The organism is Maribacter huludaoensis (assembly GCF_029350945.1).
Lineage (GTDB): Bacteria > Bacteroidota > Bacteroidia > Flavobacteriales > Flavobacteriaceae > Maribacter > Maribacter huludaoensis.
On record NZ_JARKMS010000002.1, the window covers coordinates 932,060 to 1,047,402 of the forward strand.

105 protein-coding genes and 1 tRNA gene (2 of these 106 running past the window's edge) are annotated in these 115,343 nt (G+C 35.8%); 54 read left to right on the forward strand and 52 right to left on the reverse strand.

All coding sequences use genetic code 11. From position 1 onward, the window contains the following. The 4 genes in view from PXC01_RS09055 to PXC01_RS09070 are tightly spaced (at most 4 nt apart) and all read right to left on the reverse strand, a layout consistent with a single transcriptional unit that may run on beyond the window. Positions 1-1,060: the 5' portion of a CCA tRNA nucleotidyltransferase gene (locus PXC01_RS09055; protein ID WP_276471962.1), read on the reverse strand. The gene continues 365 nt to the left of window position 1, outside the view; only the first 1,060 of its 1,425 coding nucleotides appear in the window; its start codon is at positions 1,058-1,060; its stop codon lies off the left edge, out of view. Between the two features lie 4 nt (positions 1,061-1,064). Continuing rightward, positions 1,065-1,625 (reverse strand): L-threonylcarbamoyladenylate synthase, encoded by a 561-nt coding sequence (locus PXC01_RS09060; RefSeq protein ID WP_276471963.1) that lies wholly within the window; start codon positions 1,623-1,625, stop codon positions 1,065-1,067. Further along, entirely contained in the window at positions 1,622-2,455 is an 834-nt protein-coding gene (locus tag PXC01_RS09065) for a glycosyl transferase (RefSeq protein ID WP_276471964.1), read from the reverse strand. The genes PXC01_RS09060 and PXC01_RS09065 overlap by 4 nt, the downstream gene beginning before the upstream one ends. A gap of 1 nt (position 2,456) precedes the next feature. Continuing rightward, positions 2,457-3,320: an ATP-grasp fold amidoligase family protein gene (locus tag PXC01_RS09070; RefSeq protein ID WP_276471965.1), complete on the reverse strand. Its 864-nt coding sequence runs from the start codon at positions 3,318-3,320 to the stop codon at positions 2,457-2,459. 108 nt (positions 3,321-3,428) lie between these two features. On the opposite strand from PXC01_RS09070, the gene PXC01_RS09075 reads away from it, so the two are divergent. Next, entirely contained in the window at positions 3,429-4,247 is an 819-nt protein-coding gene (locus PXC01_RS09075) for a glycosyltransferase family 2 protein (RefSeq protein WP_276471966.1), read from the forward strand. Here PXC01_RS09075 and PXC01_RS09080 read toward each other — a convergent pair. Then, positions 4,229-5,023: a glycosyltransferase family 2 protein gene (locus tag PXC01_RS09080; protein ID WP_276471967.1), complete on the reverse strand. Its 795-nt coding sequence runs from the start codon at positions 5,021-5,023 to the stop codon at positions 4,229-4,231. The two genes, PXC01_RS09075 and PXC01_RS09080, sit on opposite strands and share 19 nt — an antisense overlap. Before the next feature lie 252 nt (positions 5,024-5,275). Continuing rightward, a complete protein-coding gene (locus tag PXC01_RS09085) occupies positions 5,276-6,091 on the reverse strand; it encodes a 2,3,4,5-tetrahydropyridine-2,6-dicarboxylate N-succinyltransferase (RefSeq protein WP_058103517.1) in 816 nt (271 codons plus the stop codon). A gap of 99 nt (positions 6,092-6,190) precedes the next feature. Here PXC01_RS09085 and ruvX point away from each other — a divergent pair, with 99 nt between their 5' ends. From ruvX to PXC01_RS09110, 5 genes are all read left to right on the forward strand, one after another. Beyond that, positions 6,191-6,601, forward strand: a complete 411-nt coding sequence (gene ruvX / locus PXC01_RS09090) for a Holliday junction resolvase RuvX (protein ID WP_276471968.1) — start codon at positions 6,191-6,193, stop codon at positions 6,599-6,601. Beyond that, on the forward strand, positions 6,602-7,192 hold the full coding sequence (gene def / locus PXC01_RS09095) for a peptide deformylase (protein WP_276471969.1): 591 nt from the start codon (positions 6,602-6,604) through the stop codon (positions 7,190-7,192). A 60-nt stretch (positions 7,193-7,252) separates the two neighbouring features. Then, positions 7,253-7,681: a DUF5606 family protein gene (locus PXC01_RS09100; protein ID WP_276471970.1), complete on the forward strand. Its 429-nt coding sequence runs from the start codon at positions 7,253-7,255 to the stop codon at positions 7,679-7,681. 219 nt (positions 7,682-7,900) lie between these two features. Next, the gene (locus tag PXC01_RS09105; RefSeq protein ID WP_276471971.1) at positions 7,901-8,989 is read left to right on the forward strand and encodes a sensor histidine kinase; all 1,089 of its coding nucleotides are present in this window, start codon (positions 7,901-7,903) and stop codon (positions 8,987-8,989) included. Positions 8,990-9,024: 35 nt separating this feature from the next. After that, a complete protein-coding gene (locus tag PXC01_RS09110) occupies positions 9,025-9,411 on the forward strand; it encodes a response regulator (RefSeq protein ID WP_276471972.1) in 387 nt (128 codons plus the stop codon). Between the two features lie 53 nt (positions 9,412-9,464). Here the strand turns inward: PXC01_RS09110 and PXC01_RS09115 are convergent, their stop codons facing one another. The 6 genes from PXC01_RS09115 to PXC01_RS09140 all read right to left on the reverse strand — a co-directional run bounded on the left by PXC01_RS09115 (position 9,465) and on the right by PXC01_RS09140 (position 15,349). Further along, the gene (locus PXC01_RS09115) at positions 9,465-11,078 is read right to left on the reverse strand and encodes a family 20 glycosylhydrolase (RefSeq protein ID WP_276471973.1); all 1,614 of its coding nucleotides are present in this window, start codon (positions 11,076-11,078) and stop codon (positions 9,465-9,467) included. A 9-nt stretch (positions 11,079-11,087) separates the two neighbouring features. Then, a complete protein-coding gene (locus PXC01_RS09120; RefSeq protein ID WP_276471974.1) occupies positions 11,088-11,822 on the reverse strand; it encodes an SGNH/GDSL hydrolase family protein in 735 nt (244 codons plus the stop codon). Continuing rightward, positions 11,783-12,655, reverse strand: a complete 873-nt coding sequence (locus tag PXC01_RS09125) for an alpha/beta hydrolase (protein WP_276471975.1) — start codon at positions 12,653-12,655, stop codon at positions 11,783-11,785. Before PXC01_RS09125 ends, PXC01_RS09120 begins: the two co-directional genes overlap by 40 nt. Before the next feature lie 10 nt (positions 12,656-12,665). Beyond that, the gene (locus tag PXC01_RS09130) at positions 12,666-13,400 is read right to left on the reverse strand and encodes an MIP/aquaporin family protein (protein ID WP_276472131.1); all 735 of its coding nucleotides are present in this window, start codon (positions 13,398-13,400) and stop codon (positions 12,666-12,668) included. Positions 13,401-13,603: 203 nt separating this feature from the next. After that, positions 13,604-14,506, reverse strand: coding sequence for an SMP-30/gluconolactonase/LRE family protein (locus PXC01_RS09135; protein ID WP_276471976.1), 903 nt, complete (start codon positions 14,504-14,506; stop codon positions 13,604-13,606). A gap of 9 nt (positions 14,507-14,515) precedes the next feature. Continuing rightward, complete coding sequence (locus tag PXC01_RS09140) at positions 14,516-15,349, reverse strand: sugar phosphate isomerase/epimerase family protein (RefSeq protein WP_276471977.1); 834 nt, start codon at positions 15,347-15,349, stop codon at positions 14,516-14,518. Between the two features lie 168 nt (positions 15,350-15,517). Here PXC01_RS09140 and mazG point away from each other — a divergent pair, with 168 nt between their 5' ends. Continuing rightward, complete coding sequence (gene mazG / locus PXC01_RS09145; protein WP_276471978.1) at positions 15,518-16,294, forward strand: nucleoside triphosphate pyrophosphohydrolase; 777 nt, start codon at positions 15,518-15,520, stop codon at positions 16,292-16,294. A gap of 3 nt (positions 16,295-16,297) precedes the next feature. Here the strand turns inward: mazG and PXC01_RS09150 are convergent, their stop codons facing one another. After that, positions 16,298-16,702 carry a response regulator gene (locus tag PXC01_RS09150; RefSeq protein ID WP_276471979.1) on the reverse strand — a complete coding sequence of 135 codons (405 nt, stop codon included), beginning with the start codon at positions 16,700-16,702 and terminating at the stop codon, positions 16,298-16,300. Between the two features lie 337 nt (positions 16,703-17,039). Between PXC01_RS09150 and PXC01_RS09155 the strand changes: the two genes are divergently transcribed. The 4 genes from PXC01_RS09155 to PXC01_RS09170 are packed head-to-tail and all read left to right on the forward strand — an operon-like array spanning position 17,040 to position 20,918. Beyond that, positions 17,040-18,407 (forward strand): MATE family efflux transporter, encoded by a 1,368-nt coding sequence (locus PXC01_RS09155; RefSeq protein ID WP_276471980.1) that lies wholly within the window; start codon positions 17,040-17,042, stop codon positions 18,405-18,407. Between the two features lie 53 nt (positions 18,408-18,460). After that, on the forward strand, positions 18,461-18,688 hold the full coding sequence (locus PXC01_RS09160; RefSeq protein ID WP_036152971.1) for a hypothetical protein: 228 nt from the start codon (positions 18,461-18,463) through the stop codon (positions 18,686-18,688). A gap of 5 nt (positions 18,689-18,693) precedes the next feature. Beyond that, positions 18,694-19,263, forward strand: a complete 570-nt coding sequence (locus PXC01_RS09165; RefSeq protein ID WP_276471981.1) for a phosphatase PAP2 family protein — start codon at positions 18,694-18,696, stop codon at positions 19,261-19,263. A gap of 59 nt (positions 19,264-19,322) precedes the next feature. Further along, on the forward strand, positions 19,323-20,918 hold the full coding sequence (locus PXC01_RS09170) for an ArnT family glycosyltransferase (protein WP_338089460.1): 1,596 nt from the start codon (positions 19,323-19,325) through the stop codon (positions 20,916-20,918). Here the strand turns inward: PXC01_RS09170 and PXC01_RS09175 are convergent. From PXC01_RS09175 to PXC01_RS09190, 4 genes are all read right to left on the reverse strand, one after another. Further along, positions 20,915-21,814 carry a lysylphosphatidylglycerol synthase transmembrane domain-containing protein gene (locus PXC01_RS09175; RefSeq protein WP_276471983.1) on the reverse strand — a complete coding sequence of 300 codons (900 nt, stop codon included), beginning with the start codon at positions 21,812-21,814 and terminating at the stop codon, positions 20,915-20,917. The genes PXC01_RS09170 and PXC01_RS09175 overlap by 4 nt on opposite strands. Continuing rightward, positions 21,798-22,757, reverse strand: coding sequence for a glycosyltransferase family 2 protein (locus PXC01_RS09180; RefSeq protein WP_276471984.1), 960 nt, complete (start codon positions 22,755-22,757; stop codon positions 21,798-21,800). The genes PXC01_RS09175 and PXC01_RS09180 overlap by 17 nt, the downstream gene beginning before the upstream one ends. A gap of 86 nt (positions 22,758-22,843) precedes the next feature. Further along, positions 22,844-23,830 (reverse strand): methylmalonyl Co-A mutase-associated GTPase MeaB, encoded by a 987-nt coding sequence (gene meaB, locus PXC01_RS09185; RefSeq protein WP_276471985.1) that lies wholly within the window; start codon positions 23,828-23,830, stop codon positions 22,844-22,846. 81 nt (positions 23,831-23,911) lie between these two features. Beyond that, positions 23,912-24,820, reverse strand: coding sequence for an aldose epimerase family protein (locus PXC01_RS09190; protein ID WP_276471986.1), 909 nt, complete (start codon positions 24,818-24,820; stop codon positions 23,912-23,914). 104 nt (positions 24,821-24,924) lie between these two features. Here PXC01_RS09190 and PXC01_RS09195 point away from each other — a divergent pair, with 104 nt between their 5' ends. The 3 genes from PXC01_RS09195 to PXC01_RS09205 are packed head-to-tail and all read left to right on the forward strand — an operon-like array spanning position 24,925 to position 27,413. Beyond that, positions 24,925-25,470 (forward strand): RNA polymerase sigma factor, encoded by a 546-nt coding sequence (locus PXC01_RS09195; protein WP_276471987.1) that lies wholly within the window; start codon positions 24,925-24,927, stop codon positions 25,468-25,470. After that, positions 25,454-26,035: a hypothetical protein gene (locus PXC01_RS09200; RefSeq protein WP_276471988.1), complete on the forward strand. Its 582-nt coding sequence runs from the start codon at positions 25,454-25,456 to the stop codon at positions 26,033-26,035. Before PXC01_RS09195 ends, PXC01_RS09200 begins: the two co-directional genes overlap by 17 nt. Next, positions 26,007-27,413, forward strand: a complete 1,407-nt coding sequence (locus tag PXC01_RS09205) for a hypothetical protein (RefSeq protein ID WP_276471989.1) — start codon at positions 26,007-26,009, stop codon at positions 27,411-27,413. The genes PXC01_RS09200 and PXC01_RS09205 overlap by 29 nt, the downstream gene beginning before the upstream one ends. Here the strand turns inward: PXC01_RS09205 and PXC01_RS09210 are convergent, their stop codons facing one another. After that, positions 27,414-28,148, reverse strand: a complete 735-nt coding sequence (locus PXC01_RS09210; protein ID WP_276471990.1) for a sugar-binding protein — start codon at positions 28,146-28,148, stop codon at positions 27,414-27,416. It abuts the gene before it with no gap. 214 nt (positions 28,149-28,362) lie between these two features. Beyond that, positions 28,363-29,070 (reverse strand): peptide-methionine (S)-S-oxide reductase MsrA, encoded by a 708-nt coding sequence (msrA, locus tag PXC01_RS09215; protein ID WP_276471991.1) that lies wholly within the window; start codon positions 29,068-29,070, stop codon positions 28,363-28,365. A 101-nt stretch (positions 29,071-29,171) separates the two neighbouring features. Here msrA and PXC01_RS09220 point away from each other — a divergent pair, with 101 nt between their 5' ends. From PXC01_RS09220 to PXC01_RS09230, 3 genes are all read left to right on the forward strand, one after another. Next, positions 29,172-29,855: a peptidoglycan DD-metalloendopeptidase family protein gene (locus PXC01_RS09220; protein ID WP_276471992.1), complete on the forward strand. Its 684-nt coding sequence runs from the start codon at positions 29,172-29,174 to the stop codon at positions 29,853-29,855. Between the two features lie 575 nt (positions 29,856-30,430). Further along, positions 30,431-30,667 carry a hypothetical protein gene (locus PXC01_RS09225; protein WP_276471993.1) on the forward strand — a complete coding sequence of 79 codons (237 nt, stop codon included), beginning with the start codon at positions 30,431-30,433 and terminating at the stop codon, positions 30,665-30,667. A 525-nt stretch (positions 30,668-31,192) separates the two neighbouring features. Further along, positions 31,193-31,432: a hypothetical protein gene (locus PXC01_RS09230; RefSeq protein WP_276471994.1), complete on the forward strand. Its 240-nt coding sequence runs from the start codon at positions 31,193-31,195 to the stop codon at positions 31,430-31,432. Here PXC01_RS09230 and PXC01_RS09235 read toward each other — a convergent pair. Next, positions 31,429-32,166, reverse strand: coding sequence for an arylesterase (locus tag PXC01_RS09235; RefSeq protein ID WP_276471995.1), 738 nt, complete (start codon positions 32,164-32,166; stop codon positions 31,429-31,431). The genes PXC01_RS09230 and PXC01_RS09235 overlap by 4 nt on opposite strands. Before the next feature lie 62 nt (positions 32,167-32,228). Between PXC01_RS09235 and PXC01_RS09240 the strand changes: the two genes are divergently transcribed. From PXC01_RS09240 to PXC01_RS09260, 5 genes are all read left to right on the forward strand, one after another. Next, positions 32,229-32,918: an ABC transporter ATP-binding protein gene (locus PXC01_RS09240; protein ID WP_276471996.1), complete on the forward strand. Its 690-nt coding sequence runs from the start codon at positions 32,229-32,231 to the stop codon at positions 32,916-32,918. A 47-nt stretch (positions 32,919-32,965) separates the two neighbouring features. After that, positions 32,966-35,467 (forward strand): ABC transporter permease, encoded by a 2,502-nt coding sequence (locus tag PXC01_RS09245; RefSeq protein WP_276472132.1) that lies wholly within the window; start codon positions 32,966-32,968, stop codon positions 35,465-35,467. A gap of 60 nt (positions 35,468-35,527) precedes the next feature. Continuing rightward, the gene (locus PXC01_RS09250) at positions 35,528-37,183 is read left to right on the forward strand and encodes an amidohydrolase (RefSeq protein ID WP_276471997.1); all 1,656 of its coding nucleotides are present in this window, start codon (positions 35,528-35,530) and stop codon (positions 37,181-37,183) included. A 130-nt stretch (positions 37,184-37,313) separates the two neighbouring features. Further along, positions 37,314-38,669, forward strand: coding sequence for a DEAD/DEAH box helicase (locus tag PXC01_RS09255; RefSeq protein WP_276471998.1), 1,356 nt, complete (start codon positions 37,314-37,316; stop codon positions 38,667-38,669). Between the two features lie 275 nt (positions 38,670-38,944). After that, positions 38,945-39,202, forward strand: a complete 258-nt coding sequence (locus PXC01_RS09260; protein ID WP_276471999.1) for a hypothetical protein — start codon at positions 38,945-38,947, stop codon at positions 39,200-39,202. Between the two features lie 168 nt (positions 39,203-39,370). Here the strand turns inward: PXC01_RS09260 and PXC01_RS09265 are convergent, their stop codons facing one another. The 11 genes from PXC01_RS09265 to PXC01_RS09315 form a co-directional block, all read right to left on the reverse strand. Then, a complete protein-coding gene (locus PXC01_RS09265; protein WP_276472000.1) occupies positions 39,371-40,960 on the reverse strand; it encodes an amidohydrolase family protein in 1,590 nt (529 codons plus the stop codon). Positions 40,961-41,072: 112 nt separating this feature from the next. Next, complete coding sequence (locus PXC01_RS09270) at positions 41,073-42,293, reverse strand: sensor histidine kinase (RefSeq protein WP_276472001.1); 1,221 nt, start codon at positions 42,291-42,293, stop codon at positions 41,073-41,075. Positions 42,294-42,607: 314 nt separating this feature from the next. After that, positions 42,608-45,967 carry a preprotein translocase subunit SecA gene (gene secA / locus PXC01_RS09275; RefSeq protein ID WP_276472002.1) on the reverse strand — a complete coding sequence of 1,120 codons (3,360 nt, stop codon included), beginning with the start codon at positions 45,965-45,967 and terminating at the stop codon, positions 42,608-42,610. Positions 45,968-46,169: 202 nt separating this feature from the next. Beyond that, positions 46,170-46,394 (reverse strand): DUF2795 domain-containing protein, encoded by a 225-nt coding sequence (locus PXC01_RS09280; protein ID WP_027064442.1) that lies wholly within the window; start codon positions 46,392-46,394, stop codon positions 46,170-46,172. Between the two features lie 130 nt (positions 46,395-46,524). Continuing rightward, the gene (locus PXC01_RS09285) at positions 46,525-47,103 is read right to left on the reverse strand and encodes a cob(I)yrinic acid a,c-diamide adenosyltransferase (protein WP_276472003.1); all 579 of its coding nucleotides are present in this window, start codon (positions 47,101-47,103) and stop codon (positions 46,525-46,527) included. Positions 47,104-47,176: 73 nt separating this feature from the next. Then, positions 47,177-47,326 carry a hypothetical protein gene (locus PXC01_RS09290; RefSeq protein WP_276472004.1) on the reverse strand — a complete coding sequence of 50 codons (150 nt, stop codon included), beginning with the start codon at positions 47,324-47,326 and terminating at the stop codon, positions 47,177-47,179. Between the two features lie 30 nt (positions 47,327-47,356). After that, complete coding sequence (locus tag PXC01_RS09295; RefSeq protein WP_276472005.1) at positions 47,357-47,794, reverse strand: hypothetical protein; 438 nt, start codon at positions 47,792-47,794, stop codon at positions 47,357-47,359. Between the two features lie 193 nt (positions 47,795-47,987). Then, positions 47,988-48,248, reverse strand: coding sequence for a hypothetical protein (locus PXC01_RS09300; RefSeq protein WP_276472006.1), 261 nt, complete (start codon positions 48,246-48,248; stop codon positions 47,988-47,990). Positions 48,249-48,402: 154 nt separating this feature from the next. After that, on the reverse strand, positions 48,403-50,274 hold the full coding sequence (locus tag PXC01_RS09305; RefSeq protein WP_276472007.1) for an ABC-F family ATP-binding cassette domain-containing protein: 1,872 nt from the start codon (positions 50,272-50,274) through the stop codon (positions 48,403-48,405). 18 nt (positions 50,275-50,292) lie between these two features. After that, entirely contained in the window at positions 50,293-51,477 is a 1,185-nt protein-coding gene (locus PXC01_RS09310; protein WP_276472008.1) for a lipoprotein N-acyltransferase Lnb domain-containing protein, read from the reverse strand. A gap of 168 nt (positions 51,478-51,645) precedes the next feature. Then, positions 51,646-55,098 (reverse strand): pyruvate carboxylase, encoded by a 3,453-nt coding sequence (locus PXC01_RS09315; RefSeq protein WP_276472009.1) that lies wholly within the window; start codon positions 55,096-55,098, stop codon positions 51,646-51,648. Positions 55,099-55,493: 395 nt separating this feature from the next. Between PXC01_RS09315 and PXC01_RS09320 the strand changes: the two genes are divergently transcribed. Genes PXC01_RS09320 through PXC01_RS09340 form a run of 5 tightly spaced genes read left to right on the forward strand, consistent with a single transcriptional unit; the run spans position 55,494 to position 61,036 of the window. Next, entirely contained in the window at positions 55,494-56,231 is a 738-nt protein-coding gene (locus tag PXC01_RS09320) for a CDP-alcohol phosphatidyltransferase family protein (RefSeq protein WP_276472010.1), read from the forward strand. Between the two features lie 25 nt (positions 56,232-56,256). Next, positions 56,257-56,772, forward strand: coding sequence for a DinB family protein (locus tag PXC01_RS09325; RefSeq protein ID WP_276472011.1), 516 nt, complete (start codon positions 56,257-56,259; stop codon positions 56,770-56,772). Positions 56,773-56,798: 26 nt separating this feature from the next. Next, positions 56,799-57,860: a flavin monoamine oxidase family protein gene (locus PXC01_RS09330; protein WP_276472012.1), complete on the forward strand. Its 1,062-nt coding sequence runs from the start codon at positions 56,799-56,801 to the stop codon at positions 57,858-57,860. Between the two features lie 10 nt (positions 57,861-57,870). Next, complete coding sequence (locus tag PXC01_RS09335) at positions 57,871-58,815, forward strand: tRNA dihydrouridine synthase (RefSeq protein WP_276472013.1); 945 nt, start codon at positions 57,871-57,873, stop codon at positions 58,813-58,815. A 40-nt stretch (positions 58,816-58,855) separates the two neighbouring features. Then, positions 58,856-61,036 (forward strand): B12-binding domain-containing radical SAM protein, encoded by a 2,181-nt coding sequence (locus PXC01_RS09340; protein ID WP_276472014.1) that lies wholly within the window; start codon positions 58,856-58,858, stop codon positions 61,034-61,036. 51 nt (positions 61,037-61,087) lie between these two features. Here the strand turns inward: PXC01_RS09340 and PXC01_RS09345 are convergent, their stop codons facing one another. Further along, the gene (locus PXC01_RS09345) at positions 61,088-62,785 is read right to left on the reverse strand and encodes an alkaline phosphatase D family protein (RefSeq protein ID WP_276472015.1); all 1,698 of its coding nucleotides are present in this window, start codon (positions 62,783-62,785) and stop codon (positions 61,088-61,090) included. Positions 62,786-62,950: 165 nt separating this feature from the next. On the opposite strand from PXC01_RS09345, the gene PXC01_RS09350 reads away from it, so the two are divergent. From PXC01_RS09350 to PXC01_RS09360, 3 genes are read left to right on the forward strand one after another with little or no spacing between them, the layout of a single operon-like run. Beyond that, positions 62,951-63,430: a GyrI-like domain-containing protein gene (locus tag PXC01_RS09350; RefSeq protein ID WP_276472016.1), complete on the forward strand. Its 480-nt coding sequence runs from the start codon at positions 62,951-62,953 to the stop codon at positions 63,428-63,430. Further along, positions 63,427-64,701 (forward strand): MFS transporter, encoded by a 1,275-nt coding sequence (locus tag PXC01_RS09355; RefSeq protein ID WP_276472017.1) that lies wholly within the window; start codon positions 63,427-63,429, stop codon positions 64,699-64,701. The genes PXC01_RS09350 and PXC01_RS09355 overlap by 4 nt, the downstream gene beginning before the upstream one ends. Continuing rightward, positions 64,673-65,068 carry a DUF4345 domain-containing protein gene (locus tag PXC01_RS09360; protein ID WP_276472018.1) on the forward strand — a complete coding sequence of 132 codons (396 nt, stop codon included), beginning with the start codon at positions 64,673-64,675 and terminating at the stop codon, positions 65,066-65,068. Before PXC01_RS09355 ends, PXC01_RS09360 begins: the two co-directional genes overlap by 29 nt. Positions 65,069-65,078: 10 nt before the next feature. Here the strand turns inward: PXC01_RS09360 and lptB are convergent, their stop codons facing one another. From lptB to PXC01_RS09380, 4 genes are read right to left on the reverse strand one after another with little or no spacing between them, the layout of a single operon-like run. Further along, positions 65,079-65,819, reverse strand: coding sequence for an LPS export ABC transporter ATP-binding protein (gene lptB / locus PXC01_RS09365; RefSeq protein ID WP_068486398.1), 741 nt, complete (start codon positions 65,817-65,819; stop codon positions 65,079-65,081). A gap of 51 nt (positions 65,820-65,870) precedes the next feature. Next, on the reverse strand, positions 65,871-66,221 hold the full coding sequence (locus tag PXC01_RS09370) for a carboxymuconolactone decarboxylase family protein (RefSeq protein WP_058103463.1): 351 nt from the start codon (positions 66,219-66,221) through the stop codon (positions 65,871-65,873). Continuing rightward, the gene (gene tatC, locus PXC01_RS09375; protein WP_276472019.1) at positions 66,205-67,065 is read right to left on the reverse strand and encodes a twin-arginine translocase subunit TatC; all 861 of its coding nucleotides are present in this window, start codon (positions 67,063-67,065) and stop codon (positions 66,205-66,207) included. Before tatC ends, PXC01_RS09370 begins: the two co-directional genes overlap by 17 nt. Continuing rightward, positions 67,065-68,042, reverse strand: a complete 978-nt coding sequence (locus tag PXC01_RS09380; protein WP_276472020.1) for a KpsF/GutQ family sugar-phosphate isomerase — start codon at positions 68,040-68,042, stop codon at positions 67,065-67,067. Before PXC01_RS09380 ends, tatC begins: the two co-directional genes overlap by 1 nt. A gap of 173 nt (positions 68,043-68,215) precedes the next feature. On the opposite strand from PXC01_RS09380, the gene recQ reads away from it, so the two are divergent. Beyond that, positions 68,216-70,426, forward strand: coding sequence for a DNA helicase RecQ (recQ, locus tag PXC01_RS09385; protein WP_276472021.1), 2,211 nt, complete (start codon positions 68,216-68,218; stop codon positions 70,424-70,426). A 278-nt stretch (positions 70,427-70,704) separates the two neighbouring features. Further along, the gene (locus tag PXC01_RS09390; RefSeq protein ID WP_276472022.1) at positions 70,705-71,217 is read left to right on the forward strand and encodes a fasciclin domain-containing protein; all 513 of its coding nucleotides are present in this window, start codon (positions 70,705-70,707) and stop codon (positions 71,215-71,217) included. A gap of 64 nt (positions 71,218-71,281) precedes the next feature. Here the strand turns inward: PXC01_RS09390 and PXC01_RS09395 are convergent, their stop codons facing one another. From PXC01_RS09395 to PXC01_RS09410, 4 genes are all read right to left on the reverse strand, one after another. Next, the gene (locus PXC01_RS09395; RefSeq protein WP_276472023.1) at positions 71,282-72,613 is read right to left on the reverse strand and encodes a carboxypeptidase-like regulatory domain-containing protein; all 1,332 of its coding nucleotides are present in this window, start codon (positions 72,611-72,613) and stop codon (positions 71,282-71,284) included. A gap of 96 nt (positions 72,614-72,709) precedes the next feature. After that, the gene (gene rluF / locus PXC01_RS09400; RefSeq protein WP_276472024.1) at positions 72,710-73,453 is read right to left on the reverse strand and encodes a 23S rRNA pseudouridine(2604) synthase RluF; all 744 of its coding nucleotides are present in this window, start codon (positions 73,451-73,453) and stop codon (positions 72,710-72,712) included. A 22-nt stretch (positions 73,454-73,475) separates the two neighbouring features. After that, positions 73,476-74,603, reverse strand: a complete 1,128-nt coding sequence (locus PXC01_RS09405) for a serine hydrolase (RefSeq protein WP_276472025.1) — start codon at positions 74,601-74,603, stop codon at positions 73,476-73,478. Positions 74,604-74,617: 14 nt separating this feature from the next. Then, complete coding sequence (locus PXC01_RS09410; RefSeq protein WP_276472026.1) at positions 74,618-74,857, reverse strand: hypothetical protein; 240 nt, start codon at positions 74,855-74,857, stop codon at positions 74,618-74,620. Between the two features lie 223 nt (positions 74,858-75,080). Between PXC01_RS09410 and PXC01_RS09415 the strand changes: the two genes are divergently transcribed. The 6 genes from PXC01_RS09415 (at position 75,081) to PXC01_RS09440 (ending at position 84,565) form a co-directional block, all read left to right on the forward strand. Further along, a complete protein-coding gene (locus PXC01_RS09415) occupies positions 75,081-75,962 on the forward strand; it encodes a peptidyl-prolyl cis-trans isomerase (RefSeq protein WP_276472027.1) in 882 nt (293 codons plus the stop codon). Then, positions 75,931-77,394, forward strand: a complete 1,464-nt coding sequence (locus tag PXC01_RS09420) for a peptidylprolyl isomerase (protein ID WP_420828582.1) — start codon at positions 75,931-75,933, stop codon at positions 77,392-77,394. Before PXC01_RS09415 ends, PXC01_RS09420 begins: the two co-directional genes overlap by 32 nt. A gap of 4 nt (positions 77,395-77,398) precedes the next feature. Beyond that, positions 77,399-78,352 (forward strand): AAA family ATPase, encoded by a 954-nt coding sequence (locus PXC01_RS09425; protein ID WP_276472028.1) that lies wholly within the window; start codon positions 77,399-77,401, stop codon positions 78,350-78,352. 366 nt (positions 78,353-78,718) lie between these two features. After that, the gene (locus tag PXC01_RS09430) at positions 78,719-81,493 is read left to right on the forward strand and encodes a bifunctional aconitate hydratase 2/2-methylisocitrate dehydratase (protein ID WP_276472029.1); all 2,775 of its coding nucleotides are present in this window, start codon (positions 78,719-78,721) and stop codon (positions 81,491-81,493) included. A 165-nt stretch (positions 81,494-81,658) separates the two neighbouring features. After that, a complete protein-coding gene (locus tag PXC01_RS09435) occupies positions 81,659-83,932 on the forward strand; it encodes an aconitate hydratase (RefSeq protein ID WP_276472030.1) in 2,274 nt (757 codons plus the stop codon). A 78-nt stretch (positions 83,933-84,010) separates the two neighbouring features. Further along, positions 84,011-84,565, forward strand: a complete 555-nt coding sequence (locus PXC01_RS09440; RefSeq protein ID WP_276472031.1) for a TlpA family protein disulfide reductase — start codon at positions 84,011-84,013, stop codon at positions 84,563-84,565. A gap of 21 nt (positions 84,566-84,586) precedes the next feature. Here PXC01_RS09440 and PXC01_RS09445 read toward each other — a convergent pair whose 3' ends face one another. The 6 genes from PXC01_RS09445 to PXC01_RS09470 form a co-directional block, all read right to left on the reverse strand. Next, positions 84,587-85,033: a sterol desaturase family protein gene (locus tag PXC01_RS09445; RefSeq protein ID WP_276472032.1), complete on the reverse strand. Its 447-nt coding sequence runs from the start codon at positions 85,031-85,033 to the stop codon at positions 84,587-84,589. Continuing rightward, positions 85,033-85,872, reverse strand: a complete 840-nt coding sequence (locus PXC01_RS09450) for a phytoene/squalene synthase family protein (protein WP_276472033.1) — start codon at positions 85,870-85,872, stop codon at positions 85,033-85,035. Before PXC01_RS09450 ends, PXC01_RS09445 begins: the two co-directional genes overlap by 1 nt. Positions 85,873-85,878: 6 nt before the next feature. Continuing rightward, positions 85,879-87,336, reverse strand: a complete 1,458-nt coding sequence (locus PXC01_RS09455) for a phytoene desaturase family protein (RefSeq protein ID WP_276472034.1) — start codon at positions 87,334-87,336, stop codon at positions 85,879-85,881. 14 nt (positions 87,337-87,350) lie between these two features. Next, complete coding sequence (locus PXC01_RS09460; RefSeq protein ID WP_276472035.1) at positions 87,351-88,250, reverse strand: MerR family transcriptional regulator; 900 nt, start codon at positions 88,248-88,250, stop codon at positions 87,351-87,353. Positions 88,251-88,359: 109 nt separating this feature from the next. Continuing rightward, positions 88,360-88,443 (reverse strand) — tRNA-Leu (locus PXC01_RS09465). 87 nt (positions 88,444-88,530) lie between these two features. Next, positions 88,531-89,373: an AraC family transcriptional regulator gene (locus PXC01_RS09470; RefSeq protein ID WP_276472036.1), complete on the reverse strand. Its 843-nt coding sequence runs from the start codon at positions 89,371-89,373 to the stop codon at positions 88,531-88,533. 133 nt (positions 89,374-89,506) lie between these two features. On the opposite strand from PXC01_RS09470, the gene PXC01_RS09475 reads away from it, so the two are divergent. The 11 genes from PXC01_RS09475 to PXC01_RS09525 all read left to right on the forward strand — a co-directional run bounded on the left by PXC01_RS09475 (position 89,507) and on the right by PXC01_RS09525 (position 100,742). Continuing rightward, positions 89,507-90,424 (forward strand): dihydrodipicolinate synthase family protein, encoded by a 918-nt coding sequence (locus tag PXC01_RS09475; protein WP_276472037.1) that lies wholly within the window; start codon positions 89,507-89,509, stop codon positions 90,422-90,424. A gap of 107 nt (positions 90,425-90,531) precedes the next feature. Beyond that, a complete protein-coding gene (locus PXC01_RS09480) occupies positions 90,532-92,118 on the forward strand; it encodes an aldehyde dehydrogenase (NADP(+)) (protein WP_276472038.1) in 1,587 nt (528 codons plus the stop codon). A gap of 9 nt (positions 92,119-92,127) precedes the next feature. Continuing rightward, the gene (locus PXC01_RS09485) at positions 92,128-93,135 is read left to right on the forward strand and encodes a 4-hydroxyproline epimerase (protein ID WP_276472039.1); all 1,008 of its coding nucleotides are present in this window, start codon (positions 92,128-92,130) and stop codon (positions 93,133-93,135) included. 10 nt (positions 93,136-93,145) lie between these two features. Beyond that, positions 93,146-94,396 (forward strand): NAD(P)/FAD-dependent oxidoreductase, encoded by a 1,251-nt coding sequence (locus PXC01_RS09490; protein ID WP_276472040.1) that lies wholly within the window; start codon positions 93,146-93,148, stop codon positions 94,394-94,396. A 121-nt stretch (positions 94,397-94,517) separates the two neighbouring features. After that, the gene (locus PXC01_RS09495) at positions 94,518-94,919 is read left to right on the forward strand and encodes a response regulator (RefSeq protein ID WP_276472041.1); all 402 of its coding nucleotides are present in this window, start codon (positions 94,518-94,520) and stop codon (positions 94,917-94,919) included. A gap of 80 nt (positions 94,920-94,999) precedes the next feature. Next, a complete protein-coding gene (locus PXC01_RS09500) occupies positions 95,000-95,542 on the forward strand; it encodes a heme NO-binding domain-containing protein (protein ID WP_276472042.1) in 543 nt (180 codons plus the stop codon). Continuing rightward, complete coding sequence (locus PXC01_RS09505; protein WP_276472043.1) at positions 95,535-97,511, forward strand: PAS domain-containing sensor histidine kinase; 1,977 nt, start codon at positions 95,535-95,537, stop codon at positions 97,509-97,511. Before PXC01_RS09500 ends, PXC01_RS09505 begins: the two co-directional genes overlap by 8 nt. An 11-nt stretch (positions 97,512-97,522) precedes the next feature. Then, positions 97,523-98,653, forward strand: coding sequence for an FIST signal transduction protein (locus PXC01_RS09510; protein WP_276472044.1), 1,131 nt, complete (start codon positions 97,523-97,525; stop codon positions 98,651-98,653). Beyond that, complete coding sequence (locus tag PXC01_RS09515) at positions 98,653-99,717, forward strand: sensor histidine kinase (protein ID WP_276472045.1); 1,065 nt, start codon at positions 98,653-98,655, stop codon at positions 99,715-99,717. Before PXC01_RS09510 ends, PXC01_RS09515 begins: the two co-directional genes overlap by 1 nt. Next, positions 99,714-100,034, forward strand: a complete 321-nt coding sequence (locus PXC01_RS09520; protein WP_276472046.1) for an Hpt domain-containing protein — start codon at positions 99,714-99,716, stop codon at positions 100,032-100,034. The genes PXC01_RS09515 and PXC01_RS09520 overlap by 4 nt, the downstream gene beginning before the upstream one ends. Further along, positions 100,035-100,742 (forward strand): LytR/AlgR family response regulator transcription factor, encoded by a 708-nt coding sequence (locus PXC01_RS09525; protein WP_276472047.1) that lies wholly within the window; start codon positions 100,035-100,037, stop codon positions 100,740-100,742. Positions 100,743-100,761: 19 nt separating this feature from the next. Here the strand turns inward: PXC01_RS09525 and PXC01_RS09530 are convergent, their stop codons facing one another. From PXC01_RS09530 to PXC01_RS09540, 3 genes are all read right to left on the reverse strand, one after another. Beyond that, positions 100,762-101,175 carry a response regulator gene (locus tag PXC01_RS09530; protein WP_276472048.1) on the reverse strand — a complete coding sequence of 138 codons (414 nt, stop codon included), beginning with the start codon at positions 101,173-101,175 and terminating at the stop codon, positions 100,762-100,764. A gap of 1 nt (position 101,176) precedes the next feature. Beyond that, a complete protein-coding gene (locus PXC01_RS09535; RefSeq protein ID WP_276472049.1) occupies positions 101,177-102,964 on the reverse strand; it encodes a sensor histidine kinase in 1,788 nt (595 codons plus the stop codon). Between the two features lie 261 nt (positions 102,965-103,225). After that, positions 103,226-105,286 carry a tetratricopeptide repeat protein gene (locus PXC01_RS09540; protein ID WP_276472050.1) on the reverse strand — a complete coding sequence of 687 codons (2,061 nt, stop codon included), beginning with the start codon at positions 105,284-105,286 and terminating at the stop codon, positions 103,226-103,228. 224 nt (positions 105,287-105,510) lie between these two features. Between PXC01_RS09540 and PXC01_RS09545 the strand changes: the two genes are divergently transcribed. From PXC01_RS09545 to PXC01_RS09565, 5 genes are all read left to right on the forward strand, one after another. Next, a complete protein-coding gene (locus PXC01_RS09545) occupies positions 105,511-106,758 on the forward strand; it encodes an oligosaccharide flippase family protein (protein ID WP_276472051.1) in 1,248 nt (415 codons plus the stop codon). A 265-nt stretch (positions 106,759-107,023) separates the two neighbouring features. Continuing rightward, entirely contained in the window at positions 107,024-108,253 is a 1,230-nt protein-coding gene (locus tag PXC01_RS09550; RefSeq protein WP_276472052.1) for a glycosyltransferase, read from the forward strand. Between the two features lie 270 nt (positions 108,254-108,523). After that, entirely contained in the window at positions 108,524-109,663 is a 1,140-nt protein-coding gene (locus PXC01_RS09555; RefSeq protein ID WP_276472053.1) for a response regulator, read from the forward strand. 35 nt (positions 109,664-109,698) lie between these two features. Further along, positions 109,699-110,955 (forward strand): MATE family efflux transporter, encoded by a 1,257-nt coding sequence (locus tag PXC01_RS09560; RefSeq protein ID WP_276472054.1) that lies wholly within the window; start codon positions 109,699-109,701, stop codon positions 110,953-110,955. A gap of 68 nt (positions 110,956-111,023) precedes the next feature. Further along, complete coding sequence (locus tag PXC01_RS09565) at positions 111,024-112,253, forward strand: glycosyltransferase (RefSeq protein WP_276472055.1); 1,230 nt, start codon at positions 111,024-111,026, stop codon at positions 112,251-112,253. A 68-nt stretch (positions 112,254-112,321) separates the two neighbouring features. Here PXC01_RS09565 and PXC01_RS09570 read toward each other — a convergent pair whose 3' ends face one another. The 3 genes in view from PXC01_RS09570 to PXC01_RS09580 are tightly spaced (at most 1 nt apart) and all read right to left on the reverse strand, a layout consistent with a single transcriptional unit that may run on beyond the window. Beyond that, positions 112,322-113,860 (reverse strand): glycoside hydrolase family 2 TIM barrel-domain containing protein, encoded by a 1,539-nt coding sequence (locus tag PXC01_RS09570; protein WP_276472056.1) that lies wholly within the window; start codon positions 113,858-113,860, stop codon positions 112,322-112,324. After that, positions 113,841-115,088 carry a hypothetical protein gene (locus PXC01_RS09575; RefSeq protein WP_276472057.1) on the reverse strand — a complete coding sequence of 416 codons (1,248 nt, stop codon included), beginning with the start codon at positions 115,086-115,088 and terminating at the stop codon, positions 113,841-113,843. Before PXC01_RS09575 ends, PXC01_RS09570 begins: the two co-directional genes overlap by 20 nt. A 1-nt stretch (position 115,089) precedes the next feature. Then, a protein-coding gene (locus tag PXC01_RS09580) for a hypothetical protein (protein ID WP_276472058.1) crosses the window boundary here: on the reverse strand, positions 115,090-115,343 show its 3' end. It continues 2,836 nt past the right edge of the window; the window shows 254 of its 3,090 coding nt (coding positions 2,837-3,090); its start codon lies off the right edge, out of view — the gene reads right to left on this strand; its stop codon occupies positions 115,090-115,092.

A 115,343-nucleotide genomic window follows, 5' to 3' on the forward strand; every position in this document is an offset into this window, starting at 1 on the left:
CTGTTACAAAATCCTCAGATAATACTATTGGTCTAGAACTCATGAGTACTAGCTTTTGAACATATTTCATTTTATCGTTCAATGGCATACGTAACCTCTTAAAAAGCTTATAGACCATTTTTGATCCCACAAATTCGTGCCCATGAAATGTCCACCCAATTTTTTTGTGGAATCTTTTGGTAGGGGCTTTGCCAATATCATGTAACAAGGCTGCCCAACGTAACCAAAGATTGTCCGTAGCTCTAGATATATTATCTACCACTTCTAGCGTATGCCAAAAGTTGTCCTTATGTTTTTGCCCTTCTATTTCTTCAATGCCCTGCAACGCCGTAAGCTCAGGTAAAATTAAAGGTAAAAGTTCTGTTTTATGAAGCAGTGAAAATCCTACGGACGGTTTTTTGCACAACATAATTTTGTTAAGCTCGTCTAATATCCGCTCGTTGGATACGATTTTTAAACGGTCTTTATTTTCGGTAATGGCCTGTAATGAGGGTAGGGCAATCTGAAAATCTAATTGTGTTGCAAACCGTATTGCCCTCATCATGCGTAAGGGGTCATCTGAATAGGTTACCCCTGGTTCTAAAGGAGTTTTGATAATTTTGTTCTCTAAATCAGCAATGCCTTTAAAGGGGTCCAATAGCTCACCATAATTAGATGCATTCAAAGAAAGAGCCAATGCATTTATAGTAAAATCCCTTCTTTTTTGATCATCTTCCAACGTACCGTTTTCTACAATTGGTTTACGGCTATCCCTAGTATAACTTTCTTTGCGTGCGCCAACAAATTCTAGCTCAATGCCATCGCTTTTGATCATTGCTGTACCAAAATTCTTAAAAACAGAAACTTGTGGTTTTCCCTTTAATTTGGAAGCTACTTTCTCGGCTAGTGCTATACCACTACCAATTGCTACGACATCTATATCTTTAGGTGTGGATCTCTTTAAAAAATAATCCCTAACAAAACCACCAATTACATAGCAGTCTACAGAAAGTTCTTCTGCAGCTTCTGAAATAGTTTTGAAAATAGGGTTGTGTAAAGCGTCTATATGGCTCTCTTGCATGTTCTTATTCTCGAATAATCTTCACCGTATTGTCATTAGAAAGTCTAATAATTGATGAGGCGGAGCTATTCTGTTTCTCTCTGTGCAAATTTACCACATAGTCTACACCTTTTAAAATGGCTTGATCTATATTTTGGAAAGAATTTGGAGTGCTGTTTCCCGATATATTGGCAGATGTAGAAACAATAGGTTTTTTAAACTTACCAATAAGGTAACTGCAAAATTTGTCAGAAGCCACTCTAACGGCCAGGGTATTGTCAGCTGCAATCAGGTTTTTGGCTATGCCACGTGGATTATCATAGATTATTGTAGTTGGCTTTGTAGAAAGGTCCATTAGGTCATAGGCCAACTCAGGAACCTTTTCTATGTGTTTCTCTAACATTGCGTCATTGGCTACCAAACAAATCAATGCTTTGCTATCGTCTCTTTGTTTTAATTGAAATACTTTTTGAACCGCTTTTTCATTAGTCGCATCACAACCTATTCCCCATACGGTATCGGTAGGGTAGAGTATGAGTCCGCCGTTTTCTAAAACTTCTATGCAATTGTTGATTTCCTGGGTCATTGAGATAAAATGATTTTGTTAATACCGTATTCTTTATCAATGGCTTGCCATTGAACCGTATTCTTATCTTTTTGTAAATTATCCTTTTTTAAAGCTACTTTTTGTGTGCCAATAATTGGTATGGGTTCTTTAGGCGTTTTGGTTGCTTGAATTGAAATAGTATTGTTCAAAATAGCCATAGCTTTAAACCATAGGTCATCTGCTTTTGGGGCAAAGGCCATCATCTTATCTATATTAAAAACCTCTTTATGAAGAGATTTTGCTGGGTATAGAATGCCCCATGCACCTATTGGTACAAATGCCTTTTGGTTTATAGTGGTCTTAAATTCATCTCTCCATTTCTTAAAAGGTAGAGAATTACCATTTTCAAAATTTATGTGAGATGTCTTTATGCCGATGATATAATTAGGGTTTTTTTGATGTTCCTTATATATTATATTCAGCCAATTCTTCCGGTACATTAAGTCATCATCACAAGTAATGATTGGTGTATCTGGAAAATCCGTTAACGTATGGATCAATTTTTTGTGAGAACAATGAAGTTTGGTAAAACGAATTTCAAAAATAGATGACTCTAGTTTTTTTACGTTTTTAGGAATAATGCCTTTGTGCTCTTCATTTAACCAGAGTATTACTTTCTTAGGTAATATGTCTTGGTTCAATATGCTTTTAATTACTAAATGTAATGTACCAAACCTTTGTGGAATTGAGGTCAATGAAACTATAACCGGAGCTGTAGGCTTACTTTTTTTGGTAAAAAAGTTTGTAGGCAAAATTGTATACTTTAAACTGTGTAGTATCGATAACGGTAATTCTTTTATTACTTTCATACTATAGGGTGGTAATAAATTTTTGACCTTCGGGAATTTTTGGTATGGTAATATAGTCTCCTATAATTTTATTGTATTCTTCGGGTATGAATTCTAATCTTCCATCTGCGGGGTAAAAAGTCATTTCTCCAAAAATTATTACGCCATCTAAGTTGTAAAGGTCCACTCTTACAAAAGGGAATGTACCTGCTAATTTTTTGGCTACCTCTACCATTTCATTAAAATTCTTGGGCTTTATGGTCTCGCCTTCAATAGGACCTATACTTTCGTGGGTAATCGGTAGTTTGTTCCAGTCAATGTCATAATATGACCTTAGGTGTTTTGAACCACGGTCAATATCCACATGTAGAAATTTGGGTTCGCCATCAAAACAAAAAAACTTATAATCGTTTATATCTTTTTTGCCTATTTCCGATAAGTATTTTTCAACTATAAATTTTGGTTTAACATTTTTGTAGGCCCACTCAAGTCCTCCACGTGTATATTGATCTTTTCTTAGCCATTTTTCTAGTTTAAGCCTGGCTTTGGTTTTGTTTAATTTAGATTTGTCCTCAACCAGAATATTAAAATGGTACCCGTGTGTAGCTTTTAATACAAATTTTTGAGGTAGCCGATCGTAATCTATTTCTTTTGGATAATCATAGACAGCAATCAATTCATTCAAATACTTTTCCCCTACTTTTTCTTTTACATATGAGCGAACTTCATATTTATCTACAAGTTGATGTAGAATGGGGACTCTATAGTACACTTTTAACCACTGTATTTTTTGGTTAAAATCTTTTGGGTCGTTTAAATCTAGTTTCTTTCCAGAATAATATTCATAATATATTTTCATGTAAAATGGAGCGGGTAAGAATTTCATTTTCTTTAGAAGCCCATACGTTATTTTTTTGATCATATATTATTAGCTGAATTATTTACAAATATATAGATAACACTTTTATATTTTTGCAGTAATTTGAAACGTAGCATGGAGATTCCTAAAATAAGTATTATTGTAAGTACATACAATGCTGAAGAGTGGTTGAAGAAGGTACTTTGGGGCTTTGAGCAACAGATTTTCAAAGACTTTGAAGTGGTAATTGCCGATGACGGTTCTAAAGAACCTACCAAAATTCTTCTAGAAGAAATGGCTAAAAAGGTTCATTATCCTATAGTTCATGTTTGGCAAGAAGATGATGGATTTCAAAAATCTAGGATACTTAATAAAGCGGTTACGGCTTGTTCAGCGGATTATATTATCATGACCGATGGAGATTGTATACCGCGAGAAGATTTTGTTCAGGTGCATTATATAAATAAGGAACCCGGTTATTTTATTTCTGGCGGATATTATATGCTACCAATGAATATCTCCAAACTAATTACCTTAGAGGACATTGAAAATCAGCGTTGTTTTAATATTCAATGGTTAAAAGAAAAGGGGATTCCGCAAACATTCAAAAATAATAAGCTAACGGCACGCGGTATCATTTCAAAGATCCTTAATTGGGTTACACCTACCAATGCCAGCTGGAACGGTCATAACTCTTCAGGTTGGAAGAAAGATATTGAAAATGTGAACGGTTTTGATGAGCGTATGCAATATGGGGGACAAGACAGGGAATTGGGTGAAAGGTTATTTAATTTTGGTATAAAGTCAAAACAATTACGTTACAGTGCTGTTTGCGTTCATTTAGATCACAAAAGAGGTTATAAAACACCAGAGTCTATTGCTAAGAATGTGGGAATAAGAAATGCCACTAAAAAAGAAAAAAGTGTTTGGACACACTATGGCATTACCAAATAGTAGGCAAGCTCGTTTTTCTGTTCCAACCTTTTCAGCTCTCTAAAACGTTCAAGTACGCCCAGAGAATTCAAATAACAGATGGTGAAGCCTTTTTTGCCGTCAAGGATTCCCAGCCTTAAAATATAATGGTTAAAAAATTTCCAGCTGGTTTTCAAGACCATCATGATATAACTAAACTTTTTTTCCTTGTAAAAAGACTCAATAGCTTTTAAACGACCGTATTTAATCATTTTACCTTTGTAGTCTTCGTAACTCTTATAACAATAATGTGTTAGCTTTTCTTTTAAAATACCAGAATCGCCATCAACATCCAATGTTTCATGAACAATTTTGCAATCAGAAAATACAGCTTTACTTTTTCTAAAAAGTCGGTAGTTTTTATCTGTTTGCCATCCGCTGAAATTCAATTTTTCATTTTTAAACATGAATTGACGATAAAACCAAAATGCAGCTATTTCCGTATTACTGGATACGGTTTCTTTGATTTCTTTCTGTAAGGCATCTGAAACAACTTCATCTGCATCTAAAAATAAAACCCAGTCATTTTTGGCCTGTTTTAAAGCAAAAGACTTTTGAGCGGTAAAATTTTCGAACGGATTTTGAATGACTTTTACCTTAGGGTTGCTCTTTAAATATTCATAAGTTCCATCGGTACTAAAAGAATCAACCACAATAATTTCATCGGCAAAGGAAACAGACTCGATACATTTTTCAATGTAGCCAATTTCATTATACGTAATTACTAATGCGGTAAGTTGTTCTTTTTTGGTAATCATACAATCCAATTTGATAGGTTTGCTCTAATCGGAGCGAACAAAGTTATAACAAAAAAAGAATTAAAAAATTGTGTTAAGCAGTAAAATTCTTACACAATCAACCTCCTGTTATATAGACTTCTTCTTGGTATAAGAGTACGTGTTTTAAAATGGTTGCGTTTATATCTTAAAAAAAGATTTAAAAAAACCTTTCTAGCGCATTTTTTAAAGTAAAACAGAACTAGAAAGGTTATTGAGTAAAATTAATGGATACTAGACCGCTACATCATACTCTCTAAGTGCATCGTTCAATGAAGTCTTTTTATTGGTGCTTTCCTTACGCTTACCAATTATTAATGCACATGGTACTTGAAATTCACCAGCCGGGAATTTTTTGGTGTAACTGCCAGGTATAACTACTGAACGAGCAGGGACAACACCTTTGGTCTCTACCGGAGTTTCGCCTGTAACATCAATTATTTTAGTACTCATGGTCAAAACAACATTTGCACCTAAAACGGCTTCTTTTTCAACTCTAACACCTTCTACAACAATACAACGGGAACCAATAAAGGCACCGTCTTCTATGATGACCGGTGAAGCTTGTAAAGGTTCTAAAACACCACCAATACCAACACCGCCACTTAGGTGTACATTTTTACCTATTTGAGCACAGCTACCTACTGTTGCCCAGGTATCTACCATGGTACCTTCATCAACATAAGCACCAATATTTACATAGCTAGGCATTAAAATGGTACCTGCTGAAATATATGCTCCATGTCTTGCAACGGCATTTGGTACTACACGAATTCCTTTTTCTTTGTACCCTTTTTTTAATGGCATTTTATCATGGTACTCAAAAATACCAGCTTCTAAAGTTTCCATTTTTTGAATAGGGAAATACATAACTACTGCTTTCTTGACCCATTCATTGATTTGCCATCCATCTTCAGTAGGCTCGGCACATCTCAATTTTCCTAAATCTAAAAGATTTACAACCTCTCTAATACTATCTTGGGTAGCAGACTCCTTCAAAAGGTCTCTATTTTCCCATGCTTTTTCTATTTGAGCTCTTAATTCTGTCATTTTCATAAAATTTTCTCAAATATAAGTTGAAGTACAGTAATTACCCATGGTCAAGGGCACATATAACAAATTATCCTTTATTTTTGCCAAAAATTTAGTTTGGGAAAGATCCTTGCAATTGATTACGGAGAAAAACGTATTGGGCTGGCAGTTACCGATGATATGAAAATGATAGCTTTTGGTTTAACTACTATTGCTACTCCTGAAATATTTGAATATTTAGCTGACTATATACCTAATGAAAACGTAGATACCATAGTTGTGGGCGAACCTAAACAAATGGATAATACCGCTTCTGAATCTGAAGTACATATTGCTCCTTTTTTAGTGAAGTTGGCAGAGAAATTTCCTAAGGTGACCATTAAAAGACATGATGAGCGCTTTACCTCTAAAATGGCTTTTCAGACCATGTTGGATAGCGGGTTAAAGAAAAAACAAAGAAAGAACAAAGCATTGATAGATGAGATCAGTGCAACGATTATATTACAAGATTTTTTAAAAACAGTTTAAATGATTTTACCCATTATTGCTTACGGTGATCCCGTATTAAGAAAAGTTGCGGATGATATTGATAAAGATTATCCAAAACTGAATGAGTTGATTGCTAACATGTGGGAAACCATGTATAATGCTAGTGGTGTAGGTCTTGCGGCTCCACAAATAGGGCTGCCAATTCGTATATTTTTAGTTGATACTACCCCTTTTTCAGGTGATGAGGATTTAACGGAAGATGAGCAAAAACAATTAGATGGTTTTAAACGAGTTTTTATCAATGCTACAATTGAAGAAGAAACTGGTGATGAATGGGCATTTAATGAAGGTTGCCTAAGTATACCAGATGTTCGCGAAGATGTAAGTAGAAAAGGGACTATTAAAATTACTTATTTAGATGAGAATTTTAAAAAGCACGAAGAAACGTATGACGGTCTTTTAGCAAGAGTAATTCAACACGAATATGATCACATAGAAGGGGTGTTGTTTACAGATAAATTATCCGCTTTAAAGAAGAGAATGTTAAAGGGAAGATTGACCAATATATCTAAAGGAAAGATCAATGTTGACTACCGTATGAAATTTCCTGTAAAGAAAAAAGGACGTTAAAATGCCTTTATAATTAATAGAAAAGTGTAATATTTGTCCACTGAAAATTTAAAATAGTTTATGGGGTTAGAGAAAATTTTATCCGTTGCAGGAAAACCAGGTTTGTATAAATTGATTACTCAGACCAGAACAGGTTTCGTGGCGGAATCTTTGTTAGACGGAAAAAGAATTACGGTAAGCTTGCGTAGTAGTGTTAGTGTATTGTCCGAAATAGCTATTTATACGCTTGAGGAAGAAGTGCCTTTAAGAGATGTATTTAAGAAAATACAAGAAAAGGAAAACGGTGGTAAAACATCAATTGGCCATAAAGAAGAGAAAATAAAGTTAGAAGAGTACTTTTTTGAAGTATTGCCAAATTATGATGAAGACCGTGTATACGTTAGTGATATTAAGAAGGTCATTCAATGGTATAACATTTTGACCGAAAATAAAATTACCGATTTTTCAAGTGAAGAAGTTGCAAGTGAAGAAGCTTCTGAGGAAGAATAGTCGTTTACTACATTATATATAGAAAAAGCCCTTAAGGGGCTTTTTTTTTGCTTAAAACCTAACTGGAAAATTATTCTAACCTTTTCTGTAAGTCGTTCATCTATGGTTTATTGACTTTCATCTACACATTTTATTTATACGTCTCAGGTCAACTGGTTTAAGATTTTTAATACTGCAATTTTGCGGTGTAGTTTAAGAATAAAAACGAAATTTTAAAATATGAGTGTAGTTGATTTTGATATGAATTGTGAATTGAAAAGTGCTTTTTTTGAAAATGCCTACTCGCCCTTTGTAATTCTAAATCGAGACATGAATTTTGTAGATGTAAATCAAGCAAGTGTAGATACCATTGGTATTAAAAAAGAGAATTTTATAGGTAAGAATTTGCTGGATATATTTCCTCATCTAGAAGGTACGGAAAGGTACGATGCTTATAGAAATGTGATTATAACAGGTGAACCCGTAGGTTTTGACGAGCTTTCTTTTAAAGGTGAATTTGCTGAGTACACCTTTATGTCAAGGGCCTTTAAAATAGGGGATTACTTGGGTATTACCACTCTAGATGTAACGAACACAATAGATACTATTCAAAAATTAAAAAGTACACAGGCTTCATTGACAGAGGTCAACAATGATCTTAAAAAGAAGAATCAAGAGCTTGAAGAATTTTCATATGTAGCTGCACACGATCTAAGAGCCCCACTTACCAATTTAAAAGGTTTGCTAAGGATGGCGTTGGATTCTGAAACGAGTACTGATGAGTTTGGTCCTATCGTTGAAAAAATGGAAGTAGTAACGAAGGTAATGTGCGACAAAATTACCGCTCTAAACATGGTAATAGCTACAAAATCAAATTTTGGGAGTCCAAAGAAGGAACTTAATTTCTCAGATGTATTCGGTGAAGTAAAATCTGTTTTTTCAAAAGAAATCATAGAGGGTAGAACTATCATCAAAGAAGATTATTCTAGCTGCCCTGTTATTGACTATAATCATCAACAGTTAGAAACCATTCTACAGACATTGATGTCAAATGCCCTTACATACAGGCATCCAAAAAGAAAATTGAGTATTAAAATTGAGACTAAGATGGTCAAAGGAAAGGTTCGTTTGTCCTTTAGGGACAATGGTCTTGGATTTGACCAAGATTTGACCATGAACGTATTTGCTCTTTTTAAGCGAATGCATACCCACAAGGATGGTCTGGGCGTAGGGCTATATATCGTAAAAACGATTATCAACGAGAACAATGGTTCTATTGATGTAAAGAGCCAAGTAAATAAAGGAACAGAGTTTATCATTACATTTTAAATAAATAACTAAACCCCAAATTAAAACTAGATACTATGATACGAATATTGATAATAGAGGACGATGAAGTAACTAATTTCATTACCAAAACAAACCTTGAAAAGTTTGGATATAAAAATATATCCATAGCCCTAACAGGGCAAGAAGGCCTTGACTATTTAAAAACCAATGCTTGCCCTGACATTATTTTGCTTGATATTAATATGCCCGTTTTAGATGGATGGGATTTTCTTAATGCCATAAATGAGATGAAACTTTGTACAGAAGTTCCTGTGGTAATTACGACATCCTCATTTAGACCAGATGATAAGTTGAAAGCGTCTAGCTATCATAATATTGTTGAGTACTTAGAAAAGCCCATCAATTTTAAATATTTAAATACGATTTTGGATAATATAAAATCAAAAACATATGACCTGTAAAAGATAAAAGCCTTGAAAAATTTTTCAAGGCTTGTGCAATTTCGTTCGTTTAGTTAGTCTTTTTCAATAGTTTCATAGGTGTAATCACTTTTTTTCCAATCGATCAAGGCAGAAGGGTAATACTTTACATCCATTCTATCTAAAAAAGGTGCCTGATCGGCCAATCTATCTTTATAATTTTCCCAATCCCTATTTTCTTTAATGCTCCAACTTAATTCAGAATAGCCAATAATTCTTGGAAAAGCCAAATACTCTAGCTCATCTATATTGCTAATGGTTTCTGACCATAATGGTGCTTCTACGCCTAAAATGTTTTCCTTTGGTATGCCATATTCTTCTGGGGACCAAATGTATGCGGTATCTACCGGTATGTAGCCTGCCCAGTGGAGTCCAAATTTAGATAAGGTATCGTATTCCATATCCAAATAAGCTTTTTTTGCAGGCGAAACAATAATTTGCATTCCTTTATTGACTGCTTTTTTAGCATTTTCTTCACTGGCCCACCATTGTGAAATTGATGTAGAGTCTATGTCTGCTATAGCCACTTCGTCCCAACCTATCATTTGTTTACCATGTTTGTGAACAATTTTTTCAACCTTATTGATAAAGTGTATGTAGTCTTTCTTTTTAGTAACATGACTTTCATCTCCGCCCACATGAAAATAGGGGCCGGGAGTTATTGCTGCAATTTCTCTTACTACATCATCTATAAATGCATACACGGTATCTTTTCTTGTGTCAAAAGTGCTGAAGCCAACACGCATACCTTCATATAATTTAGGAGTTTTTCCATTACCGTTCAAGAACGGATAAGAAACCGATGCTGCATTTGTATGGCCGGGCATATCGATCTCAGGGATAATGGTCATATATCTTTCTGCTGCGTAACGTACTATTTCCTTATAATCTTCTTGGGTGAAAAATCCACCGGATTCTCCGCCAACTTCTGTACTGCCACCCACTTCAGTTAGCTTTGGCCATGATTTAATTTCAATTCTCCATCCTTGGTCGTCACTTAGGTGCAGGTGAAGCATATTTATTTTGTAATACGATAAAAGGTCAATATATTTTTTAACATCATCAACGCTAAAAAAATGTCTTGCCACATCTAACATGGAGCCTCTATATGCAAAATTAGGGCTGTCTATAATCTTCCCAGAGGGCACTGGCCATATTTTTTGAGGAGCCAAAGTGTCGTTACTCTTCAAAGGCACTAATTGTCTCAGGGTCTGTATACCTCTAAATGCTCCTTCAGCCGTGTTGGAGTTGATGATAATGGAATCTTGATTTATGTACAGTTGATATGCCTCTGTTGTCTTTAAATCAGTACTATCGCTCTGGTTAATGTAAATTACCCGTTCTACCGTATTTGCCCCCTGGGTGTTTACAGGTATGGTAAGATTGATTTTGTCCTTTAATTTATTGGCTAAAAAGGTACCTACTTCTTCAAAACCCGTAGCATTTTTAGAAGTGTAGATAGCGGTAAATTGATCTAAAGGAAACGCGGAGTTTGTTGGTGTCGTTTTTAAAGGCTTTGGTATTAGGCTTGCTTCTGACAAATCTGTTACGGGCATTGCAATCCGTTCTTTCTTTTCTTCGGTACAAGCTATTAAAAGCAGGGTCAAGCTTGCAAAAAATAGACATTGAATACAAAAGGTCTTCATCATTTTCATTAATTAGGGTTGGTTTACTAGATCTTTCATGGCCTCATACCAAATATCATATCCTTTTTGGTTCATATGCAGACCGTCTTCTATAAATATATCGGTTTTGAGTTTTCGTTTGTCCAACATTGGTTTCCAGACGTCTACATAGAATAGGGAGGGGTCATTTTTTGCAAAACGATTCATTTTTCTATTTAACCTTTTATATTTATGTCTAATTTTCCATCTACTGATACTTGGTTTTGCCGATATTAAAATAACTTGTGTAGCGTCATTTTTAGCTTTTATTCGACGGATGATCTCTGTGGTGGTACTAAGAACGTCAGTAGGGCTTTTTTTTGCCCATAAATCATTATCTCCCTCGTAGATAAAAACTTTTTTGGGGTTGTATGATAAGATCAACTCATCTATAAATAACAGAAGGTCTGCTGCTTGAGAACCTCCAAAACCACTATTTATAATTTGATGGTCTGGAAACTCATCTTGCAATTTTCTCCATAACCGTATACTTGAACTACCGGTGAATACGATAGTTTCTTTGCTTGAATCCCAAATACTGTCATATTTGGCGGTGATATCCTTAACCTCGTTCGCAAATACATTTTCTGTTTGTGCAAAGCTGGATAGTGAAACTATCATTGCAAAAACCGTAAGTATTTCTATTTTTTTTAAGTCATTTAAAAGAGGTGATATCATAAACTTGTGCGCTATTTTTTTGCTAGGGTCAACCCTTCTATCAAGGCCCATTCGTAAAATCTTTCTATCCAATTATCAGAGGGAAGGTTTTGTTTTTTCATTCCAAATCCGTGTCCGCCTTTAGAATACATGTGCATTCCTGTATTTTTTCCATTTGTTAACCAAGCAGAATATAAATCTGTACTAGGTTTGGCCAAGCCTAATGGATCATCTGAAGCACAGACTACCAACATTGGCGGTGCATCTTGCGGTACGCTATATTCACCCATAACCGTCATCCAAGGATAAACGGGTACTATAAAGTTTGGTCTATTTGCTTCGGTATAGTTAAAAGTAACACCCATGGTAACCGCGCCACCTGCTGAAAAGCCCATAAACCCAATTTTGTTAGGGTCTAATTTCATTTCATTGGCATTTGTTCTTACATAAGTAATTGCGGCAAGACCATCAGCAACAGAAAGTGGTAAAACAGGAGTAACTCGTTCTCCGATCTTTGCAGGGTTGGTAGCGGCTTCGTCAGTAATTTCTTTAATACCGTCAATTCCCGTAGGCACTAATCTGTATTTTAATACAAAGGCGGTTATACCTTGTTTGTTCAACCACTTGGCAACAGCTCTGCCTTCACTTTCAATACTTAAACCGTATAGTCCACCGCCGGGAGCTACAATAACGCTGGTCCCATTTGGTGCTTCCGCTTCAAAAACCTCAAGTCTTGGTACAGAAACATTGGTGACCACTTCATTTTCCCAAATGTCAGAGTAATATTCTCTTTCTGCTGTAGACCATTTTACATTGTTACTTTCTTCATAAGGTAGGTCTACTATTTTTTGGGCCAGTACATTCATAGATATAAAAATACAGGTAAGTAAAATAAGATGCTTCATATTCTTCTTTTTATTGCATAGTTTCAATAAACATATATAAAAGTGCTGCTAATACTCCACCAATAATTGGACCTACGATCGGCACCCAAGCATAGCTCCAATTACTATTTCCTTTATTTTTTATAGGTAGTAAAGCATGCAGTAAGCGCGGTCCAAAATCACGCGCAGGGTTAATGGCATAACCTGTAGGTCCACCTAGGCCAAAACCTATGCCCATAACCAGTAACGCTACCGGTAGCGCATCAAGCGATCCTAAGGATACCGAACTTTCACCCATGCTGCCACCTGCAATATAGAATACCCCAAAAACAAGTGCAAAAGCGCCAATGATTTCAGTGACCATGTTCCAAAACGGACTTTTTATTGCCGGGGAGGTGGAAAAAGTGGCTAAAATAGCATCGGTATCCTCTGTAGCTTCATACTGCTTTTTGTAATTGAACCATACTAAAAGGTTGCCCATCATGGCTCCTAAAATTTGAGCTACAATATAGCCAGGGACCAAGGTCCATGAAAATTTTCCGGCAACTGCCAGTGCAACGGTCACCGCAGGGTTTAAATGAGCACCGCTGGCATCGGCAGAGATAAACACGCCAATGAACACTGCAATACCCCAGGCGAGAGAAATGCCTGTCCACCCTGCATCGGCTCCCTTTGTTCCTTTTAAAACGAGATTGGCAACGATACCGTTTCCTATTAGAATTAACATTGCGGTGCCAATAAATTCAAAAATATATGTAATCATAATTTGGTTGGATTTTAAGTCGTTTAAGATAATTAAAATCGAGGAATTATGAATATTTAAATGTATTTGTTGTGTAATTAATAATTAATAATACCGAATTATGTGAATATCAATGATTCACGTTGTTGTTTACTTTTAAACACGCTTTTTAAAAGGGAGATTTAAACCAAAACTTAGCAGTTAATAAGACTCATATAGTGTGCTTTTTAATATCTAACGCCGTGAACATTCATTGGTAAGGTATACACAGATCTCATTGCGGTAATAAATAATATGTTGTGATTTTTACCACCAAAAGTAACGTTAGCCGTCCAGTTTTCATTTATGGGTATATTCTTAAGTAATTTTCCTTTAGAATTAAAAATGGTTACACCTTCGCCGGTCAAATAAACATTTCCTTTATTATCGATCGTCATGCCATCAGAGCCCATGTTGGTAAAAAGTTTGCGGTCGCTTAATTTGCCGTTTTCCTTAATAGAGTAGGAGTAGGTTTTTTTATCGCCAATATCCGCAATGTAAAGTGTCTTTCCATCGGCAGTACCTATTATTCCATTAGGTTGTACAAAACCTGTTGCAATTACAGAGACTTCTTTTGTATTTGGGGATATATAATACACGTTCTTTTCTTTAATGTCAGCTACTGTTCTAGACCAATATTTCCTTTGGTAATAAGGGTCGGTGAAATAGATACCTCCTTTTGGGTCTACCCAAATATCATTAGGTCCGTTTAATTTTTTGCCTTTAAAGGTTGTTATCAAGGTGTCAACGTTACCATTTTTATCTATGAGCCATAATTCATTTTTTTCGTCCGCAGCGGCCAGCAAATTTCCGTCATGGTCAAAATATAAGCCATTTGCCCTTCCTGCGGGTTCCTTAAATACGGTCAATGAATTGTTGGTCGCGTTCCACTTTATAATTTTATCATTGGGTTGGTCTGTGAAAAATACATTACCATCCTTATCGGCAGCAGGGCCTTCCGTAAAGCTGTATTCGTTAGAAATTTGAACCGGTTTTGCATCATTTTGGAATAAGGGTAATTGCTGGGATTTGCAAGAGAATGTAGCTATTGCCACGGTAATCATACTTAATAATTTATAGATGTTCTTCATTGTTTTAACTTATATATTATTCAAATAATCCATGTTGTGTTGCATACTTTTAAATGGATTGTGGGCGTATTCTTCTTGTTCAATATAAATATGCTCAACTCCAGAAAGTTTTGTGAACTCTAACATTAATTGTATATCAAGCACTCCTTTGCCAAATTCGGTACTTACTTTTTCATTCAAATCCATGTCTTTTAAATGCCATAGGGGAAATCTTTTTGGATATTTTTTAAAATAATGTAACGGGTCTTTACCTGCCACTACAACCCAGCCCAAATCTAGCTCCATATATACTAAATCTTTTTGGGTATTATCCATTAGTACATCGTAAAGAACCTTTCCATTTTCAGATTCAAATTCATACTCATGATTGTGGTAGCCAAATTTTAAGCCCCATTTTTTACATGCCTCTCCGGCAATATTGAATTGATCTGCAACTTTTTTGTAATTATCTACTGTTTGTCCTTTAGATGGTAATGATGAACATATTAAATATTTTTGTCCGGCGGCAACTGCATCTGCCATTGTCTGTTCAAATTTTTCATCTAAATGTACATGACCACTGGTCAATGACATTCCCAAAGCTTTGCAGGTAGTTGCCATTTCTTTAGGAGATAATCCGTAATAATACCCTTTATTGGAACCGGCACTTTCTATTTCCTTAAAACCTAGGCTTGCAATTTTTTCCAATGTTTTTATTGGATCGGTTAACATATCATCTCTAAATGAATAAAGTTGCACACCATAACCTGAATTTTTTGTCGCCGCAAAACTAATTTTTGGCATAATTACGGTGGCTGCACTAAATAGGGCCGCGTTCTTAAAAAAGTGTCTACGTGTGTTCATGAACAGATTGTTTTTGTTGTTGATCGTTGGTTGAGTACAAAATTGTATCGTCTTCAGTTGAGTAAAATGAATATTTACTAAAAGTATCGTGATTTTAAAAGTACGAAAACAAAACAGGTTTTTTAGCGAAGCAATCTGTGGTTGTGTACTTTTGTAAAAACATCATTCATGAATAGCAGGAAGGAACAATTAGAGGCTTTAGATAGGTTGTTGACCATTATGGACGAATTGCGAGAGCAATGTCCTTGGGATAAAAAACAGACGATGCAATCATTACGTCATTTAACTATTGAAGAAACCTATGAACTGGGTGATGCTATTTTAGATAATGATACGGATGAGGTAAAGATGGAGTTGGGAGATTTGCTGCTACATATCATTTTTTATGCAAAAATAGGCTCTGAAACCAATGACTTTGATATTGCAGATGTCGCCAACGCCATTTGCGATAAACTTGTAAATAGGCATCCACATATTTATGGAGATGTTAAGGTGATAGATGCCGATGACGTAAAAAGAAATTGGGAACAGATCAAATTGAAAGAAGGTAAAAAAAGTGTTCTAGAAGGTGTTCCTAGAAGTTTGCCCGCTTTGGTAAAGGCAAATAGAATTCAAGACAAGGTAGCTGGTGTAGGTTTTGATTGGGAAGAACCACAACAGGTTTTTGAAAAGGTGCAAGAAGAGCTTGCGGAACTGCAAGTAGAGGTACATGCCGGTAATAAGGACAAGATTGAGGCAGAGTTTGGTGATGTACTTTTTTCTATGATAAATTATGCAAGGTTCTTAGGGGTAAACCCTGAAAATGCATTGGAACGCACCAATAAAAAATTTATTGAACGCTTTCAATATCTTGAAACTAAGGCAAAGCAAAATGGTAAAGAAATGAATGATATGTCTTTAGAAGAAATGGATGTGTATTGGAACGAGGCCAAAACCAAAGAGTAATTCTTACTGCTTTAATTCTACGTTCATGATTCTGGCTAGATCTCTATGTTTGATCGGTTTGATAAAATAATCCGTGATTTCCGGAAATGTTTTTGCGTAATCTACATCTTCTGTATTAATTGATGATGTTAGCATAACAATATTAATTTTCTTATCAATTTTTGGAGCTACTTTTTGAAAATCCTTTATAAAATCAAAACCATTTAAGACGGGCATATGAAGATCAAGGAAAATGATATCAGGCAATTTATCTGTCAGATTATAATTGTCTTGTAAAATTTTTAATGGTTGAACAGAATCAGGGAAATCGATAACATTAGTTACCATTAACTGATTTAGGTACCGTTTCATTACATATTTAGATATATCGTCATCGTCGATAATCCAAACTAATGGATTTTGGCTCATAGTTAATGATAATTGGTGTTTCTGGTATACATAACGACTAGCTTTAACGTATTAGTATTAATATAAGAAATAGTTTATTGGAACAAAGTTTTTTAATACGATGTTCTTAAATTTAAATCTTAACCAAAATACTGTGTTTCATATATTTAAGCAAGTATTTGTTATTGTAAAAAAGTGTTGTTTTAATTAGGTTGATGAAAATTAGTATTTTAAATATGCTTCTTTTTTAATTTAATTAATATTTAATTCCAAGCTTTTATCACAACCACATCATTGTTTTTATAGAACATAAATCCCATCAATTAACGGTACCTTTGACAAAATTTGAGTTTAGGTTTTGTTTAAAAATTACACCAAAGAGTTTCGCTATAATATTAAGCTTTCCGTTCCTGTAATATTGGGAATGTTAGGGCACACATTTGTACAATTGGCAGACAATATTATGGTAGGTCAACTAGGTACCGCAGAACTGGCCGCGGTATCTTTGGGCAATAGTTTTGTATTCATTGCCATGTCTCTGGGTATTGGTTTTTCAACTGCAATTACACCATTGGTTGCCGAGGCTGATGGAGCTGGGCTAAAAGAGAATGCAAAAAGTGCATTAAAGCATGGATTGTTGTTATGTACCGTTTTGGGTTTGACCTTGTTCGGCCTTATATTATTGGCAAAGCCAATTATGTATGCCATGAAACAACCACTTGAGGTAGTTGAGCTGGCATTACCTTATTTAGATTTGGTAGCTTTTTCATTGGTGCCATTGATCATTTTTCAAGCTTTTAAACAATTTTCAGAGGGTTTGTCCCAGACCAAATACCCTATGTATGCAACGATAGTGGCCAATATTATAAATATTGTATTAAACTACCTTTTGATTTTTGGTAATTTTGGGTTTCCCGAAATGGGTATCGTGGGTGCCGCTATAGGTACCTTGGTGTCCAGATTTTTTATGGTGTTCTACCTTTGGTTTATCCTTAAGACCAAAGAGAAATTTAAGTATTACGTAACCGGATTCAATTTTACGAAGATTGAAAATGCCGTCATAAAGAAGATTGTAGAGCTAGGTTTTCCATCTTCATTACAAATGTTTTTTGAGGTTGGTATTTTTACATCGGCAGTATGGTTAAGCGGAGTTTTAGGCAAGAATGCCCAGGCAGCTAACCAAATAGCTTTAAATCTAAGTAGTATGACCTTTATGTTCGGTATGGGTTTGGGCGTAACCGCTATGATCAGGGTAGGTAATCAAAAAGGCTTGGCCAATTTTAAAGAACTAAGACGCATTGCGCAATCTATATTTTTTCTAACCTTTTTATTGGAAATCATTTTTGCTGCGTTATTCTTAATGGGTAGGCATTGGTTTCCGTCTTTGTATTTGGATATTGAAGATATGGCCAACTTTACGGATAATGCCGAAGTTCTGGTCATTGCCGCAGAATTATTGTTGGTTGCGGCATTTTTTCAAATCTCTGACGGAGTACAAGTGGTCGTATTGGGCGCATTACGTGGTTTACAGGACGTAAAAATACCAACTGTAATTACATTTATCTCATATTGGCTTATAGGTTTCCCCGTTAGTTATTATTTGTGCCTGCATACAGATTTAAAAAGTACGGGAATTTGGATAGGTTTGCTTACCGGACTAACGGCATCGGCTATTATGTTGTATCTTCGATTTAATTATTTAACTAAAAAACTAATTGCCGCTTAAGCGTAACTTTTCTTGATCGGCAATGAATTTTCAACTTATAGATTACATTTTTTATGGAATTTCCAAAATTTTTATTGGGTGATAATACGGATTATCCTACTGCAATATTTGTAGTTCATACAGAGTTTCCAAGGTTTATTATCAATCTTGAGGATGATGAGGTAGAATGGCTTGAAGAGTTTTCGAAGGAAGATGAAAAAGAACTGGAAGAAGAGGCGGAGAATTTAATAAAAGCGGCTACTGCTTTTTATGACAGGGAAGTTTCTAGATACGAAGATTAACCATTATGCTTGAAGAGCTTTTACAGTTGGATAAAGATTTTTTTTTATACCTCAACGGAATAGGTTCTCCGCAATGGGATAATTTCTTTCAGTTCGTATCCCATAAATTTAGTGCCATACCGCTGTATCTTTTTTTGTTGATACTTTCCTTTCAGAAGTTTGGTACTAAAAAAACGTTACTACTCTTAGTTTCCGTTGCCTTATTGATAACGGTTACGGATCAGTTAGGAAATTTTTTCAAATACGGTATTGCCAGATTAAGGCCTTGTCACGATCCAGAAGTAGAACCCTACATGCGATTGGTGAAAAGTTACTGTGGTGGTAAATTCGGTTACTTCTCCGCGCATGCTTCAAACTCCTTTGCGCTGGCCGTGTTTTTTGGAAGTATTTTAAAATCGGAAACTAAATACATGGGTTTCCTGTTATTTATTTGGGCCGCATTGGTTGCTTATAGTCGGGTCTATATTGGTGTACACTTTCCGTTAGACATCATTACGGGTGCCGTTATAGGTTCGTTATTCGGCTGGTTATTTGTAAAGTTATTTATATTTGCACTTCGCAAATTCTCCCTATGATATCTAATCTAAGGTACCGGTTTTTAATAGTTTTAATTTTTTTGGTATACGTTGCAGGCATGTTTGTGACGTTATTTGAGAATGATTCTGCACAGTTTTCTGTGATGGCCATGAGAATGGTACAGGAGAATGATTTTTTTAGCCTCTTTAAAGGTCCTGAAGAGTATTTGGATAAGCCGCATATGCATTACTGGCTTGCCGCTTTATCATATAAAATATTCGGTATTCATGAATGGTCTTATCGTATTCCGGGAATTTTGGCCACGCTATTGGCCGCCTACAGTTGTTATGGGTTGGGCAGTTTGCTGTATAATAGGCAGGTAGGTAGGCTAGCTGCATTGATATTTATGACTGCGCAGACCATAGTTCTGGGAGCTATAGATGTAAGAACCGATGCCGTGTTAACGGGTTTTAGTATTCTATCTATTTGGCAGTTGACAAAATATATTGAAAAAGGTGGCACATTTTCTATAGCCCTAGGTGCCTTTGCTGCAGGTGTCGCATTTTCTACAAAAGGACAAATTGCACTTTTGGTTATTGGCCTGCCCATTTTATGCCATTTGTTCTATACAGGCAAATGGAAAGCGTTTTTAAGCTGGAAAGTGTTATTGGCGCTTTTGATTTTTGCGGTTACTATTGCCCCTATGTTATATGCCTATTATTTGCAATTTGATCTGCATCCAGAAAAGGTAATACGTGGCAAGGATAATCGTAGTGGTATATTCTTTATTTTTTGGGAGCAAAGTTTTGAGCGCCTTAGTGGTGAAGGGATCGGGAAGAACAGCAGTGATTATTTCTTCTTCTTTCATACATTTCTTTGGGTATTTCTACCTTGGACAATTCTAGGTATCGCTTCATTCTATACTAAAGTTCAGGCATTTATAAAACACAGGTTTAAGAACGTTGAAGGTTCGGAATTTTTAACCGTTGGTGGTATTACGTTCATATTTATCATCATTAGTTTTGCGCAATTTAAATTACCACATTATTTAAATATTACTATTCCTCTTTTTGCAATTATAACCGCAGCATATATTTATAAACTATATGCCAACAGCAAGTTACAAACGGTAAAAAGGTTAATGTATGGGCAATATTTTGTGTTGAGCATTGTTTTTATTGCGTCTGCCTTAATTTGTTTTTATGTGTTTCAATTACATAGTCTCTTGGCCAACATTTGTTTGGCAACGGCAGCTGTAATGGTGGTATATTATGCTTTAAAACGGGAAGATGTATACGCAAAATTGATAACCATATCGGTCTGTGCCTCTTTACTCTTAAATGCTGTATTAAATCTACATTTTTATCCTAACTTATTGGACTACCAGGGCGGCTCGTCCATGGCTAAGGTTGTTGCCCAAAAAGACATTCCGGTTGATCGTATTTACAAAGTTGATAGCGACCATACGTGGTCTTTGGATTTTTATAATCAATTTCCAGTTCAAATTACGACACCGGAAGTTTTAAAGAACAAAAAAGATGTTTGGGTCTATGTAAACGATAATGAGATGGCTATGTTACAGAAACAGGGTTTTGACTGGGATTCTCAATTAACGGTAGATCAATTTAGAATTACACGTTTACAAGGGAAATTTTTAAATCCTAATACCCGAAAAAAGGTAACCCGTAAAATGCATCTGTTACATATTTACTAAAGTGATCCGTCCAAGTTTTTTGTTGCTGTATCTGCCAGTTCCAATTTAATTTTTTTGAAGTGATATAATACACCAATTAAAGAAACCATAGCGGTAATTAAAAAGAAGAGTACACTTACCCCGACGGATATGTTTTGATCTAGCCCTAAAAATTTTGCACCATAGTAAAAGGTAACTTCACGGCTACCAATGCCACCTAGGGTCAAAGGAACAACTGCTACAATCGACGAAATTAAAAAAATGATGAGATATGGAATCTGATTCGTATCAATATGCAAAGCCAATAGAATAAACCAAATGCTTACCAATTGAGACAATTGTACCAAAGCGGAAAGAACCGTTGTTTTCCAGAAAATTGGTAATACGTAGCTGAAGAATCTCTTATTCAATAACCAAAATACGATTACCGATAGGGGTATGACTACTATAAATAGCCAACGAAATCCTTTTAACAGTTCTAACTCTATAAAAGCAAGCAATGTACAAGCATAAATAAACAGTAGTAACAAGCCACCTAAACGATCTAATATAAGAACGCTTACTATTCTTTTGGTTTTAACATCAAAGGTCTTCTTTAAAATATATCCTTTATAAGCGTCACCACCTATACCGCCTGGTAAGAATAGGTTGTAGAACATGCCCAATAAATACAATTTAAAATTGCTTTTATGGGTAAGCATAATAGCAAGCTGACGAAAATAGAGGTTGAGACGTATTGCCCCTATAAACTTGGAAAGGATAAAGAATATGATGGCAAATATCAAGTAATACAAATTACTCTTGATCAATATATCCTTTATTTCACCAAGGTTAATTTTTGTAAAGATGAAATATATTAAAACAGCACTGATCAGTACTTTTAATCCGGTAGTAACTTTTTTATTTAACTTGGCCACCTACACTTACTTTTTTAATGCGGTACGGTCGTTTGTTCTGGGATTCATAATAAGTTCGTATTAATAATTCCATTACAATTCCTATTGTAAATAATTGAATACCGGCAAAAATGAACATCATACCCACAGTAAGTAGAGGCCTTGTACCTATATCTTCACCAAAACCGAACTTAACGATCAATAGGTAAATGTTGATAAAAACACCTACAAGTATCATTAATGAGCCAGAAATACCGAACAGGTGAATTGGTCGTTGAAAGTATTTGCGGATAAAAAGTAAAAGCATCATATCTGCAACTACTTTAAATACACGCTCTAATCCGTATTTAGAAACCCCCGCATGGCGTGCGTGGTGTTTTACGGGTACTTGCTTTATTTGTCCGCCTTCAAGAAAAGCCAATAGGGTTATAAATCTGTGCATTTCGCCATAGAGATTTAAATCTTTAGCTATGTCTTTTGTAAATACCTTTAAGGCGCAACCGTTATCCTTTATGTCTAATTTAGTAACACGGCGTACTAGAAAATTAGCAATTTTAGAAGGTATTTTTTTTACTAGGGAGTCTTTTCTTTTTTGGCGAATGCCAGTTACAACATCATACTCACCGTTTACCGCATAGGTAAGCATTTGTGGAATGTCTGACGGGTCGTTTTGTAAATCCCCGTCCATGGTAATAATAAATTCTCCTTCGGCATAGTCAAGACCTGCGGCCAATGCTAAACTTTGACCATAATTCTTCTTCAATTCAATTAAATGAACTTTATCATCCTTTAAGTCTTTTACTACCTTCTTGGTTTTATCCTTAGAAAAATCATCAATATAAATGATTTGATAATCATAGCCTACCAAGCTTTCATGGATTTTTTGTGTCAAAAGAGCCACATTATCTTCCTCGTTATATAAAGGAACAACGACCGAAAGTAGGGAAGTAGTAACAGGTTGCATTGGGTTGTTTTTTGAATAGCTGCAAAGTTATGTTTTTTATCTTTAAGAAAGTGTACATGAACGGTAGTAACATCTTAAAGTGTATACTACTGTTTTAAAGCTTTTAATAGCTTTTCTGCGGCTAAAAAAGGAGAGGTATTTCCACTGATAACTTCTTTTTTTAATTCTGGTAACATCTCTATGGTCTTTGGGTGAAGATAGAATTCAGACAATAGTTCTTGCTCTAAATACTGAGTCAACCAATTTTCATTTTGTTGTTGTCTGTTGGTCATAAAATAACCTGATGCCTGCATGTCTTTACAGTAGCTGTCGATCAAGGTCCAAACTTCATTTAAACCTTTATTTTCCAGAGCGGAGCAGGTTAGCACTTGGGGAACATAACCGTTTTCTTTTGGCGGAAACATATGTAGAGCCCTGGCAAACTCCATCTTGGCAAGATTGGCACGTTGTATATTATCCCCGTCCGCTTTTGTAATGACAATGGCATCGGCCATTTCTATAATACCTCTTTTTATGCCCTGCAGCTCATCACCGGCACCTGCCAATTTTAATAATAAAAAGAAATCTACCATGTCATGAACGGCAGTTTCACTTTGCCCTACGCCAATTGTTTCAATTAAAATACAATTGAATCCTGCTGCTTCCAGTATAACGATACTCTCCCTTGTTTTGCGGGTAACACCACCTAATGAAGAACCAGATGCCGATGGTCTTATATATGCATTAGGATTTTTGACCAGTTCTTCCATACGGGTCTTATCGCCCAAAATACTACCTTTTGTTCTACTACTAGAAGGGTCTACGGTCAGTACGGCAACCTTTTTGCCAAGATCGGTAAGCATACCTCCAAATTGTTCTATGAATGTACTTTTTCCTGCACCAGGTACTCCGGTAATACCAATTCTAATCGATTGTTGTTTCTTTGAAATACAACCGGCAATGATCTCGTTCGCAATAATTCGATGCTCTGGTTTTGTGCTTTCTACTATGGTAATGGCCTTACTTACAATAGCAACATTATTTGCGTAGATACCTTTAAGAAATTCTGATGTAGTAAGGTTGGCTAAATTCATTATAATTGCGCTAATACGATATAGGTGGTAACATGCTAATTTATTATTAGGTATGATAGTTTATACATATACCTTATTTTCTTAACCTTCAATATCAAATTTAAAGATAGATATGTTATTATAAATATCGCCAGGTCTTAAAACACTTTTAGGAAAATCCGGTTGATTAGGTGCATCTGGATAGTTCTGGGTTTCAAAACAGATGCCGGGGAATTCTTCTGGGGTGTATACCACCAAAGCCGGCTGATTGGTGTAAACTTTCATATGAATACCTGAGGTTTTGGAATGTAGCTCTGCTACTTTCTCATTGCCAATATCCTTAATGAAAACAGTATCGAATCTTTGCAGCCCTATTTTTTTCGGCATTAAAAAATCGAACGCTGTTTTTCGAACAGGCATTATATTTCCGGTAGGTAACAAGTTTTCTTTTGTTTCTAATCGGTAGGGGCAATTTAATTGTAATTGATATTCGTCTATGTATGGGTTTTCATCTAATTTAAAATAGGCATGGTTGGTCAAGTTAATTACCGTACTTCTATCTGTTACTCCTTCATAAATTACCTGTAAAGCATTGTTCATTAGCTTATAGGTTACGCTAACGGTTAAATTACCGGGGTAACCTTCTTCTAGATGTTTACTCGCATAACTTAATTTTACAAATGGTTTGTCACTATTATCCACCTCTTCAATGGTCCAGTATTTTTGATGAAACCCCTCTTTGCCACCATGTAAGTGTACCCCTTCTTCATGATATAGGTGATATCTTTCTCTGTCCAAAACAAATCCGCCTTCAGATATTCTTCCGGCGTAACGCCCTACACTGGCACCTAAAGCATTGTCATCTAGACGATATCTACTTGGATGGTTGTAACCAACAACAACGTTGGTATATTCTCCATCCTCACCTTTTACAAGTAGTTTTTGAATGGTGGCCCCATAATCAAGCACCATAAGTGTTAAAAAGGCATTGGAAATTGTAACTTGTTTCAAAGGGAATATTTAATAGTATAGTGTAAAAATAAAAATTTTTGCAACATTCTAATTTTTATGTCGTCCTTATTATAACAACAATCTAAAACCAATCAATTTAACCGATGTTTCAAAGCAATGTCGTAGAGAAATGTAAAGCAAACGACCGGGCTGCACAGTTGCAGTTGTATAGGAAGTATTGTGACGGAATGTACATTGTTGCCATGCGGTTCGTGAAAAATGCGGATGATGCCGAAGACGTGCTACAAGAGTCTTTTATAAAGGCATTTGAAAAATTACATCAGTTTAAAGGTGATGTTACTTTTGGTGCTTGGTTAAAGCGAATAGTAGTAAACAAGAGTATAGATTTTTTAAAATCAAAAACGGACAAGGAGGTTTCTTTAGATGATAGTTATATGCAGTTAATTGATGTAAATGATGATTGGAAGGTGCCGTCAACCATAAGTATAGAACAGGTAAGGTGCGCCATAAATAAATTACAGGAAAAGTATAAATATGTAGTGCTTATGTTCTTATTGGAAGGCTATGATCATAAAGAAATTGCGGAGGTACTTAATATATCTGCCTCTGCCTGTAGAACCAGATTGTCTAGAGGTAAAAGTCATTTAAAAGAATTATTAAAAGAAAAGAATTATGGAACAGGATCTTAGGGACATGTTCAAAAAGGATAGGGAAAAGCAAAAGCAAACCATTAAAACTGGTCATGAAGAGCGCTTTTTGAAAAAACTTGAAGAATCAATGCCGGCAGAACAAAAACCTTTAAAAACTTGGTTAAAGTTTGCGGCATCAGTAGCGGTAATTATAAGTTTGGGCTTAGGTTTTTTATTCTTTACTAATGACGGTAATACTACAACAGTGGTTGATGCTACACCTGCAGAGGAACAGAAATCTGAATTTACTTTCGGTGACCTTTCACCAGATTTAAAAAAGGTGGAGAATTATTACGTTGCCAATATTAATATGGAATTGGCAAAACTAGAAGTATCACCAGATACCAAAGGGTTGATAGACAGTTTTATGGAGCAGCTTAATAATTTAAATATAGAGTATAAGACGTTGAATACAGAACTAATAGAATTAGGACCTAATGATCAAACCATTACAGCCCTGATAGAGAATTTACAATTACGATTACAATTATTACAGAAATTAAAAAGAAAGTTGAACGAATTAAAATTATCAAAAAATGAACAGATCATTGACAACAGTATCTAAGCAACTCATCATTGCATTAGGTATATTAACTTCTACTACGCTTTTGGCACAAGAGGAAAGTAAAACATTTCAAGAACGGTTTATTGTGGCAGAAGATGCCGTGGTAAATATCAATACCAGTTATGCCGATATTGAATTTGAAACGTGGGATAAGGATGAGGTGGCCATTTCGGCCACCATTATCCTAGAAGGTGCAACTAAAGAAGAAGCAGAAAACTATTTTAAGAATAGCCCCATTGAAATTTTAGGAAATAGCAAAGAGATCAAGATTTCTTCTAGGTCAAACAATAACGACTTCTTTGCTAGTTTTGATTCCGATGAATTATTCGATCATGGCGGTATGCGTATAGAGGTACCGGAAATTGCATCTTTTGTAGTTAGTGTACCAGAAATAGCCCCATTTCCTGAAATGCCACCATTGCCGCAAACAGAAGCCTTTATTTTTGATTATGAGGAATATCAAAAAGATGGTGAAAAATACATGAAGAAATGGCAAAAGAATTTTGAAAAGAGTTTTGATAAAAAACATCAAAAAAGATTAGAGGAATGGGCCGGGCGAATGGAGGAAAAAGGCGAAGCAATGGAAAAGAAAATGGAAGCTTATAATGAAAGACGAGAATTATTATTAGAAAAGCGTCATGAAAAAATGGAGCAAAGGCAAGAGGAGTTTCGACAGAGGCAAGAAGAAGGAGAAGAGCGTAGAATCTTTATTCAATCTAATGAAAATTCGCCGAATATATTTTATTACTCCAATGAAGGAGAACAAAAGAATTTTAAAATTAAAAAGACCATAAAAATTAGCTTACCAAAGTCTACCAGAATAAAAATGGATGTACGCCATGGTGAGGTTAAACTAGCTGAGAATACCAAAAACTTGAATGCGAACCTATCGCATTCAAGCCTATGGGCAGTTACTATAGACGGAGAAGAAACTAATGTTTCTGCCTCATATACGCCTGTAAGTGTTCAAAGATGGAATTATGGACGTTTAAGTACTTCTTATTCAGAAGAAATTTTATTATCAGAAGTGGTTCAATTACAATTGCAGGCAACTTCATCTGATGTTACTATAGATAAATTATTTAAAAATGCATTTATAAAGAATGATTTTGGATCGGTGCACGTATTTGAATTGGGAGACGATTTTAAAGACCTGGATGTTAGTGTAAAAAATGGAGAATTAAATGTTACCGTACCAAAAGTAGCTACCAATATATATATTAAAGGAAATTCATCGACATTAAAATTGCCAGAAGGTTTACAAATGATAGCGACCAAGAATGGCACTACAACGATTCATAAGGGGCATCATATAAAAGCCAATAATGATCGATCTATAGTAATTACATCAGATTACAGCGAAGTAGTTCTTCAGTAGCTATTTTACCAACTGTAATGTCCCAAAAACATTTGCATCTATCCACCCTTTATTCTTATTTTCTCCTGCTACAAATACAGATCCTATTAAGTTCTCTCGCTTTTCACTACGATCATTATCCGCATAGGCAAGTGCAAAACCAATTTTCTTATTCTCTTTGAGTACTACAGGCTTAATATTCGGTTCATCGTTATATATGCCAGGGTAAACCTTTACAAACATTTCCCAATAGGTAGTATTGCCTTCCGTTAGGTGCTTAGAAATGATATGGTCATTGTATAAGGTAGGTTTTTCGTCAACACCTAAATCCACAACATTACCATCTAAGGCTACATGGTAGGTAAATGCATTATGATTAAATCTATGCTGCCCACCAGAATTATCTTCATCTATATAAACAATGACGCAGTCATCGTTCCACCAAAGTTTTAACGGATCTTCAGTTTTGTCCAAAATAATGTCATCTACTATTTCTAAAAGAATATAAAGTCCGTCCTCGTTCCAGGCAATTTTATACCTACCGTTGTAATCATCATGGTCAAAAGGTCCACCGATCCAATTTTGGTCAATAGGTTTCCAATCCAGTAAATTCCAATAGTTTTCTATAGCCCTACCATCTAGAGTAGGAGAGTCATTAATATAGGAGACTGGTGTTACTTGAGAGTTTTTCTTATTACTTACGTTTTTGCATGACACAAGGCCAAAAACGAGTAAAAGATAAATAGTCCATTTCATAATAAGCAGTTGGCGTCTATGATGTAAACACACTATTTACTTAATTATTGTAAGATAATTAGTACTTTGTTATAAGAAGTAATATTTAGTAAAGCTTAAATAACTATTCCAGAATTATATGAAGCAGGGTAAAGTTCAATTTATAAAAGTAGTTATAGAATAAAACAAGCACCTTTTTCGGGGTGCTTGTCTTTATATATTTCTTGGTAAATTTTTAATGTGCACTTTTCTTTAGATAATCTCCAAAGTTTTCTTTAAATCTATTTAATCTTGGTATGGAAACGTTCCTTATGTACGAATTGTTTGGATTGTTCTTTTCATAATCTTGATGATAGTCCTCTGCTTTGTAAAATACCGTATAGGGTATCACTTCTGTAGTAATTGGATCATTGTCGTAAACTTTGTTATCGGTAAGTGCCTGCATATAGCTTTCTATGATTTTCTTTTGCTGATCATTTTTGTAAAAAGCTATAGACCGGTATTGTCTTCCGCGATCCGGTCCTTGTCTATTTAATTGTGTAGGGTCATGAGAACCGAAAAATACTTGAACCAATTCTGTAAATGAAATTACACTAGGGTCGTAATAAACCTCTACAGCCTCTGCATGGTCTGTTTTACCGTAACCAACTTCTTCATAAGTAGGGTTCTTTTGTTTGCCCCCGGCATAGCCGGATACTACTTCCTTAACTCCCTTTACACTTTCAAAAATAGCTTCAACGCACCAAAAGCATCCACTGGCAAAATAGGCAGTTTCATATTTACTTAATTGTTGTGGGCTCAATTTTACTTCTTCCTCTATTTCCTCATCTGTTGATTGCATCATTTCAGAATTTTCGGAAATCGTATTTTTTTTGACTTTAGACTGGCAACTGGTAGCTATCATAGTTGCACAGGCCAATAAAGTGACTTGTAATAATTTCATAATAATTTTCTTTTAGCAATTGGTAGGTAATTTACAAAGACCTTACGAGGAAAACGGTTAAAAAATGTTAACGACATTGAAGGAAATTATATTTTTGGGAAATGAACACACTACTAGAAGCTCTTGAGTCTTACTCGGCAGAAACCATTTGCATATTAGACTTCGCTATTTCTTCAAATGCATATGTGGCTTTGGATATTTCTAAGTCCAACAAAGATTTATTAAATCTGGATATTACAGATTACACCGTTTGTCAAGCTTATATAGATAATGTACTTAAAAGTAAACAAGGTGTTATTGCCTACGGTGGATATTTAGAACAAAGAAACTTATATAGTGATAAGAAAGGTTTTACATCAGATACACAACCAATAAGAAATATTCATTTAGGTATGGATTTCTGGCACGCTGCAGGTACTAAAGTAATGGTACCTATAGACGGAAGCGTGCATAGCTTTAAAAATAATACCACCATTGGTGATTATGGACCAACTATTATTTTAGAACATGTTTTAAATGGTATTACCTTCTATACGTTATATGGTCATTTGAGCTTGGCTTCATTATCTGGACTATATATAGGAAAGAATTTTAAGGCAGGAGACGTAATGGCAACTTTGGGTACACCGGATATCAATGTTAACTACGCCCCACATCTTCATTTTCAAATTATAAAAGACCTGGAAGGTAAGGAAGGTGATTACCCAGGTGTGTGTGCAGAAGCTAAATTATCTTTTTACAAGGAAAACTGCCCAGACCCCAATGTGTTATTGAAATTAGGATAAAGTAAAAAGTTTTAAGTTGGAATATTGAAAATAGAAAATAAAGCGTAGAGTATAGATTTGTTAGAAGTGCGAGTTACAAAGTATTAAGTCTGAAGTTGGAAATATTGAAAATAGAAAATAGAGTATAGAGAATAGACTTGTTGCGAATTGCAAAATCGGTAATACTAGATTGCAAAAGAGAAAATAGCGTATTTAGTAAAGCGAATTACTAGAGCAATTATTAACGTAATATCTTAGTACTTTATACTTATTATTTAATTCTAAAAAACGCGAAGCGTTAAAGTAAGCAACCAACAACCAACTTCTATTTTCTCTATTCTATCCTCTCTTTTCTTTTTTTAAAACTTGAACTTGAATTTGTATTTGAGTTTGATTTTTGCATTTGAATTTGAACAAGAAATCGGTTAACGACATCAATTATCGGTAAGGTGATTTTAGGTTGTTTGTCATTCGTCGATGAGATTTTACACTTTACCCGAACTTGTGTCAACCAACGAGAATTAGGGGTTTTTCAGCGATTCATCACCTAGTAAAACAAGGCCTGCGGCGTTCTATTATTGTAACAAACGCAAGTCATGAAAATAATAATAGCAACAATCTTCATCATCTTTTTAAGCTTTACTGCTCAAGCACAAGACAATACATCAGATGTAAAAGTTGAAACTATTGAGATGGGCATCGTTACTGAAACTACATTTGAAGTCAAAGAAAACATTTCAACAGAAGTTGCTAGATTATACAAGTTTAAAAACTCAAGAGTTAAAAGAGATTTAAATTTTATAACCAAAGCGAACAAACCTAAAATGGCTTAGTCTTTTAGAATGAAGTATTAAGTAAAAAGTATTAACTACATAGTGTATACGGATTATTAGAAAATAGAAAATAGAAGTTAGAAAATAGACTTCATAACAATTATTAATAGAGAATTTAGCGAAGCTAAATTTATTTCTAGTAACGGACAGCGGACAGCGGACAGCGGACAGCGGACAGCGGACAGCGGACAGCGGACAGCGGACAGCGGACAGCGGACAGCGGACAACGGACAACGGACAACGGACAACCAAAATCTAATACTTCAATTTCCATTATTAAACTTACCTCTTGTAGTCCTTTTATCTATCACAAATGCAACTATGTAGGAAAAAGCTTATTAACTCGATAAACTGCACAAATACAACCAATAATAGGTCAATTTTTTGTAGGAAAACGGACTACAAAAACTGGTAGTACATCGAAATGCATACTTTTCATCGTAAAAACCATACCTCTTATCGAATTGAAAATACGTTTACTTACGGGTAGGTGGTTATCTATACACCAAATTTACCTACTTTATTATGCGTACAATTATTTTTTTATTCCTTGTTATCTGTTTGGGAACCAAGTCCCAAGCACAATCGAAGTCACCAGATACGAAAGTACAGACCATTGTTATGCCCATGGCAGAAGTAGCAATTAAGTCTAACGTAAACACTCCCGGTTTCCAAACAGCTGCAAGGTTTTACACAGTCAAAAATGCAAGAATAAAACGTGCTTTACTTTTTAAGGCAAGGGTGAGAACAGTTTCTTTTGCCTAGTTCAATTCTTCTACAAGTTTTTCGGTTACCTCTGTTCCCCCTTGAGGTAATACTATAGTTTTTAAAACATTCCAAACATTTTCGGTAACTATTCTCTGACCTTCTGCAGTTGGGTGAATACCATCTTCTAAGTTCAATTCAGGAATACAGGCAACACCCTCCAATAAAAACGGAATCAATTCTATATCATTACTTTTTGCCAATGCAGGATACATCATTTTAAACTGCGAAGCATAATCTGCACCCATATTTGGCGGTATTTGCATACCGGCCAATATAATTTGTGTTTTGGGGTTTTTATCTTTGACCATATCGATCATGGCTTGCAAGTTGTTCATAGACTCCGTAATAGGAATTCCTCGCAATCCGTCGTTTGCACCTAATTCCAAAACAAAAATATCTACCGGCTGATTTAGGACCCAGTCCAAACGGTTTAAGCCCCCAGAAGTAGTTTCACCACTTAATCCAGAGTTGATTACCTTGTAATCTAACCCTAAAGAATCTAATTTTAATTGAATTCTATTAGGAAAACCTTCTTTGGTATCTAAGCCATACGCAGCGGTAAGGCTGTTTCCGTAGAATAAAATTACTTTGTCATCGGCAGAAACAGCTTCTTTTTCAGGGCTGCTAACAGTTTCGGTTTGGGTGTCAGTTTGCTTTTTTTCTGACGTTTCTCCACATCCAACGAACAACAACACCACTAAAAAATAACGAAACTTTAATACTTTCAACATAGGCTTAACTTATTAGATTCCAAATCATTTGTTTATTTTGTTGTCTTGTACCAAAATGATTTATGACAAAGATATTAAACGTACGTAATCTAAAGAAAACGTATACCAGCGGATCTAAGAATTTGACGGTTATTGATGTTATTTCTTTTTCTATTGAAGAAGGCGACACTTTTGCTATCGTTGGTCCGTCAGGAAGTGGAAAAACAACACTGTTAGGCCTTTGCGCGGGATTAGATGAAATCAACGACGGAGTAATTGAACTTTGCGGTGAAGATTTAAGTAGTTTAAACGAAGATCAACGTGCTTTACTACGAAATGAGAAAGTAGGATTTATTTTTCAAGATTTTCAACTACTGCCCACATTAACAGCCTTAGAAAACGTTAGTGTACCCTTAGAGTTACAGGGTGCAACCAATGCTTCTAAAGATGCAATGGAACTTCTGGACAAGGTAGGTTTAGGTAATCGTCATGACCATTATCCGTCTCAACTATCTGGTGGTGAACAACAGCGAGTTGCCTTGGCACGGGCATTTTCAAATAAACCCTCTATTCTTTTTGCCGATGAGCCTACAGGTAATTTAGATGAAGAAACTGGAGAAAAGGTTATTAAGCTTTTGTTTGACCTGAATAAAGAAATGGGAACTACATTGGTGATTGTTACCCATGATTTAGAGCTGGCAAACCTGAACAAGCATGTATTGCGACTTAAAGGTGGTAAAATAGTAATTAACGAAACCACGGCTACATCTTGAGTACAACACAAAGAACATCTAACGCATCATTTAATTGGCTTTTGAAAATGGCTTGGCGTGATGGTAAGGCAAGTGGCAAGCGCTTGTTACTTTTCATGGCTTCTATTATTCTAGGTATAGCCGCAGTTGTTTCAATTCAATCTTTTAGCGATAACCTAAAAGATAATATTGGTCTACAGTCAAAAGCACTCATGGGTGCAGATTTTTTAATTGATAGTAATCAGCCGGCAAATGACAGGGTAGCGGCATTAATGGATTCTTTAGGAGGGTATAATGCAAGAGAAGTCAATTTTGCCTCAATGGCGGCTTTCCCTAAAAGTCTAACTACAAAATTAGTACAGGTACGTGCCGTTGAAGGTGCTTTTCCTTTTTATGGAGCATTAGAAACTGAACCTGCCAAAGCTGCAAAAGAATACTTGAAAAAAGGCGGGGCATTAGTTGATGCTACGGCAATGCTTCAATACAATTTAAAACCTGGCGATAGTGTAAAACTTGGTAACATTACTTTCCCTATTGTTGGGTCCTTGATTACCGCTCCTGGTAGCACAGGTATTGGTGCCACTGCAGCGCCACCTATAATTGTGCCTTTTCGCTTTATGGAAGATAGCGGGCTCTTACAGCGTGGTAGTCGTCTAAAGTATAATTATTACTTCAACAATGACAAGGCAGATCTAGAAGCCCTGAGTAAAGATGTTGACCCGTTATTAGATGCTGAGAATGCTGATATGGATACCCATACCGATACTAGTGAACGCCTGGGACGTAGATATGAAAATGTAGGTCGTTTTCTAAATTTGGTCGCATTTATAGCACTTCTCTTAGGGTGTGTTGGTATTGCCAGTTCTGTACATATTTATATAAAAGAAAAATTAAAGGCAGTTGCAGTGCTAAAGTGTTTGGGGGCAACTAGAAAACAGACATTTTTAATTTACCTGATCCAGATTGCTGGAATGGGCTTGTTAGGCGGACTCATAGGTACCATTATAGGATTGTTATTACAACAGACTTTTCCGCTAATATTACAAGAGTTTTTACCATTTGAAGTAGAAATATCTACTTCATTTCAAGCCATATTCGTTGGGTTGTTACTAGGTGTTTGTATGTCGGTTTTATTTGCCTTGTCACCATTGATCCATACTTGGTTTGTTTCCCCTTTACAAGTATTGCGGGTGCAAGAAGATACTGGTAAAAAGGCAAGAACTTATCAAATTTGGGTAGTTGTTGCCATAGTACTTTTTATATTTTTATTCGCATTTTGGCTGTTGGGAAGATGGGCGTTCGCATTGAGTTTTGTAGGAGGTATATTGGTGACTTTTTCCATTTTAGCGGGTGTGTCTATTTTATTTATGCGATTGATAAAACGCTACTTTCCAAAATCATGGAGTTTTGCCGCTAGACAGAGTTTGTTGAATTTATACCGACCGAATAACCAGACGGTAGTGTTGATTTTAGCTATTGGTATTGGAACATTTTTGATCAGTACATTATATTTTACAAAAGATTTTCTTCTGGCTAAAACTTCTTTCGAGGCAAGTGCCGAGAGTCCGAATTTAATTTTGTTCGATGTACAAACCGATCAACGTGATGCCGTGACAAATACCATTACCCCAAAAGGTCTTCCCGTTATAGATAATATTCCTATCGTTACAATGAGAATTGAGCGTATAAAGAATAGAAATGTAAATGACATTAGAATAGATACTACTACCCGAGTGAACAAGTGGATTTTAAACCATGAGTTTAGAACTACGTATAGGGATTCCATGATCGGTTCAGAGAAACTATTGGAAGGGGAGTGGATGCCTACCGTAGACCCTAATGCAAAAATAATTCCTATTTCATTGGCAGAAAATGTTGCCAATGACGCTTTGGTAACCTTAGGCGATACATTGTTATTTAATGTTCAGGGAAAATTGATGACCACCGTTGTAGGTAATATCCGTCAGGTAGATTGGGCTAGAATGCAGCTCAATTTTTCTATCGTATTTCCAAAAGGTGTGTTAGAAAATGCACCACAGTTTCATGTGGTAACAACAAATGCCCCGGATAAAAAATCATCGGCAAATCTGCAAAGAGAATTGGTGAAGAAATTCCCCAATGTATCGATCATAGATTTAAGACAGGTAGTAACCTTGGTCGAAGATATTTTAGATAAAATTTCATGGGTCATATCTTTTATGGCATTTTTCAGTATTCTAACAGGAATTATCGTCTTGATCGGCTCCGTTCGTAACAGTAAATACCAGCGCATTCGGGAAAGTGTATTGTTAAGAACACTTGGTGCCCAGAGTAAACAGATTTTAAAAATTAATGCCCTAGAATACTTTTTTTTAGGGGTTTTAGGAAGCGGAGTAGGGGTTTTACTTTCGTTACTAAGCAGCTTTCTACTCGCATATTTTATTTTCGATACGCCATTTATTCCGTCCTGGGTTCCATTTTTAGTTGTGTTACCGGGCATAACATTATTGGTCCTAGCTATCGGATTAATGAACAGTAGAGGGGTGTTAAATAGTCCGCCATTACAGGTACTGCGGAAAGAAGCAAATTGAGAAAAGCTTTTTCTGATATAAAATTGATGGTTGCATTATAAGTTTTCTACCTTTAAAAACATGGGAAAGCAACTATTCTATTTGTTCATTATGTCGTTATTGTTATGTTCTTGTAGAACCAATAATGTAAAAGCCGATTTAATAATTACCAATGCCAATATCTGGACCGGTAATTCAGACTTACCAAAAGCTGAGGCAATGGCCATAAAAGCAGATACCATTTTGGCCATTGGCTTATTTGATGATATTCAAAAGTTTAAAGGCTCAATTACTGAAATAAAAGATGTAAGCGGAAAATTTATTACACCAGGTTTTATTGATACTCATGTGCATTTATTAATGGGTGGTAATAGCTTATTGAACGTAGCGTTGCGTGATGTTGATAGTAAAGAAGAATTCATAAATAAAATAGCATCGTTCGCTAAAGAAATAGAACCTGGTAAATGGATCGTTGAGGGAAATTGGGACCATACCCTGTGGGGAGGTGAATTACCTAATAAAGATTGGATAGATGAATTTACGGGTGAAAATCCGGTTGCAATTTATAGAATGGACGGTCATATGATTCTAGCCAACTCGGCAGCGCTAAAAATTGCCGGTATAGATGAGAATAGTCCTAAGGTAGAAAATGGAGAAATTGTTAAAAATAAAGATGGTATACCGTCAGGAATTCTTAAAAGTGAAGCCATGTATTTGGTTTTAAATAAAATTCCGGAGTTAACAATAACAGAAAAGGAAAAGGCAATTAGTGCAGCTCAAGATTATCTGGTTTCACAAGGGGTAACGAGTATTCATGATGTAGATAGTTTGGGTGGATATGAAATTTTAGAAAAAATGAATTTCAATGATCAACTTAAGGTAAGGGTTTACACGGCCGATCCGTTGAAGTATTGGAAAACAACAACTAAAGATGAAAAAAACTCCAAATGGTTAAAGAACGGTCTTATGAAAGGCTTTGTTGACGGCTCGTTAGGTTCGCATACTGCAGCCTTTAAAGATCCTTATTCGGATAAGCCATCAGATAGCGGTTTATTTATTGTAGATAAGGATAGCTTAAATACTTGGGTCATAAATGCGGATAAACAACAATTGCAGATTACCGTTCACGCAATAGGCGATTTGGCAAACAGCACCATATTAGATTTTTTTGATAGTGTTGTGGTTAAAAACGGAAAACGAGATAGGCGATTAAGAATAGAACATGCGCAACACTTGGCGGTAGAGGATATTGATAGATTTTCCAAACTTGATGTCATTACGAGTATGCAACCCTATCATGCCATTGATGACGGTAGATGGGCTGAAGAGTTAATTGGACATGAACGGATAAAGACTACCTATGCTTTTAAATCTATTTTAGATGCCAACACAACTTTAGTATTTGGTAGTGATTGGCCTGTGGCGCCTGCATCACCTTTATATGGGATTTATGCTGCCGTCACCAGAAGAACTCTAGATGCCAAAAATCCTGATGGTTGGGTTCCTGAACAAAAAATAAATGTGGAACAGGCATTAAGAGCATATACTAAAGATGCTGCTTTTAGCTCTTTTGATGAAAATATAAAAGGCACTTTAGAACCGGGTAAATTGGCAGATTTTGTTATTTTAAAAGAAGATATTTTTCAAATTGACCCTACATCCATTAAAGACGTACAAGTGTTGGAGACTTATGTTGGCGGTAAACGTATGTTTGTACATAGTGAGCTTTCTAAGTAACAATTAATTTCTTTGTACGTTTTCCGTTTTAAATAGTCTCTTATTACTTAATTACGGATAAATTACGCACTATACGTAATTTGTCAACTAATCAACATAGCTTTGCAACTGAAATACAAAAGTTATTGTTATGCCGTTGTTTACCGATTTAAAAATATCTAGAAACCTAGAAAAAGCACTTGAAGATTTAGGTTTTGAAAATACTACTCCCATTCAAGAGAAAGCTTTTCCTATTGTAATGAGTGGTAGTGATGTTGTTGGTATTGCGCAAACGGGTACCGGTAAAACATTTGCTTATTTACTTCCTATTTTAAATACGCTGAAGTTTTCCAAAGAAATCCATCCAAAGGTTATTATTCTTGTACCTACACGTGAGTTGGTGGTACAGGTGGTAGAAGAGGCGGAGAAACTGTCTAAATATTCTGGAACTAGAATTTTAGGTGTGTTTGGTGGTAAAAGTATGTTGCGCCAAAAGGAGGCTTTGGCATTGGGTACAGATGTATTGGTGGCAACCCCTGCCAGACTTTATGATCTTATTCTAACTAAAGCGGTTCAATTAAAACAAGTGAAGAAGCTTGTTATCGATGAGGTCGATGTAATGCTGGACCTGGGTTTTAGATTTCAACTTGTAAATATTTTTGAACTCTTGCCTCAGAAGAGACAGAATATCATGTTTTCCGCTACCATGACCGATGATATTGAATTGTTTATTACCGATTTCTTTACAGGCGTTCAAAAAATTGCTATTGCCGTTAGTGGTACTCCTCTAGAAAATATTACCCAGTATACTTACGCTACCCCTAACTTTTATACAAAAGTTAACCTGTTGGTCCACTTATTACAAAATGTAGAAACGTACCATAAGGTTTTGGTTTTTGTTTCCAGTAAGCGCAGTGCAGATTTATTGTTCAAAGAATTGGCGGAGTACTTTAGTGAAGAAATATGCATTATTCACTCCAATAAAACTCAGAACTACAGACTACGCTCCATTAATCAGTTTGACGAAGGTAAGAACCGTATTTTGGTAACTACAGATGTTATGGCACGTGGACTGGATTTACAGGAAATTTCTCATGTAATAAACTTTGATACTCCGTCATATCCTGAAAACTACATGCACCGTATTGGTAGAACAGGTAGGGCAGAGAAAGAAGGAACTTCTATTTTATTGTACACGGAAAAAGAAGAAGAAGCCAAGAATGCTATAGAGGATTTAATGTCTCATAAGATAAATCAATTACCATTACCAGAGGATGTAGAAATTGCTACACAACTTACTTTTGACGAGCAACCTAAGCATAGAGAACGTGAAAATCCGCTTAATATAAACGAAGAGGAGCGTGGAGCAAGTTTTCATGAGAAATCTGATAAGAACAAGAAGGAGAATCAAGGTGGCTCGTATAAACGTATCATTAAAAAGAAGTACACTAAACCGAAGACCCGTGGAGATAAAAACTACGGTAAACGTGGTAGAAACAAAAAATAGGTTTCATTTATTTCAAATTAATTGATTTTATATTCTAAAAATAGAATGTTCTTTTATACCCTAGTTTTAGGGCTGTTCTAAATTTTCAGCATTTAAAAACATCGATTAAATACACATCAAATCGGTGTGGTGTTTTTAGGTCAAAAACCATTCGTCGACACTTTTTGTCTATTCGTCATAGAATTTTACGCTAGGCGAAAATTATAGCAGTTTAGCGAGGGTAAGAGCCATTATCCTCTATCTGAAACTACTTTTATATTGTTCAACATTACGATATGAAAGCATTATTCACCACACTAATAGTTATTTTCGCCGGCGCATTGGCACTGGCACAAACTCCCCAAACAGATGATAAAATTAACGCTACTGAAGTGGGTGTTGTTTTGGCTGATAGCACTGACAATATTAACCACGAAAAAGAGATTACTATCACTGATGAGACGTCGATAGCACGCTTGTACAGATATAAGAATGCAAGGGTTAACAAAGAATTAGCTTTTATTACAGCTAAGGATTACGGTAAATTGGCATAATCTTTGCCCTAAACAACAAGGTGCAATTAAGCATCTTATAAATATTAAAACTATGATGTTACTTTCAATTTTAATACCAGCAGTTATCGTTATTGCAACAATTGCCTTTACTTCAAAAAATGAAAAAAAAGTACGTCCAATTAAAGTACCTGTAAACAAGCGTAAGTTTTAATTTTTTACGCCAGGCTGCTTAATAGTATAATTACTTTTAGCTTTTGCCTTATCTACTTGGCGTTTAACATCTGCCAGTAGCGCTTTGGAATCATAGATGATTCCGTCTTTAATGGTGTATTTAACACCACCAACCCGAACCACCTCATTGTCCTTGGTAAGTTTAATAGCTCCCGTACCATACAATACTTTGAAATTTTGTAGCGGATTTTCCTCAACAATGACAAAGTCTGCCAATTTGCCTATGGTTACCGAACCTAATTTGTCATCCAAACCTAATGCCTCTGCACCATTTAGTGTAGCAGATTGTATGATTTCTAAAGGATGAAACCCAGCTTCTCGCATTAATTCCAGTTCTCTTATATAGGCAAAACCATATAATTGAAAAATGAATCTGGAATCTGATCCCGTGGTTACTCTACCACCTCTGTTTTTAAATTCATTGATAAAGGTCATCCAAAGTTTATAATTTTTTCTCCAGGCAACTTCTTGTTCCGTGCCCCAATCATGCCAGTACGATCCATGAGATACTTTGCTAGGTTGATAAAACTCCCATAAAGATGGCAATGTATAATCTTCATGCCATTCAGCTCTTCTTGCGCGCTGTAAATCTCTACTAGCCTCATATATGTTGAAAGTTGGGTCCAAGGTAAAATCAAGTTCCAATAATTCGTTCATTACGTTATTCCAGTGTTCGGAATAAGGCTGGGCCGCTTGTTCCCATAATTTTCCGGCATTTTCAAAACGATCTTGCTCGTTTTGGTAGTTGTAGTCCAACGGAAAATCTTGTACCGTTCTATCATCGAACAAAGCTTCTGGTAACCCGTACCAATGCTCCATAGAGGTTAATCCCGCTCTGGCGGAATGTAAAACATTCCAACGGGCAACGCTCATTTGCGCATGGTGGCATGCAGAACCTAATCCTAATTTCTTGTTCTCGTCCAATGCCGCTGCCATAATTGCCGGTTCGGCTCCAAAGAACTTAATACCGTCAGCTCCTCTTTTGGCATTGGCGCGTACCCATTCCCTAGCTTGTTCAGGAGTAGAAATAGGAATATCGTTCAACGGATTAAAAGATTTACTTGTTTGCCCGAAAGCAGTATAGGAAATAATACGCGGAGCAATGATTTCATTTTTTTCGCTTTTTCGTTTTAAGTCAAGCGTGACATCAATACCTCTACCGGCAACTTCACGGGCGGTAGTTACACCATGCGCCATCCAAAGTTTAAATACATAGTCTGGATCAGCGCCTTGGGCATCACCGCCAATATGAGTGTGCATATCAATAAAACCGGGCATTAAGTACATACCGGTACAATCCAATTCTTTACCACCTGACTTTAATTTTGGCCTCTTGGCCGCATCTATATCTACACCTGGATAACCAACCACCTTTATATTGGTGATCACATTGTTTTCTACAACAATGTCAATAGGTCCTTGTGGTGGTGCTCCGTTACCATTAATAAGCATTACGCCTCTAATGATCAATTGATCGTGGGGTCCGTCCCCTTCAAGAGATTGTGCTTGTATTGTAAACCATACGGATAAGAATAGAACTGGTAAGAGCAGATGTTTACGTAACATAGGGTGGTTGTTTGCGTTAGTTTCCTTAAATATAGAGAAACCCGCAAAAAGAACGGTGAACGTTTGATAACTTTACAAATAAAAAGTGTTGTTGTTATTTGTACTTAAAGCATTAAGCAACTGGAGATAATTGTTGTTTGATTTCTTGGAACTTGATGATGTAATTAGTTCCTTTTTTGGAATTATCGCGTTCTATTGTTCCGCGTAATTGTCGCGTAAGGTTATGAATCAATTTTAAACCTAAAGACTTTGTGTTTTTATGATTAATGGTTTCCGGAAAGCCGATTCCATTATCACCAATCTCAAGAATATAGCAGTTTTTTTGTTCACTATCTTTTCTAAGTTTAATACTGATGATGCCTTCGTTATCGTTTTCTATACCATATTTTAAGGCATTGGTCAAGGTTTCATTAATTAAAAGCCCTAATGGAATTGCCGTGTCTATTCCCAATTTTATATCGGGAATATCTATATTTAAATCAACATTGTTGTCGTTGCCCTTTATTGAACGAATTAAATATTCACCCAATTCCAACACATATGATTTGTATTCAATGTGGCTAATATCATTACGCATATACAGCATTTCATGAACCATTGCCATTGCAATTACCCTATTTTGGGTTCCTTTTAACAAGCCTTTCATTGGGCCTGTTTCTATATTTCTGGATTGTAAGCTCAACAAACTGGAAACTGTTTGAAGATTGTTTTTTACTCTATGGTGAACTTCTTTTAAAAGATTTTCCTTTTCGTGTACTTGGTTTGCCAGTGCCTTTTTTGAACTATACATGGCATTGTACGTTTTTAGCAATGTTTTTCCTAAAGTGTTTCCTAATATGAAAACAGCGAACAAAACGGAAACTAAGCTAAAGACCGAGCTTGATTCTTCTGGAACCAAATTTTCTGTAACACGCAATTCAGGTATGTTCTGTGTAAAAACCAATAGTATTAGAACGGTTATAATATTAAAATAAACTTTGCCATATTTAGTACTATTAATAAAACCTCCAAAGGCGATCAACGGAATCATGAATATAAACGCACTGTGAATGCCACCACTATATACAGTTACTATAACCGCTGTAATTAATCCTATTATAGAAGAAAAATTAAAGGTGGGTACTATATTTTTATGAGACCTGAAGTAAAGTAGATTAATAATGTTCAAGACGGCAAAGCCGACAAGGGCAAAAGGTATGATCTGAGTTATGTTCAAAAAGAAATAGCATAAAGCCCCAAAAAGAATGGAGATAATGCTTGTGGTATAATTTACCCTTAAAAATAGTTTGGTTTTATCCTGTAGACGTTCTTTGTCAATGGTAAATCCGGGCATAGAAATTATTTATGTACTAGAAAATATACAAATTACGTAATGTAAATCTAATTATGTTTTTATCATTATACTAGTATTTTCGACTTTAGTATGATAAAAACTGTTATAATTTTTTAGAATAACATATTTTTTATCCCTAAATAATACTTAAAAATATGAAATGATCTGTTAATTGAATACTTCATTGTATTTTTCTAATAAAAAGCATTTAGGAAGAATTAATTTCTACTAGGTTTATTTATAGTCTGTTATAGGTGTCAAATAAAATAGGCATCTATTTAGATGCCTATTTTAAACTTATGATTATATTAAAATTAATCTTGTGTCAACACCCAAGATCCGTTTTGTAAAAGTGGTTCAGCTTGTTTAAATTTTACCGTTTTACTTTCGCCGCTCATTACATTTTTAATGGTTACACGCTCATTTCTACCAATTTTTGGTTGTTCCCTGGTAATAGTTTCGGTAACCGAAGGTCGCTCAGCTTGATTTTGGCTTACTGCTCTACTACGTGCCGCTAACTCATCACTATTTGGAATTTCCTCTTTAGTAGTCTTTAAATTTTCTTTGCGTTGTACATTTCTTTCTTCTTGAATGGCATTGGGGTTCTCAGAAGGCAACTCTCCTTTGAACAAGAAAGAAACTACATCTTTGTTTACTTTCTCTATCATAGATTTAAAAAGTTCAAATGCTTCGAACTTATAAATCAACAAAGGGTCTTTTTGTTCGTGGACCGCTAGTTGTACAGATTGTTTCAACTCATCCATCTTACGTAAATGTGTTTTCCACGAATCATCTATAATAGCCAATGAAATATTCTTCTCGAAATCTGTAATCAGTTGTTTACCGTTGCTGTCATAAGCTTCTTGTAGGTTGGTTACTACATTCAAACTTTTAATACCGTCTGTAAAAGGAACTACAATACGCTCAAAGTTATTGGCATTGTCTTCATGTACTTTTTTAATGACCGGAAAGGCTGCTGCAGCGTTGCGCTCCATTTTGTCGTTATAATGTCCGTAAGCTGCCTTGTAAATTTTGCCGGTAATTTCTTGAGCGGACAATTTGCCGAACTCAGCCTCATCTACAGGTGCCGTGATAGAGAAGTATTTGATCAATTCAAATTCTAAATTCTTATAATCACTGGCAGCTTTATTGCTTTCTACGATAACCTCACAGGTATCATATATCATATTGGCGATGTCAAGTTTTAATCGCTCGCCTTGTAATGCATGGCGTCTTCTTTTGTAAACGACTTCACGTTGCGCGTTCATTACGTCATCATATTCCAACAAACGTTTACGAACGCCAAAGTTGTTTTCCTCCACCTTTTTCTGAGCACGTTCAATAGATTTTGTCATCATGCTGTGTTGAATAACTTCACCATCTTCCAAGCCCATTTTGTCCATCATTTTGGCGACCCTGTCAGAACCGAACAAACGCATTAGGTTGTCTTCTAAAGAGACGTAGAATTGAGAACTACCAGGATCTCCTTGACGACCAGATCTACCACGTAACTGTCTGTCAACACGACGAGAGTCATGTCTTTCCGTACCTATGATCGCAAGACCCCCCGCTTTTTTAACGGCATCAGATAATTTAATATCGGTACCACGACCTGCCATGTTGGTCGCTATGGTTACAACACCGGCGTTACCGGCCTCAGCAACTACATCTGCTTCTTTCTTGTGAAGTTTTGCGTTAAGTACATTATGAGGAACTTTACGAACACTCAATAATTTTGATAGTAATTCTGATATTTCTACAGAAGTTGTACCGATCAATACAGGTCTGCCCGCTTGACTTATTTTCGTTACTTCTTCTATAATAGCATTATATTTCTCTCTTTTTGTTTTGTAGATAAGATCATTTTTGTCTTCTCTTGCAATAGGTCTGTTGGTAGGAATTTCCATTACATCTAGCTTGTAAATTTCCCAGAATTCACCAGCTTCCGTTACAGCGGTACCTGTCATACCCGCAAGTTTACGGTACATTCTAAAGTAGTTCTGTAAAGTAACGGTTGCAAAAGTTTGTGTCAACGCTTCAATTTTCACGTTCTCCTTTGCTTCAATTGCCTGATGTAATCCGTCAGAATATCTACGGCCGTCCATAATACGTCCCGTTTGCTCATCTACGATCATTACCTTATTATCCATAACCACATATTCGGTATCCTTTTCAAATAAGGTATAAGCTTTTAATAATTGGCTCATGGTATGAATACGCTCGCTCTTAACGGTGAAATCTTTAAAAAGCTCTTCTTTTAGTTCAGCTTCTTTTTCAATTTCAAGATTTTGATTTTCAATCTTCGCAATTTCTGCACCTATGTCCGGCATTACGAAGAAATCTTTATCCTGCTCGCCAGAAATATAATTTACCCCTTTGTCCGTCAATTCAATTTGGTTGTTCTTTTCGTCAATTACAAAAAGTAAATCTTCATCAACAACCGGCATTTCCCTGTTGTTGTCCTGCATATAATAATTCTCTGTTTTTTGAAGTAATTGTTTTACTCCTTCCTCACTTAAGAATTTTATTAAGGCCTTGTTCTTTGGTAATCCACGATATACTCTTAATAATAAGAAACCACCTTCTTTTGTATCACCTTCGGCAATTAATTTTTTAGCTTCTGCCAAAACACCGGTTAAATGTTGGCGTTGTTTTCTAACGATTTCATCGACCTTTGGTTTTAACTCGTTGAATTCATGACGGTCACCTTCCGGTACAGGACCTGAAATGATAAGAGGTGTACGTGCATCATCTACCAAAACAGAATCTACCTCATCGACCATGGCATAGTTATGTGGGCGTTGTACCAAATCTTTTGGTGTGTGCGCCATATTATCCCTTAGATAATCAAAACCGAATTCATTATTAGTTCCGTATGTAATATCTGCATTGTAGGCAGCACGTCTACCATCTGAATTTGGTCTGTGGTAATCTATACAATCTACTGTTAAACCATGAAATTGAAAAATAGGTGCCATCCAAGCACTATCCCTTTTTGCCAAATAATCGTTTACGGTTACCAAATGCGCGCCATTACCTGTTAAAGCGTTAAGGTATAAAGGTAACGTGGCCACCAATGTTTTACCCTCACCTGTTTGCATCTCTGCAATTTTACCTTGGTGCATGGCAATACCACCAATAAGCTGAACATCATAATGTACCATGTCCCAAGTAACTTCTTTACCTGCGGCGTTCCATGAATTTTTCCAAATTGCATTGGCGCCTTCTAGGGTTACATAGTCTTTTGTGGCAGATAACGTTCTGTCATATTCAGATGCCGTTACTTGTAGAGTCTCATTATTTGCAAAACGCTTAGCGGTTTCTTTGACCACTGCAAAGGCTTCCGGTAATATTTTGTTTAACGTGTTCTCGGAAATAGTGTAGGCTTCTTCCCTTAATTTATCTATTTCAGTGTAGATATCTTCGTTTTTATCAATGTCTGTAGAGTTTTTTACCTCTTCTTCCAAAGCATTGATTTGATCCGTTTTTTCTTTTATAGATTCTTTGATAGCCTCTTTGAACGCTATGGTTTTCTGCCTAAGTTCATCATGGCTAAGACTTTCCAATTTAGATTCGAAGGTTTTTATTTGATCTACCAAAGGCTGCAATTCCTTTACATCTTTTTGTGATTTGTCACCAACGAATGCCTTTAGTATGGAATTAATGAAACTCATATATTTTAATCTATTAGAATTGAAGCTTTTCTATCAGGTACTATCATAAGAATAGCTTTCAAATATTTTATTATCGATGCTCATAAAGAGCAAAAGGTATTCCAGTCTTGATTTTTAGACCAATTTACCTAAGAACCTGTCAAAATTACATAAAAAAAAAGCCTCCGAAGAGACTTTTTTGTAGATATTATAATATCGAATATTAATATTCGTCCTCGTTCCAGAGGTAATCTTCTTCCGTTGGATAGTCGGGCCAGATCTCTTCGATAGATTCATATATTTCGCCACCTTCTTCTTCCATAGATTGTAAATTTTCTACAACTTCAAGAGGGGCTCCAGTTCTGATGGAGTAGTCTATTAACTCATCTTTACTTGCCGGCCAAGGTGCATCACTTAAATAAGATGCTAATTCTAATGTCCAATACATAGTAATTTTTTGATTTTAATTTTTTGCAAAAGTAATTTTTAAATTTAAACAGCAAAATAAATAGTAATAAAATTCAGTTTATCAATATCTTTTTTCGCATTTATTAATTGATAACGAATAAATTACGGATTTATTGGTCCTTTTTTTTAGGAACCCATTTTATTTCATTTGCTTGTAAATCATATGACAATTTTCGTGCCAATACAAAGAGATAATCTGAAAGTCTATTAAGAAAAGATAACACATTTTTATCAAACGGTTCGTTTTCGTGTAATAATGTTGAAATGCGTTCCGCCCTGCGACAGATGGTACGGGCAATATGACAGTATGACACTGTGGTATGGCCACCCGGAAGAATAAAATGGGTCATTTGTGGTAGTTGTGTGTCCATGGTATCAATAGCATTTTCCAAAAAATTAATTTCATTGGTGCCTACTTTGGTTATTTTTAAACGCTCAGTACCATTTTTAAGCATTTTTTTTTCAGGATTTGTTGCCAAAATTGCACCAACGGTAAATAGATGTTCTTGTATGGCAATTAGCTGATGCTGGTAAATAGGGTCAATATCCTGATCTCTTATGAGTCCTATCCAAGAATTTAGCTCATCTACCGTACCGTAACTGTCAATACGTATATGATGTTTTGGTACGCGTGTGCCACCAAATAGTCCGGTAGTTCCGTCATCACCTGTTTTAGTATATATTTTCATTTAGATCGGGTTTAGGAAAGAAGTAAGGTTAAAACTAAGGTTAACATAAATGTCCAAAATAGTAACGCGGCTTTTATTTTTTGTCATCCTTGTTTTTTCTTTCATAATCTCCCATGAATTTTCTGGATTTTCGGTCTTTTGATTTTCCTTTACTGGTAATACGTATGGCCAAGTAGATAGCGAAAACGATACCAAGGGTTATATAGATGGAATTACTGCTCATTAAGATTTGCTTTAGTCTAAAATTACTGGTTTAAATCCGTATTTTAAAATGTTCCTTTACTTGCTCTTTTCTAAAGAACACCGCTCCACAATAAAACATGTCTATTGTAACGGTCACGTTATTATTGGTTTTAAGCCTTTCCCAACTATCATGATTTTTTTTGTTCTTATGTATGCCGTCTAAAAGAAGCATACTGTCATTAGGTAATTTGCTCAAGTCTAAATTGATTCCTTTTAGGTCATTGATGGTTGCTATTAAAATATCTGCATTGTTCTCTACAAAAGTTATATGCGAACATTTTTTTTTTATAATTTCTTTGGATGTCCTATAGTCGCCTACCAGAAAAATTGACTTGTACTTGAAGTAGTTTATACTCTTTACACTAACTTTTAATGTTGTAGCAAGCTTTAATCCTGTCTTTTGATAAAGACATTTAGTAATGTAATCATACACAAATGGTGAATGCACTCCGTGCTGATTTTTAGAAGTAAGAAGAAATTTAATGTAAGATATAAAATGAAACACTGATTACCTTTTCAATTTTTTGTCAAAAATAAAGATTGTCGTTAAACTAAGTTTAATTTTTGAATTTGTATTTAAAAAGTAGGTAATGGTAAGAATTTGGATAGGTGTAAGAGAGGGGACGAAAAAGGATTTTTAATTAGGATAGTTTGGCATCATTTAGTTTTGTGATGAATTCTAAAGCCCTAATTGCTCTATGGTTTTTGTGCTTGTGTAATCTTGCAACTTCAATCGTATTTTCAGTTTCCATAGTTGCTACATTAATATCGTTGATTTCAATTGTATGAACCAATTCTATTTGTGCAGTTTCAATTTCCAAAGAAACATTCTCATTGTTAGCCTGTGCTTGAGCGAAGAAACATGTAAAGAAAAGAGCGGTTAAAAGAACAATTGATTTCATAATGTTTGTTTTACACTGCTAAAGTACAGGCAAGCACAAACATATTTTGCCGCTCGTCGTTGGGCATCATTTAACTGTAGACGAACGGTAAAAAACATTCGTTTGCAATTTTAGAAATTTTTAAAAAGGCTGGGTATGTACGTAATAAAGGAGGTTAACCTTCCATTAGTGCGGAAAGCTCAAACCAGCGTTCTGTTTTGGTATCTATGGTATCCGTTACTTCTTTCAATTCAATGGATAGATTTTTAATGTCCTCACCGCTTAAAGTACTATCTGTAAATTTTTCTTGTAACGTTACTTTTTTTGACTCAAGTTTCTGAATCTCACGCTCTAGTTTTTTATACTCTTGTTGCTCTGCATAAGATATTTTGGGAGATGCCTCTGCTTCTTTCCAATTTGTTTTATTGGTAGGTTGAGATTCTTTTTGCTCTCTTTTTTCTAAAATCTGACTGTCTTCATAGGTACGATAGTCAGAATAGTTGCCAGGAAAATCTTCCACTACGGCATCGCCCCTAAATACAAACAAGTGGTCTACGATCTTGTCCATAAAGTAACGGTCGTGAGAAACTACCATTAAACAGCCTTGAAAATCCATTAAGAAACTTTCCAGTACGTTTAGTGTTACAATATCCAAATCATTGGTAGGCTCATCTAAAATTAGAAAATTAGGGTTTTGTATCAATACCGTGCATAAGTACAAGCGCTTACGCTCGCCACCACTTAGTTTATCTACAAAATCATATTGCTTTTTTCTATCAAATAGAAAGCGTTCCAGTAACTGCTGTGCAGATATCTGCCTACCTTTCATTAGCGGAATATAATCACCAAATTCCCTAATGACGTCAATTACTTTCTGGCCTACTTTTATCTCAATTCCTTTTTGTGTGTAGTAACCAAACTTTATGGTTTCACCTACAATGACTTTTCCGCTATCGGGTTGTTCGCGCCCACTTAGAATATTTAAAAATGTAGATTTTCCAGTACCGTTTTTACCTATAATACCAATACGTTCTCCTTTTTGAAAAACATATTCAAATTTGTCCAAAATTGGTTTGTTAGGGAAAGATTTAGAAATCTTATGAAGCTCAAGAATTTTACTTCCCATACGCTCCATGTTCAATTCTAACTGAACTTGGTGATCTTTTCTACGTTGGCTTGCTTTATCTTTAATAATGGCAAAATCATCTATTCTGGATTTAGATTTTGTTGTACGGGCCTTTGGTTGCCTGCGCATCCAATCTAATTCTTTCTTAAATAGCAATTCTGTTTTATGCTGCTCTACCGCTTCCTGTTCAATACGGGCTTCTTTTTTTTCTAAGTAGTAAGAATAATTTCCTTTATACGGATAAAGCTTACCGTTCTCTAGTTCTATAATTTCATTACAGACACGTTCTAAAAAGTAACGGTCATGAGTTACCATGAACAAAGTCATGTTCTCTTTGGCAAAAAACTCTTCTAGCCACTCTATCATTTCCAGATCCAGGTGGTTGGTAGGTTCGTCCAAAACCAAAAGGTCTGGTTTGTTGATCAAGGCATTGGCCAAAGCCAATCTTTTTTTCTGCCCGCCCGATAATTTACCCACCTTGGCATTAAGATCGTCCAGCTTTAGTTTTGATAGAATCTGCTTATACTGAGTTTCAAAATCCCAAGCTTCAAAACGGTCCATTGCTTCAAAAGCTTTTTGATATGCATCGGCATCTTCAGGGTTTTGAAGTGCCTTTTCATAATTTTTAATGACTTCAAGCACTTCGTTGTCAGAAGCAAAAATGGTTTCCTCAATACTCAAATTTGGGTCCATGTTAGGTTCCTGAGCAAGAAAGGATACACGGGTAGATTTACGATAGTTTACTTGACCGCTATCTGGGCTGTCAGCTCCTGAAAGAATATTAAGTATAGATGTTTTTCCTGTACCGTTTTTAGCGATCAAGGCTATTTTTTGGTCTTTATTGATACCAAAGGATAGATTCTCAAAAAGCACATGTTCGCCATAGGATTTTGATATGTTTTCAACGGTAAGTAAATTCATAAAAGGGTAGCTATAGGTTTATTTTTTGGCTAATTGTTTACGCTTAAAATAATAGATAAGATAAGTGTATCTAATTGCCAACGCCAGTAAAACAATGATTAATAAAACGGAAAACACTTGAATTTTAAACATCCACAGTATGCAAGTGATACCTAGTATTATGGTTAAAAATATAATGTAAGTGAGCATCCAAGACGGAATCTGCTTTTTGACCATTATAAAGGCGATTACTATATTCGGGGCAAATGCCCAAAGGGAATTAAAATTTGCTTTAGTAGCTAAGTGATCAGTTGCAAACCATAAGAATAATATAAGTACACCTGCTAACCCGGTAACTGCAAAAAGCCCAAAGTCTAACCATTTATTTCTACGTAAATTTTTGAAATCGTTATATGTAACATAACAAATTAATAGTAGTACTACACTAAGCCAAAATAACGGAGTTAGAAATAGTAGAGACCTGTCTTCTTGTTCTGGTATGTCTAGTAATACTGTCTCTTTTCTAACTATCGGTTTACCATCTAAAGTGGTATGTTTCATTTGTTCATACACATAAATAGGTAAGAATAAATGCTCGTATGGTGATGCTTCTCTGTCTATTACAGAGCCTAAAGCTAGATCAATACCAAAATTTGACCAGGAATTAGGATTCAGTTTTAACCGAATTAATTCTCTAAACGTTAATTGCTCTTTTAAATGACTATAATCAAATTTGAAGGTGTTGCCCAAAGTTTTTTCAAATACCATAGGTATTCTTGTGGCGCAATTATCAAACAAAAAGTCATATTTGTATTTTTTGTTTTCCGGTAACAAGTTATGTTCCAAGAAAGATACAATAGCGCTTCTTTGCTCCAGATCAACATCTAATACTTGCTCCCTTATCCAACGTTTTTCTTGTTGGTAAGAGTATTCAAAATACTTGAACGGAATTCTAGAAATGGTATAGGATAGTTTACCGCGGGTGAAATTTAAATAGAAATTAGGGTCCTCAAAATCATAGGTGCCGTAGCCGTAAACTTCATCTATGCCCAACGTGGGGTCTTGTAGACGAATGGCACTATGTCCAAATTTAGCCGCTAATTCTTCGCCTGTTCCAACTGTTAACAAGCTGATCTTTGATAAAGGAGATAGTTCTGCATTTTGAGCGTGACCCAAAAATGCAGAACATAAGAATACTACAAGAAATGTGATTTTTCTGAACATATCTTTACTAGTTCATAGCAACTGCAAAGATGCGAATAATAACAGACTTGAAGCAGATTGGTTTTTTTAATTTTTTGTGAAAGATTTTATAAGTTGAACTACCCGCTATAAAACTAAAGCCACCTGTAATAGGTGGCTTTAAGAAATTTTACTGAAAAAGATTATGCTTTATGAAATGGTTACGACCAAATCATCTTGCTTTACCATACTGCCTTCTTTTAGGCTTATTGATTGTACCTTACCAGATTTAAATGCGGTAACAGTAGTTTCCATTTTCATGGCTTCAATTACGAATAAAGGGTCGTTTTCTTTTACTTCTTGACCTTTTTTTACCAATACTTTGTACAAGGAGCCTTGTAACGGTGCACCAATTTGATCATCGTTTGCCGGATCTATCTTTTCGTTTTCTTCAATTTTAAGATTTAAAGAGGTGTCTAAAACATCTACAAATCTGTTTTCACCGTTTACTTGAAAAAACACGGTTCTCATACCTAACTCGTTTGGTATACCTACAGAAAGTAGCCTTACAATTACCGTTTTGCCCGGTTCTAATTCAATTAAAGTTTCTTCACGAAGCTTCATACCGTAGAAGAAATGCTTTGTTTGTACCAGCGCTAAATTACCATACAGCTTATAGTTTTCATGTGCTTTTTCAAACACTTTTGGGTATAAGGTGTACGAAAGAAAATCTTCCATTTCAATAGCTCTTGTAAAGCCTTTTTGGAATTTCTTTTTGAAGGCTTTGAATTCCTTGTCAAAATCTGTTGGCGCCAAATGGGCATTTGGTCTGTTCGTGTATGGCTTTTTGTTTTTAAGAATAATCTTTTGAAGCTTTTTAGGGAATCCGCCAACAGGCTGACCCAAATCTCCCATAAAGAAACTAATCACAGAATCTGGGAAAGATATTTCCTCTCCACGTGTCATAACATCTTCTGTAGTAAGTTCATTGGTTACCATGAAAATTGCCATGTCGCCAACAACTTTTGAACTCGGCGTTACTTTGATCAGGTTTCCAAAAAGTTTATTGACATCAGCATACATTTTCTTTACTTCATCAAACCTATCACCTAATCCTAATGCTGTTGCTTGCGGACGTAAGTTTGAGTATTGGCCACCTGGAATTTCATGACCGTATACTTCTGCAGTACCAGATTTTAGTCCAGATTCAAACGGGTAATACAACTCTCTTGTATCTTCCCAATAGTTAGAAAACTGGTTCAGCTTCGGCATATCGAATTCATGAGCCCTTGGCTGACCCTTCATCATTTCAACTACCGAATTAAAGTTGGGCTGTGATGTCAATCCAGAGAGGCCGCCCAAGGCAACATCCACAACATCTACACCTGCCTCAATTGCTTTTAAGTACGTTGTTGTCTGTAACGAAGAAGTATCGTGCGTATGTAGATGAATAGGCACGTTTACAGTGTCTTTTAACGCGGTTACCAATTCAGTAGCGGCATAGGGTTTTAAAAGACCCGCCATATCCTTGATGGCGATCATATGCGCACCGGCATTTTCCAGGTCTTTTGCCAGCTGTGTGTAATATTTTAGGTTGTACTTGGTTTCGTTGACATCTAGAATATCTCCCGTATAGCTCAATGCGGCCTCGGCAATACCACCGGTTTTATTACGAACATAATTAATACTTGGCTCCATGGCCTTTACCCAATTGAGCGAATCGAATATTCGGAAAATATCAACTCCATTTTCCCAAGATTTCTCTACGAATTTTTCAATAAGGTTGTCCGGGTATGCCTTGTAACCCACGCCGTTTGATCCTCTAAGTAGCATTTGAAACAAAATATTGGGTACAGCTTTGCGTAGCTCTCTTAATCGTGTCCACGGACTCTCATGCAAGAATCGCATACTAACATCAAAAGTTGCACCGCCCCAAACTTCCATACTAAAGGTGTTAGGATGGTTCTTGGCATAACTCTCTGCAACGCGCAACATGTCATACGTACGCATTCTAGTTGCCAATAGTGATTGATGCGCATCGCGCATAGTGGTATCCGTATAATGAATTTTCTTTTCATCAATTAACCAAGCACAAAATTTTTCGGGACCCATTTCGGTCAGCATATCTTTTGTTCCCTTTGGATGCGCTTCTAACGGATTGAATTTTGGAACCTTTGCGTTTCTAAAGACCTTGTTCTCATCTATATACTTTACATCAGAATTACCGTTTACAATAACTTCCGCCAAAAAGTTCACCACCTTTGAGGTTCTATCTTGTGATAGTTTAATGTCGAATAGGGCAGGGGTGTTCTGTATAAAATTAACAGTTACCTTACCTTCTTTGAATGTAGGATGCTGTATTACATTCTGAAGGAAATGAATGTTGGTCTCTACGCCTCTAATCCTAAATTCTTTTAACGCACGAACCATTTTACGGGTAGCACCGTCAAGTGTTCTGCCGTGCGAGGAAACTTTCACCAGCATGGAATCAAAAAACGGACTCACTTGATACCCTTGGTAAATACTACCGGCATCTAAACGAATTCCCATACCAGAGGCACTGCGGTACGTGGTTACCGTACCATAATCTGGGGTAAAATTGTTGCTTGGATCTTCGGTGGTCAATCTACACTGTAAAGCAAAGCCATAAGTGGCAATGGTTTCTTGACCGTATATTTTAATTTGCTGACTATCTAGTTTATAATTGCCGGCAACGAAAATTTGTGTTTTTACCAGGTCTATACCGGTTACCATTTCTGTAACGGTATGTTCTACCTGTATTCTTGGATTCACCTCAATAAAATAGATATTGTCATTGGGGTCTACCAAAAACTCTACGGTTCCAATATTGTTATAGTTAACTTCTTTGGCAATGTCAACGGCATATTTATAAAGGTTTTGTTTTACTTCTTCGCTAACGTTATGGGATGGTGCGATCTCTACCACTTTTTGGTGACGTCGTTGCACGGAACAATCGCGTTCATGTAAGTGGCGAATATTACCATGGTTATCTGCTACGATCTGTACCTCTATATGTTTAGGGTCTTCTACATATTTCTCAAGAAACATAGTGTCATCGCCAAAAGCATTTAGTGCTTCGTTTCTGGCAGAATCAAAATTCATTTCTAGATCTTCATCTTTTCTAATAATGCGCATACCACGACCGCCACCACCAGATGCGGCCTTAAGCATAACAGGGTAGCCAATTGTAGCGGCTTCTGACAAAGCAATTTTTAAAGAAGTCAATTTCTTTTTATTACTCTCAATGATAGGAACGTTACATTTTACGGCAACTTTCTTGGCGGTAATCTTATCGCCCAAGGCATCCATCACTTTTGGGTCAGGACCTATAAAGATGATGTCATTGGCAGCACATTGTCTTGCAAATTCAGAGTTTTCAGAAAGGAATCCGTAGCCTGGGTGTATGGCATCTACATTTTTAGCCTTTGCCAATGCTATAATTTGAGGAATGTCCAAGTAAGGTTTTAATGGCTGATTATCTTCACCAATTTGGTAAGATTCATCGGCTTTGTTACGGTGTTGAGAATAGCGATCTTCATAAGTGTAAATGGCAACTGTCTTAATGTTCAGCTCGGTACAGGCACGTAGTACTCTGATTGCAATTTCACTTCTGTTGGCTACTAAAACCTTTTTAATTTTCATTTTAGGGTAATGTATTTAATGGTTAGTGTATAAGATTGATTGTTATAAAACTGTATTTTTTTATTGAAATTGTTACACAGGTCATAATTTAATTCTAATATCTCAACTAAACAATACTATGCATGCATAATATTTTTCATATCGCAATTATTTTGTGATATGTTGTTGTAAAAGTTAGGCCTTATTTTCATGCGATGGTCGTAAATAATAGAAAAACACATGTTTAACCTGCTGTTCTAACTATTATTAGATGTCATTGAATTAAAGAATGCCACTATTGCAACAGTATTTTTAAGGCGATAATCTTTAGCACCATTTAATTATATTATTTTAGTGCAAATATTGTTAAAGGGGCATGTATTTAATGTCCTGTTTTTGACATTAGGTGAAGTATTATGAAAAGACATATTCCAAATTTTATTACTCTTTTAAACGTTTTCTGCGGCTGTGTGGCATCGGTTTTTGCCGTTTTGAATAAATTGGAAATTGCCGCAATTTTTGTGGCTCTGGGTATATTCTTCGATTTTTTTGACGGATTGGCAGCACGTGTTCTCGATGTAAAAAGTGAATTAGGCCTTCAGTTAGATTCTTTGGCCGATATGATCACAAGTGGTTTAGTACCGGGTATTGTAATGTTTCAGTTGTTGGCAATGTCTCAGACAAGTGGTTGGGGAGATGGTTCTCATTTTTTTCTAGAAAGTGGTACCATTACATTTCAGCATTTATTACCTTTTTTCGGATTTGTAATTACAATGGCTTCAGGTTATAGATTGGCTAAGTTCAATATTGATGAAAACCAGACCTCTTCCTTTATAGGTTTGCCTACTCCGGCCAATGCTTTGTTAATTCTTTCGTTGCCGCTTATATTAATGTATCAGAATAATGAATTCTTAAACGGTATTATTCTCAATCAATGGTTCTTAATAATTTTGACATTGGTAAGCGCCTATTTGTTGAATGCCAATTTACCGCTGTTCGCATTAAAATTTAAGAATACCAGTTTTATGGATAATGCCATGCGTTATATTTTTTTAATTATTAGCCTGGTGCTTATTGTAACCATGAAGTTTATGGCCATCCCTTTAATTATTATATTCTATGTAGTAAGTTCAGTAATACAAGAGAGACTTTAATACTGTACATTTAGGAAAGATAATTATGGAGAATGAAGAATATGAGTTTTGGTTAAGTGGACCAATTGAAGGTGTGCCAGATTTATTACAGCCTGCCGCACATGCACTTTTACAATCAGAACGAGAGTTAAAGAAGTATACTGCTGATTTTCCTAAAGAATTATTATGGGCTAAAACGGCAGGTAGGGCTTCCGTAGGTTTTCATATGAACCATGTGACGGGCGTATTAGATCGCATGTTGACCTACGCTAAAGGTGAATCGTTATCAGATGAACAATTTACTTTTTTGAAACAAGAAGGTACTTTTAATCTGAATACAGAGGTAATCCATTTGCAAGAGCAATTTTCTGCTAAAGTAGAAGAGGCTATTGGGTATTTTAAAACCGTTCCAGAAAATTCACTTACCGAAGATAGAACTGTTGGTAGAAAAAAATTACCGACAACCGTTATAGGTTTATTGTTTCATGCTGCAGAGCATAGCCAAAGACATATTGGTCAGTTATTGGTTACTGTAAGCATATTACAAGTTGATATTTCATAAACTTTTAAATTCCATTTTTTATCAGCATGAATAAAACGATAGTAATTATCGGCGCAGGATTATCTGGTTTGTTAACTGCGTACCGTCTACAAGAGCTTGGTTTTAATGTAAAGGTATTAGAAGCTAGAAGCCGTATTGGAGGAAGAATACATACCGTGGAATCCAATAAAACCAAAGTTGAAATGGGGGCCACCTGGTTTAATGACAGCCATTATCATTTATTGGATATTATAGAAGAGTTCAAGGTTCCCTATTTTGAACAATTCATGACCGGTATATCTTATTTTCAAACATTTTCAAATGTGCCACCTCAAGAAATTGCTGTCCCTAGCGATAGCCCAAGTTATCGTTTTAAAAATGGTACGGTAGATTTAATAAATGCAATTTTCTCTAAACTTGCGCCTGAAACGGTTTTGTTGAACGAAAAAGTAGATAAGGTTATTTTTGAGGAAGATAAGGCCAAAGTGGTAACGAAATCTCATTCGTTGGTAACCGATGTAGTTATTTCAACATTGCCCCCTGCCGTTTTAATTGATCAAATTGATTTTTCTCCGTCATTGCCAAATGAGTTGCTAGCCGTTGCAGAACATACGCATACATGGATGCAAGATTCCATTAAAGTTGCGTTGACCTATAAAAAGCCATTTTGGAGAGCGCAGGGAAAATCGGGCACTATATTTAGTAATGTTGGTCCTTTGACTGAGTTTTATGATCAGTCTAATGTAGATACCAAGTCATTTGCCCTTGTTGGTTTTGCATCGGGTAGTTGTGCCCGTTTTACCAAAGAACAACGTATAGAAAAAATTGAAGCGCAATTAAAAATGGTTTTTGGTGATGATGCTTTACACTATGAGGCGTATCATGAAACGGCTTGGTATAATGAACAATTTACAAAATCGGACATGCAGGCAGACCATTTGTTTCCACATCAAAATGGAGGTCACGCTGTATTTTCTACACCTCTAAATGGTAATAAATTGTTTATTTCTGGTGCAGAAACTTCAAAACATCACTCAGGTTACATGGAAGGCGCTATTTTTGCAGCTGAATCTGTTGTGGCAAAACTCAAGAAACTGCACAACAAGTAGCCAATTTTAAATGTCAGTCACCTTACTATCTTCACCTTTACAAGGCTTTACCGATTTTAGATTCCGAAATGCGTTTCATAAATATTTTGGAGGTATAGATACTTTTTATGCACCATACATTAGACTGAACGGTAAAATGGTGATTAAAAATTCGTATCAGAAAGATTTACAGCCAGATAATAACACTACGCTAGAGGTAATACCGCAGGTAATGACGGGCGATGCCGATGAGTTTTTATTTGTGATTAAGTATATTCAAAGTTTAGGTTACAGGGAACTCAACTGGAACTTAGGTTGCCCTTACCCAATGGTAACAAAGCAAGGTATGGGAAGCGGACTCATTTGTAATCCTGAGAAAATTGACCATATTTTAAAACGTGCGCATGAAGAAACAGATGTAGTGGTTTCCATGAAAATGAGAATGGGCTATGAGCACGCAGAAGAAATTTTAGATGTTTTTCCAATTCTAGATAAGTATCCGTTAAAAAATATTGCCATTCATGCGCGTATTGGAAAGCAGCTGTATAAAGGCGGTGTAGATTTAGATGCTTTTCAGAAATGTATAAACGGTACCAAACACAAACTCTACTATAATGGAGATATTACCACTGTAGCCAAGTTTAACGAAATGAAAGAGCGCTTTCCTAGCATAGACCATTTTATGATGGGCAGAGGGCTGATCGCCGACCCATTTCTACCTAGTATGATCAAGAATAATACCACCGAATACCCAAAAGACCGTTGGAAGATTTTTTCAGAATTTCACGATACGATTTATCAGCAATATGATGAGGCTTTATCAGGACCAACACCTATAAAAATGAAAATGAGGGGCTTTTGGGAGTATTTTGCACTGTCTACTTCTAATCCGCATAAAGCTTTTAAAAAAATAAAAAAAGCTAACAATCCTAGGGCATATCAACAAGCGGTGCGTGAGATATTAAATAATGCGTAGCGTAACCATTATCTTTGCTACCTTGTTCTAAAAATCGCTAGTGAAAGACCTTCTTTTAATAACACCGCCCTTTACTCAATTAAACACTCCGTATCCGGCAACGGCATACATAAAGGGTTTTTTGAACACAAAGGATATTTCTTCTTACCAGTCAGATTTAGGGATTGAGGTTATTTTATCACTCTTCAATGAAAATACATTTCGGCAGCTGTTTGCAATGGCTTATGAGGCAGATGCTATTGTAACTGAGAATACCCAAAGGATATATGCACTTCGTCATGAATATTTTAAAACCTTAGATGCGGTTATTCTTTTTCTACAAGGTAAAAATGATACTTTGGCAAGGCAGTTATGTACGGATAGTTTTTTGCCAAAAGCCTCTAGATTTCAACAATTGGATGATTTGGAATGGGCATTTGGGAATATGGGTATGCAAGATAAAGCCAAGCATTTGGCAACTCTGTATCTGGAGGATCTTTCAGATTTTATAGTAGAATGTATAGATCCAAATTTTGGCTTTAGTAGATATGCAGAAAGGCTTGGGCGCAGCGCCAATTCTTTTGATGAGCTATATGATCACTTGAATAAAAAGCCAACCTTTATTGATGAATTAACGCTCAATATATTAAAAAAGCAATTAGAGGAACACACACCCAAATTGGTTTGTTTTTCGGTACCCTTTCCAGGGAATTTATATAGCGCCTTTCGTTGTGCACAATTTATAAAGGCTAATTATCCTGATGTGAAAATTGCCATGGGTGGCGGATTTCCAAATACAGAATTGCGCAGCCTTACCGATGTTCGGGTGTTTGAATTCTTTGATTTTATAACCTTGGATGATGGTGAACTTCCGTTAGAATTGGTGCATCAATATATAGTTCATGGAGAAGGGGAGTTAAAGCGTGCTTTTGTCTTAGAGGGTGGTAAAGTTGCTTATAAGAATGATAGTTTAAGGCAAGATTATAAGCAGCAAGATGTGGGAACACCAGATTATGCTGATCTGCAATTAGAGAATTATATTTCGGTCATTGAAATTGCCAATCCAATGCATAGTCTGTGGAGCGATGGTCGTTGGAACAAGCTTACCATGGCTCACGGTTGTTATTGGGGTAAATGTACCTTTTGCGATATTTCTTTAGATTATATTAAAATCTACGAGCCGGTTGCCGCAAGTATGTTGGTAGATCGCGTAGAAACTTTAATAGCCCAAACTGGTGAATCTGGTTTTCACTTTGTTGATGAAGCGGCACCACCTTCGTTAATGAAGGCTTTTGCCTTAGAGGTGTTAAAACGAAATTTGACCATTACTTGGTGGACGAACATTCGTTTTGAAAAGAATTTTACCCAAGATTTATGTTATCTATTAAAAGCATCGGGCTGTATTGCGATCTCTGGTGGTTTGGAAGTTGCATCTGACCGACTTTTAAAACTGATAGATAAAGGCGTAACGGTAGCGCAAGTAGCACAGGTTACTAGAAATTTCACCGAAGCGAACATCATGGTGCATTCGTATTTAATGTACGGCTACCCAACGCAGACCGTTCAAGAAACGATAGATAGTTTAGAAATGGTAAGGCAGTTATTTGAGTTGGGAATTATACAATCTGGCTTTTGGCATCAATTTGCATTAACGGCGCACAGTCCGGTTGGTTTAGATCCTGAAGAATATGGGGTAATGCCAAATTTAAAAGATATCAGCTTTGCGAACAACGATATAGATTTTAAGGATAAAACTGGTATAGATCACGGTATATTCAGCTTCGGGTTAAAGAAATCGCTTTTTAATTTTATGCACGGTATCGGTTTTGACATGAGCTTACAAGAATGGTTCGATTTTAATATTCCGCAGTCTACCATATCACCTGATTATATTTATGATTGTCTGCAACAAGAAGTGGTCTTAAAAACAAAACCTACCGCTAAGATTGTTTTTATAGGGCAAATGCCACTCGTGCAAGAACAGGTGAAAAAGAAAAAAGGTAGGTCATGGGAGCAATTACAGTTATATTTCCATTCTACCACAGATGTATACGAAATTACGGTCGATAAAGAACAGGGTGAGTGGCTTTTGGATAATTTAGAGAAAATAAGTCCAGCTAATACACCAATTACTTTTGCCCAATTAAAGAAAGATTTTGAAATACAATTTGAGGATTTTGAATTGTTCTGGTATTCTAAGCCTATACTGGGGTTACAGGAACACGGGCTTTTGGTATTATAAAAAAAAGCCACAATGAATAACAAAGTGGCTTTTTTACTCATAAAAGTTAAATTACGAATAGCTATACGTATAGCCTACCTCCGTATTATAGGACGTTGATAAAAGAGTGTCTACAAAAATCCATTCAGAAGTTACCTCGGTAGTAGTGAAAGTGGTCATCATAAATCCTCTTCTAGAAGCATCAAAGTAATTTAGGTTGTCTATTAAGGTTGTCATTGCTTCTTGAAAACCTGCAATTAATTCTGGGGTGAGGTTTGCTCCCAGGTAAGTTTCAAAACCAGGTGAGCTAACGGAAGATGTTGCCAATTCAATACCTACTTCAGAACCATCTGCAGCAATCAGTGTATTTTGCCAAGCGTTGTGGGTATCACCGGCAAGTGTAACAATTTTTTTGCCGTTCAACGCTCCGTATATGATTTCACGGTCCACTGGGTAGCCGTCCCAAGCATCTAAGTTATATGGAATAACAGATGTTACCCTTGCTATTTCTTCCGGTGTCAATGTTGGGTCGTTATTAAGATGCCTAAGTTTTATGGTCACTAGTTCTGTAAGGATAGTGGCAAAATTGGGTGAGCCAAAGGCGGTAAGTAACTCAGCTGGCACGTTCATTTTACCCATAAGCACTTGTTGCCCCAGTACCTGCCATTTTGCAGAACTGTTGCCGATTTCTGATATGACCCAATCTCTTTGTTCCGTACCTAAAATAGAGCGGTTGGGGTCTGATAATGCTGTTTGGAATGCAACAGCGTCAAAACCGGTTGCAGTAAAATAATCTGTGATGCTTAATTGTTTGTCCCTGCCAATTAAACGAGTATCCATCAACACCAGATTCACTAGGTTTCCAATATTTACAGATCTGTAGATAAGGCTATTATCATCTGCAGAAATTCTTGAGAATGGTAAAAACTCGCTGTACGCTTGTAAGGCATTTTGCTTTCTTACCTCAAAACTACCTTCGGTAGCTTCATCATGGTTTTCAGCACCTTCTTTATAGGTGTCATTGGCAATTTCGTGATCGTCCCAAACACAGATAAAAGGCTTTTTTTGGTGCGCCAATTGTAAGGATGTATCCGATCTATATTGTTTGTAGCGGGTGCGGTAGTCATCCAATGAAATAATCTCTCCCTCTGGTTCATGAGAACGATTTAAAAATGCATTTTCTGCTGTTGAGCCATATCCTCCGGCACCATACTCATAAAAGTAGTCTCCTAAATGAACAATGATATCTGCATCGGAATTTGCCATTGCATCGTACGCATTGAACAAACCTGCTTGGTAGTTAGAACATGAACAAACGGCTAACTTGGCTTGCGTGGCATCGGTTGGTAGGGTAATGGTTTCACCAACCACGGAAATGGATTTATCAGAGGTACTTATAAATCTATAATATAATTTTTGATCAGCTTCTAGCTCGGTCAATTCAATGGCCAGAGTATTGTCCCTAGAGGTTTCAGTTGTTATTTTTCCAGTTCTCAATATGCTACTAAAATCGGTTTGTGTAGAGACTTCCCAGATAATTTCAACATTTGCCGTAGTATAACGTGTCCATATGATTACACCAGAATCACTTGGGTCAAAACTGGCAACCCCGTAACTAAAGTTTTGTACCGTTAATTGAGATTCGTCATATTCAACTTGTACATTGTCATCTTCGCTACAGCTTATAATGTTTGGGGCTAAAATTATTCCCCCAGAAGCCATTAAGGTTTTTTGAATAAAATTTCTTCTGGTGTTTTTCGTCTTTTTCATCTGGTAAATTAGTTTCCTCAAAATTGTTTTAATTCCGATCAATCTATGTTAGTTGAACTTTATGTTTGTGTTATTGAAACTATCGGTAACAATAATGACCTAAGGTCAGTTGGTTTTATAACTGTTCTATATGAATTTCTTAAGTTTGGAGAATAGCTTAGAAATATGACACCTAAAATCATTACCCTGAAAGAAAAAAAGTTGATAGGATTATCTGCTGAAATGAGTTTGTTAGATAATAAAACCCCTCAACTTTGGAAAACGTTTAGGCAACGTAGTAAAGAAGTGGATCATAGGGCGTCTGAAGATTTTATATCACTGCAACAATATCCTAGCCATTATTTTGAAGAATTTAGCGCTGGTAGCGAATTTGTAAAGTGGGCTTGTGTTGAGGTTGATGAAGTGGATAGTATTCCCGAAGGCATGAACATGTTACTATTGGAAACTGGCTTATATGCTGTATTTCATTATACAGGCAGTGCACAAAACGCACCTACTTTCTTTCAATATATTTATGGGGAATGGATTCCTAACTCAGAATATCAATTAGATGGTCGCCCACATTTTGAAGTGCTTGGAGCAAAATATAAAAACAACGATCCCAACTCAGAAGAAGAAGTTTGGATTCCTATAAAAGCAAAATGAAACAACCTGAAAAAGCACCCTGGTACTATCTCTTATTATTGATATTGGCTGGGGAAAGTGTCTTTATTTTGCCGTTTGTGCTACAACGTGTTTTTAGACCTACTGTTTTAAAGGTTTTTAAACTCGATAATGTTTCTTTAGGTCTGTGCTTTTCGGTATACGGTTTTGTAGCGTTGGTCTCATATGTGCTTGGTGGTCCGTTAGCAGATAAATATCAACCAAGAAAGTTAATAGCCATAGCACTTTGGATGACTGCAATGGGCGGTTTGGTATTCGCTACTTTTCCTAATTATGCTACATTACAGGTTCTTTACGGATTTTGGGGCTTTACTACCATATTTCTCTTTTGGTCTCCCATGATAAAAGCTACCCGTGTTTGGGGCGGTATAAATTCTCAAGGCAGGGCATTCGGGTTTTTAGATGGTGGTAGGGGCTTGGTAGGGGCCTTGTTCGGTACACTTGGGGTAGTGGTATTTTCTTATTTTATGACGACGGATTTGGAAGTCGCTAGTTTGGAAGAGAGCCGTTTTGCTTTTAGATATGTTATTTTAACTTCTGCAGGTATTGTAGCCGTAGTGGGTGTTTTGGTATGGTTGTTCATGAGATTACCTGCAGATCAGGAAAAAGAAATTGTCATTGATCGTATTACAGTTTCGCAGATTAAAGAGGTGCTGTGGTTGCCATCGGTTCAATTGTTAATGGTTATTATTTTATGTGCCTATGTTGGCTACAAGATTACGGATGTTTTTTCGCTATATGCTAAAGATGTAATGTTGCTTAATGAAGTTGCCTCAGCAGAAGTTGGCACTGTTTTGTTGTTTGCAAGACCGGTAGTAGGGGTGTTGATCGGTATTGTTGCAGACAGGTCTAGACCTAGTCTGTTTTTGTTCATAGGTTTTGTAATAGCCTTCATTGGTTCTTTGGTTTTTGCTTTGGGAGTAGTTGAAAATGTTTCTTATGTTATGTTCATATTTTCGATTATGACAGTAGCGCTTGGTGTTTATGCCATACGTTCATTGTATTTCGCGATTATGCAAAGTGGTAGAATCCCTTTGGTTTTAACGGGTACCGCTGTGGGTATTATTTCATTGGTAGGCTATACCCCCGATATTTTTGCCGGACCCGCAATGGGGTACTTATTAGATGCATCACCGGGTTTAAAAGGACATCAACATGTATTTTGGATGTTGGCTGTATTTTCTTTTGTGGGCGGATTGGCGGCTTTTAGATATTTGCAACTTTATGGTAAACGGCTTTATGGTAATTCCTAAAAATCTTAATCTTTTACTTTCAGCGGTAATCGTCATTATTGCAGGTTTGGTGTATGGCGCCTATCCTACTTTTGTTATGCCAGAACTTTTGGGTTTTCAGGTGGTAGATTTAGAATTGAAGAACATGTTGCGTGCGGTAATGGGAATTTATATGGGAGTTGGCCTATATTGGTTATTTGGTGCTTTAAATCCTAAATTTTGGTATGGGGCAACGGTCTGCAATGTGCTTTTTATGGGAGGAATATCATTTGGTAGAATAGTAAGTACACTGTTTGACGGTGTATCGCCTTTGTTTACTCCCGCATTAGTATTAGAACTGCTGTTCTTTGGCTGGGGATTATATAACCTTAAAAAGTATAAGGAATAGTACTTGTTTTTTAAAAATCAAGCTTCTTCTTACGTAGCTCAAAATTCTGCCCCAGATATACTTTACGTACCATTTCATCTGCAGCCAAATCTTCTGGAATACCGGATTTTAAAATTCCTCCTTCGAACATTAGGTAAGAACGTTCTGTAATAGCAAGTGTTTCCTGTACGTTATGATCGGTAATAAGTATACCGATATTTTTGTTCTTTAGTTGCGCTACAATACGTTGTATGTCTTCTACGGCCACGGGATCTACTCCTGCAAAAGGCTCATCAAGAAGAATAAACTTTGGATCGGTAGCCAACGCTCTTGCAATCTCAGTTCTTCTTCGCTCACCACCGGATAATAAATCGCCACGACTTTTACGAATATGTCCCAATCCAAATTCTTCTATGAGCGATTCCATTTTCATGTGCTGCTCTTTCTTGCTTAATTTGGTTAGTTGTAGTACACTTAGAATGTTCTTTTCTATACTTAGTTTTCTAAACACCGATGCTTCTTGTGCCAAGTACCCAATACCGTTCTGTGCTCTTTTATACATGGGGAATTTGGTGATTTCCATGTCGTCTAAATAGATACTTCCGCCATTAGGTTTTATAAGGCCAACAATCATGTAAAAGGATGTGGTTTTACCCGCACCGTTTGGTCCAAGTAGTCCTACGATCTCTCCTTGGTTTACCTCAAGGGAAATTCCTTTAACCACCCTACGGCCTCTGTAGGATTTCATAATATTGTCGGCACGTAACTTCATGTTTTCAAATCTATTGGTTATTGGTCTGCTAGAAAAGTAATTAGGGATTTTTTAACCTTCTTGGTTTTCTAATTCTTCCCAGTATTCATAAGCTCTTCTTAAGTGTGGTATAACAATAGTACCGCCTACCAAAGTAGCTATACTTAAAGTTTCCATGACCTCTTCTTTAGATACGCCTTCGTTGTATGAACTTTCTAAATGATATTTTACACAATCATCGCATCGTAACACCGTAGACGCCACAAGACCTAATAACTCTTTGGTTTTCACATCTAAGGCACCAGCGGCAAAAGCATTGGTATCTAAATTGAATATACGTTTTACTATTTTATTATTATCGGCCAATAACTTATCGTTCATTTTAGAACGATACGCGTTAAATTCTTCAATTTGATTTGACATTTCTATTTGCTTTTTTTTCTTTTTCAGCTTTTTTTCTTTCTTTTCTCAATACCATAGCAGAAATATAGATACTTACTTGATATAAGATCAATACCGGTATGGCCACTATAATTTGGCTGGCAACATCTGGCGGAGTTATTACGGCAGATAAGATCAATACGACCACCAATGCTATTTTTCTATATTTTCTCATTATTTCTGGGGTTACCAGGCCAATTTTGGTCAAAAAGAAAATAATGATAGGTAGTTCAAATAAAACACCACAGGCAATTACAGACGCTCTAACGGTAGATATGTAAGAGGCAAGGTCAAATTCATTGGTAACCTCTGAACTTACTTGGTAGGTGCCTAAAAAGTTAATGGATAACGGTGATACCACATAGTACCCGAACAATACACCTAGAAAAAATAAGAAAGATGCTATGAAAATAAAGCCTCTAGAATTTCTTCGTTCTTTTTCGTAAAGTCCCGGACTAATGAATTTCCACATTTCATAAAGAACATAAGGAAAGCCAATAATAAAACCTGCCCAGATCGATGTCCAAATATGTGCGGAAAATTGCCCGGACATTAATCTACTTTGTATGGTAAATGGTAGTTTATCGGCACAAAAAGCCGAGTCAAATCCAAAATATGTTGCGATATCACAAAATAATTTGTAGGTGGGGAAATCCATTTTTTTAGGTCCGAAAATAACCGTGTCAAAAATGAAATCTTTCATTAAAAAGGCAACACTACCAATAATGACAACTGCCAAAACTGATCGTATTAAATGCCATCTCAATTCTTCTAAATGGTCAAGAAACGACATTTCGTTTGGTGGCGTGGTAGCTTTGGAACTCATTATAAAATACCTTCGTTTATTAAATTATGTAAATGAATAACACCAACGTATGTGTCGTTATCCATGGCCAACAGTTGTGAGATACCCTTTTTCTGCATATGTTCTAAAGCTTTTATGGCCAATGTATTTGCAGCTATTGTTTTTGGGTTGGTGGTCATAATATCTTTGGCGGTCAATCCTTTTATATTATCATGCTTGTTTAGCATTCGCCTAATATCGCCATCGGTAACGATACCAACAACTTTTTCTCCGTTAAGTACGGCAGTGACCCCTAACATTTTTTTAGAAATTTCAACAATAACCTTTTTGACCTCTTCGTCTTGTTGTACGCTTGGCACTTGGTTTTTGCTCACAAGATCAGAAACTCTAAGATAAAGTCTTTTTCCCAATGATCCGCCAGGGTGATATTTTGCAAAGTCAGAACTGGTAAACCCTTTAATTTCCAGTAGAACAATGGCCAAGGCATCTCCCATAACCAATTGTGCGGTAGTACTTGTTGTAGGAGCCAAACCATTTGGGCAAGCCTCTTTTTCTACATGGGTATTTAAAATATAGTCTGCCTGCTTTGCTAAAAAAGAATCGGTATTACCGGTCATTGCAATTAATTTGTTTGTACCTCTTTTTATGAGCGGTACCAACATCTTGATTTCGGGCGTATTTCCACTGTTAGAAATGCAGATGACCACATCATTGTCCTGTACGGTTCCTAAGTCTCCATGAATGGCGTCGCCCGCATGCATAAATATTGCGGGAGTACCTGTAGAATTCAAGGTAGCTACAATTTTAGTGGCAATGATGGCACTCTTGCCAATACCAGAGATTATAACACGGCCTTTTGCCTGGATAATGCAGTTTACGATACTGGCAAAATCGTCTGTCAAAAGAGATGAAAGTTGTGCTATAGCATCACGCTCAGTTTCAATGGTTTTTTTCGCTAAGCCAATAATGGTGTCCGTTGCAATCAATCTATTATTCAAATTATGGATTGTATTCCTAAAAGAATGTATTATCTTTAAGATGACAAAATTAAACAAACTTAATTTTAAATGCCGATTATCGCATAATAATTTAGAAACGCCTAGCTTGGTAATTTGTAATTTTGTTCGCTTATAAAATTTTAAAGTAAGTAGTGTCCCCTTAAATGTAAAATGTGACAGACAGTAAAGAATTTGACAATATCGATTTACATTCCTCATTAAAAAAATATTTTGGGTTTTCTCAGTTTAAAGGACTTCAAGAAGAGGTAATTAAAAATGTTTTAAAGCAGAATAATACGTTTGTAATTATGCCAACTGGTGGTGGTAAATCTATGTGCTACCAATTACCTGCGTTAATGCAAGATGGTACCGCTATTATTGTATCTCCACTTATTGCCTTAATGAAGAATCAAGTAGATGCCATACGTGGTGTATCTTCTGAGAACGGAATAGCACATGTGCTTAACTCATCATTGAATAAAGGGGAAATAAAACAGGTAAAGCAAGATATCACCAATGGTGTAACCAAACTTTTATATGTTGCTCCTGAGTCATTGACAAAAGAAGAGAATGTAGAGTTTTTACGTTCGGTTACTATTTCTTTTGTTGCGGTAGACGAAGCGCACTGTATCTCTGAATGGGGTCATGATTTTAGACCTGAATATAGAAACCTAAAATCTATTGTTGAACGTTTGGGCGATAATATTCCTATTATAGGACTTACCGCTACGGCTACACCTAAAGTGCAGGAAGATATCATAAAGAATTTGGGAATTGGTGGAGCCACTTTGTTCAAGGCATCTTTCAATAGGCCCAATTTGTTTTATGAGGTACGTACCAAAACCGAGAATATTGAGGCGGATATCATCCGTTTTGTAAAACAAAATTCAGGCAAATCCGGTATTATATATTGTCTAAGCCGAAAAAAGGTAGAAGAATTGGCTCAGGTTTTACAGGTAAATGGAGTAAGTGCCGTGCCGTATCACGCCGGTTTTGATGCTAAGACCAGATCAAAATATCAAGATATGTTCTTGATGGAAGATGTAGACGTGGTTGTGGCCACTATTGCTTTTGGTATGGGTATAGACAAGCCAGATGTGCGTTTTGTTATACATCATGATATTCCTAAAAGTATAGAAAGTTATTACCAAGAAACGGGTAGGGCAGGCCGTGATGGTGGCGAAGGTCATTGTTTGGCATATTACTCATATAAGGATATAGAGAAGCTTGAGAAGTTCATGTCCGGTAAACCAGTGGCAGAACAAGAGATAGGAAATGCGCTGTTGCAAGAAGTTGTAGCCTATGCAGAAACCTCTATGTCCAGGCGTAAGTTTATGCTTCATTATTTTGGTGAGGAATTTGACGAGGTTAATGGTGAAGGGGCAGATATGGATGACAATACCCGAAACCCTAAAGAGAAAGAAGAAGCCAAGGACAACGTTGAAAAGTTGCTAAAGGTGGTGACCGGAACTAGTGAAAAGTTTAAGTCCAAAGAAATTGTAAATACCCTTAGAGGAAAGACCAATGCAATAATTTCATCTCATAAAACCAATGAAAAGGAGTTTTTTGGTATTGGTTCCGATAAGGATAAGAGTTATTGGATGGCACTTATTCGTCAAACTTTGGTTGCCGGTCTTCTTAGAAAAGAAATAGAACAATACGGCGTACTTCATGTAACCGATAGTGGTAAGGAGTTTTTAAAGAAGCCTTCATCGTTCATGATGACCAAAGATCATGTCTATAATGCGGAAAATGATAATGCTATTGTGGGTGCCGCTAAATCTGGAGGAATTGCAGATGAGAAATTGTTAAAGCAATTAAAGGATTTACGAAAGGCACAGGCCAAGAAAATAGGTGTACCCCCTTTTGTAGTCTTTCAAGATCCTTCATTAGAAGATATGGCATTAAAATACCCTATCTCGCATGAAGAGATGTTAAATGTTCATGGGGTAGGTGAGGGTAAGGCAAAAAAATACGGTAAACCCTTTGTTGCATTTATTAAAAATTACGTTGAGGAGAATGAAATAATTAGACCAGATGATCTTGTGGTTAAAAGTACGGGTGCCAACTCTGCTTTAAAGCTGTATGTAATACAGAATGTAGATAGGAAATTACCGTTGTCTGATATTGCATCTGCAAAAGGATTGGAAATACCTGATCTTATCAAAGAAATGGAACAAATAGTATACAGTGGTACAAAGTTGAATCTTAATTATTGGATCGATGAGATTTTAGATGAAGATCAACAAGAAGAAATACACGATTATTTTTTAGAGGCCGATAGTGATAACCTTGAAGACGCCATGACCGAATTTGATGGTGAGTACGAGGAAGAAGAATTACGTTTATACCGTCTAAAATTTATTAGTGAGGTAGCAAATTAACAGTTCTTAACTCAAAGTAGATTTAAATCCATTACCCAATTTAGTTTGGTTAATGGATTTTTTTTTTGCCAAATATTATCTGAATAAAGATTTAATGACCGTCGTGCTTGGGTCGGGTTAATGTTTATAGTATCCAATGAGTTTTATTTTATTTAGTTAATAGTCTTGTAATCAGGTTTTTATAAATTGTTTAATATTTTTATTCAAACTTTAAACAAAATTTAAGACTATTACTAGTAGTTCCGTTATACATTTACGGAAATCTAAAAAAAAGAACTATGAAAATTTTAAAAATTACATTGTTAAGTGCTGTTGCATTATTTGTTACAAATGTTTCGGCACAATCAGAAACTATTGTTGACGTTGCTGCCGGAAATGACAACTTTACTACTTTGGTAGCTGCAGTTAAAGCTGCAAATTTGGTAGAAACTTTAAGTAGTGAAGGTCCATTTACAGTGTTTGCCCCTGTGAATAGCGCTTTTGAAGCATTGCCAGCTGGTACCGTAGATACATTGCTGAAGCCGGAAAGTAAAGATGCTCTAACTGGTATTTTAACGTACCATGTAGTTGCTGGTAAATATATGGCTGCAGATGTTATAGATGCTATCAACAAAAATGATGGTGCGTTTTCTGTAAAAACCGTACAAGGAGGTATGATTACATTATCGCTAGCCGATGAGAAGGTAATGTTAAAGGATGAAAAAGGGAATATGGCAACTGTAATTATTGCAGATGTAGCAGCAAGTAATGGTGTCGTTCACGCCATTGATACTGTAGTAATGCCATTATAGAAATTAGAATTCTCTAGTACAAAAATCCCTTTTGCTTCTTTAGATAGAAGTAAAAGGGATTTTTTTAATTTATGTAATTTTTATTAGCGTGCAGCTGCACCGCTAGTAGATATTTATTCTTCCGTAATTGTCTTCGTATTTTTTTAATAGCGGATTCAATAGATTTTTCAGGTTCTATAATATTGTATTCGCCCCAAAAATCAGGGTCTGCAAAACCAATGGCTTCATCACTTAATATTATAGAAGATTTCATTCTGTCCTTATATTTAGGGTAGCTTTCATTGGTGTTTCTTTCCCAATTCGTAATTGCCATTTCGCAGTTCATGCTGTAAACTGAATTGAACAAGCGTTTGTTCCAATCAATTTTGAACTCTAATAACACATTACTGTAGCCGTAATACCATTTACCATTTTTTTCTCTGTAATCTACACGATAAGATACTTCTGTTGGCCATACTTCGGCATTTCTTGGTTTTTTTCTAACGAACATTTGTGATGCCAACCTCTTATCGGTAATATTTAAAGAGTAAATGGCTCGGGTCAAAATTTTATTCTCGGCATCTATGTATAGTTTACCATTATATAATGGATCGATAATTTCTGGCTTTTGCTTGAATTCTATAACATATATCAATTGGTCGTTTACGCGGGTAGATGTGTCAAATGAAAAGTCGTAGTATGCCAAAGTTTCCGGGGTAAAGATGTAGTCAGGGTATTTTACCATATCTACAAATAAGGTATTGAACGGACCACCTTGAAGTTTTAGGGCAACGGTATCTAACTTAGTATAATCAGTGCTTTTGCGTGCTTTGTACAGTTCAAGTGCATCGGTCTTTTTAGAAGAATAGGGTGTTTTGTAAATATTTACTACCGCTTCGGATAGGCTTACGTTTGTTCTTCTTTTTTTTATGGTCTCTCTGTAAAAGGCAGTCATTACAGTACTTTCATCTAAGTAATTATCACCTTTTCTGTTCAAAGTTTCAAAAACTAATTTTTCAGCATCATTAGGGGCATCTATTCGCGCTTCGGACAAGGCCATGGCAAATTCCGTCATATAGATTTTGTTCTTCTCTTCATCTAGTTCCGATATAGCGATCTGCTTTGTTTTGTATCCTAAAAATGCAATTGTTACATTGTTCTCGGTATATTCCTTTGGCACTTTCAAGGAAAATTGTCCTTCAGAATTGGTAATTGTGGTGACATTGGTATTTTCTACCGTTAGGGTAGCGAAGATTAAAGGTTTTTTACTATCGGCATCTAAAACTTCACCGGTATATTCCGTATAATCAATTGTTTGTGCCAACATAGTGTTGGTTACTGTTCCTATTGAAAATAACAATAAGAAAACATACTTTACAGGATGGAGCCTTGTTGAGAAATTGTTCTTTTGTGACATAACCTAGCTTTTTTTTTAAGATAATGATTAAAAACGAATTTTATGTAATCAATTTTGTTAAATCCTTATCGTTGTGGTTGTTACCGTAATATAATTTTATTTCTTGCCATCAAATGTTTTTGATGAAGTACTTACCAATCTATTGATTTCCTGTAGTTCTTCTTCTGTAAGGTCTCGCCATTTTCCTACAGGTACATCCAATTGTACGTTCATAATTCTAATGCGCTTCAATTTCTTTACCCTATAGTCTAGATACTCGCACATTCTACGAATTTGTCTGTTCAGGCCTTGTGTAAGTATTATTCTAAATTGATAGGTACTTACTTCAAAAACTTCACACTCCCGTGTTACTTGGTCAAGAATAGGAATTCCTTTGCGCATTCTATTTAAAAAATCAATGGTGATAGGTTTATCTACCGTTACCAGGTATTCTTTTTCATGGTTGTTGCGGGCGCGTAATATCTTATTTACAATGTCGCCATCATCGGTTAAAAATATAAGCCCTTCACTGGGTTTGTCCAATCTGCCGATGGGGAAAATCCTTTTTGGGTAATTAATAAAATCAATAATGTTGTCTTTTTCAACACCGGTGTCCGTGGTGCAAACAATACCCACAGGTTTGTTGAATGCCAAATATGTTGATTTACCTTTAGGGGCTTTGATCAGTTCTCCATCCACCTTTACCACATCGCCAATTGAAATTTTAGTGCCCATTTCCGGTACTTCTCCATTAATGGTAACTCTGCCCTGTTCAATAAGTTTATCAGCAGCCCTACGCGAGCAATATCCTGCTTCGCTAAGATATTTGTTGATCCTTGTCTTTTGAGTGTTGTCTTGCATATTCAGCTTTGCTGTATTTGTATTATTTTCTATTCAATTCTTGTTGATAGATTTCTCTACCTAATTGAGCTAAAAATGGAATTCCTATTTCATCATACTCATAGGCATCATCATTAAAAATGCCATCCTTGTTGACCAAGATCGTTGCCGTTAAGAGAAAATCGATATTATTTTTAGTGTCCTTTATATAGGCGCAATCTGTCAACGTTCCGTAAGCAAACCCTACTTTATTATATATTTCTATAGACTCCGGTATATTTTTTTTAGTATCGCCATACATGAAAAACTTACAATAACCATCATAATATGTAGCTGGATCATAGCCAATGTGCTGAGGGGTGGTATGCATTGCGTTTAACAAATGTTCCCGTTGTTTTTCACTAATATTAAACCGTTCAACTTCTTTAAACATTTGCGGAAATAGTACTCTTTTAAGAAGGTTGTGTTGCGTTGTAATAGGATAATAGTTTTTTTGACTAAAATCAAAAGCTTCTTCTATAAGTTCATCACCTTCATAATACCCAATACCTTTTTCCACGTTAAGAAGTTTTAAACGCTCTGGAGTTTTGTTTAAAAGTGATTGCGTAATTCCGGTGGTAGAGTCGTTAAGATAAATGATTAACGGTTTGGTTCTTAAATCATCTGAATGATAGCCCACTCTATGACTTAATCTTACAGGCGAAATGCCTTTCTCCTTTAAATTTTGATTAATGGCTTCAAAACCTAAGAACTCCATCAATCTGTTGTTCGCTAAATTGTCGCTGACCGCAAAAATTTTAGATATGTCATTTGCTACGGTACTTTCTATAGTATCACCTTCTATATAATATTTTGTATTTATTGATAAAGTGTCCGTTAAATTTAGTTTTTCCAATGCTAAAACGGCAACGGGAAATTTAACCGTACTCGCAGGGTAAAAGTAACTACTGTCATTCACCTGAAATTCATAATCGGTAAATGAAATACTATCATTTCTTCTATTGATCTGTGTATATATAATTTGTACTTCATAGCTATTTATGCTGTCCATAACCCTTTTTATTTTAGGGTCATTTGAAGATAGGGCAACTTCAAGAAAGTTTAAATTCTGCTTTTCTTGTGCGCAAGAAATTAGAAGAACACCACAAATGAAAAGAAGAAAGTGCTTCATGTTATTATATATTTTTAGGGGTTGTAGACCTCACCCCTATGCGGTTTCAGTAAATCCCTTACCGTAATCATTTCATTTTCTTCTACAACCATAAAAGCAATACTGTACATTTCATTAATTTCTTTAAAACCCGTAATATTTAATGCAGTTTTTTCAGAAGCTATAAACTCGTTTAAGTGCTTAACATGATGTTCGGCAGTTTTTAGGGCTGCAGGACCTCTAAAGTCCCATATAAGTTTTATTTGTCTGTTCAAGAAGATATAATTAGGTTATAAATATAAGTAACAAATTTACCATAAAAAATGGCACTATATAGTCTTTAAAAAACGAGTTGACGGTTTACCGCCAAGCTAATTTTAATTGATTATTAGCTATTTGTTATATATTGTAAGCCCTAAAAACGTGTTAAGTAAATCATTAAGCATTTGCACACGATGTGGTTATTACTATTTTTGCTCGATGTTTTTTAAGAAATCAATGTTTTTACTGCGTAAAATTTATCCTATTGTAATAATAGGATTACTGACAATTGTTTTTAGCTCATGTGAAGGTCTTTTTAAGAAAGATGAGGAAAAAAGGGTCATTGCTAGGGTTGGTGAGTCTTTTTTGTATGAAGATGACCTGGCGCCTTTAATTACGGAAAACATGACCAAAGGGGACAGTACTTCATTTGCTGTCAATTATATAAACAATTGGGCCTCAAAACAATTGTTGCTTTCCAAGGCGAAAATAAATTTATCCGAAGAAAAATTGGCCGAGTATAATGCCCTGGTCGATGATTACAGAACAGAACTTTATACAAGTGTTTATAAAGAAGCATTGGTTGCACAGGCCACAGATTCTGTAATTACTGATGAGCAATTGAACGCTTTTTATGAAAATGCCAAAGAGAACTTTAAACTTAAAGAACAGATTGCAAGAATTCGCTTTGTTGCGTTACCTAAAGGTTTTTTAAATCAAGATGAAGTTGGTAAACGACTTAAGAGATTTAAAAACGACGATGTTCGCTATTTAGATTCTATAGGTGTTCAGTTTACCAAATTGAATTTTAATGATTCTATTTGGGTGAGATATTCCAGAATATTTGAAGAAATACCACTAATAACAGCTGACAATGCCAATAAGTACTTAAAAAATTCACAATTTTTTGAATTAGAGGATTCAATCGGGGTATATTTGGGAAAAATAGAGGAAACCAAGGATGTTAACGACGTTGCGCCTTTGTCCTTTATTAAACCTACTATAGAACAAGTTTTATTAAGTCGTAGAAAAATGGACTACCTACGCAAATTAGAAACTGAATTATTAGATGAAGCAATCAAGGATAATGAATTTGAAGTTTTCGAAAACAAAAAATAGTATTTACATAGGTGCAATTTTACTATTTGCAGGTGCTGCAACAGCACAAGATTCTATACCAGATGTTTCTGCCAATGCACCTGAACCAATGGAAGACATCGCAGAAGCGGAACCAATAAAAAAAGATTCGTCGGTTAATTTTAAGAGAATAAAACTTGACGGTATAGCTGCCGTAGTGGGTGATTATGTAATCTTGGATTCTGATATTGAAAAAACACTTATTGATTTGAAGAGCCAAGGAGCGTCTACTGAAGATATTACGCATTGCGGACTCCTAGGTAAATTGATGGAGGATCGTTTGTATGCCAACCAGGCAGTTCAAGATAGTATTTTGGTTTCAGATGATGAGGTAAATGCAACCGGTGATCGTCAATTGCAATCTCTGGTGCAACAGATAGGTTCAATGGAGAAGGTTTTAAAATATTATAAGAAAACCGATGAAGCCAGTTTTAGGGAAGAACTTTACAAAATCAATAAACTACGTATGCTTTCTGAGCGTATGCAACAAGATATCATTAAGGAAATTGAAATTACACCAGAAGAGGTTCGTCAGTTCTTCAATAAAATTCCTGAAGACGAAAGACCTGTATTTGGTGCTGAACTAGAAATTGCACAGATTACCAAAGAGCCGGAGCCATCTGAGGAAGAAAAGCAAAAGGTAATAGATAAATTGAACCAGATTAAGGCAGATGTAGAAGATAACGACTCTAGTTTTAGTGTAAAGGCAATTCTGTATTCTCAAGATCCAGGTTCTAAATCTAAAGGTGGTTTTTATAGCATAACAAAAGATACCGGTTTTGATAAGAAGTTTAAAGATGTAGCTTTTAGCTTAAGGGAAGGTGAGGTTTCTGAACCTTTTGAGACAGTTTTCGGTTTTCATATTATTTATATAGAAAAAATCAGAGGCCAAGAGTTGGATTTAAGACATATATTGATTCAGCCAGAAATATCTCAAGCAGTAATGGACGAGGCAAAGGCAGAGCTAGATAGTATTAGAAAGAAAATTATAGATGGTGAATTTACTTTTGCAGAAGCGGCACTGAATTTTTCTGATGAAAAAGAGACAAAATTTGATGGCGGATTGTTGCGTAACCCTGTAAACTTCGATTCTAAATTTGAGTTGACAAAAATGGATCCAACCTTATATAATCAAGTACAAAATTTAAAGGACAATGAAATTACATATCCTGTACTTGAAGAAGATCCAAGAGGTGGAGCGCCTAAATATAAAATTCTAAAGATTACCAATAGGTATGATGAGCATGTAGCCGATTTTTCTAAAGATTACACGAAAATTCAGGAATTGGCACTTACTGAAAAGAAATACAACGCCATTAAAAAATGGATGGACAAGCATATTAAGGATACCTATATCAGCGTTAATGATGAAAACAAAGATTGTGAGTTCGCTAATAACTGGGTAAAAGAATAAATATATGTCAGACGTTGCGGCAATAGAACGCCTAGTTGTAAAACATGCGGAGCTTAAAAAAGAAATAGCCAAGATCATTGTAGGTCAAGATGAGGTTATTGAACAGATTTTGCTTTCTATTTACTCTGGCGGACATTCGTTGCTGATCGGTGTGCCAGGTTTGGCAAAAACCTTAATGGTAAATACCATTGCCCAAGCTTTGGGACTTGATTTTAAAAGAATACAGTTTACGCCAGATTTAATGCCTAGCGATATTCTTGGTAGTGAAGTTTTAGATCAGAGCAGAAATTTTAAATTTATAAAAGGTCCCATATTTTCGAATATTATTCTAGCGGACGAGATTAATAGAACACCACCAAAAACCCAGGCGGCTCTTTTGGAAGCTATGCAGGAAAGAGCGGTAACTATTGCGGGCCATCAACATAAATTGGATTTGCCCTATTTTGTATTGGCAACACAAAACCCAATAGAACAAGAAGGTACATACCCTTTGCCGGAAGCTCAGTTAGACCGTTTTATGTTCGCTATAGAATTGAAGTACCCAAGTATAGCGGAAGAAATACAAGTTGTTAAGAATACAACGGCAGATAGAAAGCAAGTGGTTAGCCCGTTATTCAATGCCCAAGATATAATTGACGTTCAAAACTTAATACGTAGGGTACCCGTTGCGGATAATGTTGTTGAGTATACGGTAAATTTGGTGAATAGTACTAGACCTAATTTAGACTCGGCTTCAGATTATGTAAAGCAATACTTGGACTGGGGAGCCGGGCCAAGAGCTTCTCAAAACCTTATTTTGGGAGCCAAGGCCAATGCCGCCATTCATGGTAAGTTTTCTCCGGATATTGAAGATGTACATGCCGTTGTAAAAGGAATTTTGCGTCATCGTATCATAAAAAATTACAAAGCTGAGGCAGAAGGTATCAGTGAAGAGGATATTATAGATAAATTACTTTAATAAAACAGCCTATTTTCTGCATTTTTAAATGAAATAAAGTCATTTAAACGCCATAATTGTTTAATAACTACGCACTTTTCATATCATTTGAGAAAAAATAGGTAATCATACTTATTTAATTTTAAATGCGTTCTATATTACGTAATTTTACGAAATTGCGTTAACTTAATATTAAATAACAGATGACATTTGACATTGATGGTTTTAAACGGATATATATTATGCTAATTCCATAATATATATTTAAATCAATACATTCTGTCAGTTTGTAGTTATCATGATTCTCATTTCAACAACAAATCTTCAGAACGAAATAAGAAATTAAACTACTTGCGTTAGTCTAACAAATACACAAATCAATTTTTAATGAGCATTTATAAAGATTACCTAAAGGAGATCGAAGAACGTAAAGGTCAAGGTCTTCATCCAAAGCCAATTGATGGTGCTGAATTAATTAGTAAAATTATTGAGCAAATCAAAGATGTGGATAATGAATATAGAGAAGATTCTCTAAAGTTTTTTATCTATAATGTTTTACCGGGTACAACCAGTGCCGCTGGGGTAAAAGCAAAATTCTTAAAAGAAATTATTCTTGGTGAATCTGTCGTTAAAGAAATTACACCGGCGTTTGCCCTAGAACAACTATCCCACATGAAGGGTGGACCTTCTATCAAAGTTCTGTTGGATATTGCATTAGGTTCTGATGAAGCTTTGGCAAAACAGGCTGCTGAAGTTCTAAAAACTCAAGTATTTCTTTACGAAGCGGATACTTCTCGTTTAGAAGAAGCCTTTAAAAATGGTAACGCCATTGCAAGAGATATTATAGAAAGTTACGCACAAGCAGAATTTTTTACGAAACTACCAGATGTAGAAGAAGAAATTGAGGTGGTAACATATATTGCCGGCGTGGGCGACATATCAACGGATTTATTATCGCCAGGTGGTGATGCACACTCAAGATCTGATCGTGAACTACATGGTCAATGTATGTTTGAGCATAACAAGGAGATGCAACAAGAATTATTGGCTTTGAAAGAGCAGCATCCAGATAAGCGCGTTATGCTGATTGCAGAAAAAGGAACAATGGGTGTTGGTTCATCTAGAATGTCAGGTGTAAATAATGTGGCATTATGGACGGGTATACCATCTAGTCCTTATGTGCCATTTATCAATATAGCACCGGTAATTGCCGGTACCAATGGTATTGCTCCAATTTTCTTAACAACTGTAGGTGTAACCGGTGGTATAGGTCTAGACCTTAAAAACTGGGTAAAGCAGAAAGATGAAGCGGGCAATACTATTGTAGATGAAGATGGCGAGCCTATTTTAAAACAGATGTATTCCGTTGCAACAGGTACCGTACTTACGATCAATACCAAAGAGAAAAAACTTTATCACGGTAAAGTTGAATTGAAAGATGTATCCGCTGCATTTACACCTCAGAAAATGGAGTTCATGAAAGCAGGTGGTTCCTATGCCGTAGTTTTTGGTAAAAAGCTTCAAACATTTGCAGCCAAGACATTGGGTATAGCTGTTCCTCAGGTTTATGCAATTTCAAAAGAAGTTTCTATTGAAGGTCAAGGTTTAACTGCTGTAGAGAAAATATTCAATAAAAATGCTGTAGGTACTTCGGGCGCTACGTTGCATGCAGGTTCTTATGTTCGCGCAGAAGTCAATATTGTAGGTTCTCAAGATACTACGGGTCTAATGACATCTCAGGAGCTGGAGATGATGGCCGCTAAGGTTATTTCCCCAATTGTAGATGGTGCCTACCAATCTGGTTGTCATACAGCATCGGTTTGGGACGATAAATCCAAAGCCAATATTCCCAGGTTAATGAGCTTTATGAACGATTTTGGTCTAATTACCGGTCGTGATCCAAAAGGAAAGTATTTTCCTATGACAGATGTGATCCATAAAGTACTTAACGATATCACGGTAGGGGATTGGGACATCATTATAGGTGGTGATTCTCATACACGTATGTCCAAAGGTGTTGCTTTTGGTGCAGATTCAGGTACAGTTGCCTTGGCACTGGCCACAGGTGAGGTTTCAATGCCAATTCCAGAATCGGTTAAGGTAACCTTTAAAGGACAAATGAAGTCTTATATGGATTTTCGTGATGTAGTTCATGCCACTCAACAACAAATGCTACAGCAATTTGGAGGCGAGAACGTATTTCAGGGACGTGTAATTGAAGTGCATATTGGTACATTAACTTCAGATGAAGCATTTACGTTTACTGATTGGACCGCTGAAATGAAAGCCAAAGCATCTATCTGTATTTCTGAAGACGATACCTTAATTGAATCCCTAGAGATTGCAAAAGGCCGTATTCAGATTATGATAGAAAAGGGTATGGACAATGCAAAACAAGTTCTTAAAGGGCTTGTTGATAAAGCCGAAGCTAGAATAACGGAGCTTAAAACAGGTATTAAACCTTCTTTAAGACCAGATGCGGACGCTAAATATTATGCAGAGGTAATTATTGATTTAGATGAAATTGCCGAGCCAATGATTGCTGATCCAGATGTTAATAACGAGGATGTTTCCAAGCGTTATACCCATGATAATATTCGTCCGTTATCTTATTACGGCGGAACTAAGAAAGTAGATCTTGGATTTGTTGGATCATGTATGGTTCATAAGGGCGATATGAAAATATTGGCTCAGATGTTGAAAAATGTAGAGGCACAAAAAGGTAAAGTTGAATTTAATGCCCCATTGGTCGTAGCTCCACCAACATATAATATTGTTGATGAGTTGAAAGCTGAAGGAGATTGGGAAGTGCTTCAAAAATATTCAGGGTTTGAATTTGATGATAGTGCACCAAAAGGCTTGGCACGTACCAAATACGAAAACATGCTTTATTTAGAAAGACCGGGCTGTAACCTTTGTATGGGTAACCAGGAAAAAGCAGAGCCAGGAGATACCGTTATGGCTACATCTACACGTTTATTTCAGGGTAGGGTAGTAAAAGATTCTGGTGAGAATAAAGGTGAATCATTATTGTCATCTACCCCAGTGGTGGTATTGTCTACTATTTTAGGAAGAACCCCTACAATGGCAGAATATGAAGCGGCCGTTGATGGTATTGTATTGACAAAGTTTAAACCATCTACAAAACAATTGGTGAGATAATTAACCAATAACTATTATTCATATCACGCCCGGGTATTCGTACTCGGGCTTTTTTTGTTCAAGCTTTTTATAATCATTCTTAATTTCATATGCGCTCTTAAAATCACTGTACATTTTGTATCTTGTACAGATAAGATAGTTTAACAAATTTTATAAATAGATTTTATGGCTTTTGACATAGATATGATTAAAAAAGTTTACGCTACAATGTCTGAACGCGTAGACAAGGCAAGAGAGATTGTGGGTAAGCCGCTTACGCTTTCTGAAAAGATTTTGTATTCTCATTTATGGGACGGGGCACCGACCCAAGCATTCACCCGAGGAAAGGATTATGTTGATTTTGCTCCGGATCGTATTGCTTGTCAAGATGCTACTGCACAAATGGCCTTATTGCAATTTATGCAAGCTGGTAAGCCAAAAGTGGCAGTGCCGACTACAGTGCACTGTGATCACTTGATCCAAGCCAAAAGTGGTGCTACGGCAGATCTAAAATCCGCTAATACCACTAGTGCAGAGGTTTTTGATTTTTTGGAATCAGTATCAAATAAATACGGAATCGGTTTTTGGAAACCGGGTGCAGGTATTATTCACCAAGTAGTATTGGAGAACTATGCTTTTCCAGGAGGTATGATGATCGGTACAGATTCTCATACAGTAAATGCCGGAGGATTAGGTATGGTGGCAATTGGTGTTGGTGGTGCAGATGCGGTTGATGTAATGGCCGGTATGGCTTGGGAACTTAAGTTTCCTAAATTGATAGGTGTAAAGTTGACCGGAACAATTTCTGGGTGGACGGCGCCAAAAGATGTAATATTAAAAGTAGCTGAAATCCTTACCGTTAAAGGTGGAACAGGTGCAATAGTTGAATATTTTGGGTCAGGTGCAAAATCTTTGTCATGTACAGGAAAAGGTACTATATGTAACATGGGTGCAGAGATAGGTGCAACTACTTCTACATTTGGTTATGATGAATCTATGGAGCGTTATTTAAGAGCTACCGATAGAGCCGATATTGCAGATGCCGCAAATGAAGTAAAGGAGCATTTAACTGCAGATGCAGAGGTATATGCAAACCCTGAGCAATATTTTGATGAGGTAATAGAAATTGACCTTTCTGAGTTAACACCATTATTGAACGGTCCTTTTACGCCGGATCTATCTACCAAGGTAGGTAGTGATATGAAAGAAAAAGCTACCTCACATGAATGGCCATTAACCGTTGAATGGGGATTGATAGGTTCTTGTACGAATTCTTCTTATGAAGATCTGTCCAGAGCTTCTTCAATTGCACAACAAGCTATTGATAAAGGAATTAAGATGAAAGCGGAACTGGGTATCAACCCTGGTTCAGAGCAAGTACGTTATACCGCTGATCGTGATGGTATACTTGGAATATTCGAAAAGCTAGATGCAAAAATATTTACAAATGCCTGCGGACCATGTATAGGGCAGTGGGCGCGTTATAGCGATCCAAAAAATGCACCTAAAAATAGTATTGTACATTCTTTCAATAGAAACTTTGCAAAGCGTGCAGATGGTAACCCAAACACTCATGCATTTGTAGCTTCTCCTGAAATTACGGCTGCAATTGCCATTTCAGGTAGATTGGATTTTAACCCGATGACCGATAAACTGATCAACGAAAAAGGTGAAGAAGTAATGTTCGATGAGCCTACGGGATGGGAATTGCCTCCTAAAGGATTTGAGGTTGAGGACGCAGGTTACCTAGCACCAGATGAAGATGGTTCTGGTGTAGAGGTCAAGGTGTCTCCAGATTCTGAAAGATTACAGTTACTGGAGCCTTTTACTCCTATAAAGGATGAAAGTTTAATGGGTGCCAAATTGTTGATCAAAGCGTATGGTAAGTGTACTACCGATCATATTTCTATGGCAGGACCATGGTTGAGATTTAGGGGTCATTTAGATAATATTTCTAACAACTGTTTAATTGGTGCCGTTAATGCATTTGGTAAAAAGACCAACATGGTCAAAAATCAATTGAACGGTGAATTTGGCGGAGTACCTGATACGGCTCGTGCATATAAAGCGGCAGGTATTAGAAGTATTGTTGTTGGTGATCATAACTATGGTGAAGGTTCTTCTAGGGAGCATGCGGCAATGGAGCCTCGTCACTTAGGTGTTGCAGCCGTAATTGTTAAATCTTTTGCACGTATTCATGAAACAAACCTTAAAAAGCAAGGTATGCTTGGTTTGACCTTCGCTAACGAAAATGATTATGACCTAATTCAAGAAGATGATACCTTTAACTTCATAGATATTGCGGAATTTGCACCGGACAAGCAATTAACGGTAGAAGTAGTTCATGCAGATGGAAGTAAAGACGTTATTAAATTGAACCATACGTATAACGAAGCCCAAATTGGGTGGTACAGGGAAGGTTCTGCCTTGAACGTTATTAAAAGAGAAAATGCCTCATAATTCAACAACTTAAAATTTGTGAGGAAAACTCCTGATATTAATCAGGAGTTTTTTAGTTTTGACCCCTATAAAACTTTTATGAAGAGACAAACGGTTTTTACCTTATTGATCATTGCTTTTGTGCTTTCTTTTTTTGTTACCCCTTTGGGTGATTATAGCAAGATTATTCTCAACAGGGTTTTTGCCACTTCCCCAACAATTATTCAACCGGAAAAACGTGGTAAAATAACCGATTACGATTGGAAGCTGAAAGATGCAAACTGGAAGTTCTTTAATTTTGATGAAGCAAAAGGACAGGTTGCCTTTATTACATTTTGGACCTCATGGCATATGCCTTCACAGGCTCAATTGAAAGATATACAGTATTTGTATGAAACTTTTGGTGATAAGATCAAGTTCTATATTATTACTAATGAAGAAAGAGCACCTGTAGAACTTTTTATGCAAGAACAGGGATATACTTTTCCCGTTACTTATCAGATTATAGGAGAATCAAGCCCTTTGTCATTATTAAAACCGCCAGGATCTTACGTAATCGACAAAAATGGTGCTATAGTAATTCACCAAAATGCCATTGCAGATTGGGATAATGAAAAAGTAGACAATTTGCTAAATCAACTGATTACTGAATAACCTAAAATTGTTTGGTGAATCTTATTTTTTAAAATATTTAAAGGGTACGAAAAGCATTCCAAAACATTCGCCATCGCTTTTACCTATATGTTTATGATGCATTTTATGTGCTCTACGTACACCTCGGCTATACCAATTATTTGCGTTTCTGAATAGTTTGAAACGTTGGTGAATAAATATATCGTGTACAAGAAAGTAGGCTATACCGTAAGCCAAAATTCCAAATCCTAAAGGATAACCATACCAAAAACCGGTAGTGCCCGCGTAAAATAAGGACATGCTAACAATTGCGTAAAAAATAAAGAACGCATCATTTCTTTCAAACCATGAGTCGTGATCTTTTTTGTGATGGTCTTTATGAAGACTCCACAAAAAACCGTGCATAATATATTTGTGCGTAAACCACGCCATAAACTCCATGAACAAAAATGTTCCTAGAAAAATCACTATCCAAATAACTATATTCATTATACTAAATTCATTTTAAATTTCACATAAGAACGTGCTAGTAATCCAAATTTCTGATAATTTGGAACACGTATTCTTGCATTTTTTATTTCCAAGGAAGGTGTGCTCTGTAATTTGTTCAGCAACTTATAATAATATTTATAGGCTGTATAAACACCAAATTTTGCATCGGCAGGCAAGGCAACAATACCGTCATAGCCTTTCTTGAAATCAGCTTTTATTTCATCAACTATTCTCTTTTTTGACACCTCATCTAGCTCTTTTAGATTTGTGTTTGGAAAATAAGATCTATTCAATTCTTCAAAATCTGCTTTTACGTCTCTTAAGAAATTTACTTTCTGAAAAGCGGAACCCAGTGCCATGGCAGATTCCTTCAGTTTATTATATTCTTCTACGTCACCTTTTACAAAAACTTGTAGACACATTAAACCAACCACATCTGCAGAGCCATAGATATATTCTTTATATTCCGCATCTGTTCTATAAATATTCTTGACCAAGTCCATACGCATACTCTTCATAAAAGAATCTACCAAATGCCTTGGTATTTTGTATTTATGATAAGTGTACTGAAAGGAGTTTAAGATAGGGTTTAGGCTAATCTTATCTTTTAAAGAATCTTCAAGTTCTTTTTCAAATTTGTCAAAAAGTACTTCTTTATCATAATCATGAAACGTATCAACAATTTCGTCTGCAAAGCGCACAAAACCATAAATATTATAAATATGACTGCGTATAGATGGGTGAAGCATTTTTGTTGCTAAAGCAAAAGAGGTGCTATATCGTTTTGTAACGACTTTACTACACTGGTGCGAAACTTGATCAAAAGTAGCTTTCATAAATCACTAGTTATCCTTAATAATTAATTCTGACACTAATTTTCCCGATATTAAAGCCGGTGGTACTCCTGGTCCAGGTACTGTCAGTTGTCCTGTAAAGTAAAGATCTTTTACCTTTTTACTTCTTAAATTTGGTCTTAAAAAAGCAGTTTGTGTTAAGGTGTTGGCCATACCATAGGCATTTCCTTTATAAGAATTGTAGCGTTCTACAAAATCATTAACACAGAATGTTTCCTTGAATATAATATTATTTCTAATGTTTTGGCCTGTTCTTTCTTGAAAACGGTCCATAATTATATTAAAATATTTATTTCTAAGTTCTTCGGTGTCTTCTAAAGCTGTGGCGATCGGTACCAAAAAGAATCCGTTTTCACAACCCTCTGGAGCCATACTGCTATCTGTAATAGAAGGGAAATTAGCGTAGAACAAAGGGTTTGTTGGCCATTTTGGGTTATCATAAATTTCTTGGGCATGTAACTCAAAATCTGTATCAAAAAATAAATTATGATGTTCTACATTGTTCAATTTTTTGTCAAAACCAATGTAAAATAACAGCGATGATGGTGCAAAAACTTTTTTCTCCCAATAACTACTACTGTATTGCTGGTGTTTTGCATCTAGTAAGCTTTCAGAATGCTGGTAATCTGCACCGCTTAGTACTTTATTGGCTGTATATGTTTTTCCATTACAGACAATGGCCGAAGCTTTACCCTCGTTAACAATGATTTTATCTACCGGAGAATTTGTATTTATTGTAACGCCTAATTCTAGTGCTAAGTTTTGCATAGCCTTTATTACTTGGTACATGCCCCCTTTAGGATGCCATGTACCTAGCCCAAAATCGGCAAAGTTCATAAAGTTGTAAAATGACGGAGTATTACTGGGTTTGGCGCCAAGGAATAATACGGGAAATTCTAAGGTAGAGACCAACTTAGGATTTTTAAAAGCCTTGCGAACTTGAGAGCTAATGGTCTTAAAAAACTGATCAACTTTAAATATCGTCTCTTTGGTAACCAATTCTAAGGGTGAAAGTCCTGGTCTAAGAACAACCTTATTGATAGCTATGTCATAATTTTCTTGGGCTTGTGCAATGAACTTTTTTAGCGCTTTAGAGCTTCCCGGCTCAATACGTTCAAATTCCGCACAAATTTTATCCATACTATCACCAATAGTAATAACATCGTCAGAAAAAAATATTTTGTAAGCAGGACTTAGTTTGTCTAGTTGGTAATAATCTGATGTTTGTTTATTGAAATCGGCAAAAAATTTATCAAAAATATCCGGCATCCAATACCAGCTTGGTCCCATATCAAAGGTAAACCCGTCTTTTTTAAACTGTGATGCACGACCTCCAACAGATTCATTTTTTTCAAATATGGTAACGTTCCAACCGGCTTTTGCCAAGTAACATGATGCCGATAATGATGAAAAACCAGAACCGATTACAATACAACTTTTATTCATTTATTTCTGTGCAATTATAGGTTGTTCACTAAGCTGTCTATTGAAGTAAAGGTTCTGCAGAAGTTAGGCTTTGTATCTTCTTCAATGAAATTGGTCTGTCTACCTAAAATCCAGAAATTAGGATTGTTATACTTAGAAACTAATTCAGAGAAATCTTCTAGATACTTGTTAACCTTGTCTTTTTCTGGGTACACTGTAAAATATGATACAAAATATATGTCATCAAAGTATTTTAGAACATCTTCTAAATTTTCCATGGGTATTGTTGGTCCTAAGTAAATACACTTATACCCTTTCAGAATAATTTCATAATTAATGTACAGTAGACCTATATCATGAATTTCATTTTCGGGTAAGAAGGCAACAAAGACTTTATCTTTTTTAGTGGGCTCTAAATGTTGAAGCTTTTCTGTATTTAATAAGATTTTTTGTTTAATTAAACTGCTCATAAAATGTTCATGTGCAGGACTGATAGTATCTGTCTGCCATAATAATCCCAGTTCGTTTAATAAAGGAACAAAAGTCTCTTTAAATATCTCTCTAAAAGAGTTTTCGCTTAGTAAAGCATTGTATGTATTAAAGAACATGGTCTGATCAAAATTCACCATTGCCAATTTAAAAGCGTTGATTGCTTGGCTCTTATGACTGTGTTTTGCTACTATTTCACGTACAACATAGGGAATATCTTTATCAGAAATTTTAGCAATTTTTGAAATTTTATGTCCGTTATTGTATAGTAGGGTTACATTAAGTAGCTTCTGTAAACTAGAAAGGCTATAAGTTCTAATGTTTGTATCCGTACGTTCCGGAGATAAAAGATTGTATCTTTTTTCCCAAATTCTAATGGTGTGTGCCTTGATACCAGAGAGGTTTTCAAGGTCCCTAATACTAAATTGCTTTTTTACATTGTTCATACTTTCTGAAAAAGGATTAAACAAATCTACAATTTATTAATATGCCATGGGATAGATGAGAGTTAAAATTATCAAAATAAAAAAGGTTAGACCTAAATCTAACCTTTTGTGCCCACGACTAGATTCGAACTAGCACGTCCTTGCGAACACTACCCCCTCAAGGTAGCGTGTCTACCAATTTCACCACGTGGGCCTATTTGTAGTAAAATGAATGGCAAATATAGAAACCTATAGTTCAATTTGAAATATAATAATGATATAAAAAAACGAAGTTTACTTTTTAAAGTATTGATTGTTGGTATTTGGTAGGGGTTATTCCTTTAATCTTTTTAAACTTCTTATTAAAATTGGAAATTGAGTTAAACCCGGAAAGTTCGGCTATCATATTAACAGTTAGTTCTTTATTTGAAATTAATAATTGGCAGGCATGGGCAACGCGTAGTTGTATTAAAAATTGAAAAAAGGTTTTATCTGTTCGTTGTTTAAAAAAACGACAGAAAGCATTTGGTGTCATGTATGCCATTTTCGCTATCTCATCTAGAGAAATGGGTTGTTGGAAATTTTTGAATACAAAATCGAAAATATCCTGTAAACGCTCACCTTCTGTAGAACTTAAGGTTTTAGAGTATATAAATGTACTTAAAGGTTCTGTAGTTGCTTTACTAAGTTCTTCTATTAACTCTAAAAAAGAAATAAACAGTTTGAGTTTTTGATTAGACTGTATTTCTATTAATTGTTGGGCAATTTGCTTTTGGTTTGATGTTATTTTGAATCCGCCTGTGGCATTTGCAAAGAAGTCGCCTAAGTCTTTAAAATAGGGGAGATTAAAGAATGCTGCGCCAAAGGATTTTTTCGTAAAAAATACAGTGATCATATGCGCATCTATCTGCCCAGGTATACTTTTAAAAACGTGTGGCAGGTTACTGCCAATAACATAGATATCTCCCGTGGAAAATTGATGAATACTATCACCCACCAACAATTTACCGTTACCGTTTACAATGTAACTTATCTGTATTTCTTCATGCTGATGAAGCTTGTTATAAAATATAGGTTCTTTATCAACCTGAACTATTAAATGTTCATCTAAGGGCTTTGGTATTTTAAAAGGAAACACTTTCATATGCATCTAATTTATCATTATAAAATGAAATTGAACATGTAAGATGGTAAAATAGTACCATGTCTGGATAATATGGCGACATGTATTACAAGGTGCTATCCCTAATTTTGGGTATCAACTAAAAGAAAGCAAAATGAGTATTTCATGGACGGGCGTGATGCCAGCGGTTACCACAAAATTTACAGATCAAGATGAATTGGATCTAAATATGTTCTCCATTAATATTAAAGCTCAATTAGAGGCTGGTGTAAATGGCATTATTTTGGGAGGTACTTTAGGTGAGGCAAGTACGTTGACCAACGATGAAAAAAAGGTTTTGATGAAAGAGACCGTAAACCTTGTAGAAGGTAAAGTTCCCGTAATTATAAATATTGCCGAGCAGACAACAAAAGGTGCAATACAGGCTGCTAAAGTTGCTGAGCAATGTGGCGCAACCGGTTTAATGATGTTGCCACCAATGCGTTACAAAGCCAATGACCATGAGACGGTTACTTATTTTAAGGAAACGGCCAAAAGCACAGATTTACCAATTATGATTTATAACAATCCCATAGACTATGGTATAATGGTAACTCTTGATATGTTAGATGAATTAATGGTTTGTGATAATATACAAGCGGTCAAAGAATCTACAAGGGATATTTCTAATATAACCCGTATAAAAACAAGATTTGGGAATAGACTTAATGTTTTAACGGGTGTTGATACTTTAGGTCTTGAAAGTACCCTTATGGGCGCTGATGGTTGGGTTGCCGGCTTGGTATGTGCTTTCCCTGCCGAAACTTGTGCTGTTTTTGAACTGGCCAGAGCTGGCAGAATAAAAGAAGCTTTAGAAATTTACCGATGGTTCTTACCATTGTTAGAATTGGATATTAGTCCGCAGTTGGTACAGAACATAAAAATGGCGGAAGTGGCAACCGGTATAGGAACCGAAAATGTTAGGGCACCAAGATTGCCTTTAAGAGGTGAGGAGCGTGAAAGAGTTGCAGCTATTATAGAACAAGGTATGGCAACAAGACCTAAATTGCCTGATTATAAGAATATCAATTAGTCTAATAGTATTTTTATGATTGTATTCATGGACAGAAATGTAAGGAAAGAATTAAAATTTTTTTCGGCATCTTTAATTACTTTTGGGCAACACCATAAACATATATCATGATAAGCGGTACAAATGCAATAGGGAACAAATCTTCAAAACAAGGAAATAAAACTTTTAAGACTTTTGATCCTAACAAAAATGTAGAAACGGAATGGACTTTTTACGAGGCATCTTCAAATGAAATAGATGAGGCCGTTGCTTTAGCAGAAAGTGCTTTTAAAGTTTATAAAGATTTTGCAGGAACCAAAAAGGCAGAATTTCTTGAAGCCATAGCTTTAGAAATAGAAGCTCTTGGAGAGGAACTTATTGAAACCTACTGCAAGGAATCTGGCTTGCCCGAAGGTAGGGCTAGAGGTGAGCGTGGCCGTACTATAGGCCAATTGCGAGCATTTGCAAATTTATTGAGAGAGGGATCTTGGGTAGAGGCCGTTATTGAAAAAGCACAGCCAAATAGAGAACCTATGCCAAAATCTGATATTCGTAAAATGCTGTTTGCATTAGGTCCTGTAACGGTTTTTGGTGCCAGTAATTTTCCATTGGCATTTTCTACCGCTGGCGGAGATACCGCTAGTGCACTTGCGGCAGGTTGTCCTGTAATTGTAAAAAGTCATCCTATGCATGCCGGTACGGGTGAATTGGTTTCCAATGCCATACTTAAGGCAGCAGCAAAAACAGGAATGCCAAATGGTGTATTTTCAAATTTAAATAGTAGTGGTATTGAAGTAGGGCAACAGTTGGTAAGACACCCTAAAGTAAAAGCTGTTGGGTTTACCGGTAGTATTAAAGGGGGTACTGCATTATATAAATTAGCGAATGAAAGAAAGGAACCTATTCCCGTATTTGCAGAAATGGGTAGTATCAACCCAGTTGTGATTTTACCTTCTGCATTGGAAAATGAAGGTGATGCATGGGCTTCAAAGTATGCCTCTTCAATAACATTGGGTGCCGGCCAGTTTTGTACAAATCCTGGTTTGGTATTGGCCGTAAAAGGGGAAAAATTGGATAGTTTCATTAAATCGCTATCCGAAGAAATTTTAAAACTAGAACCTGCCTGTATGTTGCACCCCAACATATACGCTAAATATAATGAGGGTAAAGAAGAATTGTCCGCACAGAGCGGGGTAATAATTACTGCAGATTATACCAAAAATACCGGTGTGAATACTGCAAAACCTTCTATTCTAAAAGTAAGCGGTGCAAACTTTTTAACGAATACAACATTGCACAATGAAGTTTTTGGACCTTTTTCCGTAGTAGTTGAATGTGAAAATACGGTTGAGATGGAAAATATCTTAAATCATTTAGAAGGTCAGTTAACCGGCACTATTTTAGGTTCTGAAGAAGATCTGGAAAATAACGCTGAAATTGTGGATGCACTGCAAAGTAAGGTTGGGCGTATTTTATTTAACGGAGTGCCCACCGGTGTAGAGGTAAATTCATCTATGGTCCATGGTGGTCCTTTTCCCGCTTCTACCGATCCCCGTTTTACATCTGTAGGAACTTCTGCAATTAAAAGATGGGTCAGGCCGGTATCTTTTCAGGATTGGCCAAATAAATTATTGCCCCTGGCCTTGCAAAATGAAAATCCGCTTAACATTACCAGACTTGTGGAGGGCGAATACACTAAAACTAAACTATTATAAACTGTTAATATGGCCAGTAGCACCTTTGTTTGTATCGATGCCCATACTTGCGGTAACCCTGTTAGGGTGGTAAAACAGGGCGGTCCAGATTTAGTTGGTGCCACAATGAGCGAGAAACGCCAGCATTTTCTTAGGGAGTATGATTGGGTTAGAAAGGGACTTATGTACGAGCCTCGTGGACATGATATGATGAGCGGTAGCATTTTTTACCCGGCTAGCGATCCAAGGAACGATTTTGGAATTTTATTTATTGAGACCAGTGGTTGCTTGCCCATGTGCGGTCATGGAACTATAGGAGCCATTACCATTGCCTTGGAAGAAGAGTTGATAGTCCCTAAAATACCGGGAATGATCCGTATGGAAACTCCTGCCGGTTTGGTGAACATTACCTATCATAAAGAAGAAAATAAAGTAGCGTGGGTAAAATTGACCAATGTAAAATCATATTTGGTAGATACGGAGCTAACGGTAAATTGTTCTGTATTGGGCGAGTTGATTTTTGATGTATCATATGGAGGAAATTTTTACGCCATTATAGATGCACAAAAGAATTTTAACGGAATTCAAGATTATTCGGCCGCTCAGCTAGTTCAGTTCAGTCAAGAAATCAGAAAGAAAATCAATATAAAATACCCGAACAGATTTATTCATCCAGAGGATAGCACCATAAAGGACGTAAGCCATATTTTGTGGGCAGGTAAAACAATTTCTGATAGCGCTACCGCTAGAAATGCTGTGTTTTACGGTGATAAAGCTATTGATCGCTCACCTTGTGGTACAGGTACCTCTGCGCGTATGGCGCAATGGTATGTCAAGGGAATGTTGAACGTTGGTGAAGATTTTGTCCATGAAAGCTATATAGGTTCTCAATTTATTGGTACTGTAGAAAAGGAAACCATATTGGCGGGCAAACCTGCAATTATACCTAGTATAAAGGGCTGGGCTAAAATATATGGACACAATACCATAACTATTGATGATGATGATCCATATGCTTACGGATTTCAGGTAATTTAATGTTTACTATATGAAAGGTGTTATTGTTATTGGTGGTGGCATTGTTGGGCTTTGCACTGCTTATTACCTAACTAAAGAAGGTTTTGGGGTAACGGTAATCGATAAAGGCGATATCACTTCTGGCGCATCATTTGTAAATGCAGGCTATATTACTCCAAGCCATATAATTCCTTTGGCATCACCAGGTATGATAGCAAAAGGGATCAAGATGATGTTCAATTCTGCTAGTCCGTTTTATATGAAACCTAGGTTAGACGTTGACTTTTTAAAATGGGCGTGGTATTTTCATAAATCATCAACCCCGGCCAAGGTAGAAAAGGCAATTCCGGCAATTAAAGAAATAAACCTAATTAGTAGAGGATTATTTGCAGATTTGAAGAAGTCCGGCGATTTAGGTGATTTTCAATTAGAACGTAAAGGATTGTTAATGCTCTATAAAACCGAATCAGCTTATCTACATGAAAGAAAAATTGCCGAAAGGGTAGCTTTTGAGGGACTTGAAGTTTCAGAATTAAACAAAACAGAATTACATCAACTAGAACCAAATGTTAGAATTGATGCCGAAGGAGCCATACACTACGAATGTGACGGTCATACTACACCGACGGAGATTATGCCCAAACTTCTATCTTATCTCAAGAGACAGGGAGTAATGATAAAAACGAACGAAGAAGTACTTGATATTGAAACTAACGGTGATAAAATTACGGAAGTCATAACTACAAATGGCAGCTATAGGCCAGATAACGTTGTCTTGGCAGCTGGATCTTGGAGTGGGGAGCTTGCAAAAAAACTACGTTTAAAACTACCGCTGCAAGGAGGTAAAGGGTATCGTATAAATGTGGAACGTAGTACGGGTATTTCTATACCTGCAATATTGATGGAATCTAAAATGGCGGTAACCCCAATGAACGGTTTTACCAGATTTGCGGGTACCATGGAGTTTTCAGGTAATAATGAAATCATTAGAAATGAGCGGGTAATGGCAATTGCGAATGGGGCCCGATCCTTTTATCCTGATCTTAAAATTAACGAGGACGAAATTGCGAATGTAAGTACAGGTTTGCGCCCTGTTTCGCCAGATGGTCTACCGTATATTGGTAATTCTTCCAAATTTAAAAATCTTACTATAGCAACGGGTCATGCTATGATGGGGTGGAGTTTAGGTCCTGTAACCGGTAAGCTCGTTGCAGAGATTTTATCAAATAAAAAAACTACTATGAATATAGCTACCTTTAGCCCTAACAGATCATTCAAGTAATTTTGCGAAATTTGTTCAGCGTAATCAAATTACCATTCACCGACAGTAAATGACCATTCGCCTACACAAGTCAAATTATATCGAGTGATTGTAAGACTTTTGACACTCAAATATTTATGCAATGGATATATTATTAATAGAAGACGATTTAATTGAAGTAATGAAGTTGAAACGAACAGTTTCTAAACTTGAGCTAAAACATTCAATTATAGAAGCAAAGAACGGTGAAGAGGCATTGGACTTTTTAAGATCAGGTGAGAAATTACCGGATATTATTCTGTTAGACTTGAACATGCCTAGAATGAACGGTATAGAATTTTTAGAAATATTAAAGGCAGATGATGTACTTCAATATTTACCTACTGTTATTTTAACGACCTCTGAGAATAGGGCAGATTTGTTGAAATGTTACCAGGCCGGTATTGCAGGTTATGTAATTAAACCTTTGAAATATGAAGATTATGAGTATAAGTTAAATGCAGTTTTACAGTATTGGAGCATTAACCAACTAGTAAAAGGCTAACAAAAAAGCTCATTTCACAACATTTTTACACAATTACGTATTAATTTTCCTACGTTTGAATATATTGTAAAAAAATTCAAATGAAGGGAATTGTATTTACCGAGTTTTTAGAAATGGTCGAATCGGAATTCGGTTTAGAGACTGTTGATAATATTATTGAAAAAACAGATTTGCCTTCCCAGGGCATATATACATCTGTTGCCACCTACGAATTCAATGAAATGGTGGCATTGATTACCCAATTGAGTGAAGAGGTAGATTTACCTGCCGGAGATCTAATTTACGCATTCGGACTCTATTTGTTTTCTAGTCTTAAAAATGCGCATCCAGAAGTTATTCAAAGTTACCGTACTCCTATCGGTTTGCTTTATTCAATTGAAGACCATATTCATGTGCATGTAAAAAAACTATATCCAGAAGCAGAATTGCCTACATTTAAGATTCTTGAGAAAACTGATACTTCCATTTCCATGATCTATAGTTCTTCAAGAGGGCTATATAGATTGGCACATGGTTTAATAGAAAAATCTTTTGAACACTTTAATGGCAAGGCCGATATTACTTACGAACTTCTTAAGGAAGATGGTACTGAAGTAAAATTTGACGTTGTACAACATGGATAGTAAAGAGGTTACACTTCTTAAAAAAGCCTTGGAAAGGCAAAAAATGGCCCGTAAACAAGCCGAAAGGATATTAGAAGAAAAATCTAATGAGCTTTACGAGGTTGCACGCCATTTAAGGGAGTCCAACAACAAACTTGAAAATCTTTTAAGCGAAAAAACATCTGAACTAGATGGCGTTTTCATCAATATTATAGATCCTTATGTGGTCATGGACCTATCCTATAATGTGGTAAGCATGAACCAATCTGCCAAAGATTTTTTGGGTTATGATCATAAGGAACAAGATATCAATCTTTGGAAATTGGTACATAAAGATTTCATGGAGTACACCATAGAATCTTTCAGTAGTTTAAAAGAGGTTGGTATGCTTAAAAACTACCGGGCCAAAATCCTTGTTAAAGATGATGTTGAAAAATGGGTAGAAATTAATGCTAGTTTAATATTCAATAAAGAAAAACAACCAATAGCGGCCCAGGGTATAGTACGTGATATTACCCAAGAGATGGAGGTAACGGAAATATTATCTGAACAAAAGCGGCAATTGGATATTATCGTAAATGCATCACCGCTAGGTATCGTATTGGCCAACACGGATAAAATTTTAAAAGTAAACCACGCAATGACCAATTTGCTAGGCTATAGTTCTCAAGAGTTCCAAAATATGAGTATAGCGGATATTACCGCCTCTGATGATGAAGAGAAGAGCAAATTGTTAATGCAACAAATGTATGATGGTGAAATTGATGATTTTACAATATCAAAAAAATATATACATAAGAGCGGAGAAATCTTATATCTAAAAATATCTTTAAATGCCGTTAAGAACATACGTAACGAAACACGCTTTGTTTTAGGTATGTTAGAGGATATTACCAAACAGCATGAAGCTGAAACTAAATTAAAAGCGGAAAGGGAGAAGTATAGTAATATCATCGCCAATATGAACTTAGGCCTGTTAGAATTAGATGAAAAAGACACGATCCTTTTAGCTAATCAAAGTTTTTGTGATATGAGCGGTTTTTCCGAGAATGAGCTTATAGGAAAAAATGCTACAGATTTCTTTCATGTAGAAAACAAGAATGTATTAACGTCAAAGTTAAAATTAGAATCCGGTGGTGAGTCTAATTCTTTTGAGGTTGAAATACTGAACAAGTTAGGTGAGAAAAAGCATTGGTTAATAAGTGGTGCACCAAGATATAATGAAGCTGGCGATGTAGTAGGTTCGGTAGGTGTTCATTTAGATGTAACAAAGCAAAAAGAATTAGAATTACAGAAAGAACAGCTGGTTAAAGATTTAGAGAACAGTAACCAAGGTTTACAAGAGTACGCACATATTGTATCTCATGACCTTAAATCGCCACTTAGAAGTATTAGTGCTTTGGCCACTTGGTTAAGCGATGATTATAAAGATGTTTTAGATGAAGGAGGTAAACAGAATCTTGCCCTTATGCAAGAAAAGGTGGCTTCCATGGATAAATTGATACATGGTATTCTTGAATATTCTACCGCCAATAGTTCTGCCTTAGATGATTCTAAAGTAGACCTTAATGAAGTTATTACAGATATTGGCGAAACTATTTTTATACCTGAACATGTAAAATTGGTAATACCAAAAGAGCTGCCCACCATCATGGCAGATAGAATTAAGGTACACCAGGTTTTTCAAAATATTATAGGTAATGCCGTTGTACATATAGAAAGGGAAGTAGGTCTTGTAGAGGTCCTGTATAAGGATGATGGCGATTTTTGGCAGTTTACGATCAGTGACAATGGCGTAGGTATACCAGAAGAGTACCATAAAAAGATTTTTGATATTTTTCAATCTATCGGTAATAATGAAAGATCTACAGGTATTGGTCTTTCAATAGTAAAGAAGATTATTGATCGTTACCAGGGTAGAGTTTGGGTAGATAGCATTGTAGGCGAAGGTACCCAGTTTCATTTCACTATAAAAAAAGACCATAACTAATACAAATAAATATGAAAATCGTACAAGCAATTAAGAAACCAAATGCCCCTTTTGTACTGCAAGGTTCCATGCATTTAAATGAACCCTTGGTACTGGTTTTTGGCAATAGATATATGCTTGATAGTGATTTGATCTATGATGAGGTTAGGGCGTTGTTTCCTAATGGCCATATTGTTTTTGGCACAACTTCAGGAGAGATTATTGATGATAAAGTTTTGGAAGGCACCGTTGTTTTGACCGCTATAGAATTTGAGAAAAGTTCAGTTTTGGTAAAACGGAGCAATGTACATAATTTTCAAAATGATGATCAAAAATTGGGAGAAAGTTTAATAGCTGAATTTCCCAAAGAGAATTTAAAACATTTATTCGTAATATCTGAAGGTAGTACCGTAAACGGCAGTGCTCTAATAGTAGGGCTAGAGAATTTAAAAGACACTACCTTCGGACTGTCCGGCGGACTCTGTGGAGATGATGATCGGTTTGAAAAAACATTGGCTTCGTATAATGAAAAGCCAAAGGAAGGGGAGATTATTGCTATTGGTTTCTACGGTGATACCCTAGAGATAACAAGTTCTAATTTTGGCGGATGGACCACTTTTGGTCCTGAACGTATTATAACCAAATCTAAAGGTAATTTGCTTTATGAACTAGATGGTAAACCTGCTTTAGATTTGTACAAAACGTATTTAGGCGAAAAAGCAGATGAATTGCCAAAGTCTGCATTGCTTTACCCGCTTAGCGTAAAAGCGACAGAAGATTCAGATCCATTGGTTAGAACAATACTCAATATAGATGAAAAGGAAAATACCATGTTACTTGCGGGCGATGTTCCGGAAGGGGCAAGGGTACAGTTAATGATGTCTTCCGTAGATGATATAGCTAACGGTGCCTCACAAGCGGCAGAGTTGGCTATGGAAGGTAGAAAGAAGTCTCCTGAGTTGGCATTGTTGATCAGTTGTATAGGTAGAAAGTTGGTCATGGATCAGCGTACCGAGGAAGAAATTGAGGAGGTAAAGGCAGTAATTGGCAATAATACCGTTATAAGCGGGTTTTACTCTTATGGTGAAATGGCTCCGTTCAGTGGTCAGGATAGTTGTAAATTGCATAACCAGACTATGACACTAACCTTATTTAGCGAATAATGCATTCTCTTTTAAAAAGACAAATAAGAAAATATTTACCTGCGGATATAGAATCTAATCCAGAGATGGCACAATTCTTAGAGGCAATAGAAAAATCGTACGAGAATTACGATGATAAATTCTCTATGCTGCATAGAGCTTCTACAATTAGTTCAGATGAGCTTTTTGAGGCGAATAAGAAATTACAGAACGAAGCAAAACAACAAAAAAAGATTCTTGTTTCATTAGAGAATGCCATTCGTAGCTTAACGGATAATCTTAATGAAGATCAATTGTTCGGTCAGAATATAGAGGATGAATTCAATGCAGAGCACTTGGCCATTAACATTAGTAATTTGGCGTCTCAGGTTTCAGATATGTCCGTAGAGAAGGACAAATTGCTTAAAAGTTTGGAAATTCAGAACCAATCTTTAAATAATTATGCGCAGATGGTTTCGCATGATTTAAAATCGCCCATAAGAAACATCAATGCTTTGATGAACTGGATTATGGAAGATGAGAAAGATAAGTTTTCTGAGACCAGCAAAGAAAATTGCGAATTGGTGTCGCAGAACCTAACAAAAATGGACAAACTCATTACAGGTATTCTAAACCATGCCACAATGGGTGAGACAGAAGAACATAAATCTTCCTTCAATTTAGAGGACAGTTTAAGGGATATTGAAAGAACAATTTTTGTACCTGAGAACATTACCTTTAAGTATCCTAAAGAATTGCCACACATGGTGTTTGAGAGGTCTAGACTAGAGCAATTATTTATGAATTTGTTGACAAATGCGGTTACGGCAACGGAACATGTAGAAAACGGAATTATAGAAATTGGGTACGAACCAGATGAGGTGTATTGGAAATTCAGTGTTTCCGATAATGGAAAAGGAATACCGGCCAAGCACCAAGAAGGTATATTTCAAATGTTCAAAAAATTGGAAACAGCCAATAACGCCACAGGTATAGGTCTTGCAATTGTTAAAAAAATTGCGGTACTTTATGAAGGTGATGTGCGGTTGAAGTCTGAAGAAAATGTAGGTACTACATTTTTTATAACTTTAAAAAAGAATAAATGATAGAACAACCGAACCTTAGTTATATAGATGAGCTTGCTGGTGATGATGAGGGCTTTAGAGGTCAATTCATAGATGTTGTCAAAAGTGAATTTCCTTTAGAAAAAGACGAATATTTTGGTCATATAGACAATAGCAGGTTTAAAGAAACTGCCGAGATTGTTCATAAACTAAAACATAAATTTAATATTTTAGGCATGCATGACTCTTATAAATTGGCAGTTACCTATGAAATGGAATTATTGGAAGGTAAATATGAGAGTAAAACCAAATTCGATAATGTTCTAGCCACTATTGAAGAATACATAAAAACGATTTAAATGAACTGTATTATAATTGATGATGAGGCTACGGCAAGAGCAATCGTAAAGCAGCTATGTACCAAAGTTGAAGAGCTAGATGTCATTGAAGAATTCGATAATGCTATTTCCGCCATTAAATTTTTAAATCAAAATAGTATAGATGTCATTTTTTTAGATGTTCATATGCCAGGCTTTAGCGGTGTAGATTTTGTACAGACCCTTAAAGATCCCCCTAAAGTGGTTATGACTACATCAGATACAGATTTTGCAATTGCGGCTTACGAATATGAGTGTATTGTAGATTATCTGGTAAAACCCATAACTCTGGAACGTTTTCAAAAGTGTTTGCTCAAAATAAAAAATAGCTCTGCTAAAAGACCACAAATACCAACAGCTAACCAAGAAAACGCACAAGAAGAAGATTTATATATCAATATTGATAGAAGATTGATCAAACTGAAACTTAATGACATTTTGGTCATTGAGGCCAAGGGTGATTATATAGAGATAAAAACGGAAAAAGAGGAGCATAGGGTGCATACTACACTTAAGAAAATTAAGGAGAAATTACCTGAGAAATTATTTCTACAAATACACCGGTCTTACATCATCAATTTCACTAAAATTATTGATATAGAAGATAATAGTGTACTAATTGCCAAAAATGTAGTTCCCATAAGCCGATCTAACCGTCCAGAATTAATGCGAAGATTAAATTTACTCTAAATTTTACAACAGTAAAATTCTACCAATTTTCGTGATATATTTTTTTAAAGATTTCTGCCAGTTCTACTTTGTTTACAGGTTTTACAACGTAACCGGTAAGTTCTTCAAAGTTAGACGCTCTTTTAATATCACTATCACGCATAGATGAGCTCACCATATAGATATTAATATTGTTCATTATTTTGGGTTTTAATTTTTTAAACTCATTTAAAAATCCCCACCCGTCTAAAAACGGCATATTAATATCTAAAAATATCACCTCTGGTAATTCAACTTTTTCTTCTGTACATTTAGCAATATACTCAACGGCCATTTCGCCATCGGTAAATGTGCTAATAATAAGCTCATTTGATAATTGCTTAATAGTTTTAGTCATTAAATAGAGATAAAGTTCATCATCATCTATCAATAAAATGTTGGGTTTAGTGTGCATATTAAAATATAAGTTTAAAAGTTGTTCCTACTCCTACTTTACTGTCTATTGTTATTGTTGCGTTTAATGCCTCTAATTGAGATTTTACCAAAAATAGTCCCATTCCCTTACCTGAAATATTTCTATGGAATCTCTTGTATAACTTAAAAATGTTATCGCCATGTTTATCTAGATCTAGACCTATACCATTATCCCTAACATAAAGTACCTTTTGCTGGTTTTCAATGGTAGATTCAAATTCAATGTATGATGTATCCTCATCTTTTTTATATTTAATGGCATTGGAAATGAAATTGTGTATTATGCTTTGTAGGTAGAACCTAGAATATGAAATATGGTTCCAGGCCTTAAGGTTTAGGCGAACTTCAAAACCAGTATTATCTAAAAGTGTTTCCGTAAATTCATGCTTTACCTCTTCTATAAGCGCTTCTAGATTTAAATCAACGATTTTAATTTCTTTGTTATCCAGTATGGCCACGTAGTCGTTGATATCATCTGTTAAATGAGTTATACTTTTGGCTACATCATCTAGTTTTGGTAGTAGTTGCTTTAATATTTCCGGGTTTTTCTCTTTCTGTATCATCTCAACGATTACTGACATACTGGTAACCGGAGAGCGTAAGTTGTGAGAAATTAAATAGTTGAAATCACTTAATTGCTTATTTCTTATTTCTAAGCTATTGTTCATTTCATTGACCATGACATTACTTTCCTCAAGTTTGTCCCTACTTCTGGTCAATAATACATTCTTGCTTTCCAGCTCTTTATAAAATTGGTCTTTTTCTGTTTTCTTTTTTTGAAATACATAACATAGGGTCAATAAACCGGCAATAGAAATTACACTAAAGGTCTTTAAACTATCTGACAATGGTTCTAAATATGATGCTATTAACCTTGGTGGTATCTCTAGGACCATATATAGGTTGGATGGAGCAATTATTTCTGCCGGAACTTTGGAGGTTGAGCCAAATGTATTTTCAGTTCCATTAAGAACAATTGGCTGAAACCTCCAAATATGCTCTTCATCAAAAATGGTACTGTCTTTTGTTATATCCTGAACATTGGTAATTAATTTTCTAGGAAAAATATTGTCTTTCTTACCAGTTTCATAGGGTAGATCTTCTTCATGTATACTGGAGCTGATGATACGGTGTTCTTCGTCAAGTAAATAAAGCTCTGTATCCGCTACTTTAGATTTAAGTTGATCAAGTACTCTCTTCATTTTAAAATTGATCACTACCAGACCTATTTTGGTTTTTGTAGTATCATAAATAGGGGCAACGGCCCTAATTACTGGTTTATTAGGTTTTTCTATTACACCATTTTCCCTGTTCAAGCTTATTTGAGAGAGGTATAATTGATCTTGATGTAGCTCCAGGCCCTGTTTTACGTATTGATGATTTTCTTTATTTTGAAGATTACCTATAGTTACTGAGTCTGCATTATTTCTTACGGCTCTGTAAAACTCCTGTCCGTTCAAGTCTATAAAGCGAAATTGGTCATAATCCGTTATCTCTTTTATCACTTCTATATAACGGTTCATGAAAGCCTTATCCTTTCCCATAGGATCAAAACCTACAGGATATTCTAAATGTGCCCAGTACTGGGTATCTTTAAGTAAGGTGTTGCAATGTTCAAAAAAATATTCCTTTTTAATTTTGGCATCTCTTTTCTGATATTCTGAAAGAGCATTAAGTTGCTTCCCTTTTTGGGTATAAAATACATATAAAGTTAGGGCCAATAACGGAAGGTATAGACCTAAAAACATTTTCAAAACTCTCTTCCACATACTGGCTTAATTAGAGTTTCATTTTCAACAGAATAACAAGTTCTTTTAAGTGTTCTAAAACTTACACTAATATAAGTAAAATTCCTACATTTATTAAAATTTATATAGAAATTTGGAACATTTTTCCCCTTAAAAACGGTCTATTTAGAGATAATTTGCAAGAAGTAAAAAGTTTGTTTAAAGTTTTTTTCAATTGTATATACAATCTGTAAATATTTACATGGTTGTTGGTGTAATCTTAAAAATTTCTTTTTTTAAAATTTAGTCTAGATCTAACTTTTTGTAGAATAAAGGTTTTTTCAAAAACAACCATTTTGCTTTTAATCCTATTTCGGTAAATTCAAACCCCGCTGCGGTGGCTGAGGCAATATTACTATACTTACCATAAACGTTTAAACTAAATCTTTTTGAGAATTGATGTTGTACAGAAGCTTCGGCTCTAAAGATGTTGGTATTAGGATCATCTTCTACTTTTTGAATACCCGTAGCTGCACTGGCCATATATGTGGTTTTTTCGGAAATTTTACCGCGAACATCGGCAAATAGTTCAACTGCTTGGTACTTCTCAGGACTAAAATATATAGTTGGTACTTGGTCCTTAAACGTAATGTACTGATAATTGACACCCATTTTCAAAGCAGGTTTTTTAAGCACGTTATAATAAAGAGACGTGAACAGTAAATTTCTTACATTTTCATCACTCTGCCGAGTATGCATCAGTTGCGTATACCAGCCAAAATTTACATTGGTTCCCAAGTTATAATTTAAGCCATAGTGGTTCTGTACAATCTCTCGTTCAATCAATTCTGCGTTAAAGCTTTGTACTTCCCTCTGGTACCCCAATGTTAAGTTCTGAAGCTTAAATGGTTGTAAATCCAATTTAATATCAAGCACCGGCTGAGTATATGCCTCATCCAAAAATCTAGAATTGTTGAATCCTAAAACCGTTTTAAGAACCGTTTTTGGAAATAACTTGTATTGTAGCCCTACTAAAGCTACATGAGAAGTTGCCTTATTATCCGTAACCGTATTTTCCGTAGATCTAAAGAAATAGGAGAAAGTAGTCCTAAACTTTGTTGAAAAAGGTATGTCTACCGTGGTATTGGTATAAAAGGCCGTATTGTTACCATTATCAAAAGTATAAGCGGCATGTTCTTCGATCGTTGGTGTGTGCATTAAGTTCAACTTCTCAATAAAACCTTTGGCATCTTTTTGATTATCGTAGAATTTTAAGGTCTGATTTGCCATATGATATGCCGGTATTATTTTATCAGATGCAAATAAGGCATTGGCTTTTCCCAGATTTCCATCAAAAGATGCACTATCGTTAACTAAGATTCTATCATAACTTACAACACTTGCTTTTGAGTCGCCAGTGTACAGACCTAAGGTAGCTCTTAGGGCATGTATCCAATTTCTATTTGGGTAATGAACTTCTAAACTATCTATTTTTTTACGGGCAGGTATGAATTTTTTGTTCCAGATCAAAGCTTGCACATAACGATCATAGGTATTTTCAGTAAGTGGTACGTCATCTATCTTATCTACTTTTACCGTTGCGTTCTTAGCAATAATCAAGGCTTCTTTATCATTTTCATCTAAATGCTCTGCCAACGCTATACCGTTTAAAGCGGTAATGGAATCTTTAGGGGTAGTAGCATACCTGACATACATATTCTTAGCCTTGTCCGCTTGCTTTGTAATTAAATAAAGGTTGGCAAGATTAATGAGTACATCTTTGTCTTCAGGAAAATCTTCAAATATTTTTTTTAGGGTTTCTTCTCCTTTACTGTATTGTTGATTATTTACAAAGGCATTGGCATAGCCAAGTCTCATAAATTTTCTAGAGACCTTTGCACTTTCATTTTCTGGCTGTAATTCTATAGCTTTTTCAACCCAGCTTAAGGCAGATTCATATTCTTTTAAGTTACTTAAGGTATTGGCGTAACCGAGTACGGCCCCAAATTTCTTGGGAAATTTATCAACTAGATCCGCATATAGGGGTTTAGCTTGTTCATATTCTTTGGCCCATAAAAAAGATTCGTTATAGTTGATCAAAATCTCAAAATCGCCAGGGTAATCTTTTAAAAGGTCGGAGAAAAGACCCGTTGCTTTTTGGGGCTCTCCGCTTAACCCTACTGCCCGGCCATAACAGAGCAATGCTGTTTTGTTGTCCGGGTCTGTCTTAAGGTATTCACCAAAAAAAAGTTCAGCTTTTTGAAAGTCACCTTTCTCCAATAAACCAAAACCTTCGGTCATATCAGATTGGGCTTTTAACAGTGAAGAAGTTAAAAGAATAAGGAAAACTATTTTTTTAATCATTAATGTGAGATTTATACTACAAATACCTAACGGTAATTATTGCGATTTATTTGTCATAATCAATATTGTAAAGATAAAATTGCCTTTACCGTTTTGGAAGTAGGATAATTACCGTTCGTCTATAGCTAACGGTTATCTACCTTATGCACTTAAAAAATGATAGTAGCCTTTATGATATTTGAACTCTAACCAAGTCTATGTTAGGACTTTAAAAAAACATAACCATGATGGCAATTAAACTGGTACTGAATAAAGTTTCCCCTGAAAAGGTATTTATGGTAAGCGTACTGGTAGTAAACGGAGGAAATTATCTTTACAACCTTATATTGGGTAGATTACTTGGACCAGAAGCCTATAGTGAAGCCGCTTTATTGATCACATTGGTATTGGTACTCTCCTTTTTAGGTATGACCTTTCAATTGGTTACCGCAAAGTTTGTTATTTTATTTTCTAATGATGATCGGGTGGCACTTAAGCATCTACTATATAAATATGCTCTAATTTTTGGATTATTAATAGGCATAATACTTTTTGCGTTTTCAAAAAATTTGCAGGAAATATTCCATACTGAATCTGACTTACTGTTCAAAACCTTTGCTGTTTCCGTTCCCTTATATTTTTTAATGTCCGTTAATAGAGGAAGGTATCAAGGCAAACAGGAATATCAAAAATTATCCATGACATATCAAGCAGAAATGTGGAGTAGATTGTTCATCACCTTGGGCTTGTTAGTGCTGTTACCTTTCAATTCAGCTTTTATTGTAGCTTTAGGTATTGGTCTATCATTTGTATTCGGCTTAATTCCTACCACTTTAGATATAGAGAGTTTTACCAAAGAAGTAACTTTGTCCAAAGAGAATAAACGTAAGGTAATCAGTTTTGTAGCACTGACCACTTGCTATGAGCTTACCCAAATAATTATTAATAATAGTGACATTCTTTTGGTGAAACACTATTTTGATAATGTTACTGCCGGTCTCTATTCTTCTCTGGCTATGATAGGGCGTGTGGTTTATTTTATAGCTTGGATGTTTGTCATGCTTTTATTGCCTGCCGTGGTACAAAAGCAGAAAGATGGCGAGGCTACAGCACCATTATTAATGAAATACGTTGGTTATGTAGGTGTCTTATCTGTAACGATTATCATATGTTGTGCTGTTTTTCCTGAGTTGATTGTGCAATTAATGTTCGGGGAAGCATATCTCTCCATGGCGCCATTGTTATGGCAATATGCCTTGGCTACATCGCTGTTCGCTATATCAAATATATTTGCCTATTACTTTTTATCTCTTGATCAATACCTACCGGTCATTCTATCTGGTATTTTGGGTATCTCGCAAATAATTATGATCATGTTTTTTCATAGCTCATTATACATTGTGGTACAGGTACAGATTATAGCCATGGTTTCTTTATTGGTTGCCCAGCTACTTTATTTTACGCATAATACCATTCTTAACAAGATAGTTTGATATTTAAAAAGTTGCTATGCCCGGCCCGAAGAAACTCCCCCTCTTCGGGCTTTTGCATGTCCAAAATTATTATAAAAACTGGCATATTTAAGCAGTGCTATATGGAGGATAGATATTAATAAGGGAAGACTGCATAAGGTTTAACCAAGCATTTCTTCCATTCGTCTACAGTAACTCTTGATCCACCTAATATGGCCCTAAATTTCTTTCTCTTAGTTGGATATTTGTAACAACAATAACCCAGTTGAACTATAAACTTAACCTTATGAAACTTGCCATTGTAACCGCTTATCCGCCAAGTAAAGTAACATTGACCGAATACGGTTATCATTTGGTAAAACATTTTAGACTTCAAAAAGATATAACAGAAATTATTTTAATAACCGATAGAACTGATGGTCCAAAAGATTTAAACTTTGAGGGCGAAGGTTGTAAGATTACGGTAAAAGAATGTTGGAATTTTAATGATTACACCAACTTCTTTAAAATTAATAGAGCCATAGCGTCGGCAAAGCCCGATGCCGTATTATACAATTTGCAATTTTTAAAGTTCGGGCACAAAAAGATACCTGCGGCACTTGGCTTAATGTTACCCTTTATATCAAAATTAAAAGGTATACCTACCATTTCTTTGTTGCACAATATATTGGAACAAGTAGATTTAGAAAATGCCGGTATTACCTCTAACACATTTTTAAAGAAGATTTATAATTTTGCCGGTAACGTGCTTACAAGATTTGTATTGGCTTCAGATATTGTAGCGGTAACTATAAGTAAATATCAAACTATTTTAGAAGATAAATATCAGTCAAGAAATGTAGCCTTAATTCCGCACGGATCTTTTGAAACTCCACCAGAGCCAAACTATAAATTACCATCTGGACCAAAAAAAGTAATGGCTTTTGGCAAATTCGGTACCTATAAAAAGGTAGAGATTATGATAGAAGCAGTAGAGTTGATCAGAAAACGTAGCAACCAAGATATTGAAATTGTAATTGCAGGTACCGATAGCCCTAATACACCAGGTTATTTAGACGGTATAAAGAAGAAGTATGCACATGTAGAACAGCTACGTTTTACAGGTTATGTAGCAGAAGAAGATGTGCCGGTCATTTTTAATGAAAGTGCCGTAGTGGTTTTTCCGTATACTTCTACTACAGGTAGTTCCGGTGTATTGCATCAGGCAGGTAGTTACGGTAAGGCAGTAGCATTACCTAACTTGGGGGACTTAAGTATATTGGTAAAAGAAGAAGGTTATAAGGGTGAATTCTTTAAGCCTGAAAACGCAGCCTCATTGGCAGATGCCATTGAGCATATATTAGCACATGACTCTTACAGAAAGTATTTGTCTAAGGCAAATTATAGGGCGGCTTGTTCATTACCTATGTCAACTATTACTGGAATGTACATTGAATATTTTAAAACATTACAATTGGCAAAATCTAAAGGATTTACGTTAGACGTTTCTTTGGTAGAAAAAGAATTAATGGCATGAACTATTTGGTTAGGTTTAGTGAAAAGGGGAGTAGTGTGGTTAGCTTCTCCCTTTTATTTAATACCAATAATAGCGGTTTTAATACGTAAAATGATTTTTAACAAACAAGTTTTATTGAATGTAAATGATATTAAAAACACCCGTTTTTAGGTAAGTTTCAGAGGTTTAACCAATTTGACTTTAATATTATTTTACTATTTATCTGTTTAAATCTTACAATTTTTGTAAAATACTGCGTTATATGTAAGTTAAATCTTACTTACTTATAGCATGAAAATACTAACTATAGATGATCAACAGCTTATTTTATTATCTGTTGAAAAACAACTTACCGAACTAGGTTATGATGTAATGACCGCTGATTCTGGTACAAAAGGCATAGACTTATATGATTCCTTTAAACCGGATTTGGTGCTTGTTGATATCAATATGCCGGACATGTCCGGTCTAGAAGTTGTTAAATATATAAAAGCAGGCAGTAGAAAGGATACTCCTGTTTTAGTAATGTCCGGTAACACACAGGAGAATATAATTATGGATGGCTTTACGCTAGGGATCGATGATTATATGAAGAAACCTGTGAGTTTGTCAGAAATGAGTGCTCGTATTAAAAGACTAATTGGCGCACCGGTAATAGAAATTAATACTGACGCTGCCGGTACGGGTAGAATGCTGCAAAAGAATTGCGTGGGCGTTGTCATACCTTGTTATAATGAAGAAGAACGCCTTTTAGGTAAAGAATTTAGGGATTTTGCGCACAGTAACCTCGGTTATCATCTTTGTTTTGTAAACGATGGTAGTACAGATAAAACTTTAGAAGTTTTAGAAGAGCTGAGAAAAGGTAACGAAAGTAATATTAGTATTTACGATTGTGAAAAAAATGGCGGTAAGGCAGAAGCGGTACGCTTAGGTATGTTACATATGGCCAAAGACCCTCAATTAGATTATATAGGCTTTTTGGATGCCGATCTTTCCACGGATTTTAGAGATTTTGATGACTTGGTAGAAACACTTGATAAATCTGATTTTAAAATTGTAAGCGGTTCTAGAATGAGTAGAATGGGTGCGGATATTACCAAAGAGTCTGCCCGTAAGATCATAAGTATGACAATTAACCTCATCATACGTACCATTTTAAGAATGCCGTTTAACGATACACAATGCGGAGCCAAGGTCATGGACCGTTCTGTGGTACCGCTAATGTTTTCTAAACCATTTATTACCAAGTGGCTGTTCGATGTTGAAATGTTTATACGAATGAGAAAATACTTTGGTAAGAAAGAAGCTGTCAAACTTATTTGTGAGCAGCCTTTAAAGCGATGGATACACGCAGACGGATCTAAACTGTCAATGAAAGACTCTGTGAAAATCGTTGGCCAACTTGCCAAAATTGCAGTTGTTTATCGATAACTATACCTCTTAACCCCCAAAAATTACCTATTAAAATGACAGCAATAAAATTAGCCCTTAAGCGAATCTCCCCTAAACAATTGTTTATGGGTAGTGCTTTGTTGGTAAATGGCGGTAATTACCTGTACAATTTATTATTAGGTAGATTGTTAGGTCCTGAAGCTTTTGCAGATGCCGCATTATTGGTCACTTTACTATTGGTACTTTCTTTTGTGGGAATGACATTTCAATTGGCCACAACAAAATTTGCGGTATTGTTTACAGATTATACCTGGATAGCATTTAAAAATACCATGTATAGGTATGCATTGGTTTTTGGCGTATTTACCGGTATTGGCGTTCTTGTTTTTTCCAAGAATCTTCAAGAACTGTTCAATACCCAGAACCATTATATGTTTATGATTTTTGCGGTTGCCATACCCTTATACTTTGTTATGAGTGTAAATAGGGGAAGATTTCAAGGAGGCCATGATTTTGGAAAATTGGCAGGTACCTACCAAACGGAAATGTGGAGCAGACTGCTCCTTACTTTTGCCCTTTTGCTTTTAGTGCCTTTTGAACCGGGTATATTAATTGCTACAGGTATAGCCCTTTCTTTTGTGTTTGGCCTTTACCCTTCAGATTTTAAAGGTGTACAGGTATTTTCTAAAGATAAGTTAGCTGCCGCAGATCTAAAACAGGTTTGGATATTTATAGGATTAACTGCCGGGTATGAGCTTACTCAAATTATTATAAACAATAGTGATATTCTATTGGTCAAGCATTATTTTGATGATAAACAAGCGGGTTTGTACTCATCATTGGCGTTGATCGGTAGGGTTGTTTATTTTGTTGCTTGGATGTTCGTAATGCTATTGATGCCAACCGTAATTCAGAAACAAAAGGATGGTGAGCCAACTGCTCCCGTTCTCTTTAAGTATGTATTCTTTATTGGTGGTTTATCTACGTTTATTGTATTTGTGTGCTTTCTTTTCCCCAATCTAATTATTACATTAATGTTCGGTGATGCTTATTTGTCCATTGCCCATTTATTGTGGAAATATGCGTTGGCAACCTCGCTGTTCGCTATATCGAACATATTTGCTTATTATTTTTTATCATTAAATCAATACGCGCCCGTAATACTGTCAGGATTATTAGGTTTCTCTCAAGTTGCCCTGATAATGGTATATCATAATAATTTGGAAACTGTAGTACATATGCAAATTATTGCAATGGTCATATTACTTGTTGCGCAACTCTTATTTTTTATCATCAAGAACAAAGTAGATTCCAAAATCATCCAAGAATAAATTATATATACATATGTAGTATAGCTACATTAAAAAGAAATAGACCTATTTAATAAAATACAAATCAAATGAAATTAGCCATTGTAACCGCATACCCACCTAGCAAAGTAACCTTAACAGAATATGGTTATTATTTGGTAAAGCATTTTAGACTGCAAGAAGAGGTGACAGAATTGATACTGATTACAGATAGAACCGATGGTCCTAAAGATTTAAATTTTGAGGGCGAAGGTTGTAAAATTAGGGTAAAGGAATGTTGGAGCTTTAATAGTTATAGCAATATATTCAATATCAGTAAGACCATATCAAAGGTAAAACCAGATGCGGTCTTATTTAATCTACAGTTTTTAAAATTTGGCGATAAAAAGATACCTGCGGCATTAGGGCTTATGCTTCCTTTTATTTGTAAGAGCAAAGGTATACCTACTATATCATTGTTGCATAATATTCTTGAGCAGGTAGATTTGGAAAATGCAGGTTTTACTAAAAATAAAGTGTTGCAAAGTATCTATAATTTTATAGGTACAACGTTGACAAAATTTGTTTTGGCATCAGATGTTCTTGCGGTTACTATAAGCAAATATGTAACTACATTAGAAGATAAGTATAAGGTTAAGAACGTAGCATTGATACCTCATGGAGCTTTTGAAACTCCCCCGGAACCAGATTTTAAACTTCCTGAAGGTCCTAAACAAGTAATGGCATTCGGTAAATTCGGTACCTACAAAAAGGTTGAAATTCTCATAGAGGCCGTAGAACAAATTAGAGCTCGTACCAATGAAGATATTGAAATTGTCATTGCAGGTACGGATAGCCCCAATACACCTGGATATTTGGAAGAAATGAAGCAGAAATATAGTCATGTACCACAAATTAGATATACTGGTTATGTAGCGGAAGAAGATGTGCCCCAAATATTTGGAGATAGTGCTGTTACCGTTTTTCCATATACTTCTACCACTGGCAGTTCTGGCGTATTGCATCAAGCAGGTAGTTATGGTAATGCAGTAGCGCTACCAGATTTAGGTGATTTAAGTGTTTTGGTAAAAGAAGAAGGCTATGTTGGCGAGTTTTTTGATGCGCATGATACGTCGTCATTGGCAAATGCCATTGAAAAAATTATTACGGACGACACGTACCGTGTACAACTTGCAAAACAAAATTATAAAGCGGCATGCTCATTACCAATGTCCGCTATAACACAGATGTATATAGACTATTTTAAGGCAATACAAAAGTCTAAAGAAACCGGTTTTAATATAGATATAGCCGCTGTGGAGAAAAAATTGGTTCACTAAGAATCGATATGGTTAGTATTTGAGGGCTGGTGTGGTAACCAGCCTTTTTTTTATACCATTATTTCGTGTTATTTTTTTATGACCAATTCATGATATGACGGTTTCTTATTTCCTACAGAATCTAAAACACCAAAGAAATGTTGTTTTTTTGTTCGCCAAGGTAAGCTACCTGCGACTGAGCTAGGTACTTTTTTAAAGTCATAAAGTGTCCAAAATAGATATGGAATGTTCTCTTGTGCTAGATACCCTTGCATTTCTTTATAGTAAGCTGCCTGTTTTTCGTTAGAGCCAGAAAATAAGCTCCACATACCGTCATAACTAGATTCTCCATATTCTTGTAACACAATAGGTTTGTTTGGTGTTAAATACCTTAGAATTTTAAACGATTCTATAAAATATTCAGGTTGTTTATAATAATGAAAAGAAATGAAATCAACTTCTTCAGATAGGTTTAAAGCAGCTTCTGGACTAGACCAACCTATGGTAATCGGGTTTTTGGTATCCCAATTTTTAATTTCTAAAATCATTTGTTTTAGCCATTGTAAGACATTTTCTTTCCCTCTAGATTCAAAATCCAGATCGGGTTCATTTTTAATATCCCACCCTACAAGTGCCGGATGGTCTTTTACCGCATTTACAATTGCTTCTGCATGTCTATGGGTCAATGTCCAATTAGAAATATCATAATCTCCATAAAAATCGAATAGGGTTATAAGAACATCCAAGTTGTTGTCTTCTGCCTTATCCAATAGTTTCTTTAAAAGGTCAAGCTTTTTTGCATCGACCCTATTTTTGCCAAAATCCTCATATTGAATAAAAACACGAATTGTATTTAAACCCATATCGTGTATTATTTTAAAATCTTTTTCTATGATGGTGTCGTTAAAACGTTTGCCAAAAGTATCCCAAGGGGAGTCTTTAGGATAGTAGTTAAGACCTTTTTGAGTATTGATTTTTTTTAGTTGCGCCTCTATATTTCGTTTTTTTATTTTAGAAGTGTCAATAGGGGCGGCAATTTCCTTTAGATGTCTAATTCTCCAAAATCCGTCTTCCAACAGCATCATAACCTGATAGCTGGTCGTGTCTTTTTCCTTAAAAAGAAGACTTTCGCCCTCATAGGCTTCTTGGTACTCTTCAACATTATGGTCTTTGAACACCACCATGGTACCGTCTGCCGTATAAAAATCCAATGCCGGATTGTGGTTTAGCGTGGTACGTTTGTACCAATGGTTGTTCTTTAGATTTAAGTCTATTATGTCATATAGTCTTACACGTGCACTGTCCGTATAAAAATCTTCAATTCCGTAACGGTCATTTTTTTTGTAGGCAATATTTCTTACGTGCCATGCATTCATATAATCATTGGTAATCTCACCCAAGGCTTGCTTCTCCATAGGACGGCCCGGGTTGTCTAAATTTGTCCAGTTGAGGTTTGGTTTGTAGACATCTTCCATAGGTACCTCTAAATGCAGCATAGAAGTTTTGTCCGCACCGGTATTCATAAAGGTCCAAGCAGCACCTATTCCATATATTATTAGTGTGTTGATAGCCAAGAATGTGACTATTAACACAGTTCTGTATAGTGTTTTATTTAACTGTATCGCCATGAATATTCTTTCTAAATTCTTTTGTAATACCTGCAGCGGTCAATTTTAAAATATAGTCGCCATCTTCAAGAAAATGCTCGCCTAAAAATATTGTACATACTCCGTTTTTAGATGTTGTTTTTTTGGTGTCTATATATGTACCATTAGCATCGTAAATATCCAATTGTGTCAATAGCCCATCAGGTATTAATTGTTTCATAAAACTTTCAAACGGTCCAATATCCAAATTTCTATTTCCTTTTGAAAAATGAACGGGGTAGTCTTTAATAGCAGCGTTAAAAGTAAAGTTGGTAGTGTTGCTTTCCGCGGCTCCGGTTACAAATGCCTGTATTTCCCAATTGGCAGCTTCATCCGGGTGTAGTGTTTTTGCTTCGGCTATACCGTTTATGGTTGTCCCTATGGTATATAGGTAAGCATCTTTGTCCGTTTTTATAACAAAGGTTACCAATGTACCATTAGTTACGATGTTGCCATACTTGTCTTTGATGATATCTGAAGTAAAGGTGATTATTTGGTTGCCATCCGCATAATTATGTGCACTAGTACCGCTTATAGTAAAATCTGTGGCATTATCTGGATATACGATCGTAGCAAGTTCTTTGGAGGTGGTGCCGTTACATTCCGCGGTTACCAATATTCTGCCAGATTTTAAAGTGGACCTAACATTGTAAAAAGCAAAAAAACTTTCTGTTTCAATTTCTGTTTCATCGATATTTTCTTGAAACTGATATTTTACTGTAATCTTGGTGCCGTCATCCAAGGGGTTGTCGAAAGCATCGGTAGGTGCAATGGTTAACATAGAGTAATCATTATAACCTGCTGTAACGCTACGTGGACCAAAATATGATTCTATATATGTAGCTTTAGGCGCATTGGTTGCAACATCAAATTTCCCCTCTTGTATGTTGTGCCCTTCTAGCAGTAATTTCCATCTACACGGACCGGCAATTCTAGTGTAGTTTTTAGGAATTTGGAATACAATATTTTCGTTTTCGGATATCGTGGGAGACAAAAACGTACTGCCAAATGCATTTTTTATGTACAGTTTAATAGTGTTAACATTTGCTTCAGTTTTGAATACGAGTGTAATTGCTTCACCCGCAATACTGTTAGTGGTATTGGAAATTATTTCTACCGCGGGTTTGGTAAATGAGGTGGTTTGTTCTTCTTTTTTATTGGAACAACCAAGTAGTATAAATGCTAAAATGTATAAAATTTTACCGTCCATACTATTTTGGATTACCTATATAACTATTAATCTCAAATTTTAAATAGTCATAGCCTTTTCCTTTAAAAGGTTGGGTCTGCTGTTTGCCATGAATCAGTTTTCTGTCGGGAAAAATTTTATCCGCAATGGCTTTATTGGGCAACCCGTTTACAAAACAATTTTCTAAACTGCTACTTATAATCTCTAAACTATCTAATGCCAAAGGTTTGTAATTAAAGAATTGTTTGCGTTGAATGCGTACACCTTCCGTAATAA

What these genes read in the sequence shown, in the direction of transcription:
- PXC01_RS09325 (WP_276472011.1), top strand. Translation starts at nt 56,257, where the DNA reads ATGGAGAATGAAGAATATGAGTTTTGGTTAAGTGGACCAATTGAAGGT.
- PXC01_RS09140 (WP_276471977.1), bottom strand. Translation starts at nt 15,349, where the DNA reads ATGAACACACGTAGACACTTTTTTAAGAACGCGGCCCTATTTAGTGCA.
- PXC01_RS09505 (WP_276472043.1), top strand. Translation starts at nt 95,535, where the DNA reads ATGGATAGTAAAGAGGTTACACTTCTTAAAAAAGCCTTGGAAAGGCAA.
- PXC01_RS09290 (WP_276472004.1), bottom strand. Translation starts at nt 47,326, where the DNA reads ATGAGCAGTAATTCCATCTATATAACCCTTGGTATCGTTTTCGCTATC.
- PXC01_RS09225 (WP_276471993.1), top strand. Translation starts at nt 30,431, where the DNA reads ATGAAAATAATAATAGCAACAATCTTCATCATCTTTTTAAGCTTTACT.
- PXC01_RS09460 (WP_276472035.1), bottom strand. Translation starts at nt 88,250, where the DNA reads ATGAACAATGTAAAAAAGCAATTTAGTATTAGGGACCTTGAAAACCTC.
- PXC01_RS09550 (WP_276472052.1), top strand. Translation starts at nt 107,024, where the DNA reads ATGAAACTTGCCATTGTAACCGCTTATCCGCCAAGTAAAGTAACATTG.
- PXC01_RS09160 (WP_036152971.1), top strand. Translation starts at nt 18,461, where the DNA reads ATGGAATTTCCAAAATTTTTATTGGGTGATAATACGGATTATCCTACT.
- secA (WP_276472002.1), bottom strand. Translation starts at nt 45,967, where the DNA reads ATGAGTTTCATTAATTCCATACTAAAGGCATTCGTTGGTGACAAATCA.
- PXC01_RS09235 (WP_276471995.1), bottom strand. Translation starts at nt 32,166, where the DNA reads ATGTTGAAAGTATTAAAGTTTCGTTATTTTTTAGTGGTGTTGTTGTTC.
- PXC01_RS09500 (WP_276472042.1), top strand. Translation starts at nt 95,000, where the DNA reads ATGAAGGGAATTGTATTTACCGAGTTTTTAGAAATGGTCGAATCGGAA.
- PXC01_RS09490 (WP_276472040.1), top strand. Translation starts at nt 93,146, where the DNA reads ATGAAAGGTGTTATTGTTATTGGTGGTGGCATTGTTGGGCTTTGCACT.
- PXC01_RS09570 (WP_276472056.1), bottom strand. Translation starts at nt 113,860, where the DNA reads ATGGCGATACAGTTAAATAAAACACTATACAGAACTGTGTTAATAGTC.
- PXC01_RS09530 (WP_276472048.1), bottom strand. Translation starts at nt 101,175, where the DNA reads ATGCACACTAAACCCAACATTTTATTGATAGATGATGATGAACTTTAT.
- meaB (WP_276471985.1), bottom strand. Translation starts at nt 23,830, where the DNA reads ATGAATTTAGCCAACCTTACTACATCAGAATTTCTTAAAGGTATCTAC.
- tatC (WP_276472019.1), bottom strand. Translation starts at nt 67,065, where the DNA reads ATGAGTTCCAAAGCTACCACGCCACCAAACGAAATGTCGTTTCTTGAC.
- PXC01_RS09285 (WP_276472003.1), bottom strand. Translation starts at nt 47,103, where the DNA reads ATGAAAATATATACTAAAACAGGTGATGACGGAACTACCGGACTATTT.
- PXC01_RS09470 (WP_276472036.1), bottom strand. Translation starts at nt 89,373, where the DNA reads ATGAAAGTGTTTCCTTTTAAAATACCAAAGCCCTTAGATGAACATTTA.
- PXC01_RS09195 (WP_276471987.1), top strand. Translation starts at nt 24,925, where the DNA reads ATGTTTCAAAGCAATGTCGTAGAGAAATGTAAAGCAAACGACCGGGCT.
- PXC01_RS09475 (WP_276472037.1), top strand. Translation starts at nt 89,507, where the DNA reads ATGAGTATTTCATGGACGGGCGTGATGCCAGCGGTTACCACAAAATTT.
- PXC01_RS09440 (WP_276472031.1), top strand. Translation starts at nt 84,011, where the DNA reads ATGAAGAGACAAACGGTTTTTACCTTATTGATCATTGCTTTTGTGCTT.
- PXC01_RS09390 (WP_276472022.1), top strand. Translation starts at nt 70,705, where the DNA reads ATGAAAATTTTAAAAATTACATTGTTAAGTGCTGTTGCATTATTTGTT.
- PXC01_RS09345 (WP_276472015.1), bottom strand. Translation starts at nt 62,785, where the DNA reads ATGAAAAAGACGAAAAACACCAGAAGAAATTTTATTCAAAAAACCTTA.
- PXC01_RS09450 (WP_276472033.1), bottom strand. Translation starts at nt 85,872, where the DNA reads ATGAAAGCTACTTTTGATCAAGTTTCGCACCAGTGTAGTAAAGTCGTT.
- PXC01_RS09425 (WP_276472028.1), top strand. Translation starts at nt 77,399, where the DNA reads ATGTCAGACGTTGCGGCAATAGAACGCCTAGTTGTAAAACATGCGGAG.
- PXC01_RS09270 (WP_276472001.1), bottom strand. Translation starts at nt 42,293, where the DNA reads ATGCCCGGATTTACCATTGACAAAGAACGTCTACAGGATAAAACCAAA.
- PXC01_RS09335 (WP_276472013.1), top strand. Translation starts at nt 57,871, where the DNA reads ATGTCAGTCACCTTACTATCTTCACCTTTACAAGGCTTTACCGATTTT.
- PXC01_RS09170 (WP_338089460.1), top strand. Translation starts at nt 19,323, where the DNA reads ATGTTTGTGACGTTATTTGAGAATGATTCTGCACAGTTTTCTGTGATG.
- def (WP_276471969.1), top strand. Translation starts at nt 6,602, where the DNA reads ATGATTTTACCCATTATTGCTTACGGTGATCCCGTATTAAGAAAAGTT.
- PXC01_RS09545 (WP_276472051.1), top strand. Translation starts at nt 105,511, where the DNA reads ATGATGGCAATTAAACTGGTACTGAATAAAGTTTCCCCTGAAAAGGTA.
- PXC01_RS09350 (WP_276472016.1), top strand. Translation starts at nt 62,951, where the DNA reads ATGACACCTAAAATCATTACCCTGAAAGAAAAAAAGTTGATAGGATTA.
- PXC01_RS09280 (WP_027064442.1), bottom strand. Translation starts at nt 46,394, where the DNA reads ATGTATTGGACATTAGAATTAGCATCTTATTTAAGTGATGCACCTTGG.
- PXC01_RS09210 (WP_276471990.1), bottom strand. Translation starts at nt 28,148, where the DNA reads ATGAAATGGACTATTTATCTTTTACTCGTTTTTGGCCTTGTGTCATGC.
- PXC01_RS09575 (WP_276472057.1), bottom strand. Translation starts at nt 115,088, where the DNA reads ATGGACGGTAAAATTTTATACATTTTAGCATTTATACTACTTGGTTGT.
- PXC01_RS09540 (WP_276472050.1), bottom strand. Translation starts at nt 105,286, where the DNA reads ATGATTAAAAAAATAGTTTTCCTTATTCTTTTAACTTCTTCACTGTTA.
- PXC01_RS09165 (WP_276471981.1), top strand. Translation starts at nt 18,694, where the DNA reads ATGCTTGAAGAGCTTTTACAGTTGGATAAAGATTTTTTTTTATACCTC.
- PXC01_RS09445 (WP_276472032.1), bottom strand. Translation starts at nt 85,033, where the DNA reads ATGAATATAGTTATTTGGATAGTGATTTTTCTAGGAACATTTTTGTTC.
- PXC01_RS09260 (WP_276471999.1), top strand. Translation starts at nt 38,945, where the DNA reads ATGAAAGCATTATTCACCACACTAATAGTTATTTTCGCCGGCGCATTG.
- PXC01_RS09100 (WP_276471970.1), top strand. Translation starts at nt 7,253, where the DNA reads ATGGGGTTAGAGAAAATTTTATCCGTTGCAGGAAAACCAGGTTTGTAT.
- PXC01_RS09395 (WP_276472023.1), bottom strand. Translation starts at nt 72,613, where the DNA reads ATGTCACAAAAGAACAATTTCTCAACAAGGCTCCATCCTGTAAAGTAT.
- PXC01_RS09520 (WP_276472046.1), top strand. Translation starts at nt 99,714, where the DNA reads ATGATAGAACAACCGAACCTTAGTTATATAGATGAGCTTGCTGGTGAT.
- PXC01_RS09065 (WP_276471964.1), bottom strand. Translation starts at nt 2,455, where the DNA reads ATGAAAGTAATAAAAGAATTACCGTTATCGATACTACACAGTTTAAAG.
- msrA (WP_276471991.1), bottom strand. Translation starts at nt 29,070, where the DNA reads ATGAAATTATTACAAGTCACTTTATTGGCCTGTGCAACTATGATAGCT.
- PXC01_RS09315 (WP_276472009.1), bottom strand. Translation starts at nt 55,098, where the DNA reads ATGAAAATTAAAAAGGTTTTAGTAGCCAACAGAAGTGAAATTGCAATC.
- PXC01_RS09455 (WP_276472034.1), bottom strand. Translation starts at nt 87,336, where the DNA reads ATGAATAAAAGTTGTATTGTAATCGGTTCTGGTTTTTCATCATTATCG.
- PXC01_RS09320 (WP_276472010.1), top strand. Translation starts at nt 55,494, where the DNA reads ATGAAAAGACATATTCCAAATTTTATTACTCTTTTAAACGTTTTCTGC.
- PXC01_RS09180 (WP_276471984.1), bottom strand. Translation starts at nt 22,757, where the DNA reads ATGCAACCTGTTACTACTTCCCTACTTTCGGTCGTTGTTCCTTTATAT.
- PXC01_RS09305 (WP_276472007.1), bottom strand. Translation starts at nt 50,274, where the DNA reads ATGAATTTACTTACCGTTGAAAACATATCAAAATCCTATGGCGAACAT.
- PXC01_RS09070 (WP_276471965.1), bottom strand. Translation starts at nt 3,320, where the DNA reads ATGAAATTCTTACCCGCTCCATTTTACATGAAAATATATTATGAATAT.
- PXC01_RS09360 (WP_276472018.1), top strand. Translation starts at nt 64,673, where the DNA reads ATGGTAAACGGCTTTATGGTAATTCCTAAAAATCTTAATCTTTTACTT.
- PXC01_RS09525 (WP_276472047.1), top strand. Translation starts at nt 100,035, where the DNA reads ATGAACTGTATTATAATTGATGATGAGGCTACGGCAAGAGCAATCGTA.
- PXC01_RS09300 (WP_276472006.1), bottom strand. Translation starts at nt 48,248, where the DNA reads ATGAAATCAATTGTTCTTTTAACCGCTCTTTTCTTTACATGTTTCTTC.
- PXC01_RS09110 (WP_276471972.1), top strand. Translation starts at nt 9,025, where the DNA reads ATGATACGAATATTGATAATAGAGGACGATGAAGTAACTAATTTCATT.
- PXC01_RS09310 (WP_276472008.1), bottom strand. Translation starts at nt 51,477, where the DNA reads ATGTTCAGAAAAATCACATTTCTTGTAGTATTCTTATGTTCTGCATTT.
- PXC01_RS09200 (WP_276471988.1), top strand. Translation starts at nt 25,454, where the DNA reads ATGGAACAGGATCTTAGGGACATGTTCAAAAAGGATAGGGAAAAGCAA.
- PXC01_RS09420 (WP_420828582.1), top strand. Translation starts at nt 75,931, where the DNA reads ATGAATTTGAAGTTTTCGAAAACAAAAAATAGTATTTACATAGGTGCA.
- PXC01_RS09370 (WP_058103463.1), bottom strand. Translation starts at nt 66,221, where the DNA reads ATGTCAAATCAAATTGAAGAATTTAACGCGTATCGTTCTAAAATGAAC.
- PXC01_RS09240 (WP_276471996.1), top strand. Translation starts at nt 32,229, where the DNA reads ATGACAAAGATATTAAACGTACGTAATCTAAAGAAAACGTATACCAGC.
- PXC01_RS09105 (WP_276471971.1), top strand. Translation starts at nt 7,901, where the DNA reads ATGAGTGTAGTTGATTTTGATATGAATTGTGAATTGAAAAGTGCTTTT.
- PXC01_RS09495 (WP_276472041.1), top strand. Translation starts at nt 94,518, where the DNA reads ATGGATATATTATTAATAGAAGACGATTTAATTGAAGTAATGAAGTTG.
- PXC01_RS09245 (WP_276472132.1), top strand. Translation starts at nt 32,966, where the DNA reads ATGGCTTGGCGTGATGGTAAGGCAAGTGGCAAGCGCTTGTTACTTTTC.
- PXC01_RS09535 (WP_276472049.1), bottom strand. Translation starts at nt 102,964, where the DNA reads ATGTGGAAGAGAGTTTTGAAAATGTTTTTAGGTCTATACCTTCCGTTA.
- PXC01_RS09480 (WP_276472038.1), top strand. Translation starts at nt 90,532, where the DNA reads ATGATAAGCGGTACAAATGCAATAGGGAACAAATCTTCAAAACAAGGA.
- PXC01_RS09555 (WP_276472053.1), top strand. Translation starts at nt 108,524, where the DNA reads ATGAAAATACTAACTATAGATGATCAACAGCTTATTTTATTATCTGTT.
- PXC01_RS09560 (WP_276472054.1), top strand. Translation starts at nt 109,699, where the DNA reads ATGACAGCAATAAAATTAGCCCTTAAGCGAATCTCCCCTAAACAATTG.
- PXC01_RS09230 (WP_276471994.1), top strand. Translation starts at nt 31,193, where the DNA reads ATGCGTACAATTATTTTTTTATTCCTTGTTATCTGTTTGGGAACCAAG.
- PXC01_RS09255 (WP_276471998.1), top strand. Translation starts at nt 37,314, where the DNA reads ATGCCGTTGTTTACCGATTTAAAAATATCTAGAAACCTAGAAAAAGCA.
- PXC01_RS09220 (WP_276471992.1), top strand. Translation starts at nt 29,172, where the DNA reads ATGAACACACTACTAGAAGCTCTTGAGTCTTACTCGGCAGAAACCATT.
- PXC01_RS09085 (WP_058103517.1), bottom strand. Translation starts at nt 6,091, where the DNA reads ATGACAGAATTAAGAGCTCAAATAGAAAAAGCATGGGAAAATAGAGAC.
- rluF (WP_276472024.1), bottom strand. Translation starts at nt 73,453, where the DNA reads ATGCAAGACAACACTCAAAAGACAAGGATCAACAAATATCTTAGCGAA.
- PXC01_RS09510 (WP_276472044.1), top strand. Translation starts at nt 97,523, where the DNA reads ATGAAAATCGTACAAGCAATTAAGAAACCAAATGCCCCTTTTGTACTG.
- PXC01_RS09515 (WP_276472045.1), top strand. Translation starts at nt 98,653, where the DNA reads ATGCATTCTCTTTTAAAAAGACAAATAAGAAAATATTTACCTGCGGAT.
- PXC01_RS09415 (WP_276472027.1), top strand. Translation starts at nt 75,081, where the DNA reads ATGTTTTTACTGCGTAAAATTTATCCTATTGTAATAATAGGATTACTG.
- PXC01_RS09205 (WP_276471989.1), top strand. Translation starts at nt 26,007, where the DNA reads ATGAACAGATCATTGACAACAGTATCTAAGCAACTCATCATTGCATTA.
- PXC01_RS09430 (WP_276472029.1), top strand. Translation starts at nt 78,719, where the DNA reads ATGAGCATTTATAAAGATTACCTAAAGGAGATCGAAGAACGTAAAGGT.
- PXC01_RS09060 (WP_276471963.1), bottom strand. Translation starts at nt 1,625, where the DNA reads ATGACCCAGGAAATCAACAATTGCATAGAAGTTTTAGAAAACGGCGGA.
- PXC01_RS09330 (WP_276472012.1), top strand. Translation starts at nt 56,799, where the DNA reads ATGAATAAAACGATAGTAATTATCGGCGCAGGATTATCTGGTTTGTTA.
- PXC01_RS09405 (WP_276472025.1), bottom strand. Translation starts at nt 74,603, where the DNA reads ATGAAGCACTTTCTTCTTTTCATTTGTGGTGTTCTTCTAATTTCTTGC.
- PXC01_RS09355 (WP_276472017.1), top strand. Translation starts at nt 63,427, where the DNA reads ATGAAACAACCTGAAAAAGCACCCTGGTACTATCTCTTATTATTGATA.
- PXC01_RS09150 (WP_276471979.1), bottom strand. Translation starts at nt 16,702, where the DNA reads ATGAGCCAAAATCCATTAGTTTGGATTATCGACGATGACGATATATCT.
- PXC01_RS09125 (WP_276471975.1), bottom strand. Translation starts at nt 12,655, where the DNA reads ATGAAGCATCTTATTTTACTTACCTGTATTTTTATATCTATGAATGTA.
- lptB (WP_068486398.1), bottom strand. Translation starts at nt 65,819, where the DNA reads ATGAAGTTACGTGCCGACAATATTATGAAATCCTACAGAGGCCGTAGG.
- PXC01_RS09250 (WP_276471997.1), top strand. Translation starts at nt 35,528, where the DNA reads ATGGGAAAGCAACTATTCTATTTGTTCATTATGTCGTTATTGTTATGT.
- PXC01_RS09435 (WP_276472030.1), top strand. Translation starts at nt 81,659, where the DNA reads ATGGCTTTTGACATAGATATGATTAAAAAAGTTTACGCTACAATGTCT.
- PXC01_RS09485 (WP_276472039.1), top strand. Translation starts at nt 92,128, where the DNA reads ATGGCCAGTAGCACCTTTGTTTGTATCGATGCCCATACTTGCGGTAAC.
- PXC01_RS09120 (WP_276471974.1), bottom strand. Translation starts at nt 11,822, where the DNA reads ATGGGCCTTGATAGAAGGGTTGACCCTAGCAAAAAAATAGCGCACAAG.
- PXC01_RS09075 (WP_276471966.1), top strand. Translation starts at nt 3,429, where the DNA reads ATGGAGATTCCTAAAATAAGTATTATTGTAAGTACATACAATGCTGAA.
- PXC01_RS09565 (WP_276472055.1), top strand. Translation starts at nt 111,024, where the DNA reads ATGAAATTAGCCATTGTAACCGCATACCCACCTAGCAAAGTAACCTTA.
- mazG (WP_276471978.1), top strand. Translation starts at nt 15,518, where the DNA reads ATGAATAGCAGGAAGGAACAATTAGAGGCTTTAGATAGGTTGTTGACC.
- PXC01_RS09115 (WP_276471973.1), bottom strand. Translation starts at nt 11,078, where the DNA reads ATGATGAAGACCTTTTGTATTCAATGTCTATTTTTTGCAAGCTTGACC.
- PXC01_RS09135 (WP_276471976.1), bottom strand. Translation starts at nt 14,506, where the DNA reads ATGAAGAACATCTATAAATTATTAAGTATGATTACCGTGGCAATAGCT.
- PXC01_RS09265 (WP_276472000.1), bottom strand. Translation starts at nt 40,960, where the DNA reads ATGTTACGTAAACATCTGCTCTTACCAGTTCTATTCTTATCCGTATGG.
- PXC01_RS09080 (WP_276471967.1), bottom strand. Translation starts at nt 5,023, where the DNA reads ATGATTACCAAAAAAGAACAACTTACCGCATTAGTAATTACGTATAAT.